Source organism: Kitasatospora sp. NPDC058162 (assembly GCF_042884005.1).
Lineage (GTDB): Bacteria > Actinomycetota > Actinomycetes > Streptomycetales > Streptomycetaceae > Kitasatospora.
The window spans coordinates 1-109680 of the sequence record NZ_JBHVUS010000010.1; the positions used below are offsets into that span (position 1 = coordinate 1).

A 109680-nucleotide genomic window follows, 5' to 3' on the forward strand; every position below is an offset into this window, starting at 1 on the left:
AGCTGAACCAACTCGGCTACCAAGTCACTCTCCAATCCGTCGAGGTCGCCTGATCTTCAAGAAGGGCCAGGGGAGGGGGATTTTCGTATCAGAGGCCGAGGATCCGGACGGCCTGCTCGCGCATCTCGACCTTGCGGATCTTGCCGGTGACGGTCATCGGGAACTCGTCGACCACGTGCACGTAGCGCGGGACCTTGAAGTGGGCCAGGCGCCCGGCGCAGTAGGCGGCCACGGCCTCGGCGGTGAGCGGCTCGGCGCCCTCCCGCATCCGGATCCAGGCCATCAGCTCCTCGCCGTACTTGGGGTCGGGGACACCGATCACCTGGACGTCGAGGACGTCGGGGTGGGTGTAGAGGAACTCCTCGATCTCGCGCGGGTAGAGGTTCTCCCCGCCGCGGATCACCATGTCCTTGATCCGGCCGGTGATGGCGAGGTAGCCGTCCCCGTCCATCACGGCGAGGTCCCCGGTGTGCATCCAGCGGGCCGCGTCGACGGCTTCGGCGGTGCGCTCGGGCTCGTCCCAGTAGCCGAGCATGACGGAGTAGCCGCGGGTGCACAGTTCGCCGGGCTCGCCGCGCGGGACGGTGCGGCCGGTGGCCGGGTCGACGACCTTGACCTCCAGGTGGGGGCCGACCCGGCCGACGGTGGAGACCCGGCGCTCCACCGGGTCGTCGGTGCGGGTCTGGGTGGAGACCGGCGAGGTCTCGGTCATGCCGTAGCAGATGGACACCTCCGCCATGCCCATCCGCTCGATGACCTCCTTCATCACCTCGGTCGGGCAGGGCGAGCCGGCCATGATGCCGGTGCGCAGGCTGCCCAGGTCGTAGCGGGCGAAGTCCGGGTCGGCGAGCTCGGCGATGAACATGGTCGGCACGCCGTACAGCGAGGTGCAGCGCTCGGCGGCGACGGCGGCCAGGGTCGCGCCGGGCTCGAAGGAGGGGGCCGGGATGACCATGCAGGCGCCGTGCGAGGTGGCCGCGAGGTTGCCCATGACCATGCCGAAGCAGTGGTAGAAGGGCACCGGGACGCAGATCCGGTCCTGCTCGGTGTAGTCGAGCAACTCGCCCACGAAGTAACCGTTGTTGAGGATGTTGTGGTGCGAGAGGGTGGCGCCCTTGGGGAAGCCGGTGGTGCCCGAGGTGTACTGGATGTTGATCGGGTCGTCGGGTGCCAGCTCGCCCTGGCGGGCGGCCAGCGGGGCCGGGTCGGCGGCGCGGCCCGCCGCCAGCACGTCGTCCCAGGCGGGGCTGCCGAGCAGTAGGACCCGCTCCAACTCCGGGCAGCGGGGCCGGACTTCCCCGATCATCCCGGCGTAGTCCGAGGTCTTGAAGCGCTCGGCGGCGACCAGCAGCCGGATCCCGGCCTGGTTCAGCACGTACTCCAACTCGTGCGCCCGGTAGGCGGGGTTGACGGTGACCAGGATCGCGCCGAGCTTGGCGGTGGCGTACTGGGTGAGCGTCCACTCGGCGCAGTTGGGGGCCCAGATGCCGACCCGGTCGCCCTTGGCGATGCCGAGCTCCAGCAGGCCGAGGGCCAGCGCGTCGACGTCGGCGGCGAGCTGGGCGTACGTCCAGCGGCGGCCGGTGGGGCGGTCGACCAGGGCGTCACGGTCGGGGAAGGCGCGCACCGCGCGGTCGAGGTTCTCCCCGATGGTGTCGCCGAGCAGCGGGACGTCCGCGGTTCCGGAGGCGTAGCTGCGCGGGGCGGGCGGTGTCGGCACGGGCTGGCTCCTGGGTGCGGCGGTGCGGGACAGGGGACCATGGTCGCGGTCCCGGGCCCGCGCCGCCACCCCCGAACGGGGGTACCGGCACGGCTCCGGGGCCGCCCGTCGGATGCGACGGACGGCCCCGGAGCGCGGGTCAGGCGTTGATGCAGGTGTTGCCGAACGCCGGGTTGAGAATGCTGATGATGCCGATCGAGTTGCCGCAGACGTTGGCCTCCAGGTTGATCGGGACCTGGATCAGGTTGCCGGAGAGCACACCGGGCGAACCGATGGCGGCACCGTTCGCGGTCGCGCTGCCGGCGGAGGCCGTGCCGGCACCGGCCAGGACGGCGACCGCGGCGAGCGCGGTGGCGGCGAGGGTGGTGCGAATACGCATTGCGTCACTCCTTGAGAGGGTGGCGGAACTCCGTGTGACGATCACACTCGCACCGATCGAACTCCACGGCAGGCCGGAAGCGTCCGAATTGGTCACTAAGAGGGCGTGTCGCCCTCCCCCGCCCCGGACGCGGGAGCGCCGGGACCGGCCACACTCAGTGATCCCAGCAGCTCCCGGGCCGGTTCCAGCCCCGGCTCGGCCTCCAGGGCCCGGCGCAGCAGACCGAGCGCGAACGCCCCGTCCCCCGCCTCCAGCGCCGCCAGAGCCCGGTTGTAATCGATCCGACCGGCGTAACGCAGCCGGAACAGCACGCTCAGGTCCTCCCGGCAGGACGGGCAGGCCAGCGACTGCCGGTCCGCCGGGACCTTGCACAGCGGGCACCGGACGTCCGGCAGGTCGGGAGCGGTCAGCGCGGGAGTGGTCATCTCGGGAGTGGTCATCGCGGACCGGCCTCCTCCGGACGCACCGGGCCGAGCGACTCGGCGGCCGGCTCGTTGCCCAGCTCCCGCTGCGCCTGCGCGTACAGCGCCAGCAGGTTCGACATGTGGGTGTTGACCGCCTCCATGTTGGGCGCCTCCACCGCCTCGTCCAGCCCGCGCAGCTCCGCCATGATCCGCTGCCCCAGGGCCGGCGAGACCATGTTCTGGTTGACGTAGACGTTGCACATGGTGAGCATCCGGAAGGTGTGGCCGAGCGAGTCGCACAGCTCGTCCGCCTTCTGGGCCGCGCGCATCGCGCCCTCCCAGTCGGCCGCCTCCCGGCGCAGCCGCAGCTCGGCCGCGACCGAGCGCAGCCGGTCGAGGTCGCTCGGGTCCAGGTGCTTCTCGCAGTAGTGGATGAACAGGCTCAGGTACGCCTCCGAGCCGCGCACCCAGCGCTGCGCCTTGAGCTGGCGCTGCGCCCGCTCCAGCGCCTCGTCCACCGATTGGCCGCGGGTCTGCCCGGCCGCCAGGTCGTCCAGGGTGTCCATCAGCCGCTGCGCCTCGCGCATCTCGGCCTCGGTGAGCTCGCCGCCCCAGCGGTCGGTGAAGGACTCGATCTGCCGCTGCTGCTCCTCCACCTGCACCTTCAGCTCGGGGTCGAGGGTGACCCGCTCCAGCTTGACGGTCTTCTCGGCGCCGCCCTGGATCCGCACCGACAGGGTGATGGTGCGGTCGCGGTCCAGGCCGAAGGAGACCTCCACCGGGGTGCGGCCGCCGAGGCCCTCGGGCAGGCGCAGGGTGAGGTGGCCGATCAGCTCGTTCTGCTGGGCGATCTCGTGCTCGCCCTCGTAGACCGCGATCTCCAGGCGCTGGCGGCCGCTGCCGGAGACCACGAACTCCCGGCTGACCGGCGAACTGGTCGGGTAGCTGGTGTTCTTGGGGATGATGACGGCCAGCCGGCCGTCGTTGAGCTCGATGCCGAGGTTCTTCGGGGTGATGTCGAAGGGGTTGGTGACCTGCATCAACTCCCCGCAGCCCGTGCAGACTTCGCTGCCCGGCGGATTGAGCGCGGCGCAGGAGGCGCAGCGCAGGCCGACGTCCTCGGCGGCGGTGGAGGACATCCTGGTGTGGCCCGGGGCGGCCGAGTTGAGGGCCTCGCCGCACAACTCGCAGGCGGTGACGCCGGGGGCGGCCGGGGTGCCGCACTGCGGACAGTTGTCGACCCGCAGCACGGTGGTGGCCTGGGACTGCTGCGGGATCGTCGCACCGGACCCGCCGGAGCCGGCGGACGTGCCCGCCCCGCCGACGGCCGAACCGTCCATAGCCTGGGCGCACTTGGGGCAGGAGGACGCCCCGGCCTCGACCGGGACGTGGCAGGTCGGGCAGGACACCCGGTCGCCGCCGAGCAGGGAGGTCGCGCAGTTGGCGCAGTTGGAGGCCGAGAGGTCCCCGGGGGCCCGGCACTCCGGGCACTCCACCTCGCCGACCAGGGCGGACTGCACGGCCGCGCCGAGCGCCACGCACTGCATCGGGTTGACGCCGCGCTTGATCCGCCGGGTGCCGAACACCTCGCCGAGGCGCCGCTCGACCAGCGGGATCGCGGTCGAGCCGCCGACCAGCACCACCTCGTCGATGTCCCCGACGGTCAGGTTGGCCTGCATGATGGCCTTGTGGGTCAGCTCGATGGTCCGCTCGATCTGGGCCTCGATCAGCTCCTCGAAGCGGGCGCGCTCGAACTCCGTCTCCAGCACCAGCTGTCCGGCGCCCAGGCCGGGCAGGATGACCTCGGAGGACTGCTGGTTGGACAGTTCGATCTTGACCGTCTCGGCGGTGGAGGCGATCTTCGGACGGTCCCGCAGGTCCGGCTGGTAGTCGGAGCCGTACTCCTCGCGGATGTCCTCCAGCAGCGCGGTGGTGATCGCCCGGTCGAAGTCGTCGCCGCCCAGCAGGTTGTCGCCCTCGATGCCGAGCACCGAGACCGAACCGGGCACCAGCAGCAGGATGGAGATGTCGAAGGTGCCGCCGCCGAGGTCGTACACCAGCACGGTGCGGCCCTCGTCGCCGGCGTCGCCCGCCAGCCCGTACGCGAGCGCGGCGGCGGTCGGCTCGTTGATGATCCGCAGCACGTGCAGGCCGGCCATCCGGCCCGCCTCCTGGGTCGCGGCGACCTGCCGCTCGCCGAAGTACGCGGGGACGGTGATCACGGCCCGGTGGAAGGGCTCGCCGAGGCGCTGCTCGGCGTCCTGCTTGAGCCGGTGCAGGATGATCGCGGAGATCTCGATCGGGGTGTAGGAGCGGCCGTTGAACCAGACGTTGACGTCCCCGTCGGTGCCCGCGGTGACCTTGTAGTCGACCTCCTTGAGCGCCGCCTGGACCTGCGGGTCCTTGAACTTGCGGCCCATGAACCGCTTGACCGAGCGGATCACGTTGGCGCCGTCGATGGCGGTCCGGCTGCGCGCGGTCGAACCGACCAGCAGCTCGCCCTTGCGACCGCTGCCGACCACGGAGGGCGTGGCCTCCTGGTTCTGCCGGTTGAAGATGATCTCCGGCGCGCCCCGGCGCAGGTGGGCCACCACGGAGTTGGTGGTGCCCAGGTCGATGCCGAGTGTGCGGTACATGTCGTTCCCCTCTTGCCCCTCGTGGTCCTGGCTACTTCTTGCGCTTGGCGCGCTTGGCGGGCCGGCCCGTCGCCTTGGCGTGCCGACGGGCCCGGGGCGGAACCGGCCTGGCCGCCGGGGCCTCGTCGGGCCCGGCCGCATCGGCCGCGGCGGTCGCGTCGGTCGTGTCGGTCGCGTCGGCCGACGGTTCGACGATCTCGGGCTCCACAGGCTTGAGCTCCACAGGTTTGAGCTCCACGAGCCGCGGATCCTCGACCGGCACCGGCGCCGGAACCGACTCCGGCGCCGACTCCGGTGCGGCGACGACCACTTGGGCTCGGCGCAGCACCTCCTGCTCCCAGAAGAACCCGGTCACCACCGTCTGCACCACCGTCTCCGGCGCCACCCCCGGCCGCACCTCGGTGCCGACGATCTCGGTCAGCGCCGGGTCCGCCGCCAGCCCCTCCAGCCGCATCGGCCGCACCCCGGCCTTGGCGAGCCGACCGAGCAGCCGCCGGCGGGTCGCCTCCAGCCCGGCGCCGCGCCCGAGCGCCACCAGCTCGCGGTCCAGGCCGAGGGCGGCCAGCGCGTCGTCCACCTCGACCAGGACGCCCAGCAGTTCACGCTGCTCGGCCCGGGCCTGCTGCTTCTGCTCGGTCAGCTTGTTGCCCAGCAGTGAGGCCCGGAACAGCAGTTGGGTGAACTTGGCGGCGAGGTCGACGGACTCGACGCCCGGCGGAACCTCCAGCGGGCGGTGGTCGGCCAGCGGGGATCCGACCAGCGGGGATCCGTCGAGCGGGGATGCGGTCGGTGCGTCGGTCATTCGGGGACCTCGATCTGCGGCAGCACGGACAGGTCGGCCGCGTAGCGGGCGGGGACGGGCGGTTCGGGGTCGGCGCCGCCGGGCGCGGGCTCGGCGAAGTCGGCGGCGGCCTCGGCGCGGTGGAGGGCGAGCAGGGCCGCGGCGGGCGGCAGGCCGGGGCGCTCGATCACCAGCAGCGGTTCGGCGAGCGCGGGGGCGAGCAACTCGGCGGCCTGGCCGACCGGTTCGGGCGGCAGCGGCTGCTGGAGGTCCACCTCCAGGCGCCGGTCGGGGTTGCGTAGCAGGGCCGCGGCGTCCTGGATCTGCTGGCGGCTGTACCGGCCCGCCTTGAGCGCCTTCCCGACCGACAGGTTGATCTCGCGCACCCCGGCCGTGAGCGGGATGCCCAGGACCTCGTACGGCGACGGTTCGTGCAGTGGCATGGCGGGCGGTCTCTCTCCTCACGGTCCGTACGGGGCACGGGGGTTGGTGCGGACGGTACGCGGGCCGGCGGTGCCGGACGGGCGCACGGGATACGACGGCGCCGGGCCGCCCGGCGGTTGCCGGGCGGCCGGGTCAGTAGCGGCGGCCGAGCTTGTTGATGCGGTCCGACAGGGCGCGCAGCTCGCGGTCGTAGGGGTTGTGCTGGAGGGCCAGCTCCATCGCCCCCTGGGCCTCCAGGTGGTTGCCGGCGTTGGCCCGGGCGACGGCGAAGGAGCTGAGGACGATGCCGAGTTCGCTCTTGAGCTTGGCGGTGTCCTCCGGCGTGGCGGCGAGTTCGAGCGCTTCCCGCAGCAGGCTGATCGCCTCGGCGTAGAGCCGCTCCTCGTAGAACGAGATCGCCCGGCCGCGCCAGACGCTGACCATCAGGCCGCGGATCTCCGGCGAGTCGTCGTAGGACCTGGCCTTGTGGAGCATCGCGGCCTGGGCCTGGAAGGTGCTGTTCTGCATGTGGTCGATGACGTGGTTGGCGAGCATCACCGAGATCCGGCGCCCCGCCTCCTTCCCGGGGTCGCCCTGCCAGTCCGGGTCCCAGGTCAGTGCCGACATCATCTGGCCGAGGGCGCGGCCGGTGTCGTCGGCGAACGCGGCGGAGCGGGCCAGTTGGCGCAGCACGAAGGCGAGGCCCCGGCGGTTCTCCGGGTCGTCGTCGAGCTCGATCAGCCGCTGCCACAGGCCGACGGCCTCCCGCAGTTCCGCGTCGGAGGCCTCCGCGTGGCTGAGCTGGCCGGCCAGGTTGCCGAGGGCGGCCTGGAGGAAGCGCCGGGCGGTCGGGTCGTCGGGGGCGAGTTCCTGGCTCTTCGCCAGCAGCTCGATGGAGCGCCGGTAGTCCTTGTCCTCGTTGTTGATCTTGCGGGCCCACTGGGCGTAGGTCGCGCCGAGGTCGCCGCGCACCTCCGGGTCGTCCGGGGCCAGCGCGAAGGCCTTCTCCAGCAGTTCGGCCGCGCCCGACTGGTCGTCCACGGTGGCCTTCAACAGCGCGCGGGCGGCCCGGACGCCGGACTCGGCGGCGATCCGGGCCACGTCGACGGGCAGCTCCACGCCGGGGACGGTCCGGGCCCGGGTGAGGCAGTCCAGCGCCTCGGGCCAGTCCTGGTTGCGGTGGTGCTCGCGGGCCTGGCTGACCAGCGCCTCGCCGAGCAGCACCCGCCAGCGCGAGTCGCGCGCGGACTCCGGCAGCGCGTCCAGCGCGGCGACGGCGACGGCCGGCCGGCCCTGGGCCAGGAGGTAGCGCTGCGCCCCGAAGCGGCCGAACACTTCGAGGCCCCGGGGCTGCCGGGGCCACTCGCCCCAGTAGTCGGTCACGGCCTTGTCGTACATCTCCGGCCACATGACGAGACCGGGCTGCTCGGCGAGCAGCCCGTGCAGCAGCGGGCCGAGCACCAGGCGGCGGGCGGGCCGCCCGGGCACCGCGACCATGACGTCGTGTCCGGTGAAGGTGTCGGCGGCGTACACCTCCATGCCGAGCTGCAGCGTCCAGGCCTCGACCTCGTCGCCGCCGCGCCCGGCGGCCCGGTCGAGGGCCCGCAGGTCCTCGCGCAGGCGGTCGACGAGCGCGGTGCGGGCGGCCGTCATCCGCTGGGGTTCGGGGGTGCGGCCGGTGATCCGGGCGCTCTCGTCCCACAGGTCGGGCTGGTGCAGGGCGGCGACCAGGCTGCCGATCGTCCAGGCCCAGACGTCCTCGTCGTCGACGGTCACGGCCAGCCGGTAGCCGGACAGGCCGAGCGCGTGCAGCAGCCGGGGGTGCGCCGGGTCCTTGACCAGCAGGTCGCGGTAGGCCAGGTAGGCCTCGCGGTGGCGGCCCTCGACGGCGTGCTGGTGGGCCTCGTGCTCGCCGAGCAGCACCAGCGCGCCGGCCGCCTGCGGGTGGCCGGGGGCGAGGGTGAGGGCCCGGCGCAGGTCGCCGGCGGCCCGGCCGGGCTCCCCGGCGGCGAGGGCGGCGCCCGCCCTGCGGACCAGTACGGCGGCCCGGGCGGCCTCGGCGTCCTCCGGCAGATCGGCCAGGGCCTCGTCGAGGCGGCCGAGTTCGGCCCGCAGCAGGGCGAGGTCGAGTCGTACGGGCGCGGCGTCGGCGCCGTCGCCGAGCGCCTCGGCCCAGGCGGCCAGCACGGGTTCGGCCTGTTCGGGGGTGCCGGCCCGGCGGGCGCAGTCCAGGACGGCGCGCAGGGCGGGGCCGGCGCAGCGTATGCAGCGCGGGGAGCCGGACCCGGCGGGGGCGTGCAGGTGGTCGGCGCAGGCCTCGCGGCCGCAGCCGCCGCAGGAGCCGGTGGCGGGGCGGGCGCAGGCCGTGCAGTCCCCGACCGGGTCGGCGGCGGCTGCGGCAGCGGCGGCGGTCAGGAAGTGCCGGTACCAGCCCAGCGCGGTGGCCCAGTTGCCGGCCCGCTCGGCGAGCAGGGCGCGCAGCCGGGCGAGTGCCGGGTCCCCGGCCGGGTCGGGGTGGAGCGGGCCGAGCAGGGCGATGGTCTGCACCGGACGGCCCGCCAACAGGGCGGCGGCGGCCAGGTGGTAACGGTCGCGGAGCCCGGCGGCGGGGTCGAGCAAGGCGGTGACCTGCCCGTCGGTGCCCTCGCCGCCGTCGGCGAGGGCGAGCGCGGCGCGCAGCCGGGACTGCCGGTGGGTGAGCGCGCCGGGCAGGGTGTCGGCCAGGGCGAGCGCGGCGACGGCCCGCTCGCGCGCCTCGGCGCGGTCGCGGCCGGTGACCAGCAGGTGGGCGGCCTCGCGCAGGGCGGCCTCGCGCAGCGCGGCCCGGTAGCCGGGGGCGCCGGGGTGTTCGGCGACGGCCCGCTGCCACAGCTCGCGGGCGGCGCCCGGGTCGGTGGCCAGCCGGGTGCGGGCGAGCTGGTCGCGGGCCAGGGCCTGGCGGACGTGCAGTTCGGGGTCCTCCAGCGGTTCCCAGCGGGCTAGGGCGCCGGCCGGGTCGCCGCCGCGGACGAGGGCGAGGCCGTGGTGGTAGGCGGCGATCCGGCTCCAGCGGGAGTCGGGCTCGGTGTCGGCCTCGGCGCGCAGCAGCGGTTCGGCCTCGGCGGGGCGGTCGGCGGCGGTCAGGGCGGCGCCGAGCCGGACCCGGGCGGGGCGCCAGTCGGGGGCCTGGTCGAGGCCGGCCCGGTAGTCGGCGGCGGCCTCGGCGTGCCGCTGGGCCCGTTCGTGGACCAGGGCGAGTCCGAACCGGGCTGGGGCGAAGGAGGGTTGGACGGTGAGCGCGGCGCTGAACTGCTCGGCGGCCTGGTCGTCGGCGCCGAGCAGCAGGGCGAGCCGGCCGAGGGCGTAGCGCGGGCGCGGGTCGCCGGGGGTCTCGGTGGCGGCGGCCGCGAGGTCGGCCCAGGCGGCGTCGGTGCTGCCGAGCCGCTGCCGGGCGAGGCCGCGGAAGAGCAGGCTGTCGGTGCGCAGGGCCGGGCCGCGGCCCCAGGGGCCGGGGTCGCCGGGGCCGCGGCGCAGGGCTTCGTCGAAGGCGGCGACGGCGGGTTCGTCCCGGTGCGCGGTGAACAGCTGGGCGCCCCAGCGGAACCAGAGTTCGCCGCTGCCGCCGGGGGCCGCGGCGGCGAGCAGCGGTTCGCTCTCCTCGGCGCGGCCGGTGGCGCGCAGCAGGGCGGCCCGGGCGAGGACCGGCCAGTCCTGGCCGGGCAGGGCGGCCAGGGCCCGGGCGGTGGCGTGGTCGCGCTGTTCGGGGCTGCCCTCGCGGCACAGCTGCTGCAGCCACTGCCTGCTGCGGGCGGCGCTGTCGGCGTCCTCGCCGTATTCGGTTTCGGTGGCGCTGCCGGTTTCGGTGGCGCTGCCGGTGCCGGTGGCGGCGGCCTGGAGGTGGGCGAGGACCGGGCCGAGGTCGCCGTCCGGGGCCTGGATCCGTTCCTCGGCGAGGTGGCGCAGGCTCCACCGGGGCAGTTGCCGGGCCGGGTCGGTGAGCAGCGGGAAGGCCTCGCGGTACAGGGCGAGGGTGGCCTGCTGGTCGCCGGTGGGGATGGTGGCCTCGGCCTGGCCGAGCAGGGCGAGGCCGCGCTGGGGGCGCAGTTCCTCCGGCCCGGTGGCGAGTCGGCGGGCCAGCCGGGCGTAGCGGCGGCGGGCCTGGGGGGCCTTGCCGGCGGCGAGCTGTCCGGCGGCCGCGGCCAGGGCCTTGGCGACTCCGGCCGGGTCCAGGGCCGTTCGCCCACGGGCCAGCAGCACCGCGGCCACACCGGCCAGTGCCACCACGATCAGCAGCACTGCGATCAGCAGCATGCACCGTCCCCCTGCGCCTTGAAGTCGTCCCACGTCATGATCAACATTCCCCGTACGATCATGAGTTGACGTTGTTTCGTGATGTTGCTCGGGCGCCCATCAGAATAGGGCCTCCCCCGGGCGGACGACCAGGAACGAGCACTATCCTGGGCAGCGCGCAGGCCGTACGGCAGTCGCGCGTCCACAGCGGTGAGGAAGCGTCGGGGGTCGTGTGTCCGAGTCTCGTTGGGTGCCCGGGCTCCGCTTCGGGCCCGAGTTCGACCCCGAACAGTACGAGCTGCTGGAGTTCCACCACCGGGGCGGCGAGGCCGAGGTGTGGCGGGCGGTGCGCACCGGGCACAACGGGATCAAGGAACTCGTCGCCGCGAAGATCATGCTGGAGCGCGACCCGTCCGAGGTGCGGCGCTGGCTCGGCCGCTGGGACGACGTCTCGCACAACGCCCACCGGCTCGGCGTCAACGACCTGGTGGTGCCCAGCTTCCTGCTCGGCCCCTCCCCGCACCGGCCCGGCGCGGCGCCCTCCGGCGGGCTGCTCGGCTACCAGATCTCGCCCTGGGTCGACGGCGTGCCGCTGCACACCTGGGCCCGCGGCCGGCGCGCGCCCGCCGCGGTGGCCGAGGTGCTGGCCCGGCTGTGCCGGATCGTCGACGAGCTGCACCGCAAGCGCTGGGTGCACCGCGACATCTCCCCCGCCAACGTGCTGGTGGACGGCCAGGGCCTGGTCAAGCTGATCGACCTGACCTTCCTCGCCCCGCTCGACCACACCCTGACCGTCGCCGTGTTCACCCCCGGGCACGTGCCGCCGGAGGCCGAGCAGGTCGGCGGTTTCCCCACCACCGCCAAGGACCTCTTCGCGGTCGGCACCCTCGCCCGCACCCTGCTGCTGCCCGACCACGGGCGGCTCGACCACCGGCTCGCCGCCGAGCAGGCCCGCGCCGAACTGCTCGCGGCCGGCTACGGCGAGGAACTGGCCCGCTGGGCCTGCGAACCGCTCGCCCGCGAGCCCGACCGCCGCCCCGCCCCGCTCGGGCCGTGGGCCGCCCGCGGCCGCGAACTCCTGCGCGCCCACCGCCCGGTGGCGCGCACCCAGGGCCTGGCCGTACTGCCCGACCGGGCCGGCCGCCCGCTGGTGGTCACCGCCGGCGCCGACGGCACCGCGCTGACCGGCCCCGGGCGCACCGGCCACCGGCTGCCCGCCAGCCAGGGACCCGGCTCGGTACGGGAGTTGACGGCCGGCTGGGCCGGGCGCCAGGGCGAGCTGGTGGTCTGCGCCGAGGACCTCTCCGGCACCCTGTGGGTGGGCACCGCGGCTGGCTGGTGGGAGGCCGCCCGCGGGGTCAGCGGGCTGGCCGGAGCCGTCGGCGCGGCCGGCGAACTGACCGTGTGGACCGCCGCCGCGGGCGCCCTGCGCTCCTACCGCTGGGCGCCCGGGCTCACCCTCACCGGCCAGGAGCACCCCGGCTGCCCCGCCGACCGGGTGCTCGCCGCCGAGGAGGAGCGGCCCGGCTCCTGGCTGGTCCTGGTCGAGCACCGCGAACGGGTGCTGGGCTGGCGGCCGGGCTCCGGCGAGCCGCCCGTCCCGCTCGGCCCGCCCGGCACCCTGCGCGCCGGGGCGCTCGCCCGCGCCTCCGCCGGACCGCAGGCCGCCACCCTGCGGACGGACGGCTCCGCCCAACTGCACACCCTCGGCCCGACGGCCGTGTCGGGTACCGAAATCGGCGACGGGGAGCCCTCGCTCGGCATCGCCATGGTCGGCCACCGCGGCGGGCCCACCGTCGCCCTGGCCGGCGCGGGCGGAGTACGGCTGCGGCTGCCGGCCGGCGGGGCCTCCCGGCGGCCGCGCTGGTGGCGGCCGACCCTGCGCCCGGCCACCCGGGTCGCCCTCGCCATGGGGGACGACTGGCGGCTGTGCCTGGCGGCCGTGGTGGAGGGCGAGTTGCAGGTCTGGCAGGAGGACGCGGCCTACCGGTGGCAGGCGGTGGAGCTGCCCGAGGGGCCGTAGAGCCCGTCTGCTCAGCGGAAGTCGGCCGCGTGGTCCGACGCCCAGGCGGCGAACGTCCGTCCGGGGCGGCCGGTCACCGTGGCCACCACGTCGGACACCGGGGCGGGCAGGTCGCCCTGGGCGGCCCAACCCGCGAGGACCATGTCCGCCACGACCGGCTCCATGGTCAGCGCCAGCTCGGCCCGCGCCTCCTCCGGGTCGACCCGCTCGACCGCCACCTCCCGGCCCGCCGCCGCGCCGATCAGCTCGACCTGGCGACGCAGCGTCAGCGACTCCGGCCCGAAGACGGTGTACGCCCGCCCCTCGTGGCCCGGCCCGGTCAGCGCGGCCACCGCGAGCGCCGCGATGTCGGCCTCGTGCACCGGCGCGGTCTGCGCCTCCGGGTACGGCAGCCGCACCGGCCCGCCGCTGCGGACCGAATCGCGCCACCACCACAGGGAGTTGGTGGCGAACACCCCCGGCCGTACGAAGGTCCAGGCCAGGCCGGCCGCCTCGATCGCGTCCTCGACCGCCCGGTGGTCCCGGACGATCGGGTTGGACTCCGCCTCGGGCCCCTCCGCCGCCGCGGCCACCGAGGACAGCAGCACCACGTGCCGCACCCCGGCGGCCCGCGCCGCCGCGGCGAACCCGGCGGCACCGGCCGGCTTGGCGTACGCGAACACCCGCTCCGCACCCGCCAGCGCGGGCCCGAGGGTCTCCGGCCGGTCGAGGTCCGCCGCGACCGCCTCGACCCCCGCCGGCAAGTCCACCCGGCGCGGGTCGCGGCTGGTCAGCCGCACCTCCCCGCCCGCCGCCAGCAACCCGGCGACGACGTGTCGCCCCACGCTTCCGCCCGCCCCGAACACCACGGTCACCATCGGTCGATCCTGCTTTCCGTCGAGCAGCGAGTTGACTGGTCGTCAATTCTCTTCTTCCACCGGCCAGTCATCGTCGCACAGGCCGTCTCGGCAATTCACCGACAGCCGGTCGTCGGCAGCTCACGCAAGGGCGGCGACCAGCAGGGCGAAGGCGGCGATGATGACGGCGACGCGGCCGTAGTGGTACCGGTCCCAGCGCGCGGCCTGCTCCTTCCAGTGGGACTCGCCCCCCGCACGGCCTCCGGCCGCTACGCCTCGCCCCGGCATCCCGCGAGGAGGAGGGCGACCATGCGCCCGGCGTCGGCCCGGCCGTAGTCGGGGCCGGTGATGCAGAGGTTCCCGATGGCCCGCATGAGCGGGTAGGCGGTGATGCCGGGACGGAGTTCGCCCGCGGCCGCGCAGGCCTCCAGCAGCGTCGCGCAGGCGGGGACCAGGGTGTCGAGCATGAGGGCGTGGAGGTTCTGCAGCCCCGGATCATCGGACCCCAGAGCCGCGCCGAGGCCGTGCTTGGTCACGAGGAACTCCACGAACGCCTCCGCCCAGCCGGTCAGGGCGGCGAACGGGGAGGCCGCTTCCGCCAGGAGCCGGGGCGCGAGTGCGGCGCAGGTGTCGATCTGGTGCCGGTAGACGGCGGTGACGAGGTCCGCCCTGGTCGGGAAGTTCCGGTAGACCGTGCCGATACCGACGCCGGCCCGTTCGGCGATGTCCCGGACGGGGGCCTGGACCCCCTGCTCCACGAAGACCGCCGCCGCGGCCGCCAGCACGCCGTCACAGGTGCGCCGGGCCTGCGCCTGGCGCGCTCCGACCGGTTCCGGCACGGGCTTCTCCTTTACTCGCGGAACAATGTTCCGCTAAGTTGGCGGAACGCTGCTCCGCCAAATTATGGCAGAGCCCTCGCGAGCGAAAGCGCAGGTCTCCCATGCCCACTCGGATACCCACTCGCCACCCCGACCAGCGGATCGCCGCCGTCAAGCCCATCACCGTCCCCGCCCCCGGCCGCGACACCGCCCTCCAGGTGAAGGTCACCGCACCACTCTCCGGCCAGGGCCTGCCCGTGATCGTGTTCTCCCACGGCAACGCCTGGTCCCTCGACGGCTACCAGCCCCTCGTCGACCGGTGGGCCGCGGCCGGATTCGTCGTGGTGCAGCCCACCCACCTGGACTCCCGCCGCAACGGCATCGGGTGGGAGGACCCGCGCTTCGCCACCATCTGGCGCGTCCGGATCGCCGACCTGCACGCCGTCCTCGACCACCTCGACGACATCCTGCTCCAGGTCGACGGCCTGGCGCCCCGCGTCGACCGTGAGCGCATCGCGGTCGTCGGCCACTCCTGGGGCGGCCAGACCGCCGGAGCGGTCCTCGGCGCGCGCGTGCTCGACGCCGACGGCGTTCCCGGCGAGGACTTCTCCCACCCCGCGGTCTCGGCCGGCGCACTGCTCGCCGCGACCGGAACCGGCGACTCCCTCACCCCGTTCGCCGTCGAGCACCTGCCGTTCATGCGGCCGGACTTCTCCACCATGACCACCCCCGCCCTGGTCGTCGCGGGCGGCAAGGACCAGTCCCAGCTCTCCACCCGGGGGCCGGAGTGGTTCACCGACGCCTACCACCTCAGCCCGTCCCCGAAGAGCCTGCTCGCGGTCGCCGAGGCCGGGCACACCCTGGGCGGCATCGCCGGCGAGATGACCGCCGAGACCACCGACGAGGACCCCGCCCGCGTCGCCCTCGTCGCCGACGCCGTCTCCGGCTACCTCCTCGACGCCTTCGCGCTCGACCACGCCCCGTGGGCCGCGCTCAACGACGCCGCCACGACCGCCGACGGTGCGTGGACCCTCAGCCGCAAGTGACCCCGACTGGGCCGGGGGACGTCGGCCGAACGACCGGGCTCACTCCCCCGGCAGCAGGTGGACCGGGCCCACGGCGGCCAGGTAGGCCTCGCCACCGACCGGCCAGGGGCGGTCGGCGGAGGCGATCAGCACCCCCGGCAACCCGGCTGCCTCGGGCCGGAGTTCGACCCGGTGATCGTGCCCCCGGAAATCGCTGCCGAGCACCTTGGCCGGCACGGCGCCCGCCACCGGCGAGGCGGTGAGCCGCAGTTGACCGGGCCGGAGCAGGGCGAGCGCACCGGCCGGCCCCGCCGCGGAGCCCGCCAGCGGGAGCGCACCGAGGGCGGTCAGGGCCTCGACTCCCTTGGCCTCGGCGGGGATCAGGTTCGCCTCGCCCAGGACGGCCGCGACGGCGGCGTCGGCCGGGCGGTGGTACAGCTCGTCCGGGCTGCCGGCCTGGGCGATCCGGCCGTCGCGCAGGACGGCGATGGTGTCGGCGAAGGAGAGCGCCTCGTCCTGGTCGTGGGTGACCAGTACCGCCGTGGTGCCCGACTGCCGCAGGGTGGCGGCGACTTCGCGGCGCAGTTCGGCCCGCAGCGCGGCGTCCAGGGCGGCGAACGGCTCGTCGAGCAGCAGCAGTCGCGGGCGGGGCGCCAACGCCCTGGCCAGGGCGACGCGTTGCTGCTGGCCGCCGGAGAGCTGGTGCGGGCGGCGCTCCCCCAGGCCGGGCAGGCCGACCAGGTCGAGCAGTTCCCCGACCCGGGCGCGGCGCTGCGAACGCGGCAGTCCGAAGCCGATGTTGGCGGCGACGCTCAGGTGCGGGAACAGCGCGCCGTCCTGCGGGACGAGGCCGATGCCGCGCTGCTCGGCGGCGAGCCGGCTGCGACCGTCGTCGAGGACGCGGCCGTGCAGCACGACCTGTCCGGCGGCGGCCGGGTGGAAGCCGGCCAGCACCCGCAGCAGGGTGGACTTGCCGCAGCCGGAGGGGCCGAGGACGCAGGCGAGGGCGCCGTCCGGCACGGTCAGGTCGATGCCGTGCAGGACGGGGCTGCGTCCGTGCGCGGCGTGCAGGTCGACGACGGAGAGTCCGGTCACGGGGTGCTCCCTGAAAGACGGCGGGTCAGCAGCAGGACGGACGGTACCGACAGCGCGACCATCAGGGCCGCGTACGGCGCCGCCGCCCCGTAGGCGAGGCCGCTGGTGTAGACCCAGAACTGGGTGGCCAGCGTCTGGGTGCCGGTCGGGCGCAGCAGCAGGGTGGCGGTCAGTTCGGTGGAGGCGGTGAGGCCGACCATGGCGACGGCCGCGCCGAGGCCGGGCAGCACCAGCGGCAGGGTGACCCGGCCGAGGACGGCGAGCGGCCGGGTGCCGAGCGAGCGGGCGGCCTCCTCGACGCCGGGCGGCACCTGGGCGAGGGCGGCCCGGACGGCGGTGAGGGCCAGCGGGAAGAACAGCAGGACGTAGCCGAGGATCAGCATCGGCGGCTGCTGGTACAGGGGTCGGGCCCAGCGGACGGCGAAGAAGACCACCGCGAGGGCGACCGCGATGCCGGGCAGCGCCCGGGTGAGGTAGGCGATCCGCTCGACCGCGCGGGCGGGCCGGGTGCCGCGCCGCCAGCCGTACAGGGCGACCGGGACGGCGGCGGCGGTCGCGACCACGGCCGCACCGAGCGCGTACCCGAGGGTGGCCAGGGTGGCACCGAGCACGGAGGCCGAGGGCAGGGTGGTGGAGCTGCCCTTGACCAGCCAGTACGCCAGCGCGTACAGCGGAACTCCGAGCGAGACGCCGACCAGCGCGGCCAGGGCGGCGAGCGCGGGGGCGGTCCAGCCGCCGAGCCGCACGGGTACGGCGGGGCGGGCGAGGGCGCCGTGCCGGGTGATCCGCGCCCGGCGGCCCGCCCAGGCCTCCAGGGCGACCAGCAGCAGGGCGAGGCCGACCAGCACCAGGGTGAGCAGCGAGGCGGAGGCCGCGTCGAAGCCGAGCTTGTACTGGGTGAACACGGCGGTGGCGAAGGTGGTGTAGCGCAGCATCGCGAAGGCGCCGTACTCGCCGAGCAGGTAGAGCGAGACCAGCAGCACGCCGCCGGCCAGCGCGGGCCGGGTGAGCGGCAGGGTGACCCGCCACAGAGTGGCGAGCCGGCCGCGGCCGAGCGAGCGGGAGACCTCCTCGGCGGCGGCGTCGCCCTGCCGCAGGGCGGCCGCGACCGGGAGGAACACCAGCGGGTAGAGCGAGCAGGTCATCACCAGGACCGCGCCCCAGTAGCCGTGGACGGAGCGGAACAGCGAGACCCAGGAGTAGCCGCGGACGAACTCCGGTACGGCGAGCGGCAGGGCGAGCGCGACGGTCCAGGCCCGGCGGCCCGGCAGGGTGGTGCGCTCGACCAGGTAGGCGGCGCCGAAGCCGAGGACGGCGGTGGCGAGGGTGACGGCGGCGGCCAGGCTGAGGGTGTGCCAGAGCAGGGTGGCGATCAGCGGGCGGCCGAGCAGCCGCCGGGTCTGGTCCCAGCCGGCTTGGGCGGCCTGGGCGATGACGAAGCCGAGCGGCGAGGCCACCACCGCGACGACGGCGACGGCGACGGGGGCGAGCAGGCCGCCCGCCCGCCACCGTCGCCGGGCCAGGGGGGTCGTCACTGGAGCAGTCCGGCGTCCTGCAGCAGGGCCAGGGCCTGCTTGCCGTCGCCGAGCGCGGCCGGGTCGGCGACGGTGCCGAGGCCGTCCAGGGCGGGCAGTTCGGGCTTGCCCTGGACGCCGGAGACCAGCGGGTACTCGTAGCTGGCGGAGTTGGCGATGACGGTCTGGGCGGGGGCGGAGGCGAGGTAGCCGAGGAAGGCCTGGGCGGCGGCCTGGTGCTTGCCGTGCTTGAGGACGCCGGCGCCGGAGACGTCGATCAGCGAGCCCGGGTCGCCCTTGGGGAAGTAGTGCAGGGTCGCGTGGGTCTCGGCCGCGCCCTTCTCGTCGCGCATCCGGTAGAAGTAGTAGTGGTCGATGACGCCGCCCTCGACCTCGCCGCTGTTGATCGCGGCGGAGAGGTTCTCGTTGCTGTCGTAGACCTTGGCGTTGTCCTTGAGGCCCTTGAGCCACTGCTTGGCCGCGTCCTCGCCCTTGGCCTTGAGGACCTGGGTGACGACCGGGGCGAAGTCGGTCTCGCTGGGGGCGATGCCCAGGCGGCCCTTCCACTCGGGCTTGGCCAGGTCGAGCACGGAGGCGGGCGGCGCGGTGTCGGCGCCCTTGCCGGTGCCGGCCAGGAAGGCGGAGGTGCGGGCGGACACGCCGACCCAGGCGCCGTTGCCGGAACTGTCGTTGGCCGGAACGGACTTGAGGGTGTCGGGGGCGACCTTGGCGAGCAGGCCCTTGTCGTCGAGGACGGTGAGCGCGGGCGGGTTCTCGGCGTAGAAGACGTCGGCCGGGGAGGCGTCGCCCTCCTGGAGGATCTGGTTGGCCAGTTCGGCCTCGTCGCCGGAGCGCAGTTCGACCTTGATGCCGGTGCGCTTGGTGAAGTCCTCGGTCAGGGCCTTGACGGTCTGCTCGTGCTGGCCGCTGTAGACGGTGACGGTCTGGCCGGCCAGGGCGGTGCCGGTGGCCTCGGGCGACGCGCTGCCGCCGCCCGAGCTTCCGCAGGCGGTGAGCGCCAGGGCGCAGGCGGCGAGGAGGGACAGACCGGCGAGGGGCCGAACGGTACCGGGCATGGCGAGGGTCCTCCGGAAGGGCAGGGAGCAGCCGTCGGCACCCTCGGAAAACGAGGGGCGACGGCCCGACGGCACGAGAACCTAAGGCAGGAAAGGCTTGCCTAACAAGTGTCGGAGCGTCACATCTCGGTCCGGTCGCGGCAGGGTAGGACTTCGGTGAGCGAACCCCCAAGACCTCGCAAAACGCCCTTCAAGCGCAGGTCAGAGTGGGCGTGAACGGACAAACCGAACTTCGGCCGCTCACGTAGGCGCCGGCGATCTTCACTACGGTGCGTGACAGGTGTGGCGTACAAGAACGGCCCGGACGTGCCAGGGCCCCGGAACCGGGCGACGGTTCCGGGGCCTTGGGGCCGACGGCGGAGAGGCTCAGCGGAAGCGGCGCAGCCGGAGGCTGTTGCCGACCACGAAGACCGAGGAGAAGGCCATCGCCGCCCCCGCGATCATCGGGTTGAGCAGGCCCGCGGCCGCCAGCGGCAGGGCGGCGACGTTGTAGCCGAAGGCCCAGAACAGGTTGCTCTTGATGGTGCCGAGGGTCTTGCGGCTGAGCCGGATGGCGTCCGCCGCGGCCAGCAGGTCGCCGCGGACCAGGGTCAGGTCGCCGGCCTCGATCGCGGCGTCCGTCCCGGTGCCCATCGCCAGGCCCAGGTCGGCCTGGGCGAGCGCGGCCGCGTCGTTGACGCCGTCGCCGACCATCGCCACGACCCGGCCCTCGGCCTGCAGCCGCTTGACGGTGTCGACCTTGTCCTGCGGCATGACCTCGGCGATCACGTGCTCCGCCGCGATGCCGACCTCGGCGGCGACCGCCTCGGCGACCAGCCGGTTGTCACCGGTCAGCAGCACCGGGGTCAGGCCCAGGGCCCGCAGCTTCGTGATGGCCTCGGCGCTGGTCGGCTTGACCGCGTCCGCCACCTCCAGGACGGCCCGCGCCGCGCCGTCCCAGCCGACCGCGATCGCGGTGCGGCCGGCCGCCTCGGCCGTGCGCTTGGCCTCGGCGAGGGCCTCCGGCAGGTACTGCGACCACTCGTTGAGCAGCGCCTCCCGGCCCGCCACCACCGCGTGGCCGTCCACCACGCCCTGGACGCCCAGGCCGGGCACGTTCTCGAAGCCCTCGACGGCGGGCAGTTCGCCGGCCTTGGCGGCCGCGGTGGCGATCGCCCGGGCGATCGGGTGCTCGGAGGCGTGCTCCAGGGCGCCGGCCAGGCGCAGCACCTCGGCCTCGGTGACGTCCTCGGCGGTGTGCACGGCGAGCAGGGTCATCTGGCCGGTGGTGACGGTGCCGGTCTTGTCCAGGACGATGGTGTCGACCTTGCGGGTGGACTCCAGCACCTCCGGGCCCTTGATGAGTATGCCGAGCTGGGCGCCGCGGCCGGTGCCGACCAGCAGGGCGGTCGGGGTGGCCAGGCCGAGGGCGCACGGGCAGGCGATGATCAGCACGGCGACGGCGGCGGTGAAGGCGGCCGTCCAGCCCTCGCCGGTGCCCAGCCAGTAGCCGAGGGTGGCCACCGCGAGGGTGATCACGATCGGCACGAAGACCGCGGAGATCCGGTCGGCGAGCCGCTGGGCGGCGGCCTTGCCGTTCTGGGCGTCCTCGACCAGCTTGGCCATCCGGGCGAGCTGGGTGTCCGCGCCGACCCTGGTCGCCTCGACGACCAACCGCCCGCCCGCGTTGACCGTCGCACCGGTGACGCCGTCCCCGGCCCCGACCTCGACCGGGACGGACTCGCCGGTCAGCATCGAGGCGTCCACCGCGGAGGCGCCCTCGACCACCGTGCCGTCGGTGGCGATCTTCTCGCCGGGCCGCACCACGAACCGGTCCCCCACCGCGAGTTCGGCGATCGGGATCCGCACCTCGGTGCCGCCGCGCAGCACCGTCACGTCCTTGGCGCCCAGTTCCAGCAGCGCCTTGAGAGCGGCACCGGCGGTGCGCTTGGAGCGGGCCTCGAAGTAGCGCCCGGCCAGGATGAACGCGGTGACGCCGGCCGCCGCCTCCAGGTAGATGTTGGAGGCGCCGTCGCTGCGGGCGATGGTGAACTCGAAGCCGTGCCGCATGCCCGGCATCCCCGCGTCGCCGAAGAACAGCGCCCACAGCGACCACAGGAAGGCGGCGCCGGTGCCGAGCGAGACCAGGGTGTCCATCGTCGCGGCGCCGTGCCGGGCATTGGTCCAGGCCGCCCGGTGGAACGGCCAGGCGGCGTAGGTGACGACCGGGGCGGCGAGGGTCAGCGAGAGCCACTGCCAGTTGTCGAACTGCAGGGCCGGCACCATCGCCATCGCGATCACCGGGACGGCGAGCGTGAGGGCCGTGAACAGGCGCTGGCGCAGCGGGGCCAACTCGTCGGCGGACTCGGCCGGTTCGGCGCCCTCGCCGGCGGCGGCGGCCGGGGGCTTGGGCAGGGCGGCGGTGTAGCCGGTGGCCTCGACGGTGGCGATCAGGTCGGCCACCCCGACCTCGGCCTCGAAGGTGACCTTCGCCTTCTCGGTGGCGTAGTTGACGCTGGCCGAGACGCCGTCCATCCGGTTGAGCTTCTTCTCGATCCGGGCGGCGCACGAGGCGCACGTCATTCCGCCGATCGAGAGTTCCACCTCCGTGGAGGCGGGTGCCTGCGTGGTCATCGTTGCTCCTCGTGACAGTTGTTCCGCCTGGTCTGCCCGGCCGGGCCGTCATACCCTGGAGGGGTATCGGGCGGTGCCGGGTTCATTTATACCCCTGGGGGGTAGTCAGGGCAAGCCCCGATCGATACCCCCAGTGGGTATTTTTCCGGGCGGTCACCTGTCTTGACTTGATACCCCCATGGAGTATTCACTCAGGGCACTCCCCGCCGGAATCCAGAGGAGGGCCGCATGCCCGGCTACCGCACCGAGAAGGACCAGCTCCTACGCAGACTGCGCCGCGTCGAGGGCCAGGTCCGCGGCCTCCAGCGCATGGTCGACACCGACACCTACTGCATCGACACCCTGACCCAGGTCTCGGCCGCCACCAAGGCCCTCCAGTCCGTGGCCCTGCACCTGCTCGACGGCCACCTCGCCCACTGCGTCCAGGACGCCATCACGGGCGGCGGCGCCGAGGCCGACGCCAAGGTCGCCGAGGCCTCCCAGGCCATCGCCCGGCTCATGCGGGCCTGAGCCCCTTCACCCCGATCGAGGAGAACCCCGCCATGAACACCGCCCTGCGCATCACCGCCTTCACCGCCGGCCTCGCCGCCGCCTTCGGCCTCGCCCTCGGCGTCGGCCACGCGACCGGCACCGGCCCCGTCGCGCCCGAGCCCGCCGCCGCCCACGCCGGGCACGCCGGGCACGACTCAGGGGGCGAAGCAGCCGCCGACCACCTCCCCGGCGGGCTCCAGGTCTCCGACCGCGGCTACACCCTCAGCGTCGAGCACCCCTTCGTCACCGCCGGCTCCCCCACCGACCTGCGCTTCCGCATCCTCGGCGCGGACGGCAGGCCCGTCACCGCCTACCAGCAGCAGCACGAGAAGGAACTCCACCTGATCGTCGCCCCGCGCGACCTCTCCACTTTCCAGCACCTGCACCCCACCCTGGCCGCCGACGGCACCTGGAGCGCCCCCACCGCCGTCCCCGCCGCCGGCGAGTACCGGGTCCTCGCCGACTTCACCCCGGCCGGCACGAGCGAGGGCCTCACCCTCGGCGCCGACCTCCACGCCGCCGGGGACCTGCGCCCCGCCCCACTCCCCGACACCGGACGGACCGTCACCGTCGACGGCTACACCGTCACCCTCGGCGGCGACCTCACCCCCGGCCGCAGCAGCCACCTCACCCTGGACATCAGCAAGGACGGCGCCCCCGTCACCGACCTCCAGCCCTACCTCGGCGCCTACGGCCACCTGGTCGCGCTGCGCGCCGGCGACCTCGCCTACCTCCACGTCCACCCGGACACCACCACCCCGGGCCCCGGGATCGGCTTCACCACCACCGCCCCCAGCAGCGGCAGCTACCGCCTCTTCCTCGACTTCCAGCACCAGGGCACCGTCCACACCGCCGCCTTCACCGTCACCACGCAGCACTGAGCAGCCCCCGCACGGGCCGGACGATCCCCCCACGGATCGCCCGGCCCGCCGCCGTACCCCGAAACCCCGTTGTCCAGGGCAGGAGTTCTCCTCCACCCTGACGCCATGCACCCGGACCTCACCGACTTCCTACGGGCCCGCCTCGACGAGGACGCCGACCTCGCCCGCCGCTGCGACGGCGGCGACGACTGCGGCATCTGGACGGCCGCCGGCTCCACCGTGGACTTCTGCCACTCCGAGCTCGGCGGCTTCCCCCCCGGCCACGGCCACCCACATCGCCCGCCACGACCCGGCCCGGGTCCTCCGCGAAGTCGCCGCCAAACGGCGCATCCTGGCACGGCACGCACCCGGCCCAGCGGGCGCCTGCCGGCACGACCGCAACCGCTGGCCCTGCGCGGACGTCCGGGACCTGCTCCCGCCCTACGCCGACCACCCCGACTTCCACCCCCGCTGGATCCGGGCCTAGGCTCGGCGCCCGTGCACCACAACCTCACCGACCTCGCCCGCTGCCTCTGGGGCGACGAGTACGGACCGACCCCCGCCTGCGACGCGACATGGCAGCACGATGAGGCGTACTTCACCGAGCTGCTGACCTTCGCCGACCCGGACGAGATCCTCACCATGCTGCGGACCCTCTGCCCCCACCTCGTCGACGGCTACCTCCCGGTCCGCACCCGCAACCTCGCCTACCGCCTGCTCCTCCTCCAACGCCCCGACGACCCGGCCCTGATCCGCGAGGCGGCAAGCAGCCTCTACTCCCACGGCCCGGACTGGGACCACATCGCCGAGGAACTGACCCACCGCGCCGACGGCCTCGAAGCGGGATCGACGCAGCTCAGCCCCTCCTCTCAGCCCCACGATCACGCCGACTGACGAGCCGAAGGCGTGGGGACGGGAGGACCAAGCCGACGAAGCCGGTCTGGAACAGGATCAGACCGATCAGCCCCCACCCCCCGAGGAACAGTCCGCACAAGATCGCCGGTCCGCACAGCACGACAGCGAGCACGGCCCTGTAGTGCTCGCTCTCCCGCTTCGGGGCGGTCAGCAGGAGGAGCACCAACGACGGCGAGCCGAAGTACAGGAGCAGCATCAGCCCCAGAACCGCCTCCCCCGACAGCAGCTCCGCACCGCTGATCCCCCCGGTCACCCCCGCGAACAGCGCGAGCCCGCCACCCACCGCGCCCCAGCCGCACACGAGGGCGATCAGGTATCGGAGCGCCGCACGAAGGAACCAGATCAGGGCACTCTCGGCCCTCAGCACCATCCCCATGGATACCCGCTCCCCCCGCCCCCGCCCTGAGGTCGATATCGTCGCAGAGAATCTGAACACGTTCAATATGAACCCGCTCCGCCCGCTGCCACCACCGCGCACCGCCATAGGGCCTCGGGGTGCCTCAAAGGGTTCCTACGCCAACAGCTGTTCCAGGAAGCCCTGTTGTCGCATCCATCCCGGCCGGATCACGGCACCCGGCCGGGCGAGTAGTCTGCCCGGGCAAACGGACAGGAGTGACACCATGACGACCCCCACGCCCTCGCAGCCCGACGAGGCGCCGCAGCCCCCAGCGGGCGGGGACCCGCAGAACCCGCCGAGACAGCCAAAACCCAGCGTCAAGAAGATGGTCCGGATAGGCTGCGGCAGCCTGTTCGGCCTGCTCTTCGTTCTCTGGCTCATCGGCACCATCGTCGGCCCGCAGAAGAAGACCCCCGCTGCCGCTGCGAAGCAGGCACCGGCCACCACCGCTACGGCGCAGCCGTCCGACCCACCGCAGACACCGTCGACCGCCGCCGTCACCCCGACTCCGACACAGCCGACTCGGGCGGCGTCGACCGCGGCACCCACCAGCGCCGCGCCGCAGCCGACGACTCCTCCCGCTCCGCCGAGTGCGTCACCGGCCGTGGCACCGCCCGCCGCCGGGCTGCCCACTCCCGCGCCGACCCATCTCGCGCCCGCCGCCAACCGGAAGACCGCCTCGGCGCTCCTCCGGGCCGACAACGCCTACTACCAGAAGGAGTTCAACGACGGCGTCGCCGTCATCACCGCCCGTGGGACGGGTGGCAGCTTCGACGCGTGGTCCACCTGGTACAAGAAGGCCTCCAACGACGTGAAGCCCGGGACCGACGCGTTCACCCAGGCCGACGCCCAGTTCGACGCCGGCGACGAACCGCCGTCGATCGGCGTCTGGCAGAGCGACAACATCGACCTCACCGGCGACCTGTTCCGTCTGGCCAGCGACGGCACGGGCGTGGGCGGCCCGAATGACACCGAGGCGCGACAGCAAGTGCAGGCTGATGTCACGCAGTTCAACACGGACTACGCGAAGGTCGCACAGGACGCGACCGATGTGGAAGCCGGCAAGTAGCTGATCACAGCTCTCATGCACCCGCGCTCCTCATCGGCCTCGGGGAGGGCCGCCACCCTCAGGGCGCCGAGGCCGGTGTGCGGGTAGCAGGCCCAGTGGCCGAGCTGGGTACCGTCGCCTCGCCGAGCGGCCGACCCTCGCCGCCCCGGAGGAATCCCTCCGCGCCCGCCGCCGACACCTGCCAGGCCGCCCGGCCCAGCAGCAGGCACAGCGGGGTGTAGAGCAGCAGGTTGAGCCAGTAGAACGTGTCACCGGGGTCCGCCCAGGCTCCCGTCACCCAGACCAGTCCGACCGCGCCGCGGGCCAGCAGGCCGGCGGCCACGGCCCGGCTTCCCCAGCGCGGCAGCACGGCGGGCAGCCGGCGGGCCAGGGCCGGCAGCCGCCCGCCGCGGACCAGCACCAGCGTCGCGCCCGAGAAGAGGACGCCCGCGAGCGGGACCAGCCCTTGCGGGGTGAACGGCACCTGGGTGTTGAGCACCAGCTGCGAGAGCCGAACGGTGCCGAGCACCGGCCAGGTCCGGCCGGTGGACCAGTACACGTGGACCAGTCCGTCCGCCGCCAGCACCGCGCCGATCGCGGTGGCCTTGCTGCGGATGTTCGCCGACTTCACCGGCTTCATGTCGTCACCTCATGGAGTGTCAGGACGCTTGGACACCCGAAGGAGCACCCCGCCCGTCGAAACGTTCCTGTGACGAGGAACACTGCGGACCGGGCGAAATCGCAGGGAACCTTTCGCCGCCCCGGGGCCTCCATCCACGGACCCCTGTCACCGATCGACGGAGAAAGCGCCATGCAGGAGCCACCGCCCGGCCTCGCCGAACTGGTCCGGGCCGCACAGGGCGGCGACCAACTCGCGGTCGGCCGACTGCTGGACCTGATCACCCCGTACGTCCGCCGGCTCTGCGGACCGATCGCGCTCGACGACGGCGCGGACGCGACCCAGGAGGCGCTCATCGTGGTGTTCCGCAAGCTGCGCCAACTCCAGGATCCTGCGGCGCTGTTCGGCTGGGTCAGGGCCATTGCGGTGCGGGAGGCGGTGCGGTACGCCAATCGCTCGGCGCACTCGAAGCCCGCCGAACTCGGCGAAGTCCCCGCACCCGGCGACCCCCAACTCGCCACGGACATCCGCGATGTGCTCTCCCGGCTCTCCCCGGAGCACCGCGCCGTGCTACTCCTGCGCGACCTGGAGGGGCTGGACGAACGGCAGACCGCGGCACTGCTCGCGGTCGCCCCCGGGACGGTCAAGTCCCGGCTCTCCCGGGCCCGACTCAGCTTCCGAAAGGCGTGGCAGCAGTGACCGAGACCCCGATGCCGCAGTGGCCCGTCGCCGACTTCGACCCGGTCCGCCGCCTCCACGTGATCGCCGCGACCACACCCGGAGCGGCGAGGATCGGCGAGGCCGTCCTCGACGCACCGTTCGAACGGGTCTGGTCGATCGCCCAGGACCTGGAACGCACGATGCCGCTGTGGATCCCCGACGTCCGCACCGTCCGCCTCCTCGCCCCCGAGTCGACCGGCGCCCCGCTCCAGGCCCGGATCCACGGCCACAGTCGACTCCGCACGACCTTCGCCATCGACCTCACCCCCGGCTGGTGCCTGATGCAGAGCCGCCTCGTCCTCGGCGGAATGGCAGCCCGCCCGGAGACCGACCGCACGACCCGCTTCGCCTTCCTCGGCGGCCTGCGCTTCCCCGGCGCCCGCCTCCTCGCCCCCGCGCTGCGCCCGTTCACCGGGAACCCTCTGGCCCGATTCGCCGCCCTCCTCGACGAGGAGTAGCGACGGGGAACAGTACGGACCTGGCGTTCATCCGGACGGGTAGCGGGCGGCCTGCCGGAGCACGGCACGGAGGAGGGCTTCGGCGTTGCCGGGGGTGGCCGCCCAGAGCTGCATCTCGGTGTGGGCGGCCCGGCGGCGGGGGCTCAGGGCGCGGATCGGGCGGGAGAACTGGGCACTGAGGCACCACCACGTCTCGATGCGGGCCCAGGTGAGCCGGTGGCCGCTCACGTGGCCACCGCACAGAGGTAGATGGGGTGGGCGGACTCGATGCCGACGTAGGCGATCGCCCGCACCGCGCCGAACTCCACCAGCTGGTGGGCGATCCGGGCGGCGGCTGCCTCGCCGAAACGGTCGGCGAGGCAGCCGGCCTGGTCGTCGTCGAGCGGGAGTTGAGCGAGGCCGGCGCGGATGGCGGCGAGGGCGTCGGAGAGCTTCGCGAAGGTCGCGGCCCTGGTGACGCCCTTGATCTCGGCGGTTACGGGGAAGGGAAGTTCGACGCTCACTCCGCACCCCCGTCGATCAGCGCCCAGACCATCTTGCCAATGCCGCCGGGGCGCGGGCAGCACCCCCACTCGGCGGCGAGCTGCGAGACCAGCCAGAGCCCGCGCCCGCTCTCCTCGCACTCGGCGACCGGGCGGAGGATGGGCTGCCTGGAGTCGGCATCGTGCACCTCGATCCGGAGCGAGGCGGCCAGCAGCTCGAAGCGGATGAAGATCAGCCGCCCCGGCGGGGTCTTGGCGTGCAGGACGGCGTTGGCGACGAGCTCCCCGAGCACCAACTCCCCGCAGTCGAAGAACCGTTCGCCGTTCGACTGTTTGGCGAGGAAGCTTCGGAGCAACCGCCGGGCGAACCCGGCGGACTTGTGGTGCCTCGGCAGCCACCACGAGAACGGGTCGGCGGGGATGGACGGCTTCTCCAACATTCCGGGCATGGCAGGGCCTCCGGGGGATGCGGTGGGAGAGATCGCGATCCAGCGAGCGGCGAGAGGCATGGGAATGCCCGAGCGAAGATCCGCCGGGATCACACTGTGTGGTGATGTGCACCACACTCCGTCAGTGTGCCGTCGGTCGATGGCTTTGTACAACCGAATCCAGCAAAGTACATATGTTCTCTGGGATCTGATGTGACGAAACCACTTCCGTCACGCCAGACTGTGGGCTGACGACAGAGCGCGACGAGGGGAGGTCGGAGCGTGGCCGCAACACCGACGGTGCGCCGCCGAATGCTGGGCGCGGAACTTCGCAGGATCAGAGAAGGGCTCAGCCTCCGAGTCGATGACGTGGCAGCCCGACTCGGCTGGCACCAGTCCAAGGTCAGCCGGTTGGAGAACGGCCGCCACGGCGTGAAGGCGAACGAGGTCGGGATACTGCTCGACGTCTACGAAGTCAGCGACCCGGAAACCCGCGAGGCACTCGCAACGCTGGCACGCGAGGGCAAGCGCAGGGTGTGGTGGCAGCCGTACTCGGATGTGATCTCGCAGAACTACGCTTCGTTCATCAGCTTCGAGGCCGAGGCCGCCTCGATCCGGAACTTCGAGTCATCACTCATCCCTGGACTGCTCCAGACCGCTGACTACGTGCGTGCGCTGATTCGGCAGCTCAGGCCCGACGCTTCACCGGAAGTGATCAATGCTTTGGTCGATGTGCGCCTGGCCCGTCAGAACGCGGCCCTCCAGCGCGAAGACCCGCTCAAGCTCTGGGCCATCGTCGACGAAGCCGCCCTCCGCAGAGTGGTCGGCAGCAAGCTCGTGATGTCGAGGCAACTTCAACAGTTGGTCACCGCGAGCCGCGAGCCCCATGTGTCTCTGCAGGTCGTGCCGTTCGCAGCGGGCGCTCATCCGGGCGTCCACGGGTCATTCGTGATTTTGGAGTTCCCCGTCCGAAACGATCTCGACGTGGTGTACACCGATGGCTTGACGAGTAGCCTCTACCTCGAACGGGATAGCGACGTCGCCACCTATTCCCAGGCGTTCGACCGTCTTCGAGCAGCAGCGCTCGACTTTGCGCCGTCCCGGCGGCTTATCACGCAGATCGCGAAGGAACTTGAGTGATGAACAACGGTCCGGCCGTGGATATGGGCCACGCCGAGTGGCGGAAGAGCAGCTTCAGCACCGACCAGGGCAACTGCATCGAGGTCGCCGACGGCGTCGTCGGGATCGTCCCCGTCCGGGACTCGAAAGACCCCCATGGCCCCGCACTCGCCTTCCCCGCCGACGCATGGACGGCATTCGTCGCCTCCATCAAGGCCGGCGAACTCCCCAACGCCTAAACCCTCCTGCGCGAGAAGTCGGCCCGTCCGACTTCTCGCGCAACACCAAGGGCAGCGAACGGCAGGTAGCGAACGCCCGGAACGAGGGCAGGTTCTGACCGTCCGGAGCAGTCACCGACAAGGGCGCCCGCCGAGGCGGACGCCCTTGTCGTCACCGGCGGTCAGTCAGACCGCTTCACCATCGGCTCAGTTGTAGCCGCCGAGGTACCAACGCTGGTCGAAGTAGCCGCCGCACGGCCACACGTTGATCGGTTGCAGGTCGCCCTGGTTGTTGCCGGGCACGGAGACGCAGTAGCCGTCGGCGTAGTCGATGTACTCCGGGAAGGCCTGGCCGTTGACCCAGTAGGTCCCCGTGGTCCAGAGCTGGGCCTGCGTGCCGTTGTTGCCCTGGTAGCCGCACCAGTTGAGGGTGAGCTGGTTGGTGGTGCCCGGCGCGTAGGTGAGGCAGTAGTTGTTGTCCTTGCCGTTGTAGAGGTAGAACCAGCCCGGGTGGCTACTCGAGCTGGACACCCCCCACCCCTGGTCGGCGGCGCCGATGCAGCCGTACTCGAGGATGGGCACGCCGTTGTAGATGTTGCCCCAGTTGCCGACGGCCATGCACTTGCCGCTCCAGCCGTTCTGGAGAATGCTTCCGGCGTCGGCGCTCGCGGTGCCGCTGAGGCCGACGGTGGCGCCGCAGGCGAGGGCGACGGCCGCGGCGGCGAGCGCGATGGTGCGTCTGGGCTTTCCGAGTTTGCGCATGGGTATCCCCCTGAGCGTGGGTGGCGGCGCCCTTGGAGCCGCCTGGACGCACCCCCCATGGTCCGTCCTGATGTCAGGTTGCTCCCGCAGGGGCGGGGCGGGAACGACGTTCGCCGGACGTTCGCTGGACACTTCACCGAGCGCGCGCCTCAACCGTGGTGCTGGTGGGCCGCGTGCCCGTTCGCCTCCGGGGGGCCGCCCATCATCCGTAGCATTTCCGCACCGCCGGTGCGGAAGAAACGAACGACCAGCCCTGCGGCCAGCAGCAGGAAGGCGATGTTGAGCCAGGTGGTGTAGTTCCACTGCACGCCCGCCATCGGGATCTCCGCATTCCGCTGGTTCGGCACCAGCCCCAACCCTCCGAAGAGGAACTCCACCACGTACCCGGCCACCACCATCGCCGTGTAGAACGTGCCGAGCAGGAACAGGGCCATCCGAGCCCCGTAGTACTTCCGGTAGATGGTGAGGATCGGCAGGATCAGCAGGTCCGCGAAGATGAACGCGACCACCCCGCCGAAGCTGATCCCGCCCTTCCACAGCACCACCGCCAGCGGCACGTTGCCGATCGAGCACACGAAGGACGCGATCGCCACCAACGGCCCGACCAGCGGCCCCCACAGCTTCCCGGCCAACGGATGGTCAGCGAAGAAGAAGGCCTGCCAGAAGGAATCGGGGACCCAGGCGGCGATGGCGCCGGCAATCAGCAACCCGATCACCAGGTCCTTGAGGATCGCGGCCCACTCCATCACGAACACGTGCGCCACCGAGGTGAGGCCGCGCGCGGACAGCAGCCGGCGGGCGAAGGAGCCCTCCCCCGTGACCGACATGTCCATCGCCGCGTGCCCCTCCATCGAGCCCGCCCGCCCGAACTCGGCCTGCTCGCGGGCCTCCTGGAGCAGCCGGTCGCGCAACAGCAGCCGGAACAGCAGGGCGAGCAGCAGGATCATCACCGGCCCGCCGACGAACTCCGCCGCAGTGAACTGCCAGCCCAGCAACAGGGCGAGGATCACGCCGAGTTCGACCACCAGATTGGTGGAGGCGATCTCAAAGGCCATCGCCGCCGTGAAGTCCGCCCCCTTGCGGAACAGCGACCGGGCCAGCGCGACCGCCGCATAGGAACAGGACGAGGAGGCCGCACCGAGCGCCGAGGCGACGGCGAGGGTGCGCGGCCGGGAGTCACCGAGCAGCCGCACCACCGTCGCCTTGTGCACCACGGCCTGGACGACGGCGGAGAGCAGGAAGCCGAGGATCAGCGCCCAGGTGATCTCCCAGGTCATCGATCCGGCGATGGACAGCGCGTGCAGGATCGCGTGCATGGTGGTCCGCCTTCCTCAGTCCCGGTCGGGGCGAACGTATACCCATACGGGGTATTCAGGAACCACGCCGCGCCGCCCTTGCCGGGCAGTTGGACCGTCTGGACCGCCCGGATCGGACCGCGATCACGCCTTCCCGGCAACGTCTATGCTCGTCGATCGTGCTCGCTCGATCACGGCGAGCAATGGAGCACCAGGGGGAGTATCCAATGGGGGATCAGCCGACGGGGTTCACGGTCCACACTGCGAAGGCTGTCCACCCGGCTCGGCGTCAGGACGACCGGGGGCGCCCTGTCGCATCACTGGCACCTCGGCTCGGCGGGCGACGGCAGCGTGCTGCGGCCCGCCCCGGATTTCGTCATCACCCCCTGCTCGGGGAATCCGCCCGCACCCGGCTGCTCCTCCGAGTTCGACCTGACCTTCAACGCTCTGGTGCCCGGCACCACCACGCTGACCTGGCTGTTCGGCCAGGGTGGCTGCAGTGCCGGCGCGCCGAAGTACGAGGGGGAGAGGTGCGACATCTCCAAGAGCGTCCAGGTCACCGTCCACTGACGCCCGGCTGCTCCTCCCCTTCGGTCAGGGCGCGCCGGACGGCGGCGCGGATGCCCGGTTCGAGGTGGCGGGCCCAGGCGGGGTCGGGCTCGCCGCGGAGGCGGGCGCAGCGGGCGAGGGCGTGGGCGAACTGGTCGGGGGTGAGGTAGCCGAGCTGGTGGACGGGGTCGTCGGGGGCCTCGCCGTTGAGCGTCCGGCCGGAGAGGTCGCCCATGGGGAGGACGGAGAAGCCGCGCCGGGCGGTGGCGTAGCTGTACGCGGCGTTGGCGGTGAGGACGCCCATGCCGAGGTAGACGGTGACCAGGTCGGTCAGCTTCTCCTCGTCGGCCGCGGGCCAGGAGGCCCGGAGGCGCCCTTCGGAGATCAGCCGCAGGTGGCCGAGTTCGTGGGCGATGAGCGCGGCGAGGCCAGCGGGACGGCCGGCGTACTCGAGGTCGAGTTCGATGACGTCCCGCCCGTCGGCGCGGTGGTAGCGGCCGACCGTCCGACGCTTGCCGCCGCGCTGGTCGAGGGCACCGGCGGCGGACAGCCGGAGGTCGACGTGCCAGGTGTCCGCGCCCATCACGGCGCCGACGCTGTCGACCAGCTCCAGGATGCGGGCCCGCTGGTGGCGTCCGGTCAGGGTGGCCAGGTCGGCCGGGAGGAACTCCGCAGTCGGCAGGGCGAATTCGCGCCGTACGGCCTGTTCCCCGAACTCGGCCGCGCACCAGCGGAGGCACTTGTCGACCCATGACCGTCCCTTGGCCGTCTCGCGGTCGTCGGCGGGCTCCGGGCCCGACGCCGAACCGGGCGTCCGCGTCCAGGGCTTGACCTCGTCGAGGTCGATCGGATGCGGCGTGCGCCTCCCGGGCTGCTCGCCTCCGAAGATCCATGACATGCCGGACATCCCCCCCGTGCAGCTGTCGCACTCCCCTACCGGCCACTGTAGCCACGGGTCCGTCGGACGACGATGGGGGCCAACACACTCCTCCCATTACCCTAGGGGGGTATGGTATGTTCATCATCGAAGCAGCCGCCCGGGCCACTCCGGGAGGCCTCGAATTCACTGACGAACAACCGCACTTGACGACAGGAGCACACCATGAGCGAGAGCACCGTCACCGTCGAGCCGTCCGCCACCACCACCGCCGAGGGCTCCTGCTGCGGCTCGTGCGGCACCGGCACCGCCGGGGCCCCCGCCACCGCGGCCGCCGAGCGCGCCGTCTTCCAGGTGGAGGGCATGACCTGCGGCCACTGCGTCAGCTCGGTGACCGCCGAGCTGAAGAAGGTCGCCGGCGTCACCGAGGTCGCGGTCGACCTCGCCACCGGCCGGGTCACCGTCGACAGCACCGCGCCGCTGGCCGACTCCGACGTCGCCGCCGCCATCGACGAGGCCGGCTACGACCTGGTCGGCCGCCTCGGCGCCTGACATGCAGTCAGCCCGGGCCGACTCCCCTCCCACCGCGCCCCGGTAGAGTGGGGGAACTCCTCACCGCCCAGGAACCGGAGACGGCCGTGGCCAGCTACAGCCCCCACAAGGACGACTTCCTCAAGCGGCTCCGCCGCATCGAGGGCCAGATCCGCGGCCTGCAGCGCATGGTCGAGCAGGACACCTACTGCATAGACGTCCTCACCCAGGTCTCCGCGGCCAGCCGCGCCCTCCAGTCCTTCGCCCTGCAACTCCTGGACGAGCACATCGAATGCTGCGTCCGCGACGCGATCGCCGAGGGCGGCCAAGAGGCGAACGCCAAGATCCGCGAGGCCAACCAGGCCATCGCCCGCCTGGTCCGTTCCTGACGGCGGGCCCGCACGACCCGACGCCCTCCGACGGCACACCGCCGCCGGAGGGCGTTCGGCATTACGGGGTAGGGGTATCCGAGGGCGCCGGACCGCCCGGCCTGCCGCCGCCCGCGGGGCCGCCCGGCACCCCGAGCAACGGCAGGACGATCTCGTCCAACACCTCGCCCACCACCCGGTCGGACGGCACCACGCCCCCCATCAGGAAGGCGTCCCGCAGCAGGTCCAGCGGCAGCGACACGACCCGCGGGGTGAGCCGCGCCGGATCGATCTCGCCCCGCTCGACGGCCCGGCCCATGATCGCGGACAGGGCGTCCACCGGCCCCGCCGAGGTGAGGCCGTTGCGGAAGACCTCCCGCAGTTCGGGGTCGCGCATCAGGTCGACCAGGAACCCGTGGACGGCGTCCACCGGCAGGTCGTCGAAGCGGTGCAGCAGGCTGCCCAGGAGGACCGCCAGGTCGGTGCGCAGGTCGCCGGTGTCCGGGGGCTCCCGGTAGTCGGGGGCGTTGCGGCCGAGGGCGGCGACCACCAGTTCCACCCGGTTCGGCCAGCGGCGGTAGAGCACCGGCTTGCTGGTGCGGGCCCGGGCGGCGACGCCGTCCATGGTGAGCCGGTCGTAGCCGTGCTCGGCAAGTTCGGCCCAGACGGCATCGAGGATCGCCTGTTCCAGTTCGTCCCCGCGCCGCCGCGGGGCGCCCGTTCTGCCGCTCGTCACCGGTTCCCGCACCCGACCTTCGTAGATACGTTGCGTTTCTTATCGAGGGCAGTCTACAGTCGAAGACAGGAAACGCGCCGTATCTTATGGCCCAATGGACAGGGGGCGTCCGCCATGCGCGCTGCACTCTCACACGACTCCACACCCACCACCGACGTCCTGATCGTCGGCGCCGGCCCGGTCGGGCTCACGCTCGCCATCGGGCTGGCCCGCGCCGGGGTCGACTGCCGGATCATCGAGCGGGAGGACGGGTTCCGCACCGCGGGCGTCCGCGGCAAGGGCGTCAACCCGCGCACCCTGGAGGTGTTCGACGACCTCGGCGTGGTCGGGCAGATCCTCGACCGGGGTGCGCTCAACCTCAGGATCCGCACCTACGAAGGCGCCCGACTGGTCCAGGAGGTCGACCCCGGGGCCACCAGGCCGCCCACCCCCGACCGCCCGTACGCCGGCATGCTGCTGATCGCCCAGCACCAGACCGAGGCCGTACTGCGCGACCGGCTCGCCGAGTTCGGCGGCAAGGTCGAGACCGGCACCGAACTGACCGACTTCACCCAGGACGCCGACGGCGTGCTCGCCACCCTCCGGCAGGGCGGTCGGACGACGCAGCTGCGCGCCCGGCACCTGATCGGCTGCGACGGCGGGCGCAGCACCGTCCGCAAGCTGACCGGCATCCCCTTCCTCGGCGAGACCTGGGAGGAGGAGCGCTTCATCATGGCCTCGATGGACCTGGACGGCCTCGACCCCGACCACCTGCACATCTGGAACCACCCGAAGTTCGGCGGCGGCGCCATGGCGCTCGTCCCGATGCGGCAGGACGGCAAGTGGGCGGTGCACGCCGCCGTCGAACCGGACGAGCACGGCGAACTGCCCGCCCCCACCCTGGAGACCTTCCGCCGGCTCTTCGCCGAACGGGCCGGGGTGCCCGGGGTGCGGATGCACGAACCGATCTGGTCCACCGTCTGGCGCCCCACCGTCCGACTGGTCGAGCGCTACCGCGACGGCCGGGTGCTGCTCGCCGGGGACGCCGCCCACTGCCAGTCCGCGGCCGGCGGCCAGGGCATGAACACCGGCATCCAGGACGCCCACAACCTGGCCTGGAAGCTCGCCGCCGTCCTGCGCGGGGCGCCGGAGGCGCTGCTCGACAGCTACCAGGAGGAGCGGCTGCCGATCGCCCGGGCCAGCCTCGCCGCCACCTCCGCCCACCACAAGGCGGCGTTCAGCGGCGACGGCGCCACCGTGCTGACCGACCAGTTCCGCACCCTGGCCGTCCAGGGCACCGACCTCACCGGGCTCTCGATCGGCTACCGCGGCGGGCCGATCGGCCGCGACCTGGACGACGCCACCGGCATCCGGGCCGGCGACCGGGCCCCGGACGCGCCCTGCGCCACGGCGGACGGCACGCCGGTACGGCTGTTCGACCTGTTCCGCGGCCCGCACTCCACCCTGCTGGCCTTCGGCGACCACCCGGCGGGCGGCCCGTCCGGACTCGAGGGCCGCCAGGACCTCCAGGGTCTCGCCGACCTCCCCGGCCTGCGGGTCGCCGCCGTCCGCGACCCCGACGGCCACGCCGCCCGCGCGTACGGGCTGCGCGGCGACGCCGTGGTGCTGGTCCGGCCGGACGGGTACGTCTCGCTCACCGGCGCGACCGTCGACCGGGCCACCCTCGCCGAGCACCTGCGGGGCTTCTCCGGCTGACCCCGGCTGACCCCGCCCGGGCCCGTACGAACGCAAGCCCGTACGGGCTCAGCCCCGGGCGGCCCGCTCGTCCGCGTCGGCGAGCCAGAAGTACACCGCCGGGAGGCCGAGTTCGATCCCCATCAACACCAGCTGGAACCAGTGCGGCCGCCCGTCCACCACCAGGCCGAGCACCCGGCCGAGGCCGCCCAGCAGGAGCACCGCCGTCAGCCAGCGCACCTCCCGTGCGGGCACCGGCGCCTGCCGGGCGGCCCGGATCCAGGCCGCGCCGTACCCGACGAAGACCGCGCCCATGAAGCGGCCGAAGCTGTCGACCGTCGGGCCCGGGTCCGGGATCCCGGGGAAGCCCAGGGGCCCGCCCAGCAGGTGCTCGAACCCGATCGCCACACAGGCGACCCCCATCGTCCAGGTGAGCACCCTGAGCGCCTTCGCCGTCGCCGTCGCTTTCGTCGTCGCCTTCGCAGTTGCCTTCGCAGTTGCCTGTGCCATGAGCCGACCACCCCATCAACTCGTCGGATGCTAGTTGACACGTGTCTACCAACGCTGCCACCAAGCTAGCGCCCACTAGTGGACACGTGTCAAGTAGCCTGTCTGGCATGCCCGTTCACGAACGCCGCCGACGCCTCTCCCCCGACGAGCGCCGCGCCCAGCTGCTCGCCGTCGGCGCCCGGGCCTTCGCCGCCCGGCCGTACGAGGACGTGCTGATGGAGGAGGTCGCCGAGCAGGCCGGGGTCTCCCGCGCGCTGCTCTACCGGCACTTCGCCGGGAAGCACGAACTGTTCGCGGCGGTCCACCGGCAGGCCTCGGACGACCTGCTCGCCCGGACCAGGTTCGACCCGTCGGACACCCTGGTCGAGCAGCTGATCGAGGGCCTGGACGCCCACCTCGACCACTTCATCGCCAACCGGCACACCGTCCTGGCCGCCAACCGCGTCCTGGCCGGGGACCCGGTGATCCAGACCATCATCACCGAGGAGCTGGACGCCCTGCGGGCCCGCCTGCTCGCCGTGCTGCCGCTGGCGGACGAGGGCGACCGCCTGGCCGTCTCCCAAGTCCTGCGCAGCTGGCTGGTGTTCGTCCGGGTGCTGGTCGTGGACTGGCTGACCGAGCCGAGCTGCACCCGCACCGAACTGCGCGACTCCTGCATCGGCGCCGTGCTGGGCGCGGTGCGGCCGCTGCTGCCGGTCGACCCGGCACCCGAGTGGGGGCGTTGAGACGCCGGACTGAGGGTTCGGGAGCGTACCATCGGGCCGAAACGGGAAAACCGCCTGAAGGATCCAATTCCCTCAGAAAATATGACAGTTGGACGCCCGTGCCCCGCAGCGCCGCCGACCCCGAAGGGTTCCATGTCCTCCGCAGCAGCCGAGACCGACACCGACGCGGGCACCCGGCCGCCCGCACTCCCCCCGCTCCACCGGCTCCCCTTCACCCCCGCCCAGCCACCGCACCCGACCACCCTTCCGGACGGCACCCCCGCCTGGCTCGTCACCCGCTACCACGACGTCCGGCAGGTCCTCGGCGACCCCCGCCTCACCCGGAGCGACCTGCACGAGGTCGGCGCCGTCGGTGCCCTCTCCGACGTGGCCGCCAACCCCGCGTCCCTGTTCAACCAGGACGGTCCCGCCCACCGCAGCCTGCGCGCCACCATCCAGAAGGCCTTCACCCCGCGCTCCATCGCCGCCTGGCAGCCCCTGATCGCCGCCGCCGTCCAGCAGGCCGTGGACGCAGTGGTCGCCGCCGGGCCGCCAGCCGACCTGGTCACCGCCCTCACCCGGCCGGTGCCGTTCACGGTCACCGCGCGACTGATGGGGCTCGACGACACCGGGCCCGACCGCGTGGACGAGGAACAGCTGCACCGCTGGGGCCTCGCCGTCCTCGCCCAGGGTGGCGACGCCGACACGGACCACAGTGAAGCCATCGCCGAATTCGGCTCTTACACCGCCGAGTTGATGGACCGTCGGCGCCGCGCTCCGGGAGACGACCTGGTCAGCCGGATCGTGGTCGCCGCCGACCAGGACGGCAGCGTCCCGGAGGAGTCGCTCGTCCACCTCGTCTGCGGGCTCGCCGCCAGCGGCAACGAGAGCATCGTCGGCATCCTCGGCAACACCCTGGCGTACCTCCTCGGCGAGCGCCCCGACCACTGGCCCCGGCTCGCCGACCCCGACGTCACCGAACGCACCACGGAACGCCTGCTCCACTTCATCCCGCTCGGCGACGACGAGGCCACCGTCCGCCGCGCCATCGCCCCGATCGAGCTCGCCGGTGTCACCATCCCGGCCGGCGCCGTCGTCGCCGTCAGCCTCGGCAGCGCCAACCGCGACCCCGCCGTCTACCCCGACGGCCTCGAAGCCGACCTCGACCAGCCGCTCGCCGCCCCCACCCTCGCCTTCAGCTCCGGCCCGCACTACTGCATCGGCGCCTGGCGGGTCCGCCTCGAACTGCGCGAATCGCTCCGCCGATTGGCCACCGCCCTGCCCGGCCTGCAGCTCACCACCCCGGTGGAGCAGCTGAGTTGGCAGCTGGGCACCACCACCCGCAGCCCGGCCGCGCTCCCGGTCGCCTGGTGACGCCAGTGTGGTCGCCTGGTGAGGTCGACCGTCCGAGCACTCAACCCCTCAACCGCCCAACAGCGCACGCTCCCAGTGCGCCTCGCGCTCCTCGATGTACTCGGCATCGCCGCGCCAGGCGTCACCGTGCCCCTCCGCCCACAGCCGCGCCCAGGGCTGGACGCCCCGGCCCGCCTGGTCCCGCAGGAAGTCGTGCATGGACCGGGTCCGCCGCCCCAACAGGGGCACCAGGCGGCGCCGTTCCGCCTCGTCGAGCCCGTACGCGTCGGCGAAGACCCGCAGCCGCTCCCCGGCGTCGGCGTCGTCCCGCCGCCAGTCCGGGTGCGCCATCAGCGGGACGAAGCCGTGCAGCGCGTAGGCGACGTCCCACAGCCGGGAGCCGGGGCCGGCGGTGTCCCAGTCGATGAAGGCGAACCGCCCGCCCTCCCCGGCCACCAGGTTCCACGGGGCGAGGTCGTGGTGGACGATGATCTCGTCCTCGCCGGCCTCCCCCTCCGCCGGGATCAGCACCTGCCACCGGGCGTCCGGCGGCGGCGTGAAGTCCTTCACAGCGTCATGGAGTTCCCGGACCAGCCGGGCCAGCCCGGCCAGCCGCTCGTGCGGCTCCACCTGCGCGAAGCCGAACGGCCAGACCATCTCGCCCGGCACGAAGTCGAGCACCTCGCGCCCTCGCTCGTCCAGCCCGTGGGCCCGGGGCGCACCTCGGAAGCCGACCGCGTGCAGGTGCCCGAGCAGCGCGTGCACGGCCGGCGTCCACGGCCCGGCCGGGCGCCGCACGGTGTCCCCGACCCGCACCACCCCGACGCTGACATTGCCGCCCGTCAGCGGCTGCTCGTCCGGCTGCACCTCGTGCCGACCCACCCGCGCTACCCCCACAGTCCCTCGCCCAGCACCCCGCCCTCCCGTGCCCCCGGCAGCACGTAGGCCACCGCCGAACCGGTGTGCACCAGGAAGGAGTTGAGCGCGTCCTTGGCCGCCAGCCGGTTCTGCACCCGGGTGAACTGCTCCGGGTCCCGCACGAAGGCGCAGAACAGCAGCCCCCGGTCGTCGGGGGCGTCGTCGTAACTGTAGCCGCGCCGCAGCATCCGGGCGCCGGAGTCGAGCCGGGGGCTGCTGAGCCGGACGTGGGCGCTGTTGGGGATGACGTACGAGCCGTCCGGGTTCTTGGCGTAGATGTCCGGGTCCTCGTGCTCGGCCGTGCCGGTGAGCGGGGCGCCGTCGCCGAGCCGGCGGCCCATGGCGAGGTCGCGGCGGTCCTCGGGGAGGGCGGCGAACCCGGCGGTGTCCATCCGGATCCGGCGGTAGACCAGCACGGTGCCGTGCTCGTACGGGCCGCCGGGCGCGCCCCAGACCCACTGCTTCGCCTCCGCCGCACCGGGGTTGGCGGTGCCGTCCTTGTAGCCGAAGAGGTTGCGCGGGGTGGTGCCCGGGGGTGTGCGCGGCAGGAAGCCGGACTGGGTCCAGCGCACCGTCGCGCCCGCCGACCGGGCCGCGGCGCCGAGGAGTTCGGCGAGCACGGTGAGCGGCCAGCGGTCGTCGGCGCACAGCTGGAGCAGCAGGTCACCGCCCCCACGTGCCGGGTCCAGCCGGTCGCCCGGGAAGGCCGGGAGCTCCGCCAGCGCGGGCGGGACGTTCAGCCCGAGCCGGGCGGCGAGCCCGGGCCCGACCCCGACCAGGCTGCTGAGCCGGGCCGGCTCCGCGCCCCGCAGCCGCGGGTCGGCGGGGTTGCCGCCCGCCGCGTCGGCGAGCAGCCTCGTCAACTCCCCCAGCAGGGAGCGCAGTACGGCCCGGCCGTCGGAGGTGGCGGCGGGCGCCAGGTCGAGGGCGAGCAGCAGGGTGGCCGGCTGCTGCGGGGCCGTCACCCCGGCCTGCCGGTCCCCGTGGAACGGGGGCACGGCCGGGACTGTGGGCCCGGGCGGCGGCGGTGCGGCGGAGGGCCCGCGCCCCAGCGCCACGACCCCCGCGCCGACCCCGGCGGCCAGCACGGCCCCGCCGCCGGCGATCAGCGCCCTGCGGTCCACCCCGCCCCTGACAACTCCCGGCTGTTTCCGCGCCTTTCCGCTTTCGGCATGCATGACCGACATTGGAGACGATAGAACACCCCGTATGCAACTTTTGACCGTCCGTCAATCCGCCTCCGAAACACCGCCCCACCGCCGCCGCGGTCCGGCCCGCGTCCTGCCCGCCCTGCTGGCCGCCGCCCTCGCCCTGGTCTCCCCCGCCCTGGCCGGCTGCGCCTCCGGCGGCGGCTCCTCCTCCGACGCCCGCCACCCGGACGGCACCGTGGTCCGCGTCCCGCAGGACTTCCCGTCCGTCCAGAAGGCGGTGGACGTGGCCCACGAGGGCGACACCGTGCTGGTCTCCCCCGGGACGTACCGGGAGAGCGTGCGGATCACCAAGCCCCGGATCGTGCTGCGCGGCACCGACCGCAACACCGTGGTGCTGGACGGCGGCGTACGGCTGGTCAACGGCGTCACCGTCACCGGCCCCGGCTCGGTGGTGGAGAACCTCACCGTGCACGGCTACCTCGCCAACGGCGTGCTGTTCACCGGCGTCACCGACGAGAAGCTCCAGCAGCGCGGCGCCGGCGGCTCCGCCTACAACCCGCTGGACACCACCCGCTTCCCCGCCCTCCAGGGCTTCCGGGCGACGAAGGTCACCGCCTACAACAACGGGCTGTACGGGATCTACGCCTTCGACGCCCGGGCCGGGGTCATCGAGGACTCCTACGCCTCCGGCGGCGCCGACTCCGGCGTCTACGTCGGCCAGTGCAAGCCCTGCGACACCCTGGTGCGCGGCAACACCGTGGAGCGCAACGCGGTCGGCATCGAGATCACCAACGCCTCGGACAACCTCTACTTCCTGGGCAACCGGGTGGTCGGCAACCGGGTCGGGGTCACCGTCAACTCCAACGACCTGGAGGCCCTCGCCCCCCAGCACGGCGCCGTGATCGCCGGGAACGCCGTCACCGACAACAACGCCTCCGACACCCCCGAACAGGCCGACGGCGGCTTCGGCATCGGCATCGGGATCGGCGGCGGCACCGCGAACCGGGTCGAGCGCAACCTGGTCAAGGGCAACCGCTCGGCCGGCGTCATCGTCACCGACCCGCCCGGGCACCCGGCCGCCGGCAACCGGATCCAGGGCAACCACGCCGAGGGCAACGGCGTCGACCTGGTACTCGCGTCGGCCGATGCAGGCAACTGCTTCACCGGCAACTCCGCCCCGGGGCAGCCCGCCACCCAGAGCCCGGAGAGCCTGGAAGCCCAGGCCGCCTGCGACGCACAGAGCCGCAGCCCGCTCACGGCCGGCCGGGCCGCCCCCGTCCAGGCCCCGCCCGGCGTGCCCTTCAGCCAGGTCCAGGCGCCGCCCGCCCAGCCGTCGCTGCCGGACCCGAACGCGCCCGGCCGCCCGGCCACCGACCTGCCCGGGCCGGTCGACCCGGACGCCTACCCGCTGCCGGCGACCGCCGATGCCGTCCTGAAGCGCTGACCCGCGGCCGCGGCACCCCGGGTGCCGCTCGCCACTCCGCCTTCCCCTTACTCCCCCAACGGCGTCGGGCGGGCCGGCGGCACACCGGGTGCCGCGGGCCCGCCCGACGCCGTTGGTGCACCCGACGCCGTTGGGGCGCCCGACGCCGTTCGAGCGCCGCGGGCATTGCCGAAGACGAATGCCCGCGCTTGCACATATGCCGCGCATGCAACTATTGTCGAGGCACGTAAGGCGCACTAGCAATCTCACGGAGGTCGCGCCACCATGCCCCTAGCACTCCTCGCCCTGGCCATCGGGGCCTTCGGGATCGGGACCACCGAGTTCGTGATCATGGGCCTGCTGCCCCTGATCGCGGACGACTACGGCGTGTCCGTCCCCACCGCCGGCCTGCTGGTCACCGGCTACGCGCTCGGCGTGGTCGTCGGCGCCCCGCTGATGACCGCGCTCGGCACCCGGATCAGCCGCAAGACCATGCTCATGCTGCTGATGGGCCTGTTCGTGGTCGGCAACCTGCTGTCCGCCGTCGCGCCGAGCTTCCCGCTGATGCTCGCGGGACGGATCGTGACCTCGCTGGCCCACGGCGCGTTCTTCGGCATCGGCTCGGTCGTCGCCGCCGAACTCGTCGCCCCCCACAAGAAGGCCGGCGCCATCGCCGCCATGTTCACCGGACTGACCGTCGCCAACATCGTCGGCGTGCCGCTGGGCACCTTCATCGGCCAGGCCGTCGGCTGGCGCACCACCTTCACCGCCGTCGCCGCCCTCGGCCTGATCGGCCTGCTCGGCATCGCCAAGCTCGTCCCCGCCCTACCCCGCCCCGAAGGCACCCGCCTGCGCGGGGAGTTGACCGCCTTCCGCAACCCCCAGGTCCTGCTCGCCATGGCGATGACCGTCCTGGGCTTCGGCGGTGTCTTCGCCGCGATCACCTACATCGCCCCGATGATGACCAGCACCGCCGGCTACTCCGAGGGCGCCGTCACCTGGCTGCTGGTCCTGTTCGGCACCGGCATGTTCCTCGGCAACCTGCTCGGCGGCAGGTTCGCCGACCGCAAGCTGATGCCCCTGCTCTACACCACCCTCGGCGGCCTGGCCGTCGTGCTGGCCCTGTTCACCCTCACCGCCCACGACAAGACCGCCGCCGCCGTGACGATCCTGCTCGTCGGCGCCCTCGGCTTCGCCACCGTCCCCCCGCTCCAGAAGCGCGTCCTCGACCAGGCCCACGGCGCCCCCACCCTCGCCTCCGCCGTCAACATCGGCGCCTTCAACCTCGGCAACGCCCTGGCGGCCTGGCTCGGCGGCCTGGTCATCTCCGCCGGCCTCGGCTACACCGCCCCCAACTGGGTCGGCGCCCTGCTCGCCACCGCCGCCCTCCTGCTCGCCCTCTGGTCCGCCGCCCTCGAACGGCGCGACCGGCAGCGCACCCCGGCCGCCGAAGGCGCCCCCGCACCCCGAACCCCCGTCCACCACTGACGACCACCTCCTCAGGAGCAGCGCCACCATGAGCACCACCGCCGTCCCGACCGTCACCCTGAACAACGGCGTCGAGATCCCCCAGCTCGGCTTCGGCGTCTTCCAGGTCCCCGACGACCAGACCACCACCGCCGTCACCGCCGCCCTCGAAGCGGGCTACCGCAGCATCGACACCGCCGCCGTCTACGGCAACGAGGCCGGCGTCGGCCGCGCCCTCGCCGCCTCCGACCTGGCCCGCCAGGACCTCTTCATCACCACCAAGCTGTGGAACGCCGACCAGGGCCACGACGCCACCCTGCGCGCCTTCGACGCCAGCCTCGAAAAGCTCGGCCTCGACCACGTCGACCTCTACCTCATCCACTGGCCCGCCCCGGCCCACGACCGCTACGCCGACTCCTGGCGCGCCATCGAGCGCCTCGCCGCCGAGGGCCGCATCCGGGCGGCCGGCGTCTCCAACTTCCAGCCCGCCCACCTCCGGCGCCTGCTGGAGACCAGCGACCTCGTCCCCGCCGTCAACCAGGTCGAGCTCCACCCCGGCCTCCAGCAGAGCGAACTGCGCGCCTTCCACACCGCCCACGGCATCGCCACCGAGGCCTGGAGCCCCCTCGCCCAGGGCGCTGTCCTCGACGACCCGGCCGTCACCGCGATCGCCGAGCGCACCGGCAAGTCCCCCGCCCAGGTCGTCCTGCGCTGGCACCTCCAGCTCGGCAACATCGTCATCCCGAAGTCCGTCACCCCCGCCCGGATCCGCCAGAACCTCGACGTCCTCGACTTCGACCTCAGCGCGCAGGACATGGCCGCCATCGCCGCCACCGACCGCGACCTGCGCACCGGGCCGCACCCGGACCAGTTCAACTGACCCACCCGGCATCCCCTATATAACGGGCGCGGCCGGGCGGGCGGTTCACCGAGTACGTGAACCGCCCGCCCGGCCCGTCCACGCCCCGGCCGTGCGGCATGATCGGTACGGATCAACCGCCGACCGAGGAGCCAACGGATGAACCGCCCCGTGCGCACCGCCGCCCTGGCCGCGCTGGCCCTGCTCGCCGCCGCCGGCTGCTCGGCCACCCCCGCCCGGGCCCGCACCCACCCGCCCACCTCCACCACCGCCGCCGCCCCCGTACCGGCCGGATCGGTCGCCTGGAGCGGCGGGTTCCGCGGCTACGGCACCCCCCAGTGGCAGCACTCCTGGGGCGTGGCCGCCCAAGGCGCCTGGGGCGCACCGGACTTCGGCGCCGTCGAGGACCCGGCCGCACCGAGCGGCGGCCCGGCGCTGCGGGTGACGTACGGCGCGGGCTCCTCCGCCAACACCTGCACCGACTGCCCCAACCCCGGCGGCGGGCAGTTCTACACCGACCTCAACACCCTCGGCCTGTCCGCCCTCGCCCAGGGCCCCACCCTGGACCTCAAGTACTCCGTCCGGTTCCCGACCGGCCGCGACTGGGGCAAGGCCGGCAAGCTGCCGGGCCTGTACGGCGGGAAGATCGGCCAGGAGTCCGGCGGCAACCACGGCGCCGGGTGGTCGACCCGCTACATGTGGCGGGCCGCCAAGGGCAGTCCCGACAACGGCGAGGTCTACCTGTACACCCCGACCAACTCCGGCCCCACCGGCTACGGCGTGGACGAGGGCCTGGGCGACTGGCACTTCCAGGCCGACGACCGCTGGCACACCGTCGAGCAGCTGGTGAACCGGAGCACCGGCGACATCACGGTCTGGTACGACGGCCGCCAGGTGCACGCCGCCACCGGCACCGCCACCGGCATCGGCTCGATCCCCTTCGGCGGGGTGCTGTTCTCGACCTTCTACGGCGGCCACGACACCAGCTGGGGCCCGGCGAGCACCCAGCAGGCCTACTTCGCCGACTTCTCACTATCCGCCGGCGTCCAGCACTGACGGGCGGACCGGCGGTTCCGCTCCACGCGGTGAACTCCACTTGGAACGCAGGGGAGTTCATGCCGAGCGACCGGCTGTACGGTGTGTCGGTGAAGGCCTTCCCGCCCCGGACGGTGGTGCTGGGACCGGCCCTCGCGGGTGGCCTCACCACCCTCGCCTCACCCTCGTCAAGGGGGTTTCCGGACTCTGAGACCTCCGGCTGGGAATGGTCTGTGAAGGGGCGACGAAATATGTAGCGGTCATGCCATACTGCGTCGGTGACCTCAGCCAGCCTAGCGACACCCCCGGACCGCACCAAGCCCCAACTGGGCCGGAAATTCACCATGCTGTGGTCGGCGTCGTCGATCTCGGCGGTCGGCGACGGCATGCGGGACTCGTCGCTGCCGCTGCTCGCCCTGGCCATCTCGGACTCCCCGTCGGCGGTGTCCGTGGTCGCGGTGGCCGGATCCCTCCCCTGGCTGCTGATGTCCCTGTTCGGCGGAGTCATCGCCGACCGCTTCGACCGCCGTCGGCTGATGTGGACCATCGACCTCGGCCGCGCCGCCATCGTGCTGGGCTTCGCCGCCTGCGTCTTCTCCACCACCCCGCCGCTGGCCCTGCTCGCCGCACTGGCCTTCATCCTCGGCTGCGGCGAGACGGTGTTCGTCAACGCCGCCACCTCCGCCATCCCGGACGTGGTCAGCTCCGACCGGCTGGACGTCGCCAACGGCCGGCTGCAGGGCGGTCTGCTGGTCGGCCGGATGATCGGCCCGCTGGTCGGCACCACCCTGTTCGCCGTCGCGGCCGGCTACCCGTTCACCGTGGACGGCCTGTCCTTCGCACTGGCCGCCGCCCTGGTCGCCGCCACCGGCCGCTCCGGCGCCCCCCGGGCGAAGTCCGAGCGCCGGATCATGACCGAGGTCCGCGAGGGCGTCCGCTGGCTGTACGGGCACAAGCAGCTGCGCCTGGTCGCCTCGCTCTCCGCCGTCGCCGCGGGCGCCTCCTCGCTCGGCATCACCATGATGGCGCTGCTGGTCACCCGCACCCTGCACGAGCCCACCTGGGCCTTCGGCGCCGTCCTCGCCACCGGCGTGGCGGGCGGCACGGCGGCCAGCATGCTGGCCGGGCGGATCGGCGAGCGGATGGGCCGGCGGGCCCGGATCACCCTCTCCTTCGTGCTGATGGGCTCCGCGCTGCTGCTGATGGGCCTGAGCCCCTCGGTGTTCCTGGTGGCGCCGCTGTTCGCGCTGGGCAACTTCGGCGTGGTCATCTGGAACGTCCAGGCGATCTCGCTGCGCCAGCAGACCGTGCCCAAGGAGCTGCTCGGCCGGGTCAACAGCTGCTACCTGATGCTGATGCGGATCGGGATGCTGATCGGCGCGTCCCTCAGCGGCTGGATCGGCTCCACCGTCAGCGTCCGCACCCCGATCATCATCGCCGGCTCCCTGATCCTCGCCGCGCTGGTCGTGATCCCGCGGATGGGCGACCTCGAACCGGCCCCGGCGCCCGCCGCCGCCGCCGACGAGCAGTCGGTCGAGCAGCCAGCCGGCTGATCGGCTGACCGGCCGACCGGCTCGGCTGCGGGCCCAATGGCCCCTCCCTCCCCGGGGGGAGACGGTTCCTCCTCCCGGTCGAGGCCCACCTCCCAGTCCGGCTGGGAGCGTTGGGGCACCGCCCCCGCCGAGCCGGAGTACCCCGCATGACCGCCCGCGTTCCACTGCCAGCCGCCCCGCTGCCGCCCGCCCCATCGCCGCCCGCCACCGGCCGCCTGCGCGCCGCCTGGGCCGCCGCCCACACCCCCGTCCCGGGCGTCCCCCGCTGGGCCCGGATCGCCGCCCGGGCGGTGCCCTTCACCGTCCTGCCCTCCACCGCCTGGCGGATCGCCACCTGCACCTTCCACGTCCCGCTGGGCGGCGACTCGGCCCAGGACTCCGGCAACCTGCCGTGGTGGCTGCCGCTGGAGCTGTACGTCGTCCTGCTGTCGGCCGTCTCCGAGCTGCTCGCCTTCACGGCGCTCGGCCTGGTCGCCCGCTGGGGCGAGGTCTTCCCCCGCCGGCTCCCGCTGCTGGGCGGCCGCCCCGTCCCGGTCATGGCGGCCGTCCTCCCGGCCGCGCTGGGCGCCGCCATCCTCACCGCCGTCACCGTGCTGGTCACGGTGATGGTGTCCACCGGCCGCACCCTCCAGGGCCGCCCGCTGCGCGACGGCCTCCCGATGCTGTCCGGCGACTGGCACACCGCCGTCCTGGTCGCCTGCTACGCCCCGCTGCTGCTCTGGGGACCGCTGCTGGCCGCCGTCACGGTGGCCTACCTGCGCCGCCGACGCGGCCCGTCGTCATGAGCGCACCTGCGCACGCGCTCCAGGGTCGGCCCTAGGATGACGGCATGAGCTCCGGCGCCGATCTGGCAGATGCACACCGCTCGCAGCAGCGCGCCGAGGCGCGACTGGACGTCGCCGCGTCCGTCCTCTCCCTGCTGGCCGACCGCACCCGGCTCGCCCTCCTGGAGCGGCTCGGGCGGGGCGAGGCGGACGTGACCACGCTGACCGAGGCGACCGGCGCCGCCCGGCCGTCGGTCAGCCAGCACCTGGCCAAGCTGCGGCTGGCCGGGCTGGTCGCGACCCGCAAGGACGGCCGTCGGGTGGTCTACTCGCTGCGCCACGGCCACCTGCGCCGGCTGGTGGACGAGGCGCTGAACGTCGCCGACCACCAGATCGGGCACCTGCCACCGCACGACTGAGTCCCGGAGCCGCGTGCGAGGCTGTTCCGCTCCCACCAATAGGTGCACAGGTACGCACGCATTGCCTATGATGGGCCCACATCCCACCCCCTCGCCGCCCCGGGACGGGCCCATGCTGACCGTGCTGCGCAACCACACCTACCGCCACCTGTTCACCGCCCAGGTCGTCGCCCTGGTCGGCACCGGCCTGGCCACCGTGGCGCTCTCGCTGCTGGCGTACTCGATAGCCGGGAGCGACGCCTCGGCCGTGCTCGGCACCGCGCTGGCGATCAAGATGGTCGCCTACGTGACCGTCGCCCCGGTCGCCGGAGCCCTCGCCGGGCTGATCCCCCGGCGCACCCTGATGGTCGCGATGGACCTCACCCGGGCCGCCGTCGCGCTCACCCTGCCGTTCGTGGACCGGGTGTGGCAGGTCTACGTCCTGATCTTCCTGCTCCAGGCCGCCTCCGCCGCCTTCACCCCGACCTTCCAGGCCACCATCCCCGAGGTGCTGCCCGCCGAACGCGACTACACCCGGGCGCTGTCGATGTCCCGGCTGGCCTACGACCTCGAATCGCTGTTCAGCCCGGCCCTCGCCGCCCTGCTGCTGTCGGTAGTCCCGTACAACTGGCTGTTCGCCGGGACGACCGCGGGCTTCCTCACCTCCGCCGCCCTGGTCGTCTCCGCCGTGCTGCCCAAACCCCGACCCGTCGAACGCGGCAGCGGGTTCCACCGCCGGGCCGCGGCGGGCACCCGGCTGTTCCGGGCCACCCCGCGGCTACGGGCCCTGCTCGCCCTGGACCTCGCGGTGGCGGCGGCCGGGGCGATCGTCTTCGTCGACACCGTCAACGTGGTCCGCGACCACTTCCACCGCCCGGCCGGCGCCGTCTCGCTGGCCCTCGGCGCGTACGGAGTCGGCTCGATGCTCGCCGCCCTGCTGCTGCCCCGGCTGCTGGCCCGGGTCAGCGACCGGTCCGTCATGCTGCCCGCCGCCTTCGCCCTGCCCGGCGTCCTCGCCGCCGTCACCGTGATCACCGCCGCCCCGGCCGGCACCGGCAGCTGGCTCGCCCTGCTCGCCGCCTGGGCCCTGGTCGGCGCCGCCAGTTCGGCCGTCCTGACACCCGGCGGCCGGGTGGTCCGCCGCTCCGCCGCCGACCCCGACCTGCCGGCCGCCTTCGCCGCCCAGTTCTCCCTCTCGCACGGCTGCTGGCTGCTCACCTACCCCTTGGCAGGCTGGCTCGCGGCCGGCGCCGGACTCCCGGTCACCGCCGTCGTCCTGGGCGCGGTCGCCCTCGCCGCCGCGCTGGCCGCCGCCGCCCTGTGGCCCGCCCGGGATCCGGACACCCTCCCCCACCTCCACACCGACCTGCCGGCCGGCCACCCCCACCTCGCCGACGCCCGCCCCGCCGCCGGCGGCGCGTGGCAGCACGGCCACCACTTCGTCATCGACCAGCACCACCCCAGCTGGCCCCACCCGCCCCGCGCCGCGCTCAACTGACGCCCCGGCGCGGTCGGTACGGACTCCGGGGCTACCCCCTGGTCACCGGGATGCTGTGCGCGGCCATCGCCGCGACCAGCCGGTCCGGCTCGTCCGGGGTGATCACCGGCTTGACGCGCGCCCCGAGGTCGACGACGAAGGCGACGCTCTTGTCCACCCGCCCCAGGTCGAGGTTGAAGTAGTGCACGAAGTCCCCGGAGCCCCAGATCCGCCACCGCCCGCCGACCCGGGTCAGCGGCACCTGCCGCAGCCCGCGGATCCGCCCGTACGGGATGCGCTTGGCCGAGGCCAGCGGGAAGTAGTACCGGCGAATCACGAGCTCACGCGCGGTGCACGTCACCAGACCGTCGTTGTACATGCGGGCCAGGCTAGCCCCGGGTCCGTGCGCACGCCCTACCATCGGAGGTCCGTCCGGGCAGGTCCGCCCGGACGTCGCATTGGGGGGACTACCTGGTGATACGCATACTGCTCGCCGAGGACATGCACATGGTCCGGGGCGCGCTCGTGGCACTGCTCGACCTGGAGGACGACCTCTCCGTGGTCGCCGAGACCGACCGCGGCGACCAAGTGGTGCCGAAGGCCCTGGAGACCCGGCCCGACGTGGCGATCATCGACATCGACCTGCCCGGCCTGGACGGCCTGACCGCCGCCCGCCTGCTCGACGCCGAGCTCCCGCAGTGCCGGACGCTGATCCTCACCAGCCTGGGGCGCCCCGGCACCCTGCGCCGCGCCCTGGAGGCCAAGGTCTCCGGCTTCCTGCTGAAGGACGCGCCGCCGCACCGGCTCGCCGAGGCGGTCCGCGGGGTCGCCGCCGGCCGGCGGGTGGTCGACCCCCAGCTGGTGCTGGACGCCTTCGACAGCGGGGAGAGCCCGCTGACCCCGCGCGAGGCCGAGGTCCTGCGGGCCGCCGCGGGCGGGGCCGAGGCCGGGGAGATCGCCGCCGCCCTGCACCTGTCGGCCGGGACGGTGCGCAACTACCTGACGACGGTGGTCACCAAGCTCGGCGCCCGGAACCGGATCGACGCGATCAGGATCGCGGCGGAGTCCGGCTGGCTGCTCTGACGGGCGTCGCCCGACCCCCGACGGCCTTGCTCAGCACGGGACTTCGGCGACCAGGTGGAACCACCCCCGGTCGTCCGACCCCGCGCTCAGCCGGCCGCCGAGCTCGGCGAGGCGCACCTCCAGGTTGTCCAACCCGCCCCCGCGCCCGTCGCCGTCTCCAGGCCCGGCACCGTCCCCTGGCACCCCGTCGTTGGAGAGGGTGAGCCGCAGCCGCCCGCCCGCCACCCGGCCCTCGACCACGCAGCGCTCCGCCGTGCTGTGCCGCAGCAGGTTGGTCACGCCCTCGCGCAGCACCGTGGCGAGCACGGTGTCGGCCGGGCCGTCGGGCCGCAGGCCGTCCACGTCGAAGCGGGCCTCGATGCCGGCCGCGGCGAGCACCGAGCGCGCCGAGACCGCCTCCCCCGCCAGCGACATCTCCCGGTAGCCGCGGGCCACCGCCCGGACGTCGGCCAGGGCCTGCCGGGAGATCTCCAGCACGCCGCCGAGCTCCTCCAGCGCGCGCTGCGGATTGGCCGTCACCAGCCGGCTGGTCAGCTCGCTCTTCAGCGTGATCGCCGAGAGGCTGTAGCCGAGCAGGTCGTGCAGGTCGCGGGCGAAGCGCAGCCGCTCCCGGGTGACGGCCAGCCGGGCCAGCTCCTGCTGGGCCCGTCGCACCTCGATGACCAGCTGGGCGAGGCTGGTCAGGCCGAAGACGATCAGCCCGGTCAGCGCGGCGGCCACGGTCAGGTAGACCGACTCGGCCACCCCGACGCCCAGCAGCAGCCCGCTGATCCCGGCGGACGCCACCACCGCCCCGAAGGCCGCGCCCGCCACCGCGCCGCGCAGCAGGAGCAGCACCGACGAGCCGAGGAAGCCGGGCATCCCGCCCCAGGAGAAGCCGAAGAAGACCAGCGGCAGGTAGGTGAGCACGGCCTGCGCGGACAGCGTCCAGCGGCCGAACCGCTCCCGCACCTCCCGCAGCCCGGGCGCGCAGTGCACGAACTGGAGGGCCGAGACGCCGAGGAAGATCAGCCCCGCGGCGAGGAACTGGCCGCGCGTCGGGTGGCACGTGGCCAGGTTGAGGAAACCGACCACCACGAAGCCGAGTTGGACGACCACCACGATCGCCAGCGCCAGCCTCGGCGGAGGGGCGTCGAACCCGGCCGTCTCGTCCACCGGTTCCACTCTCCCCACCCGCACTTCCCCGTGACTCGGGGGGAGTATAGGGGCGCACCCGTGAATTCCTCATGCCTCGGGTGGTGCTCGATTCCCCCTCGACCGGTGACTCAGGCACTGGGGCCGGGCCGGCCCCCGGTGCCAAGGTGAAGGCGAACCGAAGAAAGGAATTCCCATGTGGGAGTACGAGCACAGCCTGGTCGCCGATGTCACCCCCGAGGCGGTCTGGGCCCTCTACCGCGACCCCGAGAGCTGGCTGCGCTGGGACCACGGGCTGGCCGCCATCGCCCTGCACGGGCCGTTCGAGGTGGGCACCAAGGGGGTGCTGACGCCCAAGGGCCAGGATGAGCTGCCGTTCACCCTGACCGAGGTCGAGCCCGACCGCCGCTTCGCCGACGAGACCGCGGTCAACGGCCTGGTCCTGCACTTCATCCACACCCTGGAACCCCAGGAGGACGGCCGCACCCGGATCACCCACCGGGTCGAGATCACCGGCCCGGCCGCCCCCGACCTCGCCCCCCACGTCGGCCCGGCCGTCACCGCCGGCATCCCGGCCACCCTCACCCGCCTCGCGGACCTGGCCGCAGCAGCCTGACCCCATACCCAGGGGGCGCCCCCGCCGGCGGGGGCGCCCCGCGGCCTCAGCGCTCGCGCCCGCGGGGCTTCAGGGGCAGGTCCGGCAGGGCCGGGGCGGGGAGGCGGGCGCCGGCGTAGCCGTGGACCTCGCCGAAGCGGGTGCCGGTCATCCAGGCGGCGCGGGCCTCGGCGATGTCCTCGGTCGAGCGGCCGATGAAGTTCCACCACATGACGATCTTCTCCTCGAAGGGCTCGCCGCCGAGGAGCAGCACCGAGGCGTCGGAGCGGGCGAGGAGCGGGAGTTGGCGGCGGCCGCAGCCGAGGTAAAGCATCGAGCCGGGTTCGACCGGGACGCCGTCGACGTCGATCCGGCCGGTCATGGCGAGGACGGCGTACTCGAACTCCGGGACCAGCGGGATGGCGAGGTCCGTGCGCTCGGTGAGGGCGAGGTCCGCGCCGACCAGCGGGGTGTGGGTGGTGCCGGGCGAGGTGGCGGTGTCCAGGGTGCCGAGGATGACGGTGGCGCGCAGGCCCGGGGCGGTGACCACGGGCAGGTCGGGGTGGTGCTCGAAGGCGGGGGCGGTGTGCCGGTGGGCGTCCGGGAGGGCGACCCAGAGCTGGGCGCCGTGCAGGTAGCGGGCGTGCGGGCGCGGGGACTCCTCGGAGTGGGAGATCGCCCGGCCGGAGGTCATCAGGCCCAGCTCGTACGGCCGGACGGTCTGCAGGCTGCCCAGGCTGTCGCGGTGCAGCACCTCGCCCTGGTGGAGCCAGCTGACCGTCTGCAGGCCCATGTGCGGGTGCGGCGGCACCTGCATGCCGGGCTCGTCGGCGATGTCATCCGGGCCGTAGTGGTCCACGAAACACCAGGCGCCGACCATCCGGCGACCCAGATTGGGGAGCAGTCGGCGGACCACCGTGCTCTCGCCGAGCTGGACTTGACGGCCCGTCAGCAGATCCTTCACCGGCCCGCCGCTGGCCTCGCGACCGCAGCTGGTCGGGGTGGGCTGGAGGTCGAGGTTGCTCATCGCGGTTCCACCACCGTAACGGGAAGGGCCGGGCGGAGAGGGGGTTCACCGTCACCGATCATCCGTCACGGTGCGGGGTTCCTCCACCCGTGCCCGGCCATCCGGCGGCGCCGCGGGGGCGGGAAGCGGCTACAGGGGGTTCAGTGCTCGCAGGCCCACCAGGCGTCCGCGCTGGCCCTGGCGGCGAGGTCGCGCAGGCCGCGGACGGCCTCGGCCGGGTCCGCCGCGCCGTAGACCGCCGAGCCGGCCACGAAGACGTCCGCGCCGGCCTCGGCGCAGCGCTCGATGGTGGCCGCGGAGACGCCGCCGTCGACCTGCAGCCACAGCTCCAGGTCGTGCTTGGCGATCAGCTCACGGGTGCGGCGGATCTTCGGCAGCATGATGTCCAGGAAGGCCTGGCCGCCGAAGCCGGGCTCGACCGTCATGATCAGCAGCATGTCGAGCTCGGGCAGCAGGTCCTCGTAGGGCTCGATCGGGGTGCCCGGCTTGAGCGCCATCGAGGCGCGGGCGCCCTTGGCGCGGATCTCACGGGCCAGCCGGACGGGGGCGGCGGCGGCCTCGACGTGGAAGGTGATCGAGCCGGCGCCGGCCTCGACGTACTGCGGGGCCCAGCGGTCCGGGTCCTCGATCATCAGGTGGCAGTCCAGCGGGATGTCGGTGGCCCGGGCGAGCGACTCGACCACCGGGACGCCCAGGGTCAGGTTCGGCACGAAGTGGTTGTCCATGACGTCCACGTGCAGCCAGTCGGAGCCCCGGACGGCCTCGGCCTCGTCGGCGAGCCGGGCGAAGTCGGCGGAGAGGATGCTGGGGCTGATCTGGGGCATGGCCGACTACCTTCGTACGAGGGCTTGCGAGGGCTGGGCGCCCGGGGGCGGGCACCTCGCCCCATCATCTCGCGCCGCGCCGCGGGCGACCGCACCCGCGAAGCCCCGCGTGACCGTGATCACACGTCGCCCGGGTTGCCGGGAGCACCCCCGCGGCGGTCAGCTCGGGAGCGACCACCAACGACCGCCAGCGACCACGACCGACCACCAGCGACCACCAACGACCACCAGCAACCACGACCGACCAGGACCGACCAGCAGTCGGCCCCGCCGAGGAAGAGGAAGGTGTCCCGATGTCCGACCCCGTCCACCCCGCCCGCGCACTGTGGTGGCTCTTCGAGCCGGTCTACGCCGTCACCTTCCTCCAGCCGGAGAGCCGGGCGGCCTTCGAGGCGATCGGGCTGGACGGCGGCTGGCGCGGCTACTTCGCCGCCCGCTCGGCCCCGCTGGGCGCGGTGGGCGTGGTGGGCGCCCCGCCGGTGATCGCCGCGTTCTTCAGCTTCGCCCCGGCGGCGGTCGAGCGCGCCCTGCCGGAGGCCTGGTCGCACGCGAGCCCCGAACAGGCGCTGGCCGCCCGGGCCGAGGGCTCGGCGGCGGTGCTGGCCCGGCTGCTGGAGCAGGTGGACCGGGAGCAGGTCGAGCGGGCGGCCGAGGCGCTGGAGGCGGCCGCGGCCCGACTGGACTGCGCGGGCCGGGTGCTGGCCGCCGCCAATGCCGCGCTCCCCCGGCCCGCGGACGTGTACGGGCGGCTGTGGCAGGCCGCGACCACGCTGCGCGAGCACCGCGGGGACGGCCACGTGGCCGCGCTGGTGGCGGCCGGGCTGGACGGCTGCGAGGCGCCGGTGCTGCACTGCGCGACGGGCGCCGCCCGCGCGGTGCTCCAGCCGATGCGTGGCTGGACGGACGCCGAGTGGGACGCGGCCGCGGCGCGCCTGGTCGAGCGGGGCTGGCTGACCGCGACCGGCTCGGTCACCGAGCTGGGCCGGATCCGCCACCAGTCCCTGGAGGCCGCCACCGATCTGGCCGCCGGCCGGGTCTGGGAGGGCCTGCCCGCGGGCGAACTGGACCGGCTGACCGCCGCGCTGCGGCCGATCGCGGCGATCTGCCGGGAGCACATGCCGGTCGACCCGCTGGCGATGCCGCCGGTACCCGCGTGAGCAGGCCGAACGGGAGGCAGGGCCGGGCCCGCGAAGGGGTGCGGCCGACCCCCACGTGACCGTCGTCACACCCCGTCGGGGATTACCGGGGCCGTCCTCGTGGTCATCAGGACGTGAACGGCCCACGCACCCGCCCGGGCGGCCCCGGCACCCTGACGCTCCGGCACCCTGACACCCCGACACCCCGCCGCCCGCGCGACCGCCTGCGCCGTGCCGACCAACCGAGCTCCCCGCGCCCGCCCGGAGCCCCGTCCGAGGAAGGTCTCCCGATGGCCGATCTGGTCCATCCCGCCCGCGCGCTCTGGTGGCTCTTCGAGCCGGTGCACGCCGTCACCTACTTCCAGCCCGAGTGTCGCGACGCCTTCGAGGCGGCCGGCCTGCGCGGCTTCTGGCGCGGCTACTTCGGCGGCCGCTCCGCCCCGCTCGGCGCGGTGGACGCGCCGCCGGTGACCGCCGCGTTCTTCAACTTCGCCCCGGCGATGGTCGAGCGGGCGCTGCCCGCGCTGTGGTCGCTGGCGAGCCCGGAGGAGGCCCTGGCCGCCCGCACCAAGGGCTCGGGCGCCGCGCTGGCCCGACTGCTGGAGCACGTGGACCGGGGGCAGGTCGAGCGGGCGGTCGAGACGCTGGAGGCGGCCGCGGAGCGGCTGGACTGCGCCGGCCGGGTGCTGGCCGCCGCCAACGCCGCGCTCCCGGCGCCGCCCGGGCTGTACGAGCGGCTCTGGCGGGCCGCCACGGTGATGCGCGAGCACCGCGGGGACGGCCACGTGGCCGCGCTGGTCGCGGCCGGGCTGGACGGCTGCGAGGCCCTGGTGATCCGCTGCGCGATGGACATGCGGCGCGAGCAGCTCCAGCCGGTGCGCGGCTGGACGGACGCCGAGTGGGACGCGGCCGCGGCGCGCCTGGTCGAGCGGGGCTGGCTGACCGCGACCGGCTCGGTCACCGAGCTGGGCCGGATCCGCCACCAGTCCCTGGAGGCCGCCACCGATCTGGCCGCCGCCCGGGTCTGGGAGGACTACCCGCGGGCCGAACTCGACGCCCTGGCGGCCGCGTTGAAGCCGATCTCGGCGCTGTGCCGGAGCGGCCTGCCGTTCTACCCGGTGGGGCTGCCGAACAACAGCTGACCTGACGGCGCCTGGCCGGGCGGCACCTGGCCGGACGAACCCCGGGTGGACGAACCCCGGCCGGACGACACCCGGGCGGACGACACCTGGCCCTCGACGGCGCCGGGCGGGCCGAGCACGATCCCCCGCCCGGCGTAGAACTGTCCGAACACGCGCCACGGCACCCGCGCGAAGGCCTGCGACTCCCCCGGGAAACCGGAGGGGTTGTGGATCAGCAGCGCCGTCTCGGTGGCGCCCACCGCGAGCACCAGGTGGCCGCCGCGCCGCACCGGCTCCGGCCCGTTCGGCTCCCGGATCGACGGGTGCACCGAGAGCATCACCAGCCGCCCCGCCGCCAGCTCGGCCGCGACCTCCGCGGGCGTCGCCTCCGCCGCCCGGGCGGCCAGCCCCCAGCGCCGCCGGGCGTACTCGGCGAACGGCACGTGGACCAGCCCGCGCAGGCTCTCGCCGTCCCGGACGTACGCGCCGGCCGCCAGGCACTCACCCGCCAGCACCATCGCCGCCGGGGTCACCCCCCACCAGTGCTCCAGCACCATCCGCAGGCAGGCCATCCCGCACAGCCGCCAGGACCACCAGGCGTACTCCTCCGGGGTCGCTGCCCCGGACTGGCCCCAGCGCGGGTCCCGGGCCGCGTCCAGGTGCCCGTCGACGATGTCCCGCACCAGCTCCGCGGACTCCCACTGCGCCCGGTACGGCACCTCGTGCACCACCCGCGCCGGTCGCGCGGCGCCGCCCTGATCGACCATCCCCCGACGCTCCCACACCGGGGCGGCCGGACGGACTCACGACACTCCTTGCGCGCCCGTCCGGTCCTCGGCGCGGTGCGGGCAGCTCAGCCCCTCCGCACGGGGCTCCGCCTCGTCCCTAGCATCCGCTCCACCCTCCGAGCGGAAGGCCAGGCGCTGGGCGGCGTGCCGGCCGCGCGCCTCCAGCGGCAGCTGGCCGGTGGCGCCGGCCAGGCCGAAGGCCGGCATGTCGAAGTAGATCGACTCGTAGCCGCCCTCGGGGACGATGTACGTCTCGTGCCAGAGCCCGACGTGACCGCGGAGCTTGCCCTCCCTCATCTTCCGGTTGGCGATGCCCCAGACGGTGTGGTGGAAGCCGTCCGGCGCGCTCGCGTAGCGGTACAGCTGCTCCTTCGACTCCCAGTACTGGACGACGTAGTACGTCCGCGGCGAGGCGGTGAGCAGGATGCGGCCGCGCAGGCCGCGCTCGGGGCTGCGGCCCAGCTCGTACAGCATCCGGAACATCGCGAACATCACCGGGCCCCAGTGGTGCACCGCCCAGAAGCGGTTGATCCGCATGCCGATCAGCAACACCACGGTGTCGCCGGTGGCGGCAGCGGTGGTGTAGCCCGGCTGCGGTTTGGCGAACAGGTTCATCTGTGCCTCCCGGTCCTCGCGCTCATGTAATCGGTGATTACATCAGCGCGCACCAGGCCGGTCAAGGCTCGCTACAGCCACAATTCCGTTACCGCACGGGCGGGTTGACGGTCCCGGCGATCCCCGCCCGGAAGGTGTCCAGCACCCGCACCGCCAGCTCCTCCGCCCGCTCGGCCGGCAGGTAGCCGTCCACGATCATCTGCGCCAGCCCGTACACCAGCGCCTGACCGGCCAGCAGCACCAGCTCCGGATCACCCGGCCCCACCAGCCCCGCCCGCTGGTCCGCCGCGACCAGCCCGGCGAACACCCTGTCCAGGCCGTCCAGTTGCTCCCGCAGCTCCGGATCGCGGTGCGCCGTGAACGCCCGCGAGCGCACCAGCTCGAACCGCCGCGGATGGCGCATCGCGTACCGCACGAACCCCAGCCCGAGCGCCCGCATCGCCGACCCGCCGACCGCCTCCGCGGCCGCCACCTCCGCCTCCTGCCAGCGGGCGAAGTCCGCCAGCACCCGGTCCGCCACCGCGGTCAACAGCGCCTGCCGGTCCGCGAAGTGACGGAACGGCGCCCCGGCCGACACCCCGGCCCGCCGCGCCACCTCCCGCACACTGACCTTCTCCTGCCCCTGCTCGTCCAACACCTCACACGCCGCCGCCACCAACGCCTCCGGCAACGCCCCGTGGTGGTACGCCTCCCGCTCCCTCATGAATGCCTTGCTACCACAACGGGCCGGGCCATCATGCCGAACTCCCGGCCGCCGGCGGTGCGACCGGGAGTTCGAAATCGGGCCTACCAGGCGTAGTCCTCCGGGGCCGGGCGGTGGCCGGGGAAGAGTTCGTCGAGGCGGTCCAGGGTCTTCTGGTCGAGCTCCACGTCGAAGGCCGCGAGGGCGGCGTCGAGGTGGGCCGGGGTGCGGGGGCCGATGATGGGGGCGGTGACGGCCGGGCGGGAGAGCAGCCAGGCGAGCGCGAGGTCGGCCGGGTCGGTGCCGAGTTCGGCGGCGAAGTCCTCGTAGGCCTGGAGCTGTTCGCGGTGCTTCTCCAGGAGTTCGCTCGCGTAGCCCATGGCGCTGCGGCCGCGGGTGCCCTCGCGCTCCTTGCGCAGGACGCCGCCGAGCAGGCCGCTGCGCAGCGGGGACCAGGGGATCAGGCCGAGGCCGTAGTGCTGGAGGGCGGGGATGACCTCGAGTTCGACCGCCCGGTCGAGGAGGTTGTAGAGGGACTGCTCGCTGACCAGGCCGAGGAAGTGCCGGGAGCGGGCGGCCTCCTGGGCCTGGGCGATGTGCCAGCCGGCGAAGTTGCTGGAGCCGACGTAGATGATCTTGCCCTGGGCGACCAGGACCTCCATCGCCTGCCAGATCTCCTCCCAGGGCGTGTCCCGGTCGATGTGGTGCATCTGGTAGAGGTCGATGTGGTCGGTCTGGAGCCGGCGCAGGCTGGCCTCGACGGCCTTGCGGATGGCGAGCGCGGAGAGCTTGCCCTCGTTGGGCCAGTCGCTCATGTTCGCGTAGGCCTTGGTGGCGAGCACGGTGCGCTCGCGGCGGCCGGCGCCCTGGGCGAACCAGCGGCCGATGATCTCCTCGGTGCGGCCCTGGAGGTTGCCCTCGCTGTCGCGGCCGTAGGAGTTGGCGGTGTCGAAGAAGTTGATGCCGCGCTCGTGCGCGGTGTCCATCAGGCGGTGGGCGTCGGCCTCTTCGGTGTGGGGGCCGAAGTTCATGGTGCCGAGGCAGAGGCGGGAGACGGTCAGGCCGGTGCGGCCGAGGTGGGTGTACTCCATGGCGCCCCACCTAAGGCCACACCGGCCACGGTGTCCAGCACATTCCGGTGACCGGGCGGTTCACCGGCGGCGAGCGGCCGACCTCACCGGCGGCGAGCGGCCGACTCAGGGCCGGACCGCACCGCCCGCCGGTCACCGATCCGGGGCCGGACCTCACCGTCCGTGCGTGGCGAACTTCCGTACGGCCAGCGGCCCGCAGAGCACCAGCAGCACGGCGCTCCACAGCAGCGTGGCCAGGACGGCGTGCTGCATCGGCCAGGCGGTGCCGGGCGCCGCCGGGTTGCCGAACAGTTCGCGGGAGGCCTCGACCACCGAGCTGATCGGGTTCCAGTCGGCGATCACCCGCAGCCAGCCGGGCATCCCGCCGGTGGGCACGTACGCGTTGGTGACCATCGCCAACGGGAAGACCACGACCGAGAGTTGAGCAGCCGCCTCCTCCTTGCCGACGGCCAGGCCGAGCAGCGTGCCGACCCAGGTCATCACGAACCGGAAGAGCAGCAGCAGCGCGAAGGCCTCCAGCGCGTCGCCGACGCCGTGCCGGGCGCGCCAGCCGGCGGCCAGCCCGACCAGGGCCAGCAGCGCCAGGACGACGAGGCTGACCAGCAGGTCGGCGAGGTTCTGCCCGAGCAGCAGTCCGGTGCGGGAGACCGGCATCGAGCGCAGCCGGTCGGTGACCCCGCGCCCGACGTCACGGGCGGCGCCGACCATGGTGGGCATGATGCCGTTGGTGGCGACCATGGCGAACAGCCCGGGCATCAGGAACTCCCGGTAGTCCCCGCCGCCGGGCACCTGCATGGCGCTGCCGAAGACGTACCCGAAGACCACCACCATGATCACCGGCACGCCCAGCGAGGCAGCCAACAGGCCTGGCGAGTGGCGGTAGTTGAGCAGGACGCGGAGCATCGACGTCCCGGTGTCGGAGAGCAGCCGGCCTCCGGCCGAAGGACGCGAAGCGGTGGACGCGACGGGCGACACGACGGTGGCCATCAGGCGGCCCTCCCCAGCTCGGCGGATCCGGTGGAACCTGCGGACCCAGTGGAATCTGCGGACTCGCGCGGCCTCCCGGTGAGCGCCAGGAACACGTCGTCGAGCGAGGGCGCCCGGACCGCGACGTCCTCGGCGACCACCCCGGCACCGTCCAACTCCCGTACCAGCGACGGCAGGAGGACGGAGGCCCCGGGCGCCGTCAGCACCGTGACCGTCCGCTCGGCGACGTCCACCTGCGCGTCGTTGCCCGAGAGGGCGGACAACACCACGGCGGTGGCGGCGAGTTGCTCCGCGGTGGCCAGGGTGACGGAGACCTGGCTGCCGATCGCCGCCTTGAGCCGGTCCGGTGGACCGGTGGCGATCGCGGCGCCGTGGTCGACCACCACGATGTCGTCGGCGAGCCGGTCGGCCTCGTCCAGGTACTGGGTGGTGAGCAGCACGGTGGTGCCGCCGGCGGCCAACTCCTTGACGGTGCCCCAGATCTCCTGGCGGCTGCGCGGGTCGAGCCCGGTGGTGGGCTCGTCCAGGAAGAGCACCGGCGGACTGGTGACCAGGCTGGCGATCAGGTCGAGGCGCCGGCGCATGCCGCCCGAGTAGGTGCGGACCAGCCGGTCGCCGGCCTCGGCGAGCCCGAAGCGGGTGAGCAGTTCGTCGGCGCGGGCCCGGGCCCGGCGGGCCCCGAGGCGGTGCATCCGGCCGAACAGGTGGAGGTTGTCCCGCCCGGTGATGCCCTCGTCCAGCGCGGCGTGCTGGCCGGCCAGGCCGATCGCCCGCCGGACCTCCTCGGCCTCCCGGACGACGTCGTGCCCGGCGACCCGGGCGGTGCCCCGGTCGGGGGCGACCAGGGTGGCGAGCACGCGCACGGCGGTGGTCTTGCCGGCGCCGTTGGGGCCGAGCAGGCCGCAGACGGTGCCGGCCGGGACGGTCAGGTCGAGGCCGCGCAGGGCCTCAGTGGCCCCGAAGCGCTTTCCGATGCCCGCCATCTCGATGGCGGGTCGGGAGGTATGGGACATGGCTCTGCCCTTCTCTAGGTACAGCGTACGTAGAAGCTTGCCGCAATGCTACTACGTACGACGTACGTATCTAAGATGGGAGAGCGAGGTGATCTTCCAGTGCCGTCCAGCAAGTCCCCCACCAGTCCCGAACAGCCCGAACAGGCTCATCAGCCCCCACCGCCCCAGCGGCCCACGCCTCCCGAGGCCCCCGAACTGATCTGGCTGCGCCCCGAGCGCACCGGCCGAGGCCCCCGGCCGGCCCACAGCCGCGAATCCATCGCCGCGGCCGCCATCGTGATCGCCGACGCCGAGGGCCTGGACGCCGTCTCGATGCGCCGGGTCGCGGCCGCGCTCGGCGCGGGCACCATGTCGCTCTACAACTACGTGCCGAAGAAGGAGCACCTGCTCGACCTGATGCTCGACGCGGCAGCCGGCGAGTACCGGCTGCCGCCCGAGCCGACCGGCGACGTCCGGGCCGACCTGACGAGCCTCGGGCACACCCAGCTCGCCATCTTCCGCCGCCACCCCTGGCTGCCGGCGCTGGTGCTCGCCCGCCCCAGCATCGGCCCCAACGCCCTGCGCTACACCGACCACTTCCTCGCCGTCACCGCCCCCACCGGCCTCGCCGGCGGGGCGCGGATGGAGGCGATGGCGATGTTCAACGGCTTCATCTGCCAGTTCGCCCAGTACGAGCAGACGGCGGCCGCGGGCGCCAAGTGGCAGGCGGAGATGATCGGTTACCTCACCCAGGCGGCGATGAGCGGCAACTACCCCAACCTCGCGCAGGCCTTCGCCACCGCCGGCCCGCCCGCCGACCCCGACCAGGCCTTCGACCGCAGCATGGACCGGGTGATCCTCGCCATCCTGGCGCCCACGACGGGGAGTTGACCCAGGACAGCACCGTCTACCGAGCCAGCACCTCCCTGGTCAGCACCCCGGCCGCCCGGCCGTCCACCAGCACCACCACCGCCGGTCGCCCGCCCGCCAGCGCCGCCCGCGCCTCGGCGGGCGACTGCCCGACCCCGACCGTCGGCAGGGCCGGCCCGAGCAGCGGGCGCACCGGGCCGTCCGGCTTGGCCCCGCCGTCGGCCAGCGCCGCCGCCAGCACCTCGCGCGACACCGAGCCGACCACCTCCGTCGCGCTCACCCCGAACGGGCGCGCCGGACGCGCCAGCACCGCCGGGGCGACCCCACCCGGCGCCGCACGCAGCAGGTCCAACGCCTCGTCGACCGTCACGTCCGCGGCCACCGACACCAGCGGGCCGACGGCCTCCAGCAACGGGCGCAGGCCGTCCGTCGCGTCCTCCTCCAGGAAGCCCCACTCCCGCATCCAGACATCGCTGTGCACCTTGGAGAGGTACGAGCGGCCCGAGTCCGGCAGCAGCACCACGACCAGGTCCTCCGGCCCCAGCCCACGCGCCACCCGCAGCGCCGCCGCCACCGCCGCACCGGAGGACGGGCCGACCAGCAGGCCCTCCTCGCGGGCGAGCCGCCGGGCCGTCAGCAGCGACTCCCGGTCCGGGATCCGCTCGTAGGAGTCGACGACCTCCGAGCGCAGGGCCTGCGGCCAGCGGTCCTCGACCGTCTCGGGGTGCAGGAAGTGGCCGATGCTCTCGACGAACCACGGACTGCCGTCCCCGCCCCCGTACGAGGAGGACTCCGGGTCCGCGCCGACCACGGTCACCGACCCGCCGGACACCTCCTTCAGGTACCCGCCGGTGCCGGTGACGGTGCCGCCGGTGCCGACGCCCGCGACGAAGTGGGTCACCCGGCCGCCGGTCTGCTCCCAGAGCTCCGGGCCGGTGGTGCGGACATGCGCGTCCGGATTGGCCAGGTTGTCGTACTGGTTGGCGAGCCAGGCACCGGAGATCTCCTCGGCGAGCCGCCTGACCACGTTGAACAGGTGCCGCGGATCCTCCTGCGCCACCGCCGTCGGCGCCAGCACCACCTCGGCCCCGTACGCCCGCAGGATGTCGGACTTCTCCGGCGCCGACTTGTCCGACACCCCGGCGATCACCCGGTACCCGCGCTGCCGCCCGACGATGGCCAGCCCGATCCCGGTGTTGCCCGAGGTCGCCTCGATGATCGTCCCGCCCGGCTCCAGCAGCCCGTCCCGCTCGGCGGCCAGGACCATCGACAGCGCGGCCCGGTCCTTGACACTGCCGCCGATGTTGAGGAACTCCGCCTTGGCGTAGATCGGCGTGGCGATCCCGGCCCCGAGCCGGGCCAACCGGAACAGCGGCGTCCCGCCGATCGCGTCCAGAACGGACTCGTACACTGCGGCCATCATGGGCAACCCTTCGCTCGGCAGTTTCCGAACGAGCCTGCCCAGGCGCGAGGCCGGATAGCCGCCGGCGACCTCGCGATCAGGGCCGCCAGTCCGCTCATCGGAGGCCCACCTCCCGAACCGGCGGCCCGACCCGGCTCGACCGAGCCGTCACGCCCCCTTTCATACGGAGTGGGAAGTCGGCCATACCGACTTCCCACTCCGACGTTTTCAGCGGCATTGCCGAGAGGGGGCGGGAGTGATCTATGCCGCGGTGGTCGTGTCCTGGCTGGCTTTCGGCGTCGGGTCGGAGTTTTTCCGTCGGAAGGACTGGACCCCACTCGCACACCGGGCTTCCCGCCCGACCGCGGCCGCCCGCTAGAGTCCCCGGCATGACGCGCTTGAAGATCGAGATATCCGTCCCGGAGAGCCACGTCGAGCAGGTCGTCGACGCCCTCCATGCCGCCGGCGCGGGCCGGGTCGGCGAGTACGCCCGCTGCACCAGCGTCTGGCGGATCACTGGCAGTTGGCTGCCCTCCCCCGCCGCCCGGCCCTACCAGGGCACGGCGGGCGAGATCCACACAGCCGAGGAGGTCCGGGTCGAATCCGTCTGCGAGCAGCGCCAGGCCGCCGCCGTGCTGAGGGCCGTACGGGCCGTCCACCCGTACGAGGAGGCGGTGGTCAACTTCCTGCCGCTGTACGACCCCGTCGCGGACTGAGCCGGGTCCCGGCCTTCCCATCCGCCCCACCGGCCCCGGCCCGGCGAAAATCCCCTCATGCCGACCGCCGCCACCCCGCACTGTGGTCCTGCACAGCCCGGTGCCCGGGGCTGAGGAGTCGACCACCCGAGGAGCCGGGGTGACGCCGTTACCTCTTCTCCACCAGCTCCTTGAAGTGCTCCAGATCCGTCCGCACCGCCTGTTCGACCGCGCGCACCTGAGCGAACCCCTTCGGGCCGCCGAACGCCTCCCGCAGCTCGTCCCCGTCGTACTCCAGCCGCGCCTGCAGCTCGCAGTGTCCGGCATCCACCTCCCGCACGGCGAGGGCGCCCTTCAGGTCGGGGCTGCCACTGATCGTCCGCCACCCCAGCTCCCGCTCGTTGGTCCGCTGGTTGAGCTCGGAGATGAGTTCGCGCTGCTCGCCGCCGATGCTGACCTCGAAGCGCGCCCGGTCGCCACGGTCCACGAACGCGCTGCGCACACCGTCCACGAACTGCGGATACGCGTCGAATTCGTTCAGCTGTGCCCAGACCTGGTCGGCCGGGGCGTCGATATCGATCTGTTCCACCAGTCTGCTCATCGGAAGCCTCCCCTTCCGAACCTGCGGCCCGAGCCGGCTCGGCCGGGCCGTCACGCTCCCTCCAGCCTGCGCCGCCCCGCGCCCGCCCGCACCTTCGCACTGTCGCACCGGAACCACCGATCGACATCCGGCAGGCGCGAGAAATTCCGACCGTGCGGATCGCATCAATGCGGCCCATTTCCAGGGGGGAAAGGTCGTTCGGCTCACGAACCTGGATACGGTGAAGACGGACCGCACCTTCGATGAAAGCCTGCGGGCCCTCGCCTTCTCGGCGCGGGCCCGCTATGTGGCCATACGGCCGGCTTGAGTTCGGATACATGTGCGGGCAGCAGGGAGCGCGCACCGGCCTGCGCGCGCCCCTCAGGATTGCCGCACCCCAATACACGCAACGGCACCGGGTGCGCCCGCCCCCTCCCGCGCCGCTTGTACGGAGAGTGACCGACGCACGGTCAGATCAGCGGGCCGAACAGCCCGCGCTCCCAGTGGCCGAGCCAGGAGGCGGTGGCGGACGGCAGCACCTGCCCCTCCGTGGACTCGTCGTACGGGAGCACGGCGGTCGGGGCGAACCAGCCCTCGCCCGGGTCGATGCGGATGCGCAAGGCCCTGAGCGGTCTCTGCCGGTCGAGGAACAGCCGGAGGTCGTTGGTGTGGGGGTGGCAGGTCTCGTAACGGTCCTGGACGGTCCGGCAGACGGACTTGATGTCGACGGTGGAGAGCAGGAGGTAGCGGCCGCCGGGGCCGAGGTTGACGCAGAGTCGGCGGCGGGCGGTGTCGCGGACGGCGTACGGCAGATTCTGGTGGTTGTCGACGTGCAGTCCGAGGCGCAGACCGTCGAGTCCCGGCAGGCGGTGGGTGACGGGTTCGCCGGGCGGGTCGTCGGTCTCGCCGAGGAAGACCGGGTGCGGGTCGCCGAGTTCGGCGACCAGGACGCCGAGGGCGTGGCGGTCGGCGACGGTGGCGGGGAGGCGGAAGAGCTCGATCAGCCCGCTGTCCCGGGTGAAGACGCTCGGCGCGTACCGCTCGGGGTGGTCGGCGGGGAGCGGGGACCAGTCGCCGACGGGGAGGACGGCGCCGGTCTCGTAGCCGGGTTCGCGGTCGAGGCGCCGGACACTGCCGATCTCGCAGCGGGCGAGGAGGGCCGCCGGGTCGCGGTAGGCGATCGCGGCGGGGTGCATGGTCGTCATCGGGGTTTGACCTCGGTCAATCGTCGTCGTCGGGGCCGTCGTTGTTGTGACGGTTGAGGCCGGTCATCAGGGCGGCGGCCAGGGTGGTCCACCAGACGACGTCGGCGGTGGCCGGCTCGCGGGGCGGAACGAGTTCCGCGGCGAAGCAGGCGAGGGCGAGGCTGGCGACGGTGATCGCCGCCGTGGTGGAGAGCTTGATGGGGGATCAACTCCCGGGCGAGGGAAGGCTGTCGGACGGGCCGAGGAGGATGCGGACCCAGACCCGCTTGCCCGTGTCACGGCGGCCGATGACGCCGAAGTCGAAGGCCAGCCGGCGGACGAGTTCGATCCCCCGGCCGCCCTCGGAGAAGCGGCGGGGGTGGGGAGCGCGGAGGGCGAGGTCGCCGCGCGGGTCCCAGACTTCGAGGCGGCAGTCGCCGTCGAACTCCTGGAGGTAGAGCCGGACTTCGCCGTGGCCCTGGCAGGCGTGGACGACGGCGTTGGTGACGAGCTCGCTGGCGATGAGGACGAGGTCGTCGACGGGGTCGCCGCCCCAGCCCCAGGTGGACAGCTGGTCGCGGATGAGGCGGCGGGCGGTACGGACCGAGGTCGAGTGCTCGGTGAGGGAGGTCTCCCAGGTTCGGAGGACCGGGTTACGCAAGGTGGACATGAGTCACCCCACACCTTCAGTGGCGTGTTCGTGCGGTCACGTTGAGTGTGGGGCATCGAAAATCGAATTTGCAACCCGAACGCGAGCAAGCAAAAAATAAATTAGTTGATCTTGTGGTTGGGTTGAGCCCTCGCTGCGCCGCCAGCGAGACTGGACACGGACCAAGGGAGGGAGGCGTGTTGAGCAACGACCCGTCAGCGATCAGGCAGATCCGCCTGGGAGACGAACTTCGGTTGTGGCGGACGGAGAACAACAAGACACTCGCCGAGGTGACCGCCGGCCTGAAGGGCTGGAACCCGGCTCGACTCAGCAAGATCGAGCGAGCGTTGCTGCCGGTGACCGCAGCCGACTTGGCGATATTCCTGGATCACTGCGGGATCACTGGCGAGGAGCGCGCCGAGATCGAGGCTCTCGCCACTGATGCCCCATCAAGGCAGTGGTGGCAGGACCACGAGTTTGCCGACACCATCAGCTCAGCGTTCGCCGAGTTCCTCAGTCTTGAGGCAGATGCCACTCAAATGCTCGACTACTACCTGTCAGCGTTCCCTGGCCTCTTGCAGACCGAGGACTACGCCCGGGAAGTGATCGCCGCTGGCCTTGACGGCCTCAGCGAGGACCAGAACGAAGCAGCTGCCGAGATCCGCGTCCTGCGCCAGCGCCGTCTGACCGAAGCTCCGCTACTTACGCTCGACGCCTACTTCGGCGAGGTGGCTCTGCTGGTCGGTGGTGACGAAGAGGTTCTTGCTGGCCAGATCCAGCACGTCATCAAGGTTGCCCAGTACCCCAATGTCACCCTCCGCATGGTTCCGCTCAGCGCCGGACGCCCCGGGATTCTGGCTTCTGGACTGACACTCCTCCGCTTTCCGGGAGAGCCAGGAGAGGGCTTCGCGTTCGTCGAAGCGGTCGGAGGTATGCTCCCGCGTAAATCGGGGCGCGAGGTCCGCCGAGCCGAGCGAGCCTTCGCCCGGCTGAAGCGATGTGCGCTTTCGCCGGACACCACGATTGCCGCCCTTGAACGCAAGTTGGAAGAGATCACGTGAGCGAGAAGCACAACCCGTACGACCACAACCCTGCCGACGCCAACTGGGTCAAGTCCCCGTTCTCCGGCGACTCCAACGGCAACTGCGTGGTCCTCGCCCGCTTCTCCAACGGTGACGTCTGGGTCGGCGACGACAAGGACCCCGACCGCCCCCACCTCGCCTTCGACCAAGCCGAATGGACCGCCTTCGTCCAGGCCATCGAAGCCCGCGACCCCCGCTTCACCGCCTAACGACCCCACCCTCAGGAGGGCCCGGCAACAACAACTGCCGGGCCCTCACTGTCACGGGGTGCCGTCGCCGCCGTTGAAGGCGAGGCTGACGGCACCGATGGCACCGTCCCCGCCGATCGAGGTGCTGAGGGTGAGGGCCCTCATCGGCCGCGGCGGGATGATCGGAACCGGCGGGATTTCGAGGAAGGTCGGGGTGAAGGCCACCCGGATCGGCACCGGCGGAAACTCGTTGAAGTAGTTGTCCGCACCGACGAACCGGTAGGTGCCCCCGCTGGTCACACCGATGCCGGTCGTGTCGATCAGCCGGGCAAGGATGTGCACGTTGATCGAGTCGCCTTCGGCCGACACAGGAAGTCGGCCCATCCGACTTCCTGCGCCGAAACCCGCTCCCCCGTACGGCGGCACGCTCACCCGCTGGAACACTGGATCCCATGCGCGTCGACTTCGATCCAGACACCATGACCAGCAACGCCTTCTACCGGTTGCTCACGGCCGTCGTGGTCCCCCGCCCGATCGCCTGGGTGTCCACCGTCTCCGCCGCCGGTACGGCGAACCTCGCCCCGCACTCGTTCTTCACCATCGCCGCCGTCGAGCCGCCGATCGTGCAGTTCACGTCCGTCGGCCGCAAGGACACCCTGCGCAACGTCGAGGCGACCGGCGAGTTCGTCGTGAGCCTCGCGCCGGAGCAGCTGTTCGAGGAGATCAACGCCACGGGCACGGACTTCCCGCCCGAGCAGGGCGAATTCGAGGCGGTCGGCATCGCCCAGGAACCGTCCCTGCTGGTCAAGCCGCCTCGGGTGGCGGCCTCCCCGGTGGCACTGGAGTGCCGCCTGCACAGCACGCTCGGCCTCGGCGACTCGACCGTGGTGTTCGGCCGGGTCGTGCACGCCGTGGTCGACGACGCCGTCCTGGTGGACGGTCACCCGGAGATCACCAGGCTGCGGCCGCTGTCCCGGCTCGGCCGGAACGAGTGGGGAACCGCGGGCGAAACGCGCGAGATCGCCCGGATCCCGTTCGAGCGGTGGCAGGATCGCTGAGACCCGCTCCGGCATAGACCTCGACTGGGAGGCCCCGATGCGCGACCGGCACGACCCTTACGACCACGACCCCGCCGACGCCGCGTGGGTCAAGTCCCCGTTCTCCGGCGACGACAACGGCAGTTGCGTGGTCATCGCGCGCTTCGACAACGGTGACGTCTGGGTCGGCGACGACAAGGACCCCGACCGCCCCCACCTCGCCTTCGACCAAGCCGAATGGACCGCCTTCGTCCAGGCCATCGAAGCCCGCGACCCCCGCTTCACCGCCTAACGACCCCACCCTCAGGAGGGCCCGGCAGCAACAACTGCCGGGCCCTCACTGTCAGGTGGTGCCGTCGCCGCCGTTGAAGGCGAGGCTGACGGCACCGATGGCACCGTCCCCGCCGATCGAGGTGCTGAGGGTGAGGAACTTGATCGGAGTCGGCGGCACGACCGGATTCGGCGGAACGATCGGCGTCGGCGGGAATTCGAGGAAGGTCGGGCTGAAGGTCACCCGGACCGGCTGCGGCGGGAACTCCTTGAAGAAGGTGTCGGCGCCGACGAACCGGTAGGTGCCCCCGCTGGTCACGCCGATGCCGGTCGTGTCGATCAGCCGGGCAAGGATGTGGACGTTGACCGAGTCGTTCGTGACCGCCGTCCGGACCCGCACATCGAGCGTTCCCTGAACGTTGATGTGCTCGGTGACGCCGACGAGCGTGCCGGAGAACGGCAACTGGACGTGCCGGAAGTCGTCCCGATCGGCGGCTACGGCCGCACGGCCAACGGCCGGAGTCCCGGTAGGGGTAGCAGCGGTCGCGGGCACGACGGCCAGGCCCAGCGCGACCGGCAACAGGCCGGCCACGAGGGCGACGCGCTGAAGAACGCGGTGCATGCAGATCACTCCGATATGAGTAGGGCGAACAGGTGCCGGTCACCCACCCCTCACCCCACCCCACCCGCAGACCGGCGTCGCGCCGCGAGAGCCGTTCGAGTGCCTTCGGCCGACACAGGAAGTCGGCCCAACCGACGTCCTGCGCGGAGACCCGCCCTCGCCTCGGGAGGTGCGATCACCCGACGGCCATGGATAGCGTTCACCTTCAATTCATTGCAACGAACGACCGCTCCATCGTTGCGTTAAGCGGGAGGGCTTTGCAATGATCATTACGCCATGACCTGCATTGATGTCGTTTCTGGGCGAAGATTTCGTTGTCAGCTTTTGGAAAGCAACGTAGTGTTTCCGGCATTGCGAAACGTCGGGCCGCAGGCCCCGCCATCGGGGCGAACTCACCGCGACGACCATTCACGCCACCCATCAGGAGCACAGCCATGCCCCTCCCCCTCGCGCCGTTCGAGCCGGTGCTGACCCGTCACGCCGAAGCCGAGACCTGCGCCGATCCCAGCAGCGTGATGACCCTGCTCGCCGACTCGGACCGCACGGCCGACCGCTTCACCAGTTACCGTTCCACCTTCGCCAAGGGCGCCGTCGGGGCGCCCGCGCACCTCCACACCAAGGCGACCGAGCTGTTCTTCGTGATCAGCGGCTCCCTTCAGGTACTGGTGGGCGAGGAGATCACCGTGCTGGGCGCCGGTGACTTCCTGGCCGTGCCACCGCACACCCCGCACGCCTTCGCCGCCGCACCCGGCTGCGAGGCGGACGTCCTGTTCGTGTTCACCCCCGGCATGGGCAGGTTCGACTACCTGCGCCTACTCGGCCGGGTCATGCGCGGCGAGGCGGACCCCAAGGAGATCGCCGAGTCGGCAGAGCGTTTCGACAACCACTACGTCGACAGCCCCGTCTGGCGCGCTGCCCTGGAGGCGACGGCGTGATCGACTCCACCACCCACGTCCGCGTGGCCCGCCCCTCGCGCGACCTCGCGGCCGCCGAACGCTTCTACGTGGACGGCCTCGGCCTGGACGTCCTGTGGCGCACCGCCGAACGCGTCCCGGGAGAACACGACCTCGTGATGGTCGGCCCGAAGGGCGGCGCCTGGCACTTCGAGCTCACCCACGACCCGGAGCACCCGCTGGAGCCCACCCCCACCGTCGACGACCTGTTCGTCGTCTACCTCGGCAGCCCCGTCGACCAGCCCCTGATCGACCGTCTGGTCGAGGCCGGCGGCACCCGCGTACCGGCACACAACCCGTACTGGGACGAGCACGGCGCAACGATCGCCGACCCGGACGGTTACCGCCTGGTGCTGTGCTCCCGCACCTGGGGCTGAACACCGCACACACCCCACGAGGGCCCGGCAGCAAACGGCTGCCGGGCCCTCCTGACGTACGTCAGCCGATGCAGCCGGGGACGGGGTTGGGGCTGCCGGCGTTGATGTTCTGGATGCCACCGCAGAATCCGCATGGCACTCCTCAGGGAACTCACGGGCCGCCCGAAGGACCGGATGCCTCACGCTTCTCGGGCAGTTGCCAACATCTGAGCAGAGGGGCACCGCCCCGGCCCGGCCACTCGTCCACATGGACGACGGAATCCCTACGGTCCGTGACCGAAGCGGGGACCACGAGTCCGTCACACCCGCCCTACTCCGCCCCATCCGCCCCGACCGGGCCAAAACCGGTCGCCCTGGCCCGATCCAGCCCGTACCGTGGTCCGGTCGATGATCTTGGCAGGGAAGGGCGGGCACACACCATGCAGCAGTACCAGGGCTGGGCCGACGATCACTACGGCGCCGTCGCGGACGCCTTCGCGCAGAACTTCGCCGACTTCCCCGAACTCGGTTCCGCCGTCACGGTGTTCGTCGGCGGCCGCAAGGTGGTCGAGCTGTGGGGCGGCACCGCCGACGAACGCACCGGCCGGGCCTGGACGCAGGACACCGTCGTCCCGGTGTTCTCCTGCGCCAAGGGCGCGGTGAGCATCAGCGCCCTGCTGCTCGCCCAGCGGGGCCGACTCGACCTGGACGCCCCGATCGCCCGCTACTGGCCCGAGTTCGCGCGCCACGGCAAGCAGGACGTCACCACCCGGATGATCCTCGGCCACCGGGCCGGCATCCCGGCGCTGGACGCGGTGCTGCCCTTCGAGGAGGTCGCCGCCTGGGAGCCGGTGATCCGCGCGATCGAGGCCCAGCAGCCGATCTGGGAGCCGGGCACGACCTACGAGTACCACGGCCATGTGCTCGGCTTCGCGGTCGGCGAGGTGATCCGCCGGATCACCGGCCTGACCCCGGGCGCGTTCCTGCGCGAGGAGATCGCCGAGCCGCTCGGCCTGCCGCTGTGGATCGGCCTGCCGGATGGCGAACTCCCGCGCCTGGCCAGGCTGGTGGAGGCCGAGGGCCGCCGCCCGATGCCCGGGCCGGAGCACCTGCTGACCCGGATCGTCACCATGAACGGCGCGCTGGTCTTCCCCGGCCTGGACGCGCCGCACGGCTGGAACGACCCGGCCCTGCACGCGATCGAGCTTCCCGGCGCGGGCGCGGTCGCCTCCGCCACCGGGCTGGCCGGCCTCTACGCGGCCGCGGCCACCGGGCTGGACGGCGGGTCCCGCCTGCTCTCCGCCGACACCGTGACCGACGCGGTGCGCGAACTCTCCTCCGGCCAGGGCTTCCTGGGCTTCGACATGGGCGCCCGCTGGGGCTCCGGCCTGCTGCTCGACTCCCCCGCCTTCCGTCCGCTGCTCGGCGCGCGCAGCTTCGGCAACGACGGCGCGGGCGGCCAGTTCGCCTTCGGCGACGACGAGTTCGGCGTCGGCTTCGGCTACGTCGCGAACCGGATGATCGGCCACGGCGACGCCCGTGCCAACCGGCTGATCGAAGCGGTGCGCGGATGCCTGTCGTGATGGACTTCCTGGCACAGCTCACCGGGCTCGCCGTCACCGGCGACTACAGCGATCTGCGCTACGGCGCCTCGCTGCCCGAACTCGCCGCCCGTTACGGCGATCCCTGGGACGCCGGGCGCCTCCACAAGGATTCCCGCTGGCCGCACGCCTTCGGCTGGGGCGACGCCTGGACGGTGTTCTGCCGCTGCCGCCGGCTGCGCTCCTTCTCCCTTCCGGCCTGGCACGGAGAGCTCGAACTCCCCCAGCCGTTCGGCGAGCTGGACACCATCGACACCCGCGTCACCGAGTCCGCACTGGCCGCCTCGCTGACCGCCGCCGGCTGCGCCTGGGAGACGGTGACCTACGAGAACATCCCCGGCCAGCGCACCCTGGAGGTGGCGCCGGCCGAGGAGGTCCGGGTCGGTTTCGTCCTGGTCGACCGGTTCTCCCCGGACGAACCGCCGCTGGACGACTGGCTGTTGCACAAGGTCGGCCTCTGGGGCTACGACCACCCCGACTGCCCGGAGCCCGACCCCGCCCTCCCCGACGACGGCTGGGGCGCGGCCGAACTCTGAGGCGGTGGCGGGCCGTTCCGTCCCCTGTGCGGAACGGTCCGCCACCGACCCACGGCCCGCTACTTCAGCAGGAAGTCGTAGACCGCCTGCCGCCCGGCCGGGTTCGCCGCCCGGGTCTGCACCGAGTGCGAGGCGCCCGGGACGATCACGATCTGCGGGTCGTGCGTCAACTTCGCCTGCTGGTACAGCCATTCGTACGGGGTGGAGAGGTCCCGGTCGCCACCGATCAGCAGCACCGGCACGTTGGGCAGCTTGCGGTGCGCCGGCGGGAGTGGCGGCACCTGCTCGCGCGGCCAGTCCAGGCAGACCAGCAGGCTGCCCAGCCCGGTCGCGGTCGCCGGGTCGTACGGCCAGGTCTCCTCGGCCGTCAGGTCCTGCCGGGTCTCCTCCAGTGCGGCCGCCCGGCCCTCGACCGGGGTGTCCCCGGAGCCCCACGGGTAGCGGCCGTCCGCGCACAGGGTGGCGGCGTGCAGACCCTGGCTGAGCAGCTCGGCCGGGGCGGCGTCGTTCTTGTGGACGTCGTCGATGAAGGACTGGAGCTTCTGCGGGTTGCCGCCGGCGGCTTCGTGCAGGGCTTCCGGCACCCCGCCGTAGTTGGGGTCGGCGAACTCGTAGCTGGTGAGCGCGTCCAGGATCTGCGCCCCGTTGCCGTACTTCCGCACGGTGGTGGCCAGGTCGGCGGCCGGGTCGGTGGTGCAGCCGGTGGCCTGGCAGGCGGCGCGCAGCACCCGGGCGGTGGCGGGCAGCGCGACCAGGTCCATCGGGTCGTAACCGCCCTGCGGCACCACCGAGTCGAGCACCAGCCGGTCCACGTGCGCCGGGTGGGCGAGGGCGTAGCGCTCGGCGACGAAGGTGCCGTAGGAGACGCCGTCCAAGGTCAGCCGGTGGTCGCCGAGGGCCTGGCGCAGCAGGTCGATGTCGCCGACGGTGTCCGCGCTGCTGTAGTAGCGGGCGTTCGGGCCGAGGGCGGCGGCGCAGTCGGCGATGGACTGCTTGCGGGGCACGGCGAGGTCGGAGGAGCCCATGTCCTCCTGGAGGCCGGGGCACTGCAGGGCCCGCTCGCCGGTGCCGCGCTGGTCGTACATGATCAGGCGGTAGTCCTTGAGGACGGGCTCCAGCTTGCTCGCGATCCGGCGGATCAGCGGCACGCCGGGCTGGCCGGGGCCGCCGGCGAGGAACAGCAGGTCGCCCTTGGGGGCGTCGGCGTTGCCGGTCATCGCCACGGCGAGCTGGAGGGTGCCGGGGGTCCGGCCGCTGTGGTCGAGCGGCACGGTGATGGTCCCGCAGGTGAATTCGGGCGCGCCCTGGCAGGGTGCCTGCCCGGTGATGCCTCCGCCGTGCCGGTCCGGTTGGGCCGGGGCCGCGACGGCGGGGCCGGCGAGTGTGGTGCCGGCGACCACCGCGACGGCGCCCAGCAGGGCGGCGATGCGGCCGCGCGTGCTCGTCATGTTCGTCGGGGTTCCTTCCGCTCGCGCCGCGTCCGTGCTGACGCGGTCACGGGAGAAGCCTGCGCCCGGGCGACTTCGATGGCGAGCATTCGTGCCAGGATTCGACCAGGGTCGAAGGGTTGACGACCGAAAGGGCGACAAACCCGACCGTTCCGGCAGGTCAGCAGTTCCGCAGTTCAGCGGTCCAGCAGTTCAGCAGCTCAGCGATTCAACAGAGGAGTGGCGGCATGATCCGGCTCACGATCGACTCGACCGGGCTCGCCCGCACCCGGTTCGTCGTCTCGCCGCTGCACGAGGCCGTCAACACCCTGATGGCCAGCGGCGCCAACTCCCGTACCGGCCCGTACGCCTGGGTCGGCCGGACCCGCCGGGTGCTGCGCCGGGAGAAGCTGGAACTGCTGTCCGGGCTGGCCCTGGAACAGTCGGGCGGCTACATCCCCGACTTCCTCTCCCCCCACCCGACCGGCCCCGAGCCGACGGTGGCGGAGCAGCTGGAAGCCGTCCGCCGTACCCCACCGGAGCGGGTGCGGGCCGAGCTGGACACCGCTCTGCACGGCCTGGCGGCAGCGAATCTGAGTGGCCGCCAGCTGTCGGACGTGGTGCTGCGCACGCTGGAGCGCGGCCCGCGCTACTTCGCCGAACGGGTGGCGGACGAGCTGGGCCGCTACTGGGAGGCAGCGCTCGCCCCGCACTGGCCGGACGCCCGGGCGGTACTGGACGCCGAGATCGACCGGCGCGGCCGCTTCCTCGCCCGGCACGGCTCCGGCTCGCTGTTCAACTCCCTGGCGCCGCAGCTCTCCTGGGCGGACGGGCTGATCCAGCTGGAGAGCCGGTTCGAGGTGTGCCTGCCGGCCCGCATGGTGCTGCTGATGCCGACACTGGTGAGCCAGGAGATCCACGTGATCCTCGACCCGGTCGACGGCCTTGACCGGGCACCGACACTCATGTACCCGATCGCACCGTCCGTGCCCGTGCTCCGCGCACCCGCGCCCGCCCTGGCCCAGCTGGTCGGGCCGACCCGGGCGGACCTGCTGGCCGCGCTGGTCGACCCGACGACCACCGCGGCGCTGGCCGCCCGGCACTTCCTCAGCGCCGGAACGGTCTCGTACCACCTGGGGGTGCTGCACCGCTCGGGCCTGGTCAGCCGGGTGCGCAGCGGGCGGGAGGTGCTGTACCGACGGACGCCACGCGGGGAGGAGCTGGTGACGGCGCGCTGAGGAGCACGGGACGACACCCGCATGAGCGAGCGCGTACGCCTGATCCCGCGCCCCTCAGGCCGGTCTCACACCAACGCGCGCGGAAGCACCACCCGCACCCATTCCTCCGGCTGCGAAAGGTGCGGAGCGTGGCCGGCGCCCTGGTAGAGGTGCCGTTCCGCCTTCGTGAGGGTGAGGTCGATGATGTCCAGCACCTCGCCGTACATCGGCGGGCTGTCGTCGCTCTGCGTGAGCAGCACGGCCTCGTTGAAGCCGCCGAGCGCGGTCAGGTCCAGGTCCAGCGCGTCCGGGTCCCGCAACTCGTCCAGGTAGGTCGGGGCGTTGCGGATGAAGGTGTGCCGCACCGGCGCGGGCAGCTGCGCCCACGCCCCCGGCCCGAAGGCGACCGTCTCCACGAACAGCTCCGCCGCCGCGGCCGACTCCGCCTGCTCCAGCAGCTCCCGGACGGCGGCGGTCCGGCCGGCCAGTGCGGCGGCGATCGGCCGCAGCTCCGGGTCGGTGAGCAGGATGCCGGTGCCCGGCGGCTCGTGCACGGCGACCCCTCGCAGCAGGTCGGGCCGGACGGAGGCGAGCCGCAGCGCGATCAGCGCACCGTACGAGTTCCCGCAGACGAAGGCCGGCGCCAGCCCGAGGCCCTCGATCAGCCCGGCCAGGTCGGCGGCGTCCTCGTGGACCGAGCCCTGGGTCAGCGGGTCCTCGCTGCGGCTGTGGCCCCGGCGGTCGTAGGCGACGACGGTGGTGGACTCGGCCAGGCCCGGCATCACCCGGGCCCAGGAGTCACCGTCGGTCCAGCTGCCGTGCACCAGGACGACCCCGGGGCCTTCGCCTTGGGCCTCGTAGTGCAGCCCGACCCCGTTCACCCTGATCTCGGCCATCACGAGCCTCCCGATCTCGGCGGTGCTCCCTCACCAGCCTGACACAGGCGCGCGAAACGGACAGTCCGGTCGGATCGGGGACTCGAGCAGGTTCGGCGGTGCTGCTAGTCGCACCTCTGGTCTGGACGCTGCAGGGGCCGGCGCCGAGGTCCACGCAGGCCGGCCCAGCCGTGCCCTCGGGTCGCGTCCGGCCCCCTCAGCTGATCCCCCGGACCGGCGGCTCGTCCCTGGTCCCGTCCTCGGCGACCACCGTGAACTGCTCCCGGCCCGCCGCCGAGAGGTCCACCGGGTACAGCGAGGCGGTGTCGTTGACGTCCAGCTCGCGGCTCTGCCGGCCGGTCGCGGCGTCGATCCGGGTCAGCTTGTCGCGGGTCATCGCCCACACCGACGTCCCGTCGACCAGCACGCCCGTCACCTGGTCGTCCAGGCCCGCCGTCCACTGCCGGGTGCCGTCCGCGAGGGAGTACGCGACCAGCCGGCCGGTGGCCGTGCGGCTCGGGTGCGGGCCGCCGCTGATGCTGACGTCGCCCTGCCTCTCCCCCGGCACGATGAACAGGTCCCCGACCACCACCCCGCCGAGCAGCGGCCGGGCGGTGAACTCGTCGAAGGCGTGGACGCCGCCCAGCATCACGTCCAGGTCGTACTCGTCGCCGGAGACCGCTATCGCGGCCCGCTGCTTCCCGGCGCGGTCGAAGCTGAGCACCGCGTGGGTGCCGTGCTCGGCCTGGGCGTCGACCCAGACCGCGAGCGGGTCGACGGACACCACCATGAAGTTCTTGAGCCCGCCCTCGGCCGGCATGGCGGCCCGCGTCCGCCCCTGCCCGTCCCCGGGCGCCACGGTGCGCACGACCGCCGTCCCGTCACCGCACTCCGCGGCCGTCACCACGTCCTGGCCCCCGCCCGCGACCTCGATCGGGGTGCACCCGGCGTCGGGCGCGCTGCGCCACAGCTCCCGGCCGTCGGTCAGCCGTACGGCCCGCCAGCCGTCGGTGCCCTGCAGCACGGCCTGGGTGCCCGCCACCGCGACGAGGTCGGAGTCCGCGGTGTCCCCGTCCCGGGCGGGCGCGTTCACGGTGGCGGTCCAGCCCTGCTTGCCGTCCGCGAGGTCCAGCGAGGTCACCGCCGCGCAGGGCTTGCCGGGCGGCGAGTGCCCGACCAGGCCGATGCCGCCCGCGCCGATCCCCCGGCTCATCGTGCACACCGAGTCGGAGCCCGGCGGCGTCCACTGCCAGGCGACCGACCCGCCGCCACTGCGGTAGGCCACCACCTGGTCGGGGCGGACCCGCACCACCAGGCTGCCGTTGGTCCAGCTGCCGATGGCGCGGACGGTGGCCGGGTGGTCCGCCGGGGCCTTCCAGGAGTCGTTGAGGCCGTCCCCGGCGAAGCCGAGGAAGATCCCCAGCCCCAGCACGGTGCCGACGGCCGCCGCGGGGAGCCCGCGCCTGGGGTGGATCAGCGCCCAGACGAAACCGGCGCCGCAGGGCAGCAGGCCGAGGATGCTGATGGCGCCCATGTACCGGAGGCTGGCGCCGCCGAACCCGTTCGCGGGGCCCAGCAGCACGGCCAGGCCCATGCTCGCGAACAGGGCCCCCAGCACACCGCCGGCCACCACCGGCCCGGTCTCCTTGTGCCTGGCGAGTCCGGCCAGCCACCTCGTCCTCGCCCGGACGACGCCGTCCGCGGGCCCCTTGGCCATGCCCGTCTCTCCCCTGCGAAGCGCCGCCCCCGCAGTAGGGCGACGATCATCGGATCGTCGCAGAACGGGACAAGATCCTAAACAAAGAGCAGGGAAAACCCCTCCCTTCCCTGCGCATGGGAGGCCCTGACCGGCGCGATCGTTACGAATCACGCCCAGCGGCCCCACACCCACCAGCCCCTCGTCCACCAGCCCCACACCCATCAGCCCTGGACGCCGCAGCCCCGCGCGCCGCCGCCCACACCTGCCCGGCCAGCATCTCCGGAGCCCGCGCACCGTCGACCACCAGGTCGCACCCCCGCCGCAGCGGCTCGACGTGGCGCTCGTGGGCGGCCCGCCGGTGCAGCACGTAGTTGCGCAGCAGCACCTCCAGCGGGAAGCCGCCCCCGACGCACTTGCGATCGATCTTGCGCACCAGCCGGAGGTCCGCCGCCAGGTCGACGAAGACGTCGAACCGGCGACAGGGGCGCTGCGGGGCGACCCGGCGGGCGAACAGCCCCTCCACGACCACCACCCGGGCCCGCGCGAGCGCGGCGTCGACGTCACCGGCGAGCCGCGCGCCGTCCACCGAGCCCGGATCCCCCACGTCCAGCCGGGGCACCCCGGCCTCGTCCGACGCCCACACACCGCCCTGCCCGGGCTCGGCGAAGTAGTAGTCGTCCCCGTGCAGCACCCGCACCCGCTCGGGCCCGACTATGGCCGCCAGCGCCGCGGCCAGGGTCGTCTTGCCCGCGCCGGCCCCGCCGGTCAGGGTCACCAGCATCTGCGCCCCCTCCTCGTCGGCCGCGGCCGCGTCAGCCCGCCGCCCAGCCAGGGAGGCCCGGCAGTACCGCCTCGGCGAGGCGGTAGAGGGCGGCGTCGTCGATCGGCAGGGAGTCCTTGCGCCAGACGCTGAGCTCGAAGCTGCCGCCGGTCCCGTCCGGGTTCTTCGCGACGGCGAGCGCGTGGGCGGGGGCGCCGGTGCCCGCGGTGGACTTGCCGCCGCCGAGGGAGAAGGACAGCGTCATCGTGGGGGTGCGGTAGAACAGCGCCTTGTGCCCGAGCACGGGTGCGCGCGGGTCCGCCGGCGGGTAGAGCCGGGCGTAGTCGTCCACGTCGATGTCCGTGCTGTCCGCGAGTTGCACGTAGAGCTCGTTGAACTGCACCTCCGCCGCGCCGTAGCCGTCCTTGTCCGGGCCCGGACCGCCGCCCAGGGTCATCCCGGGCTGGGCCGCCAGTACCCGCTCCTTCGGCACGCCCATCAGCACCGGCAGGTCGGGGCGGTTGAGCGCGGCGCACAGCGCCGGGTACCTGGCCGAGTCCGTCGGCTTCGCCGGACTGCACTTCGCCGGCTCGTTGTTCGGCGCGAGGCCGCGGCCGTCCCCGGTCAGGTACCAGAGGCCGGCGAACAACGCCCCCACCAGGACGACCGCTAGGGCGACTTGCAGGCCCACCCGCGGCTTCCGGCCTTCGGCCTCGGGCCCGGGCTCCGGTCCCGACTCCAGCTCCGCCCCAGGCCCCGGCTCGGCGGCGCCGGTCTCCACGATTCCCCCACGATCACCAGTCACCGGCGGACCCTACCCCCGCCGCGGCCCGTCCGCACCGGCATTTCCCCGGTTGCCCGCGGCTGGCTCCCACCCCCGTGGGGAGCCGGCCTCGAGCAACCCGGTCAGGCCGCCCCCGGTCCATCACGTTGAGCTGCACGTGGTCCGAGCCGTACCGGAAGGCGAGCGAATGGAGTTCGCCGGTGTGCGGGTCGTGGATCGAGTGAGCGTCGGCACTGCGCCCCTCGGACGCGGCACCTCACGACCTCGGCCGTCGCCCCACCGAGGAGGGTGCCGAACGGCCTTGCCCCCGGGGTAGGTTGAAGCGGGACCGGGGCACGGGCGCCGGATCGCGGAAGGGGCGGGGGATGCAGCCGGGCGAGGTACTCGACGGGCGGTACGAACTGGTCGAGCAGATCGGCGAGGGCGCCTTCGGCGCGGTCTGGAAGGCCCGGGACGCACGCATCCGACGCCTCGTCGCCGTCAAGGTGATGCTCCCCGGCGCCACCGGCTCCGCCAAGGACGCCGCCCGGTTCGCCCGGGAGGTGGCCACAGCCGGCGCGCTCAACCACCCGTCCATCGTCACCGTGCACGACTTCGGGCAGCACCGCACCGCCGAGCGCCCGCTGTTCTTCCTGGTCATGGAGTTGCTCGACGGCGCCCCGCTCAGCCGTCACCTGGCCGACGGGCCGCCGCCGCTGCTCCGGGCGCTCGACTGGGCCGCCCAGATCGCCGGGGCACTGGCCACCGCGCACCGGGCCGGGGTCGTCCACCGGGACGTCAAACCGGCCAACGTGATGGTCCAGTCCGCCGGTACGGTCAAGGTGGTCGACTTCGGCATCGCCCGCACCGGCACCGCCGACGACGGCGTGACCAGCACCAACGTGATCGTCGGCACGCCCGCCTACATGGCCCCCGAACGCTTCGAGAACCGCGCCCTCGACGCCCGCTCCGACCTCTACGCCTTCGGCTGCCTGCTGCACGAACTCCTGACCGGCCGAACGCCGTTCAGCGGCACCCTGTACGAGCTGATCCGCCGGCACGGCGAAGTCCCGCCGACCGCCCCGAGCGCCCTGCGGCCCGGGCTGCCGGCCGAACTCGACGCGCTGGTGCTCGGCCTGCTCGCCAAGGACCCGGCCCACCGCCCGGCCGACGCGGACGGCGTGGCCGAACGCCTGCGCCGGATCGCCGAGCCGCAACGGGCCGCCGGGCACCGGCCCACCCTCCTGGACGCCCACACCGCCGAACCGGACCCGTACGTCCTGGCCCGCCGCCAGGAGGCGGACGCCCTGCTCGAGAGCGCCCGTACCGAAGTCGCCCGGCTTCGCGAGCAGTTCGAGGCCGAGGCCACCTTCCTCCGCCGCCAGGCCGAGCAGGACGTGACCGACATCCGGACCCGCACCGAGTCCGCGGCGCAGCAGATCATCGCGGACGCCCGGGCCCGCGGCGAGCAGCTCGAACGGGAGTCCGCCGCGCGGGCCGCGGCCAGCCTCCAGCAGCTCGGCGAGACCGAGCAGCGCGACGACCTGCTGAGCCGTCAGGCCGACAAGCTGCGCGGCGACGCCGAACAGCTGCGGCGCAGCGTGGACAACGCCCGGCGGCAGGCCTCGGACTTCCTGGCCGACGCGGTCGCCAAGGCCGGCCTCGGCCCGGTCCCGGAGCCCCGGCAGCAGTCGATCGCCCCGCCCACGCAGCAGCGGCGGCGGCTCCCGAGCATGCAGGAGCTGCTGGCCGGGCGCTCCCGGGCGGCCGAGCGGAACGGGACGAACCCCGAGAGCGGCCGCCGGGGTCGCGGCTAGGCCAACTTCGGTTTGCTTTGGCCAAGTTGACGAGGGGACGAGCTCGACCCGTCGCGGCACCACCGTCCACGCTCACCCGACCGGGTGAGCCTCAGCGCCCGGCCGCACGCGCCCGCACGGCCGCTCGTCGGATCCTGCGGTCCCTCCTCACGCACCGCGACCCGCCGCCGGAACCGTAGAATCCGGCTGTCCCCTCCGGACACCACCACCCCGACCGTCATCTCCCGACCGTCACCCCCTGACCGTCCCCCAGGAAGGACCGGCGTGTTCCGAGCGCAGCGCCCGCACACCGCACAGCTCACCCCGTGGGAGGGCGACGGACCGGTCTCCGGCGTCGCCCTGCTGCTGCCCGGCGGGTTCATCCGGAGCAAGCTCGGACCACTGCGGATCGCCGAACTCGGCCTGCAGGGGCTCGCCATCGAACTCACCGACCGCGGCCGTCCGCACGGGATGGCGGTGCACCTACTGCGCTACCGCTACAGCGGCTGGAACGGCGCCGACGCCGACACCGCGGTCGACACCCGCTGGGCACTCGACGAACTCGACCGCCGCTACCCGGGCGCGCCGGTGGTGCTCGTCGGCAACTCGCTCGGCGGGCGGGCCGCGTTCTGGTGCGCGGGCCACCCGAACGTCGTCGGGGTGGCCGGGATCGCCCCCTGGCTGCCCACCGGTGACCGGGTCGACCAGCTCGCCGGACGGCGGGTGCTGATCGTGCACGGCACCGCCGACCACAGCGCGGCCAACGCGGCCCAGTCCCTGGAGTACGCGCTGCGCGCCCGGCAGGTCGCGCCCGACCTCGCGCGGTACGAGGTGCCCGGCGGAAGCCACTACCTGGTCCGGCAGAGCGCCGACATCAACGCGCTGACCACGGACTTCACCCTGGCCGCACTGGGCGCCGGGGATACGCCGCTGGCGACGGGGGCGGTCTGCACCCGGCTGCCGGCCCGGGCGTAGCCGCGGGACGGACTCCCGGTCCGACCCTGCCGATCGGCAGGGTCGGACGCCGGAATCGGTGATCGCATTATGCCGATCGGCACATGCGCGGAGGGGTCGTCAGCGATCAGTCTTGGAGTCACCGAGACGGCGGCCACCGGGGCCGCCGCAGAAGGGGGGCCTCCACCGTGTTCCGCACTCTCCGTACCACCTCCGCCCTCCGTACCGCCCGCACCTTCCGCACCCGGGCCGCCCGTACCGCCGCGGCCGCCCTCGCGGGGCTCGCCGTCGTGGCGGTCACGGCATCCGCCCCGGCAGGAGCGGCCGCCTCCACCGACCCGACCACCACCACCACCGCCACCGCCAGCGCCACCGCCCGGGTCAGCGGTTCCGGCCGGATCCACTACGCCCTCCGCCCGGACGACGACATCCGCTTCACCGTCGACGCGGAGGGTGCCCCCAACAGCCGCCCGCTCCCCGGCATCCCGCACGGACTGCCCACCGATGCCCGGGGCACCGTCCACTTCTCCCACCACGTGGTCGGGACCACCGAGGTCCACGAGGCCGATGCCACCGTCGACTGCCTCGCCACCGGCGGCCCCGTCGCCACCCTGACGGCCGTGATCACCAAGTCCGACGTCATGCCGGTCGGCCAGCGCATAGGCCTGAGCGTCTACGACGCCCACGGCCACGGGCGGGACCGCCTCGGCTTCTCCTGGGGCGTCGGCAATGCGGACGTGGACAAGGACGGCAATCCCTACCAGCCCGTCGTCGGCACCTGCATGGCGCTGGCCCCCTTCGCCCCCGTCACCGGCGGTGGCTTCGCCGTCCACTCCGTCGAACTGCCCACCCCGTCCGCCCCCTGACCCAGGCCGAAGCACCTGCTGTGCTGGTAGCCGCTGTCGTGGGCCGCAGTCTGCGCCAGCGCGTACTGGAACGGCACCGCGACGGCCGCGACCGGCAGCACCACCCAGAGCGCCAGCTGCCCCAGACCGGTCCGCAACGCCTTCCGCCGCCCGGACGCAACGAGCTGCCGACCACCCCAGCCCACCGCGACGACCCCCAGCACCAGGCCCGCCCAGGCCAACGGCAGTACGTACGCGGCCGCGCCCGGACTGTCCTGACAGCGGCTCACCAGCGCCCGGACGCCATCGTCCGCGATGAGCGTCGGCACGCTGCACAGCCAGCCCACACCCGCGAGCACCAGCGGGCCACCGGCCCGGAACCACCGAGGCGAACCATGCCCGTGACGCACCGATCGCACCGACCGCACCGACTCAACACCCATCCACACCCGCCCACGCCCGTCCACACCCACGCGACCGAAGTGCCGCCCCGTCCACGACGCCCGCCACCGACCGCCGGTTCCCCGACCGCGGCACCGAACCGGAACGCCTGACGACCGATTGCCGGAGGACAGAACTGACTTGACGCCACAACGCTTCCCTCCAAGGCTGACACCGCAGAACCCACCAACCCCACCAGCCCCGGAGAACCCATGTCCATCGCCAAGCGCACCGCCCTCGCCCTCGCCGGCCTGCTCCTCGCCGCCACGCCCACGGCTGCCCTGGCCGACGGCACCGCGCCCGGAGCCGGCCCGGACCGAGCCGCCCTCGACGCCGCCATAGCCGCCCGACCAGGAGATCCCACCGCGGGTGCGCTCGCCCGGGTGACGGTCGACGGCCGGACCTGGCGCGGTACGGCCGACGACCCGGTGAGCGGGCAGCCGGTCGCACCGAACACCGCCTTCCGGATCGGCAGCATCAACAAGACCTTCGTGGCCGCCGTGGTGCTCCAGCTGGCCGCCGAGCAGCGGATCGACCTGGACGGCACCGTCCAGCAGTACCTGCCCGGGGTGCTGCCCGACGGCGCGGGCGGCAGCCCGGTCTACCAGCCGGTCACCGTCCGCCAACTCCTCGACCACACGAGCGGACTGCCGCAGGCCGTCGAGGGCCCGGCAGGTGTCAAGGACGGCGACCACGACGGCCTGATCGCCCAGCGCTTCGCGATCGAGACCTTCGACGAGGTCGTCCAGCGCACCCTGCGGCCCACCGACCGGCCCTGGCCCGTGCCGACAGCGCCCGGCACCGAACAGGAGTACAACAACTTCAACTACCGCCTGGCCGGCCTGCTCGTCGAACGCGTGACGGGCCACTCGCTCCAGCAGGAGGTGAGCACCCGCATCCTCGACCCCCTCCACCTGCGGCACACCGAACTGACCGGGGGCGCGCCGCAGATGCCCGAACCGCACCTGACCGGATACCTCGACAGCAACGCCGGCGTCCCGACGGACGTCTCCGAGCAGGGTGGCAACTCCGAGTCGATGATCTCCACCCCGGCCGACCTGGACCGCTTCCTGCGCGCCCTGTTCGACGGCGAGCTCCTGCCCCCGCAGCAGTTGCACGACCTGTTCACCCTGCCGCGCGACGCCTCCGGGCAGCTGCTGCCCTACCACGGCACCGGCGACTGCCAGTTGGGGCCGGACAAGGGCAAGGCCTGCTACAGCGCCGGGCTGCTGTCCCTCCTGCTGCAGGACGGCACCGTGGTCTGGGGCAAGACCGGGCACGACCTCGGCTACTCCGGCGGCTACTTCGCCACCCCGGACCTGCGCAAGCGCCTGGTCTACTCCGTCGGCTCCAGCGGCGGCACGCCGCCCCAGGCCCTGCGCCTGGCGGCCACCGTCTTCGGCCCCTTCGCCCGCTGACCTCCATCAAGGAATCCCCACCGGTTCAGCGCCCGGCCGCGGCCTCACGCCAGCGGCCGGGCGACTCCCCGGCGAGCCGTCGGAAGAAGGCGGCGAAGTTGGCGGCGTCGTCGAAGCCGACCCGCTCCGCGCACCGGGCCAGCGGCAGGTCCGTGTGCGCCAGCAACCGCTTGGCCTCCAGCAGGATGCGCTCGTCCAGGAGGCGCTTCGCCCCGAGCCCACTGGCCGCACGGCTCGCCCTGGTCAAGGTCCGCACCGTGTAGCCGAGTTCGCGGGCGTAGTCGGCGACGTGGTGCCGCCCGGTGAAGCCCTCCTCGACCGCCGTACAGTACCGCCGGAAGACCTCCCGGTCACCGGCCGCCGCCGACGGCCGTACCGACTCGGGCGGGCCCACCCGGAGCAGCAGCGCCGCCAGCAGGTGCCCGAGCAACGCCCTGGAGAAGGGCTCCTCCCGGGCCACCACCGCCGCGTGCTCCTGCGCCAGGTGCTCGACCCCGGCCAGCACCAATCCCCAGTCCTCCTCCCCCACTTGCCAGCAGGACGCCCCGAACGCGGCAGCCCCAGCCACCCCCGCAACCCCGCCCACGCCCGCAACCCCGCCCACGCCCGCAACCCCGTCCGCCCCGACCACTCCCGCCAGGACCTCCGGCTCGAACAGCACCAGCGGCCCGTCCACCCCGTCGACCTCCGCCCACCGGTGCACCACACCCGGGCGGATCCAGACCACGCTCCGCTCCCCGAGCGGATGGTCGACGAAGTCCGCCACCTGCCGACCGCTGCCCGACCGCACCAACGCCAGCACGTGGAAGTCCGGTCGCTGCGGCCGCTCCCGGCGCCGGGCCCGGTCCATCCGGCGCAGCCGCTCGAAGCTCAGCACCTCCACCCCGAACCCCGCCGACCCGGCCTCCGGGCTGTACCGCACCTGCCGGATTCCGGGCGCCTGTCCGTTTTCCACCATCACCGTGCACCTTTCGACCGGGCCTCAGGCCCGCTCCCGACCGTAGCCTCCGAGGACCACCCACTCCGAGGAGACCACCATGCTGCCGGAATCCACCAGCCGTCTCACCCCTGCCGACGCCCCAGTTCCCGTCCCCGTCCCCGTCGCCGTCCCCGTCGACGGCGGCACCCTCCACGTCCAGCGCCAGGGCCGACACCAGGGCCCGGGCGGCCCCGCCCTGGTCCTGGCCCACTACTGGGGTGGCTCGGCCCGTACCTGGGACGCGTTCGTCGACCACCTGCCACCCGGCCGCAGCACCGTGCGCTACGACCAGCGCGGCTGGGGCCGGTCCCGCGCGCTGCCCGGCCCGTACCACCTGGAGCAGCTCGCCGAGGACCTCCTCGCCGTCACCCGTCGGCTCGGCCTGGAGCGCTTCGTCCTGGTCGGCCACTCCATGGGCGGCAAGGTGTGCCAACTCGCCGCCGCGCGACGGCCGGAGGGCCTGGCCGGGCTCGTCCTGGTCGCCCCCGCCCCGCCGCGCCCGGCCCCCACCGCCACCCTCGACCACCGGCAGGCACTCGCCCACGCCTACGACTCGCCGCAGTCCGCGGGCCACGCCCTCGACCACGTCCTGACCGCCGCCCCGCTGCCGCCGGAGGTCCGCGCCGCGGCGGTCCGCGACAGCCTGGCCGCCGACGCCCCGGCCCGCGAGGAGTGGCCGCTGCACGGCCTCGCCACCGACATCACCGCCGCCAGTGCCCGGATCCGGGTACCCACCCTGGTCCTGACGGGCCGCCACGACCGGGTCGAACCGGCGGGCCTGCTCCGCACCCACCTGCTCCCCCACCTCCCGCACGCCCTCCTCACGGTCGTCCCCGGCGCCGGCCACCTGCTCCCGCTGGAAGCCCCCGCCGCCCTCGCCGACGCGGTCGAGTCCTTCACGGCAGGCCTCCCCGCCCCGACCCACCGCCGGTGAACCCTGCCCGCCCCGCCCCTGCCCCTCCCGACCGCGAAATCGCATTGGCGATCCGCCGCCCCCACTGCCTATCGTCGGGGCATGACCACCCGAACCTTCCGCATCATGGTGCGCGGCGTCTTCGACGCCCTCAGCGACGAGCAGCGCGCCGAACTCCTCGCCGCCGCCCCCGAGCACGACGTCCTGCACGCCGCCTTCACCCGCGAGGGCCACCTCAGCTACGACCTCACCGCACGCACCGCCTTCACCTTCCGCTTCCTGGACGCGGGCGAGGCCGAGGAGGACATCCTGGAGGCCACCGAGCGGGCCGAGCAGGCGGCGCAGTCCTGGCTGACGGACCGCGGCTACGGCTACAAGAACCTCCGCTCCCAGGCCGAGGACCTCTCCCAGGCGCCCCTCGGCAAGCGGCAGCGCCGCGCCGCCAACACCACCGGCTGACCGAGCCCCTCCCCCCTCTGCCATCTCCTTGACGGCTCCGCGCATGCCTATACTTGAGCAGTCAAGGAGGTGGCAATGACAAGCCCCACGAACCCCAGCACCAACCCCGGCACCGGCCCCGGCACCGGCCCCGACCCTGCGACCGACCAGGTCACCGACCCCGGCGCCGACCCCCGGCCCGACCCGCTCGACACCGCCCTGCGCCTGGTCCGCGCCCAGACCGCCGTGGTCAAGCGCTTCGACGCGAGCCTCAGCGGCCTGCACGGCGTGAGCCTGTCCGACTTCACCCTGCTGCTGCACCTGGCCCAGGCCCCCGGCGGCCGGATGCGCCGGGTCGACCTCGCCGAGGCCCTCGGCCTCACCGCCTCCGGCGTGACCCGCGGCCTCGCCCCGCTGGAGCGGATCGGCCTGGTGACCCGCGAGGCCGCCGCCCGTGACGCCCGGGTCGCCTACGCCGCCCTCACCCCGACCGGCCGCGAGCGGCTCGCCGAGATGCTGCACACCGCCCGTCAGGTCGCCACCGACCACTTCGCCCCCGGCCAGTGGAGCAGCGAGGACCTCACCCAGCTCTCCGCCCTGCTCACCCGCCTCGGCGGCACCGCCCCCGAACACCGCCACATCCCCAGGCCCTAGGCTGGACCCGGAACGCCCGCACCACCTGCACCACCAGACTCACCCGCACCACGACGCACCCCCGCGAAGGGCAGCACAGCGCCATGACCCGCACTCCCGACCCGACGCCCGCCGCGTCGCCGCGCCGGGAGCCCGCCCTCGCCGAGGCCCAACGCGCCCACTGGCAACGGACGTACGGCTCCCACCCCGGGATGTACGGCGAGCAGCCGTCCGCCCCCGCCCGGTACGCCGCCCGGGCCTTCGCCGCCGCCGGCGCCCGCGAGGTGCTCGAACTGGGCGCCGGCCACGGCCGGGACGCCCTCCACTTCGCCCGCACCGGCTTCTCCGTCCTGGCCACCGATTTCAGCCCGACCGGCCTGGACCAATTGCGCACCGCCGCCACCGAACGGGGCTTGGCCGCGCGGGTCCGCACCACCGTGCACGACGTCCGCGACCCGCTGCCCCTGCCCGACGCCTCCGTCGATGCGGTCTTCGCCCACATGCTGCTCTGCATGGCGCTCACCACACCCGAGCTAGAGGCAGTAGTCGCCGAAGTCCGCCGGGTCCTGCGCCCGGGCGGCACCTTCGTCTACACCGTCCGCCACACCGGCGACGCCCACTACGGCGCCGGCACCGGCCACGGGGACGACATCTGGGAACACGGCGGCTTCGCCGTCCACTTCTTCCCCCGCGAGCTGGTGGACCGGCTCGCCGAGGGCTGGCACCTCACCGAGGTCCACCCCTTCGAGGAGGGCGACCTGCCCCGCCGCCTCTGGCGCATCACCCAGGAGATCCCCCGATGACCACCCCCGACGACGCCGTCCACAACGCCGCCGCCTCCGCGAACACTGCCTCCGACGACACCGCCCCCGACCTCACCGTCGACGGCACCGGCCTGCTCTGCGTCCAACTGCTGCTCCGCCTGCGCAAGCAGATCGCCCACCTTCCGGCGGGCGCGGTGGTCCACATCCTGACGACCGACCCGGCCGCCCCGCTCGACCTCCCCGCCTGGTGCCACCTGACCGGTCACGAGTACCTCGGTCCGGTCCCCTCCCCGGCCCCGGACCACGACGTGTACGCCCTGCGCCTCACCTCCGCCCCCGTCCAGACCCGCCCCGACCGCCCGTGGCACCCGACCCCCGCCGCCACCCCCTCCCCCACCACCGACTGAGCCCGGCCGAGCGGAAATCCCCGCGCGCCCGCCCCCTCCCCCGGTGAAGACTGCCCCCATGCCCACCGCAGTCGCCACCCCGGACGGTCCGCACGCCAACCGCCTCCTCGGCCACCCGCCCGAGGCCCGCCTCCTGCTGATCAACTGCGACGACCTGGGCCTGGACGAGTCCGTCAACCTCGCCGTCGTCGAGGCGGTCCGGCAGGGCATCGCCGCCTCCTGCAGCCTGATGACCCCCTGTCACGCCGCCCCGCACGCGCTCCGCCTGCTGCGCCGCCACCCGGAGATCCCCTTCGGCATCCACCTCACCCTGGTCTGCGAGGCACCGCACCTGCGCTGGGGGCCGCTCACCGCCCGCGACCGGGTGCCCTCCCTGCTCGACCCGACCGGCGAGTTCCACGCCCCCACCCCGGCCGGCCGGGCCGCCCTCGCCGCGAACGCGCAACTCGACCACGTGGAGCGCGAGTTCCGCGCCCAGATCGACGCGGTCGCGGCGAGCGGCCTCAGCCCGACCCACCTGGACTTCCACTGCCTGGCCGACGGCGGCCGCGAGGACGTCCTGGACCTCACCCTCGCCCTCGGCGCCGAGTACGGCCTGGCGGTACGGGTGTGGCTGCCGCCCGCCCTGGACCGGCTGCGCGGGCGCGGCCTGCCGGTGGTCGATCACGGCTTCCTCGACAGCTTCGCGATACCGCTGGAGGACAAGCCCGCCCATTACGCCCGCCTGCTCGCGGCCCTCCCGCCGGGCCTGACCGAGTGGGCCGTCCACCCGAGCCTCGCCACCGGCCCGGCCCCCCACATCCCGGACCCCCGCATCCCAACCACCGACACCCCGACCACCAACCCGGCCGACGACGGCTGGCGGGTCCGCCGCACCGACTACGAGTTCCTGGTCTCCCCCGAGGCCCACCGCCTGCTCGCCGAACACGCGATCACCGTGCTCGGCTACCGCGCACTGCAGGAAGCCTGGCAAGCCGCCCGAGGACGGGTCACGCCGCGCGACCCCCGCCCGCCCGGTGTGCCACGATGAGGAGAAAACGTAACGGCCCGGCCCCACAGGAAGGTTGACCACCATGGATCCGATCCTCAGCTGCCAATGGTTCGACCAGCAAGGCGAGTGGGAATTGACCGTCCGTCACAACGGCTCGGAGTGGGAGCTGTTGGCGTCCGCGCCGTCCTGGTCGGAGTCGCTCCCCTTCGCCGGCCCGGACGAGGTCCGCCGGCTGGCCCAGGCTTTCCTCGACCTGCCCGCCGAGCCCGAGCCGTACGAGTTCGAATGGACGCTCTCCCGCACGGAGTTCGCCCGCACCGAGCAGGAGCGCACCCTCTTCGCGACCCTCGCCGTCGGACTGGACCCCGACGACGGCCACCGCCCGTACCTCGCCTACCAGTCCTCCCACCACCTGGGCGGGAACGCCTCGCTCGGCCTGGAGGTGATCTGCGAGGACCCGCCGGTCGACCACCTCCGCGCCCAGGCCCACGCCTTCCTCACCAACTGCCCGGGTCCGCCTCCCCTACGACCCTAGGCCCGAAACCCCAGGCCCGAAACCCCAGACCCCAGGCCCCAGGCCCCAGAGGCACCGACGGCCCGCACCGCCCAGTCCAGCACCTCAGCCGAACTCTCCGGCGCCACCCATTCGTTGACCACCGCGAGCAGCACCAGGTACCGCTCCCGCCGGGGATCCGCCATCGCCCTCAACCGCGCCGCCAGCCGGGCGCGCAAAGGAGCGTCCACGCCCTCGGCACCCACCATCCCCGCGTACCGCTCCAACAGGGCGGCCACCACCGGCGCCGCCTCAGCCGCGTCCGGGTCCACCCCGGCCGCGACCGCCGGACCGACCGACTCCCGCACCAGCACGGCCAGACCGGGTCGCGGCAGCGGATTCCCACCGCCCTCCACGGCCTCGCCCTCCGCCAGCCCGCGCAACAGCTCCCGGAACCCGTCGTCCCCGGCCAGCTGCGCCAACTCCACCCAGGCCTCGACCTGTTCGACCGACGGATCCTCCGGCAACTCGGGTGTCAACGACCGGGCCACCCCTGACCGGGCCATCCGTCCGGAGCTGCCCTCCGAACCGAACACCTCAGCCAGGAACTCCCCGATCAGGCGCCCCCGTTCGTCCTCCGTCAAGCGTGCCAAGCGGTGCACGAGCGTCAACTCCTCCTCGGTCGCCCCGCGCGCGGCCACCGCCCGCAACACCGCCTGCCGCAGCCGCAGCACCCGGATCCGGACGTCGAGCGCCGCGGCGTGCGCCGCCGCGACCTCCGACAGCGCACGCTCGCGCTCCAGCACCTGCCGGACCTCGGGCAAGCCGAGCCCGAGTTCACGCAGCGTGCGCACCAGATCCAGGCGGGCGACGGCGTCCGCGCCGTACCGCCGGTGGCCGGCCGGGGTGCGGTCGGCCGGCGACACGATCCCCTGGTCCGAGTAGAAGCGGACGGTCTTCACCGTCAGCCCCGTCCGCCGGGCCAGCTCCCCGATCGTGTGCAACTCACCGACCGCGCGCACCGGGTGGACCGAAGGGAGGATGTCGCCGTTCATGCCCACCACCCTGCCGCCTCCCCCTACGGGAGATGCAACCCGAGGGCGTCGACAGGGCCGGCCTCAGGCGGTCCGCCGCAGCAGCGCCAGGTACATCGCGTCCGTCCCGTGCAGGTGCGGCCACAGCTGCACGTCCGGCCCGTCGCCGAGCGCCGGAACGCCGGGCAGCAGCGGCCGGGCGTCGATCCACTCGACCCGCCCGCCCTCCTCGCGCAGCACGTCGTCGACCACCGCCCGGGTCTCCGCGAGGTGCGGCGAGCAGGTGGCGTAGCCGACCACGCCGCCGACCCGGGTGGCCTCGATCGCCGAGCGCAGCAGGTCCCGCTGGAGCGGACCGAAGGCCGCGACGTCGGCGGGCCGGCGGCGCCAGCGCGCCTCCGGGCGGCGGCGCAGCGCGCCCAGGCCGGAGCACGGCACGTCGACCAGCACCCGGTCGAAGCCGCCGGAGCGCCAGGCCGGGCGCGTCCCGTCCGCCGCGATCACCGTGTACGGACCGGGGTTGCCCTCCAGCGCCCGCGCCACCAGCCGGGCCCGGTGCGGCTGCTTCTCGCTCGCGACCAGTCCCGCGCCCCGCTCCGCGGCCAGGGCGCCGAGCAGCGCGGCCTTGCCGCCCGGCCCGGCGCAGCCGTCCAGCCAGAGCCGGTCCGGCCCCTCCAGCGGCGCGGCGGCCAGCGCGAGCGCGACCAGCTGGCTGCCCTCGTCCTGCACGCCGGCCCGGTTCTCCTGGACGGCGGTCAGCGTGCCCGGGTCGCCGCCCTCGGCGAGCCGCAGCGCAAACGGGGACCAGCGCCCGGGCTCGGCCTCGGGCAGCACCTCGGCCAGCTCGCCGACGGTGGCCCGGCCGGGCCGGGCGACCAGGGTGACCTCGGGCCGCGCGTTGTCGGCCCGCAGCAGTTCCTCGATCGCGCTGCGCCCGGAGGCGTCCGGCTGCCAGCGGCCGAGCGAGTCCCAGAGCGCGGAGACCACCCAGCGCGGGTGCGAGTGCACGACGGCCAGGTGGTCCTCGGCGTCCTTGTCGTACGGCGGGGCGACCCGCTCGATCCAGGCGTCCAGGTCGTGGGCGCTGATCCGGCGCAGCACGGCGTTGACGAACTTGGCCTTGCCGTCGCCGAGCACCACCCGGGCCAGCTCGACGGTCGCCGAGACGGCCGCGTGGCTGGGGATGCGGGTGGTGAGCAGCTGGTGGGCGCCGAGCGAGAGCACGTCCAGCACCGGCGGGTCGACCTTGCTCAGCGGCCGGTCGATGCAGGCGGCGATGACCGCGTCGTAGGTGCCCTGGAGCCGCAGGGTGCCGTAGACCAGCTCGGTGGCGAGGGCGGCGTCGCGCCGGTCCATGCCCTTCTGCTCGGCCTCGCGGAGCAGGGAGGGCAGGATCAGGTTGGCGTACGCGTCCCGCTCGTCGACGGCGCGCAGCGCGCGGAAGGCGACGATCCGGGCCGGGTCCTTCTTCGGCCGCCGGTGCGGACGGGGGGCGCGCTTGCCGCCGGACGCGCTGCTGCTGGCCGTACTGGGAGTGCTCAAAGGTGCCTCAAAGTGCTGCGGTGGTTATCACGCCTACGATATCCCGCCCGGCACGTCCCGCTCGAACGCCGACGGTCCGGGACCCGGAGCCGTCCGGCCGCGGCTCCGGTTCCCGGACTCCCGGCCCGGACGGTTCGTCACTGGCTCTCGCAGAGGGCGAACGCCGTCGCCCCGCCGGCTCCGGTCGCACCGGCCAGCCAGGTGTCCGCCTGTTGAGCGGAAGGGGCGTTGATCGTCAGCAGCACCGGCTGGGGCGTGTTCGTGGAGGGGTCGACCGTGACGTTGCCCATGTCAAAGCCTCCGCCGATCAGGTGGGTGCCCTGGGGGCAGGTCGCGTGCGAGACCGAGCCGGGGGCGGCCTGGTCGCCCTGGACCACCGTGGTGGTCACGGCGCCCGCCGGAGGTGCGGTCGCGAGGCCGTAGACCCCGGTCACCAGCAGCGCGCCGGCCACAGCGGTCCAGGCACGCGGTCTCGTCCAGGTGAGTCGGGCCATGGGATCAGCCTTCCTGGTGAGGAATCCCCCACTCGGACCAAGGTAGGCCCGCCCACAGCACCCCGCGCGGCGAGCCGGGCCACGCCCCGACCCACCGTCCCGGCCGACGCCCTCCGACTCAGCCCCCGAACCGCTCCCCCTCCTCCAGCCGCGCCCCGCGCGCCCAGTCGGCCGCCCGCATCTCCTTCTTGCCCTGCGGACGCACCTCCCCCAGCTCGATGTCGTGCGACCCCGTCCCGACCCGCACGCTGTTCTTGCCGACCATCGCGACCTGACCGGGCGCCAGCTCGGCGGCCTCCGGCAGCAGCTTGACCGGCCCGGTGACCTTGAGCCGCTCGCCCCGGAACTCCGTCCACGCACCCGGTGCGGGCGCGCAGCCGCGCACCACCCGGTCGATCCGCAGCGCGGGGTGGTTCCAGTCGATCCGGGCGTCCTCGACGGTGATCTTCGGCGCGAGCGTGACGCCCTCGGCGGGCTGCGGCACGGCGTTCAGCGAGCCGTCCGCGATGCCGTCCATGGTGGCCACCAGCAGCCGGGCGCCGGACAGGGACAGCCGGGTGAGCAGCTCACCACTCGTGTCGCTCGGCCGGACCTCCTCGGTGATGACGCCGTAGACCGGGCCGGAGTCCAGGCCCTGCTCAATCAGGAAGGTGGACGCGCCGGTCACCTCGTCGCCGGCCAGCACCGAGTGCTGGACGGGGGCCGCGCCGCGCCAGGCGGGCAGCAGCGAGAAGTGCAGGTTGACCCAGCCGTGCTTGGGGATCTCCAGGGTGCCGGGGCGCAGCAGCGCGCCGTAGGCGACCACCGGGCAGCAGTCGGGGGCGAGTTCGGTGAGCCGGGCGACGAAGTCCGGGTCACTGGGCTTCGCCGGCTTGAGGACCTCGATCCCGGCCTCCTCGGCGCGCTGGGCGACGGGGCTGGCGACCAGCTTGCGCCCGCGCCCGGCGGGGGCGTCGGGGCGGGTGACCACCGCGACGACCTCGTGCCGGTCGGAGGCGATCAGCGCGTCGAGGGCGGGAACGGCGACCTCGGGGGTGCCGGCGAAGACGAGACGCATCAAGTGCCTTTCTGCATACGAGGATCGAGGAACGAACTCAGCGCGCGGAGCCGAAGGTGCTGTGCGGCGAGACCTTGACGACGGGCGCCGGCCCGGCGCCCCACTCGGCCTCCCGGATGGCCTTCAGCGCGGCCTTGCGCTGCTCCCGGTCGAGCCGGTCGATGAAGATGATGCCGTCCAGGTGGTCGGTCTCGTGCTGGATGCACCGGGCGAGCAGCTGGGTGCCCTCCAGCGTGACCGGATCGCCGTACATGTTGAAGCCCTTGGCCACCACGCCGTACGCGCGCTTGGTGTCGTAGCGCAGCCCGGGCAGCGAGAGGCAGCCCTCCGGGCCCTCCTGCTCGTCCTCGCTGAGCGACAGGTCCGGGTTGATCAGGTGCCCGGTGACACCGTCCACGTGGTACGTGAACACCCGCAGGGAGACGCCGAGTTGGGGCGCGGCGAGGCCGGCGCCGGGGGCGTCGAGCATGGTGTCGGTGAGGTCGGAGACCAGGTTGCGCAGTTCCTTGTCGAAGGTGGTCACCGGCTGGGCGGTGGCCCGCAGGACGGGGTCTCCGAAGAGACGGATCGGCTGGATCGCCACGGGGTACGGGCTCCTGTCCGGGGTGGGCGCGGGCTGTGGGCAACGGCTGGTTCCCGGCAAGTCTATGCAACCCGCCCGGGCGCTCCGACGGGCCGTCCCCGGACACCCGCACCGGCTTCTGGCATATCCCGAGTCTGCGGAGCGGCGTTACCCCGGCCCCCGCTTCGGCGTTGGTCAAGAGAGATTGACCGGGGCCGGGCGCACGGGACACCGCGCCCCGGCCGAGCTGAACCGTACGGAAGGTGGCACGTAGGCCATGGCCGAGCAGATCAACCACGACGCCCGGGCGCGGGCGAGCCTGCACCTGCTGGTGCGGGACATCGAGCGGGTGAGGCGCCAGGTCGACGCGCTGCGGACGCTCACCGCCCAGCTGGGAAACGTCTACCGACCGCGCCGTCCGAGCACCTCGGCCGGCTTCGTGGTGTACGGACGGGCGCCCGCGCCGACCGTGCGCCTGGCGCAGGAGCTGCGGGAGAGCGTGGAGACCCTGGTGGCGGCGGCGGTCGAGTTCGACCGGGCGCTGGGCTTCTCCTGGGACTCGGTGGGCTCCGCCCTCGGGGTCACCAAGCAGGCCGTCCACCGCCGCTACGGGATGCGCCGCCCGACCAGCGAGCTCCTCGCGGCCAGCGGCGCCGTCCCGGGCCCCGCCCGCCCGGACCGCTCCGAGGACCTGCCCGCCCCCATCGAACGCGGCGGCCTGGCCGCCACCGTCCCCGCCGCCCGCCAGGGCGGCCTGGACCGCTCCAGCCTGGAGCGCAACGCCCTCGACCGAACCCCCGTGGACCGCGGCACCCCGATCGACCGCAGCCCCCTCGACCGCAACACCGTCATGGACCGAACCCCCATCGACCGCACCACCCCCCTCGACCGCCCCGGCCTCGACCGGGTCGGCACCGACCGCCCGCACCCCGACCGCACCGGCATCCCCCTCCGCGGCTGACCCACCCCGCCGAACGCCCGGGCCACCCGGGGCGGGGTGGCCCACTCACCCCGCCCCCGCAGGCCCGTCACCACCCGACGTCGTCCGCCACCCGCCGCCCCCCGCAGGCCCGTCGCTACCCGATCTCCGTCGGATCGATCCGCACGTCCAGACTCGCGGGCCCTCGCACCGCGGTCCGAGTGATCTGCGCCGCCTTCAGCGCGGCGGCCAGCTCTGCCCCCTGCCCCGGCGAGACCCGGAGCAGCGCTCGTTCCCGGTCCTCTCCGCGAACCTGCGCCGTTGGAACCGGTCCCAGCACGTCTGCCCCCTGCGGCAGACGGACGATCTCCAGCAGATCGGCCACCGCCCTCGGGTCCCCGGCCACCGATGCCATCCGCGAGACCGGAGGAAAGTGCAGCTGTGCCCGTTCCTCCAGCTCCGTTCCCGCATGTCCGAACGGGTCCCATCGCACCAACGCCTGGACCGGGCGCGCGGTCGGTTCGGCGACCACCACGACCACACCGTGATCTGCGGCCGGACGTACCAGGGCGGCAGCCGTCAGCCAGCGGTGCAGTGCGTTCTCGCCCGCCCTCAGATCGGGGAACGTGAGCATCGACCATCCGTCCAGCAACAGCGCCGCCGCGTAGCCCGGACCACTCTCCACCAACGGTTCAGCGCCTGGCGTCGAGATGACCAGTGCAGGTTCGTCCGGCACCGTGGCGAGTACCGTTCCCCGTCCTGACACCCGCACCGGCACCCCGGAAAAGGCCCTTCCGAGTTCCTCGGCCGTCCGACGGCTGCCCACCACCTGTGCCCGGAGCCGGAATGAACCGCACTCCGCGCAGTGCCAGTCGTCCTCGGCCACTCCACACCACGCACAGCTCAGCGGAGAGTCCGCCGACGCCGCTTCCAACGGCCCTTCACAGTGCCTGCACCGTGCGGGCTCGCGACAGTTGTTGCAGGCCAATCGCGGAACGTATCCACGCCGGGGCACTTGGATCAGGACCGGCCCGCCACGGGAGAGACCGTCCCTCGCCGCCTGCCAGGCCACCGAGGGCAACCGGGCGGACTGTGCCGCGGCATCACGCGCCTCGTCCCGATCGGTGACCGTACGTACTGCGGGCGCGGCATCCCGCACGGTGGCACGATCCGCCGCGATGGATCTCGCCCAGCCGCTGCTGACCAACTGGGCACCTTCGACGGTCACCGAATGCCCACCGAGCAGTACTCCCGCTCCCGTCTCGGTCGCCCGCAACAACGCGACGTCCCGAGCATGCGGATAGGGGGCGTGCGGGTCGCTGTGACTGCTGTCGCCGTCCGACCACACAACCACCAATCCGAGGTCCCGGACCGGCGCGAACATGGTGGCCCGAGTGCCGATCGCAGCGCGGACGGAACCCCGACTGACCGCCAGCCATCGCGCGTAGCGCTCGCGAGGGCCCAGATCAGCCGCGAGCACGGCGTGGTGCCCTTCACCGAGGATCTCGACCAGCGCCCGATCCACCCGAGCGGTGGCCCGGCCGTCCGGCAGCACCACCAAGGCGCCCCGACCCCCGGCCAGCGCCGCCGCCACCGCCCGAGCGATCTCGTAGGGCCATCCGGGACCAGGCAGTGCCGCCCATACGGCACGCGGCGAGCCTCCTGCCGCGAGCGCGGCCAGGAATTCCGCTCCTGCGGGATACCTGGACCAGCCGCCCGGAGTCGGCGGGACGGGCCTCGGTCGCGGCTCGGACGAGGGTTCCGCTTCCGCCTCGCCGTGCCGGGGCGGCACGGCGAGTTGGAGAACGTCGGCGAGCGTGCCCGCGTACCGGTCGGCGATCGTCCGGCACAGCGTCAACAGCTCACGCGAGAGCACCGGCTCCGGCGAGATGACCTGGGCGATGGGCGCCAGCGCGTACGGGTAGTCGGTCTTCGCCAGACGCTCGACGATGAAACCGTCGTGGAGCGTCCCGCCCTGCCGTTCCCCCTTGACCAGGCGGGCGCCGAACCGTACCCGGACACGCACGCCGGGCTGAGCCTCCTCATCCATGATCGCCGGAACCTCGTAGTCGAAGAACTGGTCGATGCTGAGGACACCCTTGTCGACCACGACCCGGGCGATCGGATTGTGTTCGGCCCGTTTGGCACCCTTCCAGGTCCGAGGTTTGGCCCGCTTGACCGTCTCCCGGATGAACGCCAGCTGCTCCGGTTCCCCTGTGTTGCTCATCGCTCCCCAGTACTACCAGGTCACACCGACAGGACGCACAAAAGCGGCGCCCGCCCCGATCCGGGGCGGGCGCCGCTTCGAGCGACCGGTCAGTCCTGCACAGCCGCCTTGAGCTGCTCGACGCGGTCGGTGCGCTCCCAGGTGAAGTCCGGCAGCTCACGACCGAAGTGGCCGTACGCAGCGGTCTGCGAGTAGATCGGGCGCAGCAGGTCGAGGTCGCGGATGATCGCGGCCGGGCGCAGGTCGAAGACCTCGGAGACGGCCTTCTGGATGGCCAGGACCGGGACGGTCTCGGTGCCGAAGGTCTCCACGAAGAGGCCGACGGGCTCGGCCTTGCCGATGGCGTAGGCGACCTGGACCTCGGCGCGGCGGGCGAGGCCGGCGGCGACGATGTTCTTGGCGACCCAGCGCATCGCGTAGGCGGCCGAGCGGTCGACCTTGGACGGGTCCTTGCCGGAGAAGGCGCCGCCGCCGTGGCGGGCCATGCCGCCGTAGGTGTCGATGATGATCTTGCGGCCGGTGAGGCCGGCGTCGCCCATCGGGCCGCCGATCTCGAAGCGGCCGGTCGGGTTGACCAGCAGGCGGTAGCCGTCGGTGGTCAGCTTGATGCCCTGCTCGGCCAGCGCCTTGAGCTCCGGCTCCACGACGAACTCGCGGATGTCCGGGGTGAGCAGCGACTCCAGGTCGATGTCACTGGCGTGCTGGGTGGAGACGACCACGGTGTCGAGGCGGACGGCCTTGTCGCCGTCGTACTCGATGGTGACCTGGGTCTTGCCGTCGGGGCGCAGGTACGGGATGGTCCCGTTCTTGCGCACCTCGGTCAGCCGGCGGGAGAGGCGGTGCGCCAGGGTGATCGGCAGCGGCATCAGCTCGGGCGTCTCGTCGGACGCGTAGCCGAACATCAGGCCCTGGTCGCCGGCCCCCTGCTTGTCCAGGTCGTCCTCGTCACCCTCGACGCGGGCCTCGTACGCGGTGTCGACACCCTGCGCGATGTCGGGCGACTGCGCGCCGATGGACACCGACACGCCGCAGGAGGCGCCGTCGAAGCCCTTCTTGGAGCTGTCGTAGCCGATCTCCAGGATCTTGTCCCGGACGAGCTGGGCGATCGGGGCGTACGCCTTGGTGGTCACCTCGCCGGCCACGTGCACCTGGCCGGTCGTGATGAGCGTCTCCACGGCGACCCGGGAGGTCGGGTCCTCCCGCAGGAGAGCGTCAAGGATGGTGTCGCTGATCTGGTCAGCGATCTTGTCGGGGTGTCCCTCGGTCACGGACTCCGAGGTGAACAGGCGGCGAGACACAGCGCTCCCTGGGGTTGCAGCGGCTGCTGACTGAAGGCCCCCGGTGGACCGGGGACATCCGGAAAGACTTGATTCCTGGAGTCTAACCGGCTGGTTCCGCCGAACGTCACCCGCTTCCGGAAATCGAGAACGTTCTCAAGCGCGAATCCGTCGTTATTCGAGCGGCAATCGATCAGTTCCGACCCGGTTCCATCCGCTTTGCGACCAGGTCCCAGACCACGTCCGCGAGGACCTCCTTGGGGCCCACCGGTACGGGGGTCTCGCTGCCGTCCGCGCCCAGCACCACGGCCTCGTTGACGTCCTGGCCGAAGGCCTTGCCGTTGCCCACCTCGTTCACGACCAGCAGGTCGCAGCCCTTGCGGGCGAGCTTGGCGCGGCCGTTGGCGAGCACGTCGTCGGTCTCCGCCGCGAAACCCACCACCAGTTGACCCGAACGGGGGCGGTGCGCCGACAGCTCGGCCAGCACGTCGGGGTTGCGGACCAGCGCGACCGGCGCCGGCTCGACCCCGTCGACCTTCTTGATCTTGCCGGTCGCGTACTCGGCCGGCCGGAAGTCGGCCACCGCCGCGGCCATCACCACGGCGTCCGCGTCCGCCGCCGCCTCGAGCGCCGCCCCGCGCAGCTCCAGCGCGGTCGAGACGTGCACCACGTCCACCCCGGCCGGGTCGGGCAGCTCGGCGTTGGCCGAGACCAGCGTCACCCGGGCGCCGCGGGCCGCGGCGGTCACGGCGAGCGCGTAGCCCTGCTTGCCGGAGGAGCGGTTGCCGAGGTAGCGCACCGGGTCCAGCGGCTCCCGGGTGCCGCCGGCCGAGACCACCACGTGCCGCCCGGCCAGGTCGGTGGGCACCGCCCCGCCGCGGCGCAGCACGGCCCGGCAGGCCTCGAAGATCGCGGTGGGCTCGGGCAGCCGCCCCTTGCCGGTGTCCTTGCCGGTGAGCCGCCCGACGGCCGGCTCCAGCACGATCACGCCGCGCCGGCGCAGGGTGGCGACGTTCTCCCGGGTGGCCGGGTGCTCCCACATCTCGGTGTGCATCGCGGGCGCCACCACGACCGGGCAGCGGGCGGTGAGCAGGGTGTTGGTCAGCAGGTCGTCGGCGAGCCCGTGGGCGGCCTTGGCGATCAGGTCGGCGGTGGCGGGGGCGACCACCACCAGGTCGGCCTGCTGCCCGATCCGCACGTGCGGCACCTCGTGCACGCGCTCCCAGGTCTCGGTGGCGGCCGGGCGGCCGGACAGCGCGGCCCAGGTGGCCTCGCCGACGAAGTGCAGCGCCGCCGCGGTGGGCACCACGGTGACCTGGTGGCCGGACTCGGTGAACCGGCGCAGCAGCTCGCACGCCTTGTAGGCGGCGATCCCGCCGCTGACACCGAGGACCACGCGGGGGGCGTCCGCACTCGCGCTCATCTACCGGCACCGGCCTTTCTCCGCATCGGGCACCCGACGCATCGGGAACCCGCTCACCCTACGACCCCTCGGCGATCACTCGCACCGTGCCCCACCCCGACAAGCACACGGCAAGCGAAAACGCCGGAGGGCCGAGCGACCCCTTCAGAAAATGCCGGAGGGCCCGGCAGAAAGGATTCCGCCCGGCCCTCCGGGAAAAGGTGCGGGGGTGCCTCAGGCGGCGCCCTCGACCGCCTCGGCGGTCAGCATGCCGGCGTTGATCTCGCGCAGCGCGATCGACAGCGGCTTCTCGTGCACGTGGGTGTCGACCAGCGGGCCGACGTACTCCAGCAGGCCCTCGCCGAGCTGGGAGTAGTAAGCGTTGATCTGACGCGCGCGCTTGGCGGCGTAGATCACGAGGCTGTACTTCGAGTCGGTGGCCTCAAGCAGCTCGTCGATCGGCGGGTTGATGATGCCCTCGGGCGCGGTCATGGAAGAGGACACGCGAAAACCTTCCGAAAGGGTGGAAAAGACTGACAGGTCAGGCTACACCGAGCAAGGCTAGCAGTTCGGCCGCTACCTGCTCGACGGAGGTGTTGACAAGGGTCGTGTCGAACTCGGTCTCGGCCGCGAGCTCGATCTTGGCCGCCTGCAGCCGCCGCTCGATCACGTCCTGCGACTCCGTACCCCGGCCGGTCAGCCGGCGGACCAGCTCGTCCCAGCTCGGCGGGGCCAGGAAGACCAGCTGGGCCTCCGGCATCGACTCGCGCACCTGACGGGCACCCTGGAGGTCGATCTCCAGCAGGACGGGCTCGCCGCGCTCCAGCTTCTCCAGCACCGCCGCACGCGGGGTGCCGTAGCGGTTGCCCGCGAACTCGGCCCACTCCAGCAGCTCGCCGTTGGCGATCAGCTTGTCGAACTCGTCGTTGTCGACGAAGTGGTACTGGACCCCGTTCTTCTCACCGGGCCTCGGGTGGCGGGTGGTGGCCGACACCGAGAGCCAGACCTCGGGGTGCATCTTCCTCATATGAGCGACGACCGTGCTCTTGCCGACCCCCGAGGGGCCGGAGAGCACGGTCAGCCGCGGACGCTCACTCATGCACCGATTATCCCGGATCGCGGACGATCCTGGGACCACGGGGGCACGGTCAGGCGGCGCCACCGCCGAACTCCCGCTCCAGGGAAGCGATCTGGTTCGTTCCGAGACCACGGACACGGCGGCTCTCGCTGATGCCGAGGCGCTCCATGATCTGCTTGGCACGAACCTTGCCGACGCCCGGAAGGGACTCCAGCAGGGCCGACACCTTCATCTTGCCGATGACGTCGTTGTCGTTCTTGCCGGCCTTGATCACCTCGTGCAGGGAGGCGCCGGAGTGCTTGAGCCGGTTCTTGACCTCGGCGCGCTCCCGGCGAGCCTCGGCGGCCTTGGCGAGCGCGGCGGTGCGCTGTTCAGGGGTAAGGGGCGGAAGAGCCACGCCGTTCACCTCAGGGTGTGGAAGGAAGGGATTGAGCTATGACTGGTTTGGTACCGAGGACACCGTCCGCAAGGGGAGCCCAATGGGGAACCACAGGGCCCTGACCTGCGGGAGCTACGGGTTTCGCGGCTCGCCGATGACCTATCGCCGGACACTACCCGCATTGCGGCGCCGCGTCAGGAAAAGAACACGAAAAGTCCTGGTCAGCCAAGGCCGACCAGGACTTTCCAGGGCAAAATGACCGCGATTGCGAGACTTTGGCGGGGTCGATGTGACGGCGCTCACGTCAACTCCGGTGCCGCCCCGCCGTCCTGCGGACACTGCGCACGGTCACCGATCGGCTACCGCTCCCCTACCGGCCGGACCGCTTCCGCTACTTGACGGCTCCCGCCCGACGGCGTCCGCTCCTACTTGACGGCGTCCGCGAACTCCCCGACGAAGCGCTCCGCCGCCTCCCGCAGCGCCGGCACCGACGGACCGTGCTTGAGCACGTCCCGGCTGACGCTCGGCACCACGTTGATCACCGAGGCGCCGAACACCCGCGGCAGGTCCGCCATGGTCGCGCCCTGGGCGCCGATCCCGGGGGCCAGCAGCGGGCCGTTGATGGCCAGGTCCACGCCCGCGTCGGCCAGCGTCGCGCCGACCACCGCGCCGAAGGAGCCCAGCGGAGCGGCGTCCGCGTTCTCCGCGGCCAGCTGGCGCAGCACCGAGGCGGCGACCGGCTCGCCGTCCGCGCCGACGGCGCGCTGCACCTCGGCGCCCTCCGGGTTGGAGGTGAGCGCCAGCGCGAACACCCCGCAGCCCTGTTCGCGGGCCAGGTCCAGGGCCGGGCGCAGCGAGCCGAAGCCCAGGTACGGGCTGACCGTGAGGGCGTCCGAGAAGAGCGGGCTGGCGGGCGACAGGAAGGCCTCCGCGTAGGCGGCCATGGTGGAGCCGATGTCGCCGCGCTTGGCGTCCATCAGCACCAGCGCACCGGCCGCCCGGGCCTCCTCGACGGCCTTCTCCAGCACCGCGACGCCCTTGCTGCCGAAGCGCTCGAAGAAGGCGGCCTGCGGCTTGAGCACGGCGACCCGGTCGGCCAGGGCCTCCACCACGGTGCGGCTGAAGGTCTCCAGCCCGGCGAGGTCGTCGCCGAGCCCCCAGGCGGAGAGGAGGGAGGCGTGCGGGTCGATGCCGACGCAGAGCTGGCCTCGGGTGTCGAGGGCCTGGCGCAGCCGGGCGCCGAACGGGGCGAGGGTCATGTCGTCCTTTCCAGGATTTCCGGGTCCAGTACGGGGGTTCAGGAGCTGCGGACGGCGCTGCCGACGGCCGCGGCGAGGTCGCGGAAGCCCGCGCCGCGGAGCCGGGCGGAGAGGCCCCGGTGGATCCGGCGGCACCAGAACGGGCCCTCGTAGATGAAGGCGCTGTAGCCCTGCACGAGGTCGGCGCCGTGGATGATCCGCTGCCAGGCGTCCTCGGCGGTCTCCACGCCGCCGACCGAGACCAGGGTCAGCCGGCCCCCGGTGCGGGCGCGCAGCCGCTGCAGCACCTCCAGGGCGCGGGCCTTGAGCGGGGCGCCGGACAGGCCGCCCATGCCGATCTCCTCGACCCGCTGCGGGTCGGCCAGCAGACCGTCCCGGCCGATCGTGGTGTTGGTGGCGATGATGCCGTCCAGGCCCAGCTCCAGGGCGAGGTCGGCGACGGCGTCGACGTCCTCGTCGGCCAGGTCGGGGGCGATCTTGACCAGCAGCGGCACGTGGTGCGCGGTGGTGCGGTCGGCGGCCTCGCGCACGGCGGCGAGCAGCGGGCGCAGGTGGTCGACGGCCTGGAGGTTGCGCAGCCCGGGGGTGTTCGGGGAGCTGACGTTGACCACCAGGTAGTCGGCGTACTTGGCCAGCCGCTCGGTCGACTTGACGTAGTCGGCGACGGCGTCGGCCTCCTCGACCACCTTGGTCTTGCCGATGTTGACGCCGATCACCGGGGTGGAGCTGGTGTGCGGGCGGGCGGCCAGCCGGGCGGCGACCCGCGCCGAGCCCTGGTTGTTGAAGCCCATCCGGTTGATCAGCGCGCGGTCCTCGACCAGGCGGAACAGCCGGGGGGCCGGGTTGCCGGGCTGGGGCTCGCCGGTGATGGTGCCGATCTCGACGTAGTCGAAGCCGAGCATGGCCAGGCCGTCGATGCCGACGCCGTTCTTGTCGAACCCGGCCGCGAGCCCGAACGGGCCGGGCAGGTCGAGGCCGAGGGCCCGGGTGCGCAGCGCCCGGTCGCGCGGGGCGAGCACCAGCCGCACCAGGGTGCGCAGGCCGGGCACCGAGGAGGCCAGCCGGATCCAGAAGAAGGCGAGGTGGTGCGCCTTCTCGGGGTCCATCTTCTTGAAGACGAGGTCGAACAGGAACTTGTACAAAGCGGGATCAACTCCGAAGGCGGCAGCGGGTTCAGGGCATACGAGTGGGGGGCACCAATCCGGCTCCGGTGCCCCCCACTGCGGTGGTGCTACTTGCGGCCGGCGTTGATCAGCTCGGCGTGCTCCTGGAGCGACATCACTCCGACCTCGTCGCGCAGCAGCGCGTCCATGCCCTGGACCGCCGCGCCCATGGCCTGGACGGTGGTCAGGCAGGGCACCCCGCGGGAGACCGCCGCGGTGCGGATCTCGTAGCCGTCCAGGCGCCCGCCGGTGCCGTACGGCGTGTTGATGATCAGGTCCACCTCGCCGTCGTGGATCAGCTGGACGATGGTCTTCTCGCCGTTCGGGCCCTCGCCCTCGCTGTGCTTGCGCACCAGCGTGGACGGGATGCCGCCGCGCTGGAGCACCTCGGCGGTGCCGGCGGTGGCGAGCACCTCGAAGCCGAGGCCGACCAGCGCCCGGGCCGGGAAGACCAGGTTGCGCTTGTCCCGGTTGGCGACGGAGACGAAGACCTTGCCCTTGGTCGGCAGCGCGCCGTACGCGCCGGCCTGGGCCTTGGCGTAGGCGGTGCCGAAGACCTTGTCGATGCCCATGACCTCACCGGTCGAGCGCATCTCCGGGCCGAGCACGGTGTCCACGCCGCGGCCGTGGATGTCGCGGAAGCGGCTCCACGGCATCACGGCCTCCTTGACCGCGATCGGCGCGTCGGCCGGCAGCGTGCCGCCGTCGCCCTCGGCCGGAAGCAGGCCCTCGGCGCGCAGCTCGGCGATGGTGGCGCCGAGCGAGATCCGGGCGGCGGCCTTGGCCAGCGGCACCGCGGTCGCCTTGGAGGTGAACGGGACGGTGCGGGAGGCGCGCGGGTTGGCCTCCAGCACGTAGAGGATGTCCCCGGCCAGCGCGAACTGGATGTTGATCAGGCCGCGGACGCCGACACCGCGCGCGATGGCCTCGGTGGAGGTGCGCAGGCGCTTGATGTCGTAGCCGCCGAGGGTGATCGGGGGCAGCGCGCAGGCGGAGTCGCCGGAGTGGATGCCGGCCTCCTCGATGTGCTCCATGACGCCGCCGAGGTAGAGCTCGGTGCCGTCGTAGAGCGCGTCGACGTCGATCTCCACCGCGTCGTCCAGGAAGCGGTCGATCAGCACCGGGTGCTCGGAGATCAGACCGGCGTGCCGCTCCAGGTAGGAGGCGAGCGAGGCCTCGTCGTAGACGATCTCCATGCCGCGGCCGCCGAGCACGTAGGACGGGCGGGCCAGCACGGGGTAGCCGATCTCGTCGGCGATCGCCTTGGCCTCCGCGAAGGAGAAGGCGGTGCCGTGCTTGGGGGCGGGCAGCCCGGCGTCGCGCAGCACGCGGCCGAAGGCGCCGCGCTCCTCGGCGAGGTCGATCGCCTCGGGCTGGGTGCCGACGATCGGCACGCCGTTGTCCTTGAGCGCCTGCGCCAGGCCCAGCGGGGTCTGGCCGCCGAGCTGGACGATCACACCGGCCAGCGGGCCGGCCTGCTGCTCGGCGTGGACGATCTCCAGCACGTCCTCCAGGGTGAGCGGCTCGAAGTAGAGCCGGTCGGAGGTGTCGTAGTCGGTGGAGACGGTCTCCGGGTTGCAGTTGACCATGACGGTCTCGAACCCGGCCTCGGCCAGCGCGAAGGAGGCGTGCACGCAGGAGTAGTCGAACTCGATGCCCTGGCCGATGCGGTTGGGGCCCGAGCCGAGGATGATCACGGCCGGCTTGGTGCGCGGGGCGACCTCGTTCTCCTCGTCGTAGGACGAGTAGAAGTACGGGGTCTTGGCGGCGAACTCGGCGGCGCAGGTGTCGACGGTCTTGAACACCGGGCGGATGCCGAGCGCGTGGCGCACCTCGCGGACGACGTCCGGGCGCAGGCCGCGGATCTCGCCGATCTGCTGGTCGGAGAAGCCGTGCCGCTTGGCGTGGCGCAGCAGCTCGGGGGTGAGCTCGGCGGCCTCGGCCAGCTCGCCGGCGATCTCGTCCAGCAGGAAGAGCTGGTCGACGAACCACGGGTCGATCTTCGTGTACTCGAAGACCTCCTCCGGGGTGGCGCCGGCCCGGATGGCGTCCATCACGGTGTTGATCCGGCCGTCGGTCGGCACGGTGGCCTTGACCAGCAGCTCGGTCTTGTCGCCGAGCGGGCCGGTCCAGTCGAACTGGGAGCCCTTCTTCTCCAGCGAGCGCAGCGCCTTCTGCAGCGCCTCGGGGAAGTTGCGGCCCATGGCCATGGCCTCGCCGACCGACTTCATGGTGGTGGTCAGCGTCGCGTCGGCGCTCGGGAACTTCTCGAACGCGAACCGCGGGACCTTGACCACGACGTAGTCGAGGGTCGGCTCGAAGGAGGCCGGGGTCTGCTCGGTGATGTCGTTGGGGATCTCGTCCAGCGTGTAGCCGACGGCCAGCTTGGCGGCGATCTTGGCGATCGGGAAGCCGGTGGCCTTGGAGGCGAGCGCCGAGGAGCGGGAGACGCGCGGGTTCATCTCGATGACGATGACCCGGCCGTCGTCGGGGTTGACGGCGAACTGGATGTTGCAGCCGCCGGTGTCGACGCCGACCTCGCGGATCACGGCGATGCCGATGTCGCGCAGGATCTGGTACTCGCGGTCGGTGAGGGTCATCGCCGGGGCGACGGTGATCGAGTCACCGGTGTGCACGCCCATCGGGTCGAAGTTCTCGATGGAGCAGACGACCACGACGTTGTCGTTCTTGTCGCGCATCAGCTCCAGCTCGTACTCCTTCCAGCCGAGGATGGACTCCTCCAGGAGCACCTCGGTGGTCGGCGAGAGGGCCAGGCCCTGGCCGGCGATGCGGCGCAGGTCCTCCTCGTTGTGGGCGAAGCCGGAGCCGGCGCCGCCCATGGTGAAGGAGGGGCGCACCACGACCGGGTAGCCGCCGAGCGTGTCGACGCCGGCCAGCACCTCGTCCATGGTGTGGCAGATGACCGAGCGGGCGGACTCGCCGTGGCCGATCTTGGCCTTGACGGCCTCGACGACGCCCTTGAACAGCTCGCGGTCCTCGCCCTTGTTGATCGCCACCACGTCGGCGCCGATCAGCTCGACGCCGTACTTCTCCAGCGTGCCGGCGCTGTGCAGCGAGATCGCGGTGTTGAGCGCGGTCTGGCCGCCCAGGGTCGGCAGCAGCGCGTCGGGGCGCTCCTTGGCGATGATCTTCTCGACGAAGTCCGGGGTGATCGGCTCGACGTAGGTGGCGTCGGCGATCTCCGGGTCGGTCATGATCGTGGCCGGGTTGGAGTTGACCAGCACGACCCGCAGGCCCTCGGCCTTGAGGACGCGGCAGGCCTGGGTGCCCGAGTAGTCGAACTCGGCGGCCTGGCCGATGACGATCGGGCCGGAGCCGATCACCAGGACGGACTTGATGTCAGTGCGCTTAGGCACGCTGGCCCTCCATGAGCTTCACGAAGCGGTCGAACAGGTAGGCGGCGTCGTGCGGGCCGGCGGCCGCTTCGGGGTGGTACTGCACGCTGAAGGCGGGGACGTCGAGCGCCTGCAGGCCCTCGACCACGTCGTCGTTGAGGCAGACGTGGGAGACCTCGACCCGCCCGTAGGGGGTGTCGCTCACCT

The 109680-nt window shown here is 73.2% G+C and carries 113 protein-coding genes and 3 pseudogenes (1 of these 116 only partly in view); 53 read left to right on the forward strand and 63 right to left on the reverse strand.

Annotation, left to right across the window (positions count from 1 at the left end; all coding sequences use genetic code 11):
* Nucleotides 1-88: 88 nt before the first annotated feature.
* From ACFVXG_RS20650 to ACFVXG_RS20680, 7 genes are all read right to left on the reverse strand, one after another.
* Nucleotides 89-1720, reverse strand: coding sequence for an AMP-binding protein (locus tag ACFVXG_RS20650; RefSeq protein ID WP_387929443.1), 1632 nt, complete (start codon nucleotides 1718-1720; stop codon nucleotides 89-91).
* Nucleotides 1721-1859: 139 nt separating this feature from the next.
* Entirely contained in the window at nucleotides 1860-2099 is a 240-nt protein-coding gene (locus ACFVXG_RS20655; protein ID WP_387929445.1) for a chaplin, read from the reverse strand.
* A gap of 95 nt (nucleotides 2100-2194) precedes the next feature.
* A complete protein-coding gene (locus ACFVXG_RS20660) occupies nucleotides 2195-2539 on the reverse strand; it encodes a hypothetical protein (protein ID WP_387929447.1) in 345 nt (114 codons plus the stop codon).
* Entirely contained in the window at nucleotides 2536-5139 is a 2604-nt protein-coding gene (locus ACFVXG_RS20665) for an Hsp70 family protein (RefSeq protein WP_387929449.1), read from the reverse strand. The genes ACFVXG_RS20660 and ACFVXG_RS20665 overlap by 4 nt, the downstream gene beginning before the upstream one ends.
* Nucleotides 5140-5170: 31 nt before the next feature.
* On the reverse strand, nucleotides 5171-5941 hold the full coding sequence (locus ACFVXG_RS20670) for a nucleotide exchange factor GrpE (protein WP_387929451.1): 771 nt from the start codon (nucleotides 5939-5941) through the stop codon (nucleotides 5171-5173).
* Nucleotides 5938-6363 carry a hypothetical protein gene (locus tag ACFVXG_RS20675; protein WP_387929453.1) on the reverse strand — a complete coding sequence of 142 codons (426 nt, stop codon included), beginning with the start codon at nucleotides 6361-6363 and terminating at the stop codon, nucleotides 5938-5940. The genes ACFVXG_RS20670 and ACFVXG_RS20675 overlap by 4 nt, the downstream gene beginning before the upstream one ends.
* A gap of 133 nt (nucleotides 6364-6496) precedes the next feature.
* The gene (locus tag ACFVXG_RS20680; RefSeq protein ID WP_387929454.1) at nucleotides 6497-10633 is read right to left on the reverse strand and encodes a hypothetical protein; all 4137 of its coding nucleotides are present in this window, start codon (nucleotides 10631-10633) and stop codon (nucleotides 6497-6499) included.
* A gap of 229 nt (nucleotides 10634-10862) precedes the next feature.
* Between ACFVXG_RS20680 and ACFVXG_RS20685 the strand changes: the two genes are divergently transcribed.
* Nucleotides 10863-12635 carry a serine/threonine protein kinase gene (locus tag ACFVXG_RS20685; RefSeq protein WP_387929456.1) on the forward strand — a complete coding sequence of 591 codons (1773 nt, stop codon included), beginning with the start codon at nucleotides 10863-10865 and terminating at the stop codon, nucleotides 12633-12635.
* An 11-nt stretch (nucleotides 12636-12646) separates the two neighbouring features.
* On the opposite strand, the gene ACFVXG_RS20690 is transcribed toward ACFVXG_RS20685, so the two are convergent.
* From ACFVXG_RS20690 to ACFVXG_RS20700, 3 genes and pseudogenes are all read right to left on the reverse strand, one after another.
* On the reverse strand, nucleotides 12647-13492 hold the full coding sequence (locus ACFVXG_RS20690; RefSeq protein WP_387929458.1) for an NAD(P)H-binding protein: 846 nt from the start codon (nucleotides 13490-13492) through the stop codon (nucleotides 12647-12649).
* 120 nt (nucleotides 13493-13612) lie between these two features.
* Nucleotides 13613-13708 (reverse strand): annotated as a pseudogene (locus tag ACFVXG_RS20695) (DUF1772 domain-containing protein); the annotation flags it as partial.
* A 32-nt stretch (nucleotides 13709-13740) separates the two neighbouring features.
* Nucleotides 13741-14310, reverse strand: a complete 570-nt coding sequence (locus ACFVXG_RS20700) for a TetR/AcrR family transcriptional regulator (RefSeq protein WP_387929460.1) — start codon at nucleotides 14308-14310, stop codon at nucleotides 13741-13743.
* A 101-nt stretch (nucleotides 14311-14411) separates the two neighbouring features.
* Between ACFVXG_RS20700 and ACFVXG_RS20705 the strand changes: the two genes are divergently transcribed.
* Nucleotides 14412-15335, forward strand: coding sequence for an alpha/beta hydrolase family protein (locus ACFVXG_RS20705; RefSeq protein ID WP_387929462.1), 924 nt, complete (start codon nucleotides 14412-14414; stop codon nucleotides 15333-15335).
* A 39-nt stretch (nucleotides 15336-15374) separates the two neighbouring features.
* Here the strand turns inward: ACFVXG_RS20705 and ACFVXG_RS20710 are convergent, their stop codons facing one another.
* The 4 genes from ACFVXG_RS20710 to ACFVXG_RS20725 all read right to left on the reverse strand — a co-directional run bounded on the left by ACFVXG_RS20710 (nucleotide 15375) and on the right by ACFVXG_RS20725 (nucleotide 21612).
* Nucleotides 15375-16409, reverse strand: a complete 1035-nt coding sequence (locus tag ACFVXG_RS20710; RefSeq protein ID WP_387929464.1) for an ABC transporter ATP-binding protein — start codon at nucleotides 16407-16409, stop codon at nucleotides 15375-15377.
* A complete protein-coding gene (locus ACFVXG_RS20715) occupies nucleotides 16406-17944 on the reverse strand; it encodes an ABC transporter permease (protein ID WP_387929466.1) in 1539 nt (512 codons plus the stop codon). Before ACFVXG_RS20715 ends, ACFVXG_RS20710 begins: the two co-directional genes overlap by 4 nt.
* Nucleotides 17941-18999, reverse strand: a complete 1059-nt coding sequence (locus ACFVXG_RS20720; protein WP_387929468.1) for an iron ABC transporter substrate-binding protein — start codon at nucleotides 18997-18999, stop codon at nucleotides 17941-17943. Before ACFVXG_RS20720 ends, ACFVXG_RS20715 begins: the two co-directional genes overlap by 4 nt.
* A 366-nt stretch (nucleotides 19000-19365) precedes the next feature.
* On the reverse strand, nucleotides 19366-21612 hold the full coding sequence (locus tag ACFVXG_RS20725) for a heavy metal translocating P-type ATPase (protein ID WP_387929470.1): 2247 nt from the start codon (nucleotides 21610-21612) through the stop codon (nucleotides 19366-19368).
* Between the two features lie 234 nt (nucleotides 21613-21846).
* On the opposite strand from ACFVXG_RS20725, the pseudogene ACFVXG_RS20730 reads away from it, so the two are divergent.
* The 4 genes and pseudogenes from ACFVXG_RS20730 to ACFVXG_RS20745 form a co-directional block, all read left to right on the forward strand.
* Nucleotides 21847-22122 (forward strand): annotated as a pseudogene (locus ACFVXG_RS20730) (metal-sensitive transcriptional regulator); the annotation flags it as partial.
* A gap of 32 nt (nucleotides 22123-22154) precedes the next feature.
* Nucleotides 22155-23024 carry a hypothetical protein gene (locus ACFVXG_RS20735; RefSeq protein ID WP_387929472.1) on the forward strand — a complete coding sequence of 290 codons (870 nt, stop codon included), beginning with the start codon at nucleotides 22155-22157 and terminating at the stop codon, nucleotides 23022-23024.
* Between the two features lie 97 nt (nucleotides 23025-23121).
* Nucleotides 23122-23490 carry a DUF6221 family protein gene (locus ACFVXG_RS20740; RefSeq protein WP_387929840.1) on the forward strand — a complete coding sequence of 123 codons (369 nt, stop codon included), beginning with the start codon at nucleotides 23122-23124 and terminating at the stop codon, nucleotides 23488-23490.
* Nucleotides 23491-23501: 11 nt separating this feature from the next.
* Complete coding sequence (locus ACFVXG_RS20745) at nucleotides 23502-23897, forward strand: hypothetical protein (protein WP_387929474.1); 396 nt, start codon at nucleotides 23502-23504, stop codon at nucleotides 23895-23897.
* On the opposite strand, the gene ACFVXG_RS20750 is transcribed toward ACFVXG_RS20745, so the two are convergent.
* Nucleotides 23860-24294 carry a hypothetical protein gene (locus tag ACFVXG_RS20750; RefSeq protein WP_387929475.1) on the reverse strand — a complete coding sequence of 145 codons (435 nt, stop codon included), beginning with the start codon at nucleotides 24292-24294 and terminating at the stop codon, nucleotides 23860-23862. The two genes, ACFVXG_RS20745 and ACFVXG_RS20750, sit on opposite strands and share 38 nt — an antisense overlap.
* Before the next feature lie 244 nt (nucleotides 24295-24538).
* Between ACFVXG_RS20750 and ACFVXG_RS20755 the strand changes: the two genes are divergently transcribed.
* Nucleotides 24539-25384, forward strand: a complete 846-nt coding sequence (locus ACFVXG_RS20755; protein ID WP_387929477.1) for a hypothetical protein — start codon at nucleotides 24539-24541, stop codon at nucleotides 25382-25384.
* A 58-nt stretch (nucleotides 25385-25442) separates the two neighbouring features.
* On the opposite strand, the gene ACFVXG_RS20760 is transcribed toward ACFVXG_RS20755, so the two are convergent.
* Complete coding sequence (locus tag ACFVXG_RS20760) at nucleotides 25443-26003, reverse strand: DUF3995 domain-containing protein (protein WP_387929479.1); 561 nt, start codon at nucleotides 26001-26003, stop codon at nucleotides 25443-25445.
* Between the two features lie 171 nt (nucleotides 26004-26174).
* Between ACFVXG_RS20760 and ACFVXG_RS20765 the strand changes: the two genes are divergently transcribed.
* Nucleotides 26175-26681 (forward strand): RNA polymerase sigma factor, encoded by a 507-nt coding sequence (locus ACFVXG_RS20765; RefSeq protein WP_387929481.1) that lies wholly within the window; start codon nucleotides 26175-26177, stop codon nucleotides 26679-26681.
* Nucleotides 26678-27160 carry a hypothetical protein gene (locus ACFVXG_RS20770; protein WP_387929482.1) on the forward strand — a complete coding sequence of 161 codons (483 nt, stop codon included), beginning with the start codon at nucleotides 26678-26680 and terminating at the stop codon, nucleotides 27158-27160. Before ACFVXG_RS20765 ends, ACFVXG_RS20770 begins: the two co-directional genes overlap by 4 nt.
* A gap of 27 nt (nucleotides 27161-27187) precedes the next feature.
* On the opposite strand, the gene ACFVXG_RS20775 is transcribed toward ACFVXG_RS20770, so the two are convergent.
* Genes ACFVXG_RS20775 through ACFVXG_RS20785 form a run of 3 tightly spaced genes read right to left on the reverse strand, consistent with a single transcriptional unit; the run spans nucleotide 27188 to nucleotide 28091 of the window.
* Nucleotides 27188-27388 (reverse strand): hypothetical protein, encoded by a 201-nt coding sequence (locus ACFVXG_RS20775; RefSeq protein WP_387929484.1) that lies wholly within the window; start codon nucleotides 27386-27388, stop codon nucleotides 27188-27190.
* Nucleotides 27385-27663: a hypothetical protein gene (locus ACFVXG_RS20780; protein WP_387929486.1), complete on the reverse strand. Its 279-nt coding sequence runs from the start codon at nucleotides 27661-27663 to the stop codon at nucleotides 27385-27387. The genes ACFVXG_RS20775 and ACFVXG_RS20780 overlap by 4 nt, the downstream gene beginning before the upstream one ends.
* The gene (locus tag ACFVXG_RS20785; protein WP_387929487.1) at nucleotides 27660-28091 is read right to left on the reverse strand and encodes an ATP-binding protein; all 432 of its coding nucleotides are present in this window, start codon (nucleotides 28089-28091) and stop codon (nucleotides 27660-27662) included. Before ACFVXG_RS20785 ends, ACFVXG_RS20780 begins: the two co-directional genes overlap by 4 nt.
* Nucleotides 28092-28352: 261 nt before the next feature.
* Between ACFVXG_RS20785 and ACFVXG_RS20790 the strand changes: the two genes are divergently transcribed.
* Nucleotides 28353-29210 (forward strand): helix-turn-helix domain-containing protein, encoded by an 858-nt coding sequence (locus ACFVXG_RS20790; RefSeq protein ID WP_387929489.1) that lies wholly within the window; start codon nucleotides 28353-28355, stop codon nucleotides 29208-29210.
* Nucleotides 29210-29428: a DUF397 domain-containing protein gene (locus ACFVXG_RS20795; protein ID WP_387929491.1), complete on the forward strand. Its 219-nt coding sequence runs from the start codon at nucleotides 29210-29212 to the stop codon at nucleotides 29426-29428. Before ACFVXG_RS20790 ends, ACFVXG_RS20795 begins: the two co-directional genes overlap by 1 nt.
* A gap of 186 nt (nucleotides 29429-29614) precedes the next feature.
* Here the strand turns inward: ACFVXG_RS20795 and ACFVXG_RS20800 are convergent, their stop codons facing one another.
* The gene (locus ACFVXG_RS20800; protein ID WP_387929493.1) at nucleotides 29615-30169 is read right to left on the reverse strand and encodes an RICIN domain-containing protein; all 555 of its coding nucleotides are present in this window, start codon (nucleotides 30167-30169) and stop codon (nucleotides 29615-29617) included.
* A 149-nt stretch (nucleotides 30170-30318) separates the two neighbouring features.
* The gene (locus ACFVXG_RS20805; protein WP_387929495.1) at nucleotides 30319-31485 is read right to left on the reverse strand and encodes a permease; all 1167 of its coding nucleotides are present in this window, start codon (nucleotides 31483-31485) and stop codon (nucleotides 30319-30321) included.
* Nucleotides 31486-31815: 330 nt separating this feature from the next.
* Here ACFVXG_RS20805 and ACFVXG_RS20810 point away from each other — a divergent pair, with 330 nt between their 5' ends.
* Complete coding sequence (locus ACFVXG_RS20810; protein ID WP_387929497.1) at nucleotides 31816-32034, forward strand: hypothetical protein; 219 nt, start codon at nucleotides 31816-31818, stop codon at nucleotides 32032-32034.
* On the opposite strand, the gene ACFVXG_RS20815 is transcribed toward ACFVXG_RS20810, so the two are convergent.
* A complete protein-coding gene (locus ACFVXG_RS20815; protein ID WP_387929499.1) occupies nucleotides 32021-32911 on the reverse strand; it encodes a hypothetical protein in 891 nt (296 codons plus the stop codon). The two genes, ACFVXG_RS20810 and ACFVXG_RS20815, sit on opposite strands and share 14 nt — an antisense overlap.
* A gap of 204 nt (nucleotides 32912-33115) precedes the next feature.
* Here ACFVXG_RS20815 and ACFVXG_RS20820 point away from each other — a divergent pair, with 204 nt between their 5' ends.
* Together ACFVXG_RS20820 and ACFVXG_RS20825 are read left to right on the forward strand one after the other, a co-directional pair.
* Nucleotides 33116-33442, forward strand: coding sequence for a heavy-metal-associated domain-containing protein (locus ACFVXG_RS20820; protein WP_387929501.1), 327 nt, complete (start codon nucleotides 33116-33118; stop codon nucleotides 33440-33442).
* 86 nt (nucleotides 33443-33528) lie between these two features.
* Nucleotides 33529-33810 (forward strand): metal-sensitive transcriptional regulator, encoded by a 282-nt coding sequence (locus ACFVXG_RS20825; RefSeq protein WP_030290512.1) that lies wholly within the window; start codon nucleotides 33529-33531, stop codon nucleotides 33808-33810.
* A 61-nt stretch (nucleotides 33811-33871) separates the two neighbouring features.
* Here ACFVXG_RS20825 and ACFVXG_RS20830 read toward each other — a convergent pair whose 3' ends face one another.
* A complete protein-coding gene (locus ACFVXG_RS20830; RefSeq protein WP_387929503.1) occupies nucleotides 33872-34525 on the reverse strand; it encodes a TetR/AcrR family transcriptional regulator in 654 nt (217 codons plus the stop codon).
* A 114-nt stretch (nucleotides 34526-34639) separates the two neighbouring features.
* Between ACFVXG_RS20830 and ACFVXG_RS20835 the strand changes: the two genes are divergently transcribed.
* Complete coding sequence (locus tag ACFVXG_RS20835; protein WP_387929505.1) at nucleotides 34640-36220, forward strand: FAD-dependent monooxygenase; 1581 nt, start codon at nucleotides 34640-34642, stop codon at nucleotides 36218-36220.
* 48 nt (nucleotides 36221-36268) lie between these two features.
* On the opposite strand, the gene ACFVXG_RS20840 is transcribed toward ACFVXG_RS20835, so the two are convergent.
* A complete protein-coding gene (locus tag ACFVXG_RS20840) occupies nucleotides 36269-36709 on the reverse strand; it encodes a DUF4345 domain-containing protein (protein ID WP_387929507.1) in 441 nt (146 codons plus the stop codon).
* 107 nt (nucleotides 36710-36816) lie between these two features.
* On the opposite strand from ACFVXG_RS20840, the gene ACFVXG_RS20845 reads away from it, so the two are divergent.
* A complete protein-coding gene (locus tag ACFVXG_RS20845) occupies nucleotides 36817-37434 on the forward strand; it encodes a TetR/AcrR family transcriptional regulator (protein ID WP_387929509.1) in 618 nt (205 codons plus the stop codon).
* A gap of 132 nt (nucleotides 37435-37566) precedes the next feature.
* Nucleotides 37567-38787: a cytochrome P450 gene (locus ACFVXG_RS20850; RefSeq protein WP_387929511.1), complete on the forward strand. Its 1221-nt coding sequence runs from the start codon at nucleotides 37567-37569 to the stop codon at nucleotides 38785-38787.
* A 48-nt stretch (nucleotides 38788-38835) separates the two neighbouring features.
* Here the strand turns inward: ACFVXG_RS20850 and ACFVXG_RS20855 are convergent, their stop codons facing one another.
* A complete protein-coding gene (locus ACFVXG_RS20855) occupies nucleotides 38836-39648 on the reverse strand; it encodes a phosphotransferase enzyme family protein (protein ID WP_387929513.1) in 813 nt (270 codons plus the stop codon).
* A gap of 5 nt (nucleotides 39649-39653) precedes the next feature.
* Nucleotides 39654-40808 (reverse strand): Dyp-type peroxidase, encoded by a 1155-nt coding sequence (locus ACFVXG_RS20860; RefSeq protein WP_387929515.1) that lies wholly within the window; start codon nucleotides 40806-40808, stop codon nucleotides 39654-39656.
* Between the two features lie 85 nt (nucleotides 40809-40893).
* Here ACFVXG_RS20860 and ACFVXG_RS20865 point away from each other — a divergent pair, with 85 nt between their 5' ends.
* The 8 genes from ACFVXG_RS20865 (at nucleotide 40894) to ACFVXG_RS20900 (ending at nucleotide 49832) form a co-directional block, all read left to right on the forward strand.
* Complete coding sequence (locus ACFVXG_RS20865) at nucleotides 40894-42279, forward strand: right-handed parallel beta-helix repeat-containing protein (RefSeq protein ID WP_387929517.1); 1386 nt, start codon at nucleotides 40894-40896, stop codon at nucleotides 42277-42279.
* Between the two features lie 264 nt (nucleotides 42280-42543).
* Nucleotides 42544-43746 (forward strand): MFS transporter, encoded by a 1203-nt coding sequence (locus ACFVXG_RS20870; RefSeq protein ID WP_387929519.1) that lies wholly within the window; start codon nucleotides 42544-42546, stop codon nucleotides 43744-43746.
* 28 nt (nucleotides 43747-43774) lie between these two features.
* A complete protein-coding gene (locus ACFVXG_RS20875) occupies nucleotides 43775-44605 on the forward strand; it encodes an aldo/keto reductase (protein WP_387929520.1) in 831 nt (276 codons plus the stop codon).
* A gap of 138 nt (nucleotides 44606-44743) precedes the next feature.
* A complete protein-coding gene (locus tag ACFVXG_RS20880; RefSeq protein ID WP_387929522.1) occupies nucleotides 44744-45640 on the forward strand; it encodes a polysaccharide lyase in 897 nt (298 codons plus the stop codon).
* Nucleotides 45641-45897: 257 nt separating this feature from the next.
* Nucleotides 45898-47172, forward strand: a complete 1275-nt coding sequence (locus tag ACFVXG_RS20885) for an MFS transporter (protein WP_387929524.1) — start codon at nucleotides 45898-45900, stop codon at nucleotides 47170-47172.
* 146 nt (nucleotides 47173-47318) lie between these two features.
* Nucleotides 47319-47957 carry a hypothetical protein gene (locus ACFVXG_RS20890; RefSeq protein ID WP_387929526.1) on the forward strand — a complete coding sequence of 213 codons (639 nt, stop codon included), beginning with the start codon at nucleotides 47319-47321 and terminating at the stop codon, nucleotides 47955-47957.
* A gap of 44 nt (nucleotides 47958-48001) precedes the next feature.
* Nucleotides 48002-48355, forward strand: a complete 354-nt coding sequence (locus ACFVXG_RS20895; protein WP_350508582.1) for a metalloregulator ArsR/SmtB family transcription factor — start codon at nucleotides 48002-48004, stop codon at nucleotides 48353-48355.
* A 112-nt stretch (nucleotides 48356-48467) separates the two neighbouring features.
* A complete protein-coding gene (locus tag ACFVXG_RS20900; protein WP_387929528.1) occupies nucleotides 48468-49832 on the forward strand; it encodes an MFS transporter in 1365 nt (454 codons plus the stop codon).
* Between the two features lie 31 nt (nucleotides 49833-49863).
* On the opposite strand, the gene ACFVXG_RS20905 is transcribed toward ACFVXG_RS20900, so the two are convergent.
* On the reverse strand, nucleotides 49864-50190 hold the full coding sequence (locus tag ACFVXG_RS20905; protein WP_350508584.1) for a hypothetical protein: 327 nt from the start codon (nucleotides 50188-50190) through the stop codon (nucleotides 49864-49866).
* A 92-nt stretch (nucleotides 50191-50282) separates the two neighbouring features.
* Between ACFVXG_RS20905 and ACFVXG_RS20910 the strand changes: the two genes are divergently transcribed.
* Nucleotides 50283-50894, forward strand: a complete 612-nt coding sequence (locus tag ACFVXG_RS20910; protein ID WP_387929842.1) for a DNA-binding response regulator — start codon at nucleotides 50283-50285, stop codon at nucleotides 50892-50894.
* A gap of 30 nt (nucleotides 50895-50924) precedes the next feature.
* Here the strand turns inward: ACFVXG_RS20910 and ACFVXG_RS20915 are convergent, their stop codons facing one another.
* Nucleotides 50925-52049, reverse strand: coding sequence for a sensor histidine kinase (locus tag ACFVXG_RS20915; protein ID WP_387929530.1), 1125 nt, complete (start codon nucleotides 52047-52049; stop codon nucleotides 50925-50927).
* Nucleotides 52050-52224: 175 nt separating this feature from the next.
* Between ACFVXG_RS20915 and ACFVXG_RS20920 the strand changes: the two genes are divergently transcribed.
* Nucleotides 52225-52644 (forward strand): SRPBCC family protein, encoded by a 420-nt coding sequence (locus tag ACFVXG_RS20920; protein ID WP_387929532.1) that lies wholly within the window; start codon nucleotides 52225-52227, stop codon nucleotides 52642-52644.
* A gap of 46 nt (nucleotides 52645-52690) precedes the next feature.
* Here ACFVXG_RS20920 and ACFVXG_RS20925 read toward each other — a convergent pair whose 3' ends face one another.
* Nucleotides 52691-53650, reverse strand: coding sequence for a pirin family protein (locus tag ACFVXG_RS20925; protein WP_387929534.1), 960 nt, complete (start codon nucleotides 53648-53650; stop codon nucleotides 52691-52693).
* 140 nt (nucleotides 53651-53790) lie between these two features.
* Nucleotides 53791-54474 (reverse strand): ribulose-phosphate 3-epimerase, encoded by a 684-nt coding sequence (rpe, locus tag ACFVXG_RS20930; protein ID WP_387929536.1) that lies wholly within the window; start codon nucleotides 54472-54474, stop codon nucleotides 53791-53793.
* A 293-nt stretch (nucleotides 54475-54767) separates the two neighbouring features.
* Here rpe and ACFVXG_RS20935 point away from each other — a divergent pair, with 293 nt between their 5' ends.
* Both ACFVXG_RS20935 and ACFVXG_RS20940 read left to right on the forward strand, forming a co-directional pair.
* Nucleotides 54768-55631, forward strand: coding sequence for a hypothetical protein (locus tag ACFVXG_RS20935; protein ID WP_387929538.1), 864 nt, complete (start codon nucleotides 54768-54770; stop codon nucleotides 55629-55631).
* Nucleotides 55632-55900: 269 nt separating this feature from the next.
* Nucleotides 55901-56752 carry a hypothetical protein gene (locus ACFVXG_RS20940; RefSeq protein WP_387929540.1) on the forward strand — a complete coding sequence of 284 codons (852 nt, stop codon included), beginning with the start codon at nucleotides 55901-55903 and terminating at the stop codon, nucleotides 56750-56752.
* Here ACFVXG_RS20940 and ACFVXG_RS20945 read toward each other — a convergent pair.
* From ACFVXG_RS20945 to ACFVXG_RS20970, 6 genes are all read right to left on the reverse strand, one after another.
* A complete protein-coding gene (locus tag ACFVXG_RS20945; RefSeq protein ID WP_387929542.1) occupies nucleotides 56722-57498 on the reverse strand; it encodes a C39 family peptidase in 777 nt (258 codons plus the stop codon). The genes ACFVXG_RS20940 and ACFVXG_RS20945 overlap by 31 nt on opposite strands.
* A 36-nt stretch (nucleotides 57499-57534) precedes the next feature.
* Nucleotides 57535-58134 carry a DUF4188 domain-containing protein gene (locus tag ACFVXG_RS20950; RefSeq protein WP_387929544.1) on the reverse strand — a complete coding sequence of 200 codons (600 nt, stop codon included), beginning with the start codon at nucleotides 58132-58134 and terminating at the stop codon, nucleotides 57535-57537.
* An 88-nt stretch (nucleotides 58135-58222) separates the two neighbouring features.
* On the reverse strand, nucleotides 58223-58837 hold the full coding sequence (locus ACFVXG_RS20955; RefSeq protein WP_387929545.1) for a TetR/AcrR family transcriptional regulator: 615 nt from the start codon (nucleotides 58835-58837) through the stop codon (nucleotides 58223-58225).
* Between the two features lie 83 nt (nucleotides 58838-58920).
* Nucleotides 58921-59907, reverse strand: a complete 987-nt coding sequence (locus ACFVXG_RS20960) for an aldo/keto reductase (RefSeq protein WP_387929547.1) — start codon at nucleotides 59905-59907, stop codon at nucleotides 58921-58923.
* 153 nt (nucleotides 59908-60060) lie between these two features.
* Nucleotides 60061-60894 carry an ABC transporter permease gene (locus ACFVXG_RS20965; RefSeq protein ID WP_387929549.1) on the reverse strand — a complete coding sequence of 278 codons (834 nt, stop codon included), beginning with the start codon at nucleotides 60892-60894 and terminating at the stop codon, nucleotides 60061-60063.
* Nucleotides 60894-61907, reverse strand: coding sequence for an ATP-binding cassette domain-containing protein (locus ACFVXG_RS20970; RefSeq protein WP_387929551.1), 1014 nt, complete (start codon nucleotides 61905-61907; stop codon nucleotides 60894-60896). The genes ACFVXG_RS20965 and ACFVXG_RS20970 overlap by 1 nt, the downstream gene beginning before the upstream one ends.
* Before the next feature lie 99 nt (nucleotides 61908-62006).
* Here ACFVXG_RS20970 and ACFVXG_RS20975 point away from each other — a divergent pair, with 99 nt between their 5' ends.
* Nucleotides 62007-62777, forward strand: a complete 771-nt coding sequence (locus ACFVXG_RS20975) for a TetR/AcrR family transcriptional regulator (protein ID WP_387929553.1) — start codon at nucleotides 62007-62009, stop codon at nucleotides 62775-62777.
* Nucleotides 62778-62793: 16 nt separating this feature from the next.
* Here the strand turns inward: ACFVXG_RS20975 and ACFVXG_RS20980 are convergent, their stop codons facing one another.
* Nucleotides 62794-64167, reverse strand: coding sequence for a pyridoxal-phosphate dependent enzyme (locus ACFVXG_RS20980; RefSeq protein WP_387929555.1), 1374 nt, complete (start codon nucleotides 64165-64167; stop codon nucleotides 62794-62796).
* A 380-nt stretch (nucleotides 64168-64547) separates the two neighbouring features.
* Between ACFVXG_RS20980 and ACFVXG_RS20985 the strand changes: the two genes are divergently transcribed.
* Entirely contained in the window at nucleotides 64548-64874 is a 327-nt protein-coding gene (locus ACFVXG_RS20985; protein WP_387929557.1) for a hypothetical protein, read from the forward strand.
* A 148-nt stretch (nucleotides 64875-65022) separates the two neighbouring features.
* Here the strand turns inward: ACFVXG_RS20985 and ACFVXG_RS20990 are convergent, their stop codons facing one another.
* The 3 genes from ACFVXG_RS20990 to ACFVXG_RS21000 form a co-directional block, all read right to left on the reverse strand.
* A complete protein-coding gene (locus tag ACFVXG_RS20990) occupies nucleotides 65023-65454 on the reverse strand; it encodes an SRPBCC family protein (RefSeq protein WP_387929559.1) in 432 nt (143 codons plus the stop codon).
* Between the two features lie 449 nt (nucleotides 65455-65903).
* On the reverse strand, nucleotides 65904-66638 hold the full coding sequence (locus ACFVXG_RS20995; RefSeq protein ID WP_387929561.1) for a hypothetical protein: 735 nt from the start codon (nucleotides 66636-66638) through the stop codon (nucleotides 65904-65906).
* 205 nt (nucleotides 66639-66843) lie between these two features.
* Nucleotides 66844-67287, reverse strand: a complete 444-nt coding sequence (locus ACFVXG_RS21000; protein ID WP_387929563.1) for an ATP-binding protein — start codon at nucleotides 67285-67287, stop codon at nucleotides 66844-66846.
* A 176-nt stretch (nucleotides 67288-67463) separates the two neighbouring features.
* Here ACFVXG_RS21000 and ACFVXG_RS21005 point away from each other — a divergent pair, with 176 nt between their 5' ends.
* Together ACFVXG_RS21005 and ACFVXG_RS21010 are read left to right on the forward strand one after the other, a co-directional pair.
* Nucleotides 67464-68327, forward strand: coding sequence for a helix-turn-helix domain-containing protein (locus tag ACFVXG_RS21005; protein WP_387929565.1), 864 nt, complete (start codon nucleotides 67464-67466; stop codon nucleotides 68325-68327).
* Entirely contained in the window at nucleotides 68324-68557 is a 234-nt protein-coding gene (locus ACFVXG_RS21010; RefSeq protein WP_387929567.1) for a DUF397 domain-containing protein, read from the forward strand. The genes ACFVXG_RS21005 and ACFVXG_RS21010 overlap by 4 nt, the downstream gene beginning before the upstream one ends.
* Nucleotides 68558-68608: 51 nt before the next feature.
* On the opposite strand, the gene ACFVXG_RS21015 is transcribed toward ACFVXG_RS21010, so the two are convergent.
* Nucleotides 68609-68920, reverse strand: coding sequence for a hypothetical protein (locus tag ACFVXG_RS21015; protein ID WP_387929569.1), 312 nt, complete (start codon nucleotides 68918-68920; stop codon nucleotides 68609-68611).
* Between the two features lie 68 nt (nucleotides 68921-68988).
* Between ACFVXG_RS21015 and ACFVXG_RS21020 the strand changes: the two genes are divergently transcribed.
* Both ACFVXG_RS21020 and ACFVXG_RS21025 read left to right on the forward strand, forming a co-directional pair.
* Nucleotides 68989-69594 (forward strand): flavin reductase family protein, encoded by a 606-nt coding sequence (locus tag ACFVXG_RS21020; protein ID WP_387929571.1) that lies wholly within the window; start codon nucleotides 68989-68991, stop codon nucleotides 69592-69594.
* Nucleotides 69595-69631: 37 nt separating this feature from the next.
* Nucleotides 69632-69865, forward strand: coding sequence for a DUF397 domain-containing protein (locus tag ACFVXG_RS21025; RefSeq protein WP_387929572.1), 234 nt, complete (start codon nucleotides 69632-69634; stop codon nucleotides 69863-69865).
* Nucleotides 69866-69916: 51 nt separating this feature from the next.
* On the opposite strand, the gene ACFVXG_RS21030 is transcribed toward ACFVXG_RS21025, so the two are convergent.
* Complete coding sequence (locus ACFVXG_RS21030) at nucleotides 69917-70465, reverse strand: hypothetical protein (RefSeq protein ID WP_387929574.1); 549 nt, start codon at nucleotides 70463-70465, stop codon at nucleotides 69917-69919.
* Nucleotides 70466-70899: 434 nt separating this feature from the next.
* Here ACFVXG_RS21030 and ACFVXG_RS21035 point away from each other — a divergent pair, with 434 nt between their 5' ends.
* From ACFVXG_RS21035 to ACFVXG_RS21050, 4 genes are all read left to right on the forward strand, one after another.
* Complete coding sequence (locus tag ACFVXG_RS21035; RefSeq protein ID WP_387929576.1) at nucleotides 70900-71400, forward strand: cupin domain-containing protein; 501 nt, start codon at nucleotides 70900-70902, stop codon at nucleotides 71398-71400.
* Nucleotides 71397-71795: a VOC family protein gene (locus ACFVXG_RS21040; protein ID WP_387929578.1), complete on the forward strand. Its 399-nt coding sequence runs from the start codon at nucleotides 71397-71399 to the stop codon at nucleotides 71793-71795. The genes ACFVXG_RS21035 and ACFVXG_RS21040 overlap by 4 nt, the downstream gene beginning before the upstream one ends.
* Before the next feature lie 419 nt (nucleotides 71796-72214).
* Nucleotides 72215-73357 (forward strand): serine hydrolase domain-containing protein, encoded by a 1143-nt coding sequence (locus tag ACFVXG_RS21045; protein WP_387929580.1) that lies wholly within the window; start codon nucleotides 72215-72217, stop codon nucleotides 73355-73357.
* A complete protein-coding gene (locus ACFVXG_RS21050; protein WP_387929582.1) occupies nucleotides 73345-73911 on the forward strand; it encodes a hypothetical protein in 567 nt (188 codons plus the stop codon). Before ACFVXG_RS21045 ends, ACFVXG_RS21050 begins: the two co-directional genes overlap by 13 nt.
* A 59-nt stretch (nucleotides 73912-73970) precedes the next feature.
* Here ACFVXG_RS21050 and ACFVXG_RS21055 read toward each other — a convergent pair whose 3' ends face one another.
* Nucleotides 73971-75359 carry an alpha/beta fold hydrolase gene (locus ACFVXG_RS21055; protein ID WP_387929584.1) on the reverse strand — a complete coding sequence of 463 codons (1389 nt, stop codon included), beginning with the start codon at nucleotides 75357-75359 and terminating at the stop codon, nucleotides 73971-73973.
* 227 nt (nucleotides 75360-75586) lie between these two features.
* On the opposite strand from ACFVXG_RS21055, the gene ACFVXG_RS21060 reads away from it, so the two are divergent.
* Entirely contained in the window at nucleotides 75587-76576 is a 990-nt protein-coding gene (locus ACFVXG_RS21060) for a helix-turn-helix domain-containing protein (protein ID WP_387929586.1), read from the forward strand.
* Between the two features lie 65 nt (nucleotides 76577-76641).
* On the opposite strand, the gene ACFVXG_RS21065 is transcribed toward ACFVXG_RS21060, so the two are convergent.
* The 4 genes from ACFVXG_RS21065 to ACFVXG_RS21080 all read right to left on the reverse strand — a co-directional run bounded on the left by ACFVXG_RS21065 (nucleotide 76642) and on the right by ACFVXG_RS21080 (nucleotide 80694).
* On the reverse strand, nucleotides 76642-77451 hold the full coding sequence (locus tag ACFVXG_RS21065) for an alpha/beta fold hydrolase (RefSeq protein ID WP_387929588.1): 810 nt from the start codon (nucleotides 77449-77451) through the stop codon (nucleotides 76642-76644).
* Nucleotides 77452-77647: 196 nt separating this feature from the next.
* Complete coding sequence (locus ACFVXG_RS21070; protein WP_387929590.1) at nucleotides 77648-79147, reverse strand: PQQ-binding-like beta-propeller repeat protein; 1500 nt, start codon at nucleotides 79145-79147, stop codon at nucleotides 77648-77650.
* Between the two features lie 142 nt (nucleotides 79148-79289).
* Nucleotides 79290-79910, reverse strand: a complete 621-nt coding sequence (locus ACFVXG_RS21075; protein WP_387929591.1) for a hypothetical protein — start codon at nucleotides 79908-79910, stop codon at nucleotides 79290-79292.
* Nucleotides 79911-79941: 31 nt separating this feature from the next.
* Nucleotides 79942-80694 carry a DUF6215 domain-containing protein gene (locus tag ACFVXG_RS21080; RefSeq protein ID WP_387929592.1) on the reverse strand — a complete coding sequence of 251 codons (753 nt, stop codon included), beginning with the start codon at nucleotides 80692-80694 and terminating at the stop codon, nucleotides 79942-79944.
* A gap of 344 nt (nucleotides 80695-81038) precedes the next feature.
* Here ACFVXG_RS21080 and ACFVXG_RS21085 point away from each other — a divergent pair, with 344 nt between their 5' ends.
* From ACFVXG_RS21085 to ACFVXG_RS21100, 4 genes are all read left to right on the forward strand, one after another.
* On the forward strand, nucleotides 81039-82469 hold the full coding sequence (locus ACFVXG_RS21085) for a protein kinase (RefSeq protein WP_387929594.1): 1431 nt from the start codon (nucleotides 81039-81041) through the stop codon (nucleotides 82467-82469).
* Between the two features lie 264 nt (nucleotides 82470-82733).
* A complete protein-coding gene (locus tag ACFVXG_RS21090; RefSeq protein WP_387929596.1) occupies nucleotides 82734-83423 on the forward strand; it encodes an alpha/beta hydrolase in 690 nt (229 codons plus the stop codon).
* Between the two features lie 167 nt (nucleotides 83424-83590).
* A complete protein-coding gene (locus tag ACFVXG_RS21095) occupies nucleotides 83591-84268 on the forward strand; it encodes a hypothetical protein (RefSeq protein ID WP_387929597.1) in 678 nt (225 codons plus the stop codon).
* A gap of 632 nt (nucleotides 84269-84900) precedes the next feature.
* Nucleotides 84901-86106 (forward strand): serine hydrolase domain-containing protein, encoded by a 1206-nt coding sequence (locus tag ACFVXG_RS21100; RefSeq protein ID WP_387929599.1) that lies wholly within the window; start codon nucleotides 84901-84903, stop codon nucleotides 86104-86106.
* Between the two features lie 25 nt (nucleotides 86107-86131).
* Here the strand turns inward: ACFVXG_RS21100 and ACFVXG_RS21105 are convergent, their stop codons facing one another.
* Nucleotides 86132-87064, reverse strand: coding sequence for a helix-turn-helix domain-containing protein (locus ACFVXG_RS21105; protein WP_387929601.1), 933 nt, complete (start codon nucleotides 87062-87064; stop codon nucleotides 86132-86134).
* A 79-nt stretch (nucleotides 87065-87143) separates the two neighbouring features.
* Here ACFVXG_RS21105 and ACFVXG_RS21110 point away from each other — a divergent pair, with 79 nt between their 5' ends.
* The 7 genes from ACFVXG_RS21110 (at nucleotide 87144) to ACFVXG_RS21140 (ending at nucleotide 91766) form a co-directional block, all read left to right on the forward strand.
* Nucleotides 87144-88019, forward strand: a complete 876-nt coding sequence (locus ACFVXG_RS21110) for an alpha/beta fold hydrolase (RefSeq protein WP_387929603.1) — start codon at nucleotides 87144-87146, stop codon at nucleotides 88017-88019.
* An 81-nt stretch (nucleotides 88020-88100) separates the two neighbouring features.
* Nucleotides 88101-88457 (forward strand): DUF6204 family protein, encoded by a 357-nt coding sequence (locus tag ACFVXG_RS21115; RefSeq protein WP_387929604.1) that lies wholly within the window; start codon nucleotides 88101-88103, stop codon nucleotides 88455-88457.
* Nucleotides 88458-88532: 75 nt separating this feature from the next.
* Complete coding sequence (locus ACFVXG_RS21120) at nucleotides 88533-89090, forward strand: MarR family winged helix-turn-helix transcriptional regulator (protein ID WP_387929606.1); 558 nt, start codon at nucleotides 88533-88535, stop codon at nucleotides 89088-89090.
* Between the two features lie 83 nt (nucleotides 89091-89173).
* Complete coding sequence (locus ACFVXG_RS21125; protein ID WP_387929608.1) at nucleotides 89174-89872, forward strand: class I SAM-dependent methyltransferase; 699 nt, start codon at nucleotides 89174-89176, stop codon at nucleotides 89870-89872.
* Nucleotides 89869-90240, forward strand: coding sequence for a sulfurtransferase TusA family protein (locus tag ACFVXG_RS21130; protein WP_387929610.1), 372 nt, complete (start codon nucleotides 89869-89871; stop codon nucleotides 90238-90240). Before ACFVXG_RS21125 ends, ACFVXG_RS21130 begins: the two co-directional genes overlap by 4 nt.
* A gap of 58 nt (nucleotides 90241-90298) precedes the next feature.
* Nucleotides 90299-91270: a polysaccharide deacetylase family protein gene (locus ACFVXG_RS21135; protein WP_387929612.1), complete on the forward strand. Its 972-nt coding sequence runs from the start codon at nucleotides 90299-90301 to the stop codon at nucleotides 91268-91270.
* 43 nt (nucleotides 91271-91313) lie between these two features.
* Nucleotides 91314-91766, forward strand: coding sequence for a hypothetical protein (locus tag ACFVXG_RS21140; RefSeq protein ID WP_387929614.1), 453 nt, complete (start codon nucleotides 91314-91316; stop codon nucleotides 91764-91766).
* Here ACFVXG_RS21140 and ACFVXG_RS21145 read toward each other — a convergent pair.
* The 5 genes from ACFVXG_RS21145 to def all read right to left on the reverse strand — a co-directional run bounded on the left by ACFVXG_RS21145 (nucleotide 91763) and on the right by def (nucleotide 96434).
* Nucleotides 91763-92779: a MerR family transcriptional regulator gene (locus ACFVXG_RS21145; protein ID WP_387929616.1), complete on the reverse strand. Its 1017-nt coding sequence runs from the start codon at nucleotides 92777-92779 to the stop codon at nucleotides 91763-91765. The two genes, ACFVXG_RS21140 and ACFVXG_RS21145, sit on opposite strands and share 4 nt — an antisense overlap.
* Nucleotides 92780-92842: 63 nt before the next feature.
* Nucleotides 92843-94300: an RsmB/NOP family class I SAM-dependent RNA methyltransferase gene (locus tag ACFVXG_RS21150; protein ID WP_387929618.1), complete on the reverse strand. Its 1458-nt coding sequence runs from the start codon at nucleotides 94298-94300 to the stop codon at nucleotides 92843-92845.
* 137 nt (nucleotides 94301-94437) lie between these two features.
* A complete protein-coding gene (locus tag ACFVXG_RS21155; RefSeq protein WP_387929620.1) occupies nucleotides 94438-94794 on the reverse strand; it encodes a hypothetical protein in 357 nt (118 codons plus the stop codon).
* A 118-nt stretch (nucleotides 94795-94912) separates the two neighbouring features.
* The gene (gene fmt, locus ACFVXG_RS21160) at nucleotides 94913-95851 is read right to left on the reverse strand and encodes a methionyl-tRNA formyltransferase (protein WP_387929622.1); all 939 of its coding nucleotides are present in this window, start codon (nucleotides 95849-95851) and stop codon (nucleotides 94913-94915) included.
* Nucleotides 95852-95888: 37 nt separating this feature from the next.
* A complete protein-coding gene (gene def, locus ACFVXG_RS21165; protein ID WP_350508632.1) occupies nucleotides 95889-96434 on the reverse strand; it encodes a peptide deformylase in 546 nt (181 codons plus the stop codon).
* A 256-nt stretch (nucleotides 96435-96690) separates the two neighbouring features.
* On the opposite strand from def, the pseudogene ACFVXG_RS21170 reads away from it, so the two are divergent.
* Nucleotides 96691-97199, forward strand: a pseudogene (locus tag ACFVXG_RS21170) (hypothetical protein); the annotation flags it as partial.
* Nucleotides 97200-97212: 13 nt separating this feature from the next.
* On the forward strand, nucleotides 97213-97374 hold the full coding sequence (locus tag ACFVXG_RS21175; RefSeq protein WP_387929624.1) for a hypothetical protein: 162 nt from the start codon (nucleotides 97213-97215) through the stop codon (nucleotides 97372-97374).
* A gap of 115 nt (nucleotides 97375-97489) precedes the next feature.
* Here the strand turns inward: ACFVXG_RS21175 and ACFVXG_RS21180 are convergent, their stop codons facing one another.
* The 10 genes from ACFVXG_RS21180 to carA all read right to left on the reverse strand — a co-directional run.
* Nucleotides 97490-99559 carry a primosomal protein N' gene (locus ACFVXG_RS21180; RefSeq protein WP_387929626.1) on the reverse strand — a complete coding sequence of 690 codons (2070 nt, stop codon included), beginning with the start codon at nucleotides 99557-99559 and terminating at the stop codon, nucleotides 97490-97492.
* A gap of 89 nt (nucleotides 99560-99648) precedes the next feature.
* Nucleotides 99649-100857, reverse strand: coding sequence for a methionine adenosyltransferase (gene metK / locus ACFVXG_RS21185; protein ID WP_387929628.1), 1209 nt, complete (start codon nucleotides 100855-100857; stop codon nucleotides 99649-99651).
* A 172-nt stretch (nucleotides 100858-101029) separates the two neighbouring features.
* Nucleotides 101030-102259, reverse strand: coding sequence for a bifunctional phosphopantothenoylcysteine decarboxylase/phosphopantothenate--cysteine ligase CoaBC (gene coaBC, locus ACFVXG_RS21190; RefSeq protein ID WP_387929630.1), 1230 nt, complete (start codon nucleotides 102257-102259; stop codon nucleotides 101030-101032).
* Nucleotides 102260-102472: 213 nt separating this feature from the next.
* Complete coding sequence (rpoZ, locus tag ACFVXG_RS21195; RefSeq protein WP_188297240.1) at nucleotides 102473-102742, reverse strand: DNA-directed RNA polymerase subunit omega; 270 nt, start codon at nucleotides 102740-102742, stop codon at nucleotides 102473-102475.
* A 37-nt stretch (nucleotides 102743-102779) separates the two neighbouring features.
* Nucleotides 102780-103337: a guanylate kinase gene (gene gmk, locus ACFVXG_RS21200; RefSeq protein WP_387929632.1), complete on the reverse strand. Its 558-nt coding sequence runs from the start codon at nucleotides 103335-103337 to the stop codon at nucleotides 102780-102782.
* Between the two features lie 49 nt (nucleotides 103338-103386).
* The gene (gene mihF / locus ACFVXG_RS21205) at nucleotides 103387-103713 is read right to left on the reverse strand and encodes an integration host factor, actinobacterial type (RefSeq protein ID WP_030290269.1); all 327 of its coding nucleotides are present in this window, start codon (nucleotides 103711-103713) and stop codon (nucleotides 103387-103389) included.
* Nucleotides 103714-104120: 407 nt separating this feature from the next.
* Nucleotides 104121-104954: an orotidine-5'-phosphate decarboxylase gene (pyrF, locus tag ACFVXG_RS21210; RefSeq protein WP_387929633.1), complete on the reverse strand. Its 834-nt coding sequence runs from the start codon at nucleotides 104952-104954 to the stop codon at nucleotides 104121-104123.
* 38 nt (nucleotides 104955-104992) lie between these two features.
* Nucleotides 104993-106096: a quinone-dependent dihydroorotate dehydrogenase gene (locus ACFVXG_RS21215; protein WP_387929635.1), complete on the reverse strand. Its 1104-nt coding sequence runs from the start codon at nucleotides 106094-106096 to the stop codon at nucleotides 104993-104995.
* A gap of 89 nt (nucleotides 106097-106185) precedes the next feature.
* The gene (carB, locus tag ACFVXG_RS21220; RefSeq protein ID WP_387929637.1) at nucleotides 106186-109494 is read right to left on the reverse strand and encodes a carbamoyl-phosphate synthase large subunit; all 3309 of its coding nucleotides are present in this window, start codon (nucleotides 109492-109494) and stop codon (nucleotides 106186-106188) included.
* Nucleotides 109487-109680, reverse strand: partial view of a glutamine-hydrolyzing carbamoyl-phosphate synthase small subunit gene (carA, locus tag ACFVXG_RS21225; RefSeq protein WP_375889935.1) — the end only. Its footprint extends 964 nt past the window's final position; the window shows 194 of its 1158 coding nt (coding positions 965-1158); its start codon lies off the right edge, out of view; its stop codon occupies nucleotides 109487-109489. The genes carB and carA overlap by 8 nt, the downstream gene beginning before the upstream one ends.

Coding starts and splice junctions, on each gene's coding strand:
- ACFVXG_RS20785 (WP_387929487.1), bottom strand. CDS start 28,091: ATGCCCGGAATGTTGGAGAAGCCGTCCATCCCCGCCGACCCGTTCTCG.
- ACFVXG_RS20875 (WP_387929520.1), top strand. CDS start 43,775: ATGAGCACCACCGCCGTCCCGACCGTCACCCTGAACAACGGCGTCGAG.
- ACFVXG_RS21100 (WP_387929599.1), top strand. CDS start 84,901: ATGTCCATCGCCAAGCGCACCGCCCTCGCCCTCGCCGGCCTGCTCCTC.
- ACFVXG_RS20955 (WP_387929545.1), bottom strand. CDS start 58,837: ATGAGGGAGCGGGAGGCGTACCACCACGGGGCGTTGCCGGAGGCGTTG.
- ACFVXG_RS20990 (WP_387929559.1), bottom strand. CDS start 65,454: ATGAGCAGACTGGTGGAACAGATCGATATCGACGCCCCGGCCGACCAG.
- ACFVXG_RS20735 (WP_387929472.1), top strand. CDS start 22,155: ATGAACACCGCCCTGCGCATCACCGCCTTCACCGCCGGCCTCGCCGCC.
- ACFVXG_RS20970 (WP_387929551.1), bottom strand. CDS start 61,907: ATGTCCCATACCTCCCGACCCGCCATCGAGATGGCGGGCATCGGAAAG.
- ACFVXG_RS21155 (WP_387929620.1), bottom strand. CDS start 94,794: ATGGCCCGACTCACCTGGACGAGACCGCGTGCCTGGACCGCTGTGGCC.
- ACFVXG_RS20815 (WP_387929499.1), bottom strand. CDS start 32,911: ATGTCATGGATCTTCGGAGGCGAGCAGCCCGGGAGGCGCACGCCGCAT.
- ACFVXG_RS20880 (WP_387929522.1), top strand. CDS start 44,744: ATGAACCGCCCCGTGCGCACCGCCGCCCTGGCCGCGCTGGCCCTGCTC.
- ACFVXG_RS20995 (WP_387929561.1), bottom strand. CDS start 66,638: ATGACGACCATGCACCCCGCCGCGATCGCCTACCGCGACCCGGCGGCC.
- ACFVXG_RS21125 (WP_387929608.1), top strand. CDS start 89,174: ATGACCCGCACTCCCGACCCGACGCCCGCCGCGTCGCCGCGCCGGGAG.
- ACFVXG_RS20890 (WP_387929526.1), top strand. CDS start 47,319: ATGACCGCCCGCGTTCCACTGCCAGCCGCCCCGCTGCCGCCCGCCCCA.
- ACFVXG_RS20845 (WP_387929509.1), top strand. CDS start 36,817: ATGCCCGTTCACGAACGCCGCCGACGCCTCTCCCCCGACGAGCGCCGC.
- ACFVXG_RS21075 (WP_387929591.1), bottom strand. CDS start 79,910: ATGCTGGTGACCCTGACCGGCGGGGCCGGCGCGGGCAAGACGACCCTG.
- ACFVXG_RS21115 (WP_387929604.1), top strand. CDS start 88,101: ATGACCACCCGAACCTTCCGCATCATGGTGCGCGGCGTCTTCGACGCC.
- ACFVXG_RS20900 (WP_387929528.1), top strand. CDS start 48,468: ATGCTGACCGTGCTGCGCAACCACACCTACCGCCACCTGTTCACCGCC.
- ACFVXG_RS20750 (WP_387929475.1), bottom strand. CDS start 24,294: ATGGGGATGGTGCTGAGGGCCGAGAGTGCCCTGATCTGGTTCCTTCGT.
- ACFVXG_RS21050 (WP_387929582.1), top strand. CDS start 73,345: ATGCCTGTCGTGATGGACTTCCTGGCACAGCTCACCGGGCTCGCCGTC.
- ACFVXG_RS21180 (WP_387929626.1), bottom strand. CDS start 99,559: ATGAGCAACACAGGGGAACCGGAGCAGCTGGCGTTCATCCGGGAGACG.
- ACFVXG_RS21085 (WP_387929594.1), top strand. CDS start 81,039: ATGCAGCCGGGCGAGGTACTCGACGGGCGGTACGAACTGGTCGAGCAG.
- ACFVXG_RS21065 (WP_387929588.1), bottom strand. CDS start 77,451: ATGGCCGAGATCAGGGTGAACGGGGTCGGGCTGCACTACGAGGCCCAA.
- ACFVXG_RS20820 (WP_387929501.1), top strand. CDS start 33,116: ATGAGCGAGAGCACCGTCACCGTCGAGCCGTCCGCCACCACCACCGCC.
- ACFVXG_RS20755 (WP_387929477.1), top strand. CDS start 24,539: ATGACGACCCCCACGCCCTCGCAGCCCGACGAGGCGCCGCAGCCCCCA.
- ACFVXG_RS20795 (WP_387929491.1), top strand. CDS start 29,210: ATGAACAACGGTCCGGCCGTGGATATGGGCCACGCCGAGTGGCGGAAG.
- ACFVXG_RS20660 (WP_387929447.1), bottom strand. CDS start 2,539: ATGACCACTCCCGAGATGACCACTCCCGCGCTGACCGCTCCCGACCTG.
- ACFVXG_RS20945 (WP_387929542.1), bottom strand. CDS start 57,498: ATGGTCGATCAGGGCGGCGCCGCGCGACCGGCGCGGGTGGTGCACGAG.
- ACFVXG_RS21120 (WP_387929606.1), top strand. CDS start 88,533: ATGACAAGCCCCACGAACCCCAGCACCAACCCCGGCACCGGCCCCGGC.
- ACFVXG_RS20800 (WP_387929493.1), bottom strand. CDS start 30,169: ATGCGCAAACTCGGAAAGCCCAGACGCACCATCGCGCTCGCCGCCGCG.
- ACFVXG_RS20840 (WP_387929507.1), bottom strand. CDS start 36,709: ATGGCACAGGCAACTGCGAAGGCAACTGCGAAGGCGACGACGAAAGCG.
- ACFVXG_RS21030 (WP_387929574.1), bottom strand. CDS start 70,465: ATGCACCGCGTTCTTCAGCGCGTCGCCCTCGTGGCCGGCCTGTTGCCG.
- ACFVXG_RS21025 (WP_387929572.1), top strand. CDS start 69,632: ATGCGCGACCGGCACGACCCTTACGACCACGACCCCGCCGACGCCGCG.
- ACFVXG_RS21015 (WP_387929569.1), bottom strand. CDS start 68,920: ATGGGCCGACTTCCTGTGTCGGCCGAAGGCGACTCGATCAACGTGCAC.
- ACFVXG_RS20925 (WP_387929534.1), bottom strand. CDS start 53,650: ATGAGCAACCTCGACCTCCAGCCCACCCCGACCAGCTGCGGTCGCGAG.
- ACFVXG_RS20850 (WP_387929511.1), top strand. CDS start 37,567: ATGTCCTCCGCAGCAGCCGAGACCGACACCGACGCGGGCACCCGGCCG.
- ACFVXG_RS20985 (WP_387929557.1), top strand. CDS start 64,548: ATGACGCGCTTGAAGATCGAGATATCCGTCCCGGAGAGCCACGTCGAG.
- ACFVXG_RS21060 (WP_387929586.1), top strand. CDS start 75,587: ATGATCCGGCTCACGATCGACTCGACCGGGCTCGCCCGCACCCGGTTC.
- ACFVXG_RS20935 (WP_387929538.1), top strand. CDS start 54,768: ATGTCCGACCCCGTCCACCCCGCCCGCGCACTGTGGTGGCTCTTCGAG.
- ACFVXG_RS21055 (WP_387929584.1), bottom strand. CDS start 75,359: ATGACGAGCACGCGCGGCCGCATCGCCGCCCTGCTGGGCGCCGTCGCG.
- ACFVXG_RS21130 (WP_387929610.1), top strand. CDS start 89,869: ATGACCACCCCCGACGACGCCGTCCACAACGCCGCCGCCTCCGCGAAC.
- ACFVXG_RS21000 (WP_387929563.1), bottom strand. CDS start 67,287: ATGTCCACCTTGCGTAACCCGGTCCTCCGAACCTGGGAGACCTCCCTC.
- ACFVXG_RS20705 (WP_387929462.1), top strand. CDS start 14,412: ATGCCCACTCGGATACCCACTCGCCACCCCGACCAGCGGATCGCCGCC.
- ACFVXG_RS21145 (WP_387929616.1), bottom strand. CDS start 92,779: ATGAACGGCGACATCCTCCCTTCGGTCCACCCGGTGCGCGCGGTCGGT.
- ACFVXG_RS20940 (WP_387929540.1), top strand. CDS start 55,901: ATGGCCGATCTGGTCCATCCCGCCCGCGCGCTCTGGTGGCTCTTCGAG.
- pyrF (WP_387929633.1), bottom strand. CDS start 104,954: ATGACCCTCGCCCCGTTCGGCGCCCGGCTGCGCCAGGCCCTCGACACC.
- ACFVXG_RS20670 (WP_387929451.1), bottom strand. CDS start 5,941: ATGACCGACGCACCGACCGCATCCCCGCTCGACGGATCCCCGCTGGTC.
- ACFVXG_RS20865 (WP_387929517.1), top strand. CDS start 40,894: ATGCAACTTTTGACCGTCCGTCAATCCGCCTCCGAAACACCGCCCCAC.
- ACFVXG_RS20905 (WP_350508584.1), bottom strand. CDS start 50,190: ATGTACAACGACGGTCTGGTGACGTGCACCGCGCGTGAGCTCGTGATT.
- ACFVXG_RS20690 (WP_387929458.1), bottom strand. CDS start 13,492: ATGGTGACCGTGGTGTTCGGGGCGGGCGGAAGCGTGGGGCGACACGTC.
- ACFVXG_RS21070 (WP_387929590.1), bottom strand. CDS start 79,147: ATGGCCAAGGGGCCCGCGGACGGCGTCGTCCGGGCGAGGACGAGGTGG.
- ACFVXG_RS20760 (WP_387929479.1), bottom strand. CDS start 26,003: ATGAAGCCGGTGAAGTCGGCGAACATCCGCAGCAAGGCCACCGCGATC.
- ACFVXG_RS21035 (WP_387929576.1), top strand. CDS start 70,900: ATGCCCCTCCCCCTCGCGCCGTTCGAGCCGGTGCTGACCCGTCACGCC.
- ACFVXG_RS20665 (WP_387929449.1), bottom strand. CDS start 5,139: ATGTACCGCACACTCGGCATCGACCTGGGCACCACCAACTCCGTGGTG.
- ACFVXG_RS21105 (WP_387929601.1), bottom strand. CDS start 87,064: ATGGTGGAAAACGGACAGGCGCCCGGAATCCGGCAGGTGCGGTACAGC.
- ACFVXG_RS20680 (WP_387929454.1), bottom strand. CDS start 10,633: ATGCTGCTGATCGCAGTGCTGCTGATCGTGGTGGCACTGGCCGGTGTG.
- rpe (WP_387929536.1), bottom strand. CDS start 54,474: ATGCCCCAGATCAGCCCCAGCATCCTCTCCGCCGACTTCGCCCGGCTC.
- ACFVXG_RS20870 (WP_387929519.1), top strand. CDS start 42,544: ATGCCCCTAGCACTCCTCGCCCTGGCCATCGGGGCCTTCGGGATCGGG.
- ACFVXG_RS21020 (WP_387929571.1), top strand. CDS start 68,989: ATGCGCGTCGACTTCGATCCAGACACCATGACCAGCAACGCCTTCTAC.
- coaBC (WP_387929630.1), bottom strand. CDS start 102,259: ATGAGCGCGAGTGCGGACGCCCCCCGCGTGGTCCTCGGTGTCAGCGGC.
- ACFVXG_RS20895 (WP_350508582.1), top strand. CDS start 48,002: ATGAGCTCCGGCGCCGATCTGGCAGATGCACACCGCTCGCAGCAGCGC.
- ACFVXG_RS21110 (WP_387929603.1), top strand. CDS start 87,144: ATGCTGCCGGAATCCACCAGCCGTCTCACCCCTGCCGACGCCCCAGTT.
- ACFVXG_RS21140 (WP_387929614.1), top strand. CDS start 91,314: ATGGATCCGATCCTCAGCTGCCAATGGTTCGACCAGCAAGGCGAGTGG.
- ACFVXG_RS21045 (WP_387929580.1), top strand. CDS start 72,215: ATGCAGCAGTACCAGGGCTGGGCCGACGATCACTACGGCGCCGTCGCG.
- ACFVXG_RS20765 (WP_387929481.1), top strand. CDS start 26,175: ATGCAGGAGCCACCGCCCGGCCTCGCCGAACTGGTCCGGGCCGCACAG.
- ACFVXG_RS20720 (WP_387929468.1), bottom strand. CDS start 18,999: ATGCCCGGTACCGTTCGGCCCCTCGCCGGTCTGTCCCTCCTCGCCGCC.
- gmk (WP_387929632.1), bottom strand. CDS start 103,337: ATGAGTGAGCGTCCGCGGCTGACCGTGCTCTCCGGCCCCTCGGGGGTC.
- ACFVXG_RS20965 (WP_387929549.1), bottom strand. CDS start 60,894: ATGGCCACCGTCGTGTCGCCCGTCGCGTCCACCGCTTCGCGTCCTTCG.
- ACFVXG_RS20920 (WP_387929532.1), top strand. CDS start 52,225: ATGTGGGAGTACGAGCACAGCCTGGTCGCCGATGTCACCCCCGAGGCG.
- fmt (WP_387929622.1), bottom strand. CDS start 95,851: ATGCGTCTCGTCTTCGCCGGCACCCCCGAGGTCGCCGTTCCCGCCCTC.
- ACFVXG_RS20950 (WP_387929544.1), bottom strand. CDS start 58,134: ATGAACCTGTTCGCCAAACCGCAGCCGGGCTACACCACCGCTGCCGCC.
- ACFVXG_RS20835 (WP_387929505.1), top strand. CDS start 34,640: ATGCGCGCTGCACTCTCACACGACTCCACACCCACCACCGACGTCCTG.
- ACFVXG_RS20675 (WP_387929453.1), bottom strand. CDS start 6,363: ATGCCACTGCACGAACCGTCGCCGTACGAGGTCCTGGGCATCCCGCTC.
- ACFVXG_RS20805 (WP_387929495.1), bottom strand. CDS start 31,485: ATGCACGCGATCCTGCACGCGCTGTCCATCGCCGGATCGATGACCTGG.
- ACFVXG_RS20655 (WP_387929445.1), bottom strand. CDS start 2,099: ATGCGTATTCGCACCACCCTCGCCGCCACCGCGCTCGCCGCGGTCGCC.
- ACFVXG_RS21135 (WP_387929612.1), top strand. CDS start 90,299: ATGCCCACCGCAGTCGCCACCCCGGACGGTCCGCACGCCAACCGCCTC.
- ACFVXG_RS20960 (WP_387929547.1), bottom strand. CDS start 59,907: ATGGAGTACACCCACCTCGGCCGCACCGGCCTGACCGTCTCCCGCCTC.
- ACFVXG_RS20725 (WP_387929470.1), bottom strand. CDS start 21,612: ATGACCACGCAGGCACCCGCCTCCACGGAGGTGGAACTCTCGATCGGC.